This is a genomic window from Micromonospora sp. C28SCA-DRY-2 (assembly GCF_030519475.1).
Lineage (GTDB): Bacteria > Actinomycetota > Actinomycetes > Mycobacteriales > Micromonosporaceae > Micromonospora.
Genome location: NZ_JAUMKD010000008.1, coordinates 115,034 through 228,331, shown reverse-complemented (window position 1 = coordinate 228,331; position 113,298 = coordinate 115,034). Strand labels below are relative to the sequence as shown.

The 113,298-nt window shown below is 76.1% G+C and carries 102 protein-coding genes and 2 riboswitches (2 of these 104 only partly in view); of the genes, 32 read left to right on the top strand and 70 right to left on the bottom strand.

Going from position 1 to position 113,298, the window contains the following annotated elements:
- A protein-coding gene (locus tag Q3W71_RS26965; RefSeq protein WP_302922275.1) for an SMP-30/gluconolactonase/LRE family protein crosses the window boundary here: on the top strand, positions 1–947 show its 3' portion. Its footprint begins 73 nt before the window's first position; the window shows 947 of its 1,020 coding nt (coding positions 74–1,020); its start codon lies beyond the left edge, outside the window; its stop codon occupies positions 945–947.
- A gap of 78 nt (positions 948–1,025) precedes the next feature.
- Here Q3W71_RS26965 and Q3W71_RS26960 read toward each other — a convergent pair whose 3' ends face one another.
- Positions 1,026–2,288 carry an Ig-like domain-containing protein gene (locus Q3W71_RS26960; protein WP_302922274.1) on the bottom strand — a complete coding sequence of 421 codons (1,263 nt, stop codon included), beginning with the start codon at positions 2,286–2,288 and terminating at the stop codon, positions 1,026–1,028.
- Between the two features lie 785 nt (positions 2,289–3,073).
- On the opposite strand from Q3W71_RS26960, the gene Q3W71_RS26955 reads away from it, so the two are divergent.
- Both Q3W71_RS26955 and Q3W71_RS26950 read left to right on the top strand, forming a co-directional pair.
- Positions 3,074–4,024, top strand: coding sequence for a sugar phosphate isomerase/epimerase (locus tag Q3W71_RS26955; RefSeq protein WP_302922273.1), 951 nt, complete (start codon positions 3,074–3,076; stop codon positions 4,022–4,024).
- A gap of 25 nt (positions 4,025–4,049) precedes the next feature.
- Positions 4,050–6,137 carry a PQQ-dependent sugar dehydrogenase gene (locus Q3W71_RS26950; protein WP_302922272.1) on the top strand — a complete coding sequence of 696 codons (2,088 nt, stop codon included), beginning with the start codon at positions 4,050–4,052 and terminating at the stop codon, positions 6,135–6,137.
- A gap of 64 nt (positions 6,138–6,201) precedes the next feature.
- Here Q3W71_RS26950 and Q3W71_RS26945 read toward each other — a convergent pair whose 3' ends face one another.
- The 4 genes from Q3W71_RS26945 to pdhA form a co-directional block, all read right to left on the bottom strand.
- Entirely contained in the window at positions 6,202–7,881 is a 1,680-nt protein-coding gene (locus tag Q3W71_RS26945; RefSeq protein WP_302922271.1) for a right-handed parallel beta-helix repeat-containing protein, read from the bottom strand.
- Between the two features lie 145 nt (positions 7,882–8,026).
- On the bottom strand, positions 8,027–9,406 hold the full coding sequence (locus Q3W71_RS26940; RefSeq protein WP_302922270.1) for a dihydrolipoamide acetyltransferase family protein: 1,380 nt from the start codon (positions 9,404–9,406) through the stop codon (positions 8,027–8,029).
- Complete coding sequence (locus Q3W71_RS26935) at positions 9,403–10,419, bottom strand: alpha-ketoacid dehydrogenase subunit beta (RefSeq protein WP_302922341.1); 1,017 nt, start codon at positions 10,417–10,419, stop codon at positions 9,403–9,405. Before Q3W71_RS26935 ends, Q3W71_RS26940 begins: the two co-directional genes overlap by 4 nt.
- Positions 10,416–11,606 carry a pyruvate dehydrogenase (acetyl-transferring) E1 component subunit alpha gene (gene pdhA, locus Q3W71_RS26930; RefSeq protein ID WP_302922340.1) on the bottom strand — a complete coding sequence of 397 codons (1,191 nt, stop codon included), beginning with the start codon at positions 11,604–11,606 and terminating at the stop codon, positions 10,416–10,418. The genes Q3W71_RS26935 and pdhA overlap by 4 nt, the downstream gene beginning before the upstream one ends.
- Before the next feature lie 72 nt (positions 11,607–11,678).
- Here pdhA and Q3W71_RS26925 point away from each other — a divergent pair, with 72 nt between their 5' ends.
- Positions 11,679–12,185, top strand: a complete 507-nt coding sequence (locus Q3W71_RS26925; protein ID WP_302922269.1) for an Lrp/AsnC family transcriptional regulator — start codon at positions 11,679–11,681, stop codon at positions 12,183–12,185.
- A 7-nt stretch (positions 12,186–12,192) separates the two neighbouring features.
- Here the strand turns inward: Q3W71_RS26925 and Q3W71_RS26920 are convergent, their stop codons facing one another.
- From Q3W71_RS26920 to Q3W71_RS26910, 3 genes are all read right to left on the bottom strand, one after another.
- Positions 12,193–13,164: a DNA polymerase domain-containing protein gene (locus Q3W71_RS26920; RefSeq protein WP_302922268.1), complete on the bottom strand. Its 972-nt coding sequence runs from the start codon at positions 13,162–13,164 to the stop codon at positions 12,193–12,195.
- A gap of 73 nt (positions 13,165–13,237) precedes the next feature.
- Positions 13,238–13,564 (bottom strand): hypothetical protein, encoded by a 327-nt coding sequence (locus tag Q3W71_RS26915; RefSeq protein WP_302922267.1) that lies wholly within the window; start codon positions 13,562–13,564, stop codon positions 13,238–13,240.
- Between the two features lie 266 nt (positions 13,565–13,830).
- Positions 13,831–14,061 carry a hypothetical protein gene (locus Q3W71_RS26910; RefSeq protein WP_109900784.1) on the bottom strand — a complete coding sequence of 77 codons (231 nt, stop codon included), beginning with the start codon at positions 14,059–14,061 and terminating at the stop codon, positions 13,831–13,833.
- 184 nt (positions 14,062–14,245) lie between these two features.
- On the opposite strand from Q3W71_RS26910, the gene Q3W71_RS26905 reads away from it, so the two are divergent.
- The 4 genes from Q3W71_RS26905 (at position 14,246) to Q3W71_RS26890 (ending at position 18,093) form a co-directional block, all read left to right on the top strand.
- Entirely contained in the window at positions 14,246–14,974 is a 729-nt protein-coding gene (locus Q3W71_RS26905) for a histidine phosphatase family protein (protein WP_302922266.1), read from the top strand.
- Complete coding sequence (locus tag Q3W71_RS26900; protein WP_302922265.1) at positions 14,958–15,827, top strand: NAD(P)H-hydrate dehydratase; 870 nt, start codon at positions 14,958–14,960, stop codon at positions 15,825–15,827. The genes Q3W71_RS26905 and Q3W71_RS26900 overlap by 17 nt, the downstream gene beginning before the upstream one ends.
- Positions 15,828–15,975: 148 nt before the next feature.
- Positions 15,976–17,463, top strand: a complete 1,488-nt coding sequence (locus Q3W71_RS26895) for a S8 family serine peptidase (protein ID WP_302922264.1) — start codon at positions 15,976–15,978, stop codon at positions 17,461–17,463.
- 129 nt (positions 17,464–17,592) lie between these two features.
- Positions 17,593–18,093 (top strand): hemerythrin domain-containing protein, encoded by a 501-nt coding sequence (locus Q3W71_RS26890; RefSeq protein WP_302922263.1) that lies wholly within the window; start codon positions 17,593–17,595, stop codon positions 18,091–18,093.
- A gap of 42 nt (positions 18,094–18,135) precedes the next feature.
- Here Q3W71_RS26890 and Q3W71_RS26885 read toward each other — a convergent pair whose 3' ends face one another.
- Entirely contained in the window at positions 18,136–18,990 is an 855-nt protein-coding gene (locus tag Q3W71_RS26885) for a metallophosphoesterase (protein WP_302922262.1), read from the bottom strand.
- 97 nt (positions 18,991–19,087) lie between these two features.
- A complete protein-coding gene (locus Q3W71_RS26880) occupies positions 19,088–19,894 on the bottom strand; it encodes an SDR family oxidoreductase (RefSeq protein WP_302922261.1) in 807 nt (268 codons plus the stop codon).
- Between the two features lie 151 nt (positions 19,895–20,045).
- Positions 20,046–20,135, top strand: a riboswitch (ZMP/ZTP riboswitch).
- 18 nt (positions 20,136–20,153) lie between these two features.
- Between Q3W71_RS26880 and Q3W71_RS26875 the strand changes: the two genes are divergently transcribed.
- Positions 20,154–21,590: a glycine hydroxymethyltransferase gene (locus Q3W71_RS26875; protein ID WP_302922260.1), complete on the top strand. Its 1,437-nt coding sequence runs from the start codon at positions 20,154–20,156 to the stop codon at positions 21,588–21,590.
- A 172-nt stretch (positions 21,591–21,762) separates the two neighbouring features.
- On the opposite strand, the gene araB is transcribed toward Q3W71_RS26875, so the two are convergent.
- The 8 genes from araB to Q3W71_RS26835 form a co-directional block, all read right to left on the bottom strand.
- Positions 21,763–23,421, bottom strand: coding sequence for a ribulokinase (gene araB / locus Q3W71_RS26870; RefSeq protein WP_302922259.1), 1,659 nt, complete (start codon positions 23,419–23,421; stop codon positions 21,763–21,765).
- 302 nt (positions 23,422–23,723) lie between these two features.
- Complete coding sequence (locus Q3W71_RS26865; protein ID WP_109905009.1) at positions 23,724–23,984, bottom strand: hypothetical protein; 261 nt, start codon at positions 23,982–23,984, stop codon at positions 23,724–23,726.
- A gap of 67 nt (positions 23,985–24,051) precedes the next feature.
- Positions 24,052–25,362 carry an aminotransferase class I/II-fold pyridoxal phosphate-dependent enzyme gene (locus Q3W71_RS26860; RefSeq protein ID WP_302922339.1) on the bottom strand — a complete coding sequence of 437 codons (1,311 nt, stop codon included), beginning with the start codon at positions 25,360–25,362 and terminating at the stop codon, positions 24,052–24,054.
- An 80-nt stretch (positions 25,363–25,442) separates the two neighbouring features.
- Entirely contained in the window at positions 25,443–26,570 is a 1,128-nt protein-coding gene (locus Q3W71_RS26855) for an alpha-hydroxy acid oxidase (RefSeq protein WP_302922258.1), read from the bottom strand.
- On the bottom strand, positions 26,563–27,540 hold the full coding sequence (locus Q3W71_RS26850; RefSeq protein ID WP_302922257.1) for an alpha/beta hydrolase: 978 nt from the start codon (positions 27,538–27,540) through the stop codon (positions 26,563–26,565). The genes Q3W71_RS26855 and Q3W71_RS26850 overlap by 8 nt, the downstream gene beginning before the upstream one ends.
- Complete coding sequence (locus tag Q3W71_RS26845) at positions 27,537–27,674, bottom strand: hypothetical protein (protein ID WP_302922256.1); 138 nt, start codon at positions 27,672–27,674, stop codon at positions 27,537–27,539. The genes Q3W71_RS26850 and Q3W71_RS26845 overlap by 4 nt, the downstream gene beginning before the upstream one ends.
- Positions 27,671–28,894, bottom strand: coding sequence for a cytochrome P450 (locus Q3W71_RS26840; protein ID WP_302922255.1), 1,224 nt, complete (start codon positions 28,892–28,894; stop codon positions 27,671–27,673). The genes Q3W71_RS26845 and Q3W71_RS26840 overlap by 4 nt, the downstream gene beginning before the upstream one ends.
- 62 nt (positions 28,895–28,956) lie before the next feature.
- Complete coding sequence (locus tag Q3W71_RS26835) at positions 28,957–30,261, bottom strand: SGNH/GDSL hydrolase family protein (RefSeq protein WP_302922254.1); 1,305 nt, start codon at positions 30,259–30,261, stop codon at positions 28,957–28,959.
- A 279-nt stretch (positions 30,262–30,540) separates the two neighbouring features.
- Between Q3W71_RS26835 and Q3W71_RS26830 the strand changes: the two genes are divergently transcribed.
- The 3 genes from Q3W71_RS26830 to Q3W71_RS26820 all read left to right on the top strand — a co-directional run bounded on the left by Q3W71_RS26830 (position 30,541) and on the right by Q3W71_RS26820 (position 33,864).
- Entirely contained in the window at positions 30,541–32,112 is a 1,572-nt protein-coding gene (locus tag Q3W71_RS26830; RefSeq protein WP_302922253.1) for a class I adenylate-forming enzyme family protein, read from the top strand.
- Positions 32,109–33,320, top strand: coding sequence for an MFS transporter (locus Q3W71_RS26825; protein ID WP_302922252.1), 1,212 nt, complete (start codon positions 32,109–32,111; stop codon positions 33,318–33,320). Before Q3W71_RS26830 ends, Q3W71_RS26825 begins: the two co-directional genes overlap by 4 nt.
- A gap of 139 nt (positions 33,321–33,459) precedes the next feature.
- Entirely contained in the window at positions 33,460–33,864 is a 405-nt protein-coding gene (locus tag Q3W71_RS26820; RefSeq protein ID WP_302922251.1) for an MmcQ/YjbR family DNA-binding protein, read from the top strand.
- Positions 33,865–33,883: 19 nt separating this feature from the next.
- On the opposite strand, the gene Q3W71_RS26815 is transcribed toward Q3W71_RS26820, so the two are convergent.
- Positions 33,884–34,933, bottom strand: coding sequence for an L-dopachrome tautomerase-related protein (locus Q3W71_RS26815; RefSeq protein WP_302922250.1), 1,050 nt, complete (start codon positions 34,931–34,933; stop codon positions 33,884–33,886).
- A 190-nt stretch (positions 34,934–35,123) separates the two neighbouring features.
- Positions 35,124–35,591 (bottom strand): LOG family protein, encoded by a 468-nt coding sequence (locus Q3W71_RS26810; RefSeq protein ID WP_302922249.1) that lies wholly within the window; start codon positions 35,589–35,591, stop codon positions 35,124–35,126.
- Positions 35,592–35,727: 136 nt separating this feature from the next.
- Between Q3W71_RS26810 and Q3W71_RS26805 the strand changes: the two genes are divergently transcribed.
- Complete coding sequence (locus Q3W71_RS26805; protein WP_302922248.1) at positions 35,728–36,420, top strand: SGNH/GDSL hydrolase family protein; 693 nt, start codon at positions 35,728–35,730, stop codon at positions 36,418–36,420.
- A 36-nt stretch (positions 36,421–36,456) separates the two neighbouring features.
- On the opposite strand, the gene Q3W71_RS26800 is transcribed toward Q3W71_RS26805, so the two are convergent.
- The gene (locus Q3W71_RS26800; protein WP_302922247.1) at positions 36,457–38,727 is read right to left on the bottom strand and encodes an excinuclease ABC subunit UvrA; all 2,271 of its coding nucleotides are present in this window, start codon (positions 38,725–38,727) and stop codon (positions 36,457–36,459) included.
- Between the two features lie 62 nt (positions 38,728–38,789).
- Between Q3W71_RS26800 and Q3W71_RS26795 the strand changes: the two genes are divergently transcribed.
- Positions 38,790–39,761 (top strand): YafY family protein, encoded by a 972-nt coding sequence (locus Q3W71_RS26795; protein WP_302922246.1) that lies wholly within the window; start codon positions 38,790–38,792, stop codon positions 39,759–39,761.
- Between the two features lie 82 nt (positions 39,762–39,843).
- On the opposite strand, the gene Q3W71_RS26790 is transcribed toward Q3W71_RS26795, so the two are convergent.
- The 12 genes from Q3W71_RS26790 to Q3W71_RS26735 all read right to left on the bottom strand — a co-directional run bounded on the left by Q3W71_RS26790 (position 39,844) and on the right by Q3W71_RS26735 (position 50,985).
- Positions 39,844–41,202 carry a hypothetical protein gene (locus Q3W71_RS26790; protein WP_302922245.1) on the bottom strand — a complete coding sequence of 453 codons (1,359 nt, stop codon included), beginning with the start codon at positions 41,200–41,202 and terminating at the stop codon, positions 39,844–39,846.
- Positions 41,203–41,204: 2 nt separating this feature from the next.
- On the bottom strand, positions 41,205–42,176 hold the full coding sequence (locus tag Q3W71_RS26785; RefSeq protein ID WP_302922244.1) for an alpha-ketoacid dehydrogenase subunit beta: 972 nt from the start codon (positions 42,174–42,176) through the stop codon (positions 41,205–41,207).
- A complete protein-coding gene (locus tag Q3W71_RS26780) occupies positions 42,177–43,148 on the bottom strand; it encodes a thiamine pyrophosphate-dependent dehydrogenase E1 component subunit alpha (protein WP_302922243.1) in 972 nt (323 codons plus the stop codon).
- Positions 43,145–43,942 carry a DUF3050 domain-containing protein gene (locus Q3W71_RS26775; RefSeq protein WP_302922242.1) on the bottom strand — a complete coding sequence of 266 codons (798 nt, stop codon included), beginning with the start codon at positions 43,940–43,942 and terminating at the stop codon, positions 43,145–43,147. Before Q3W71_RS26775 ends, Q3W71_RS26780 begins: the two co-directional genes overlap by 4 nt.
- A gap of 1 nt (position 43,943) precedes the next feature.
- On the bottom strand, positions 43,944–44,873 hold the full coding sequence (locus tag Q3W71_RS26770; protein WP_302922241.1) for a phytanoyl-CoA dioxygenase family protein: 930 nt from the start codon (positions 44,871–44,873) through the stop codon (positions 43,944–43,946).
- Positions 44,870–45,961: a 4-hydroxyphenylpyruvate dioxygenase gene (gene hppD, locus Q3W71_RS26765; protein WP_302922240.1), complete on the bottom strand. Its 1,092-nt coding sequence runs from the start codon at positions 45,959–45,961 to the stop codon at positions 44,870–44,872. Before hppD ends, Q3W71_RS26770 begins: the two co-directional genes overlap by 4 nt.
- 65 nt (positions 45,962–46,026) lie before the next feature.
- Complete coding sequence (locus Q3W71_RS26760) at positions 46,027–47,265, bottom strand: beta-ketoacyl synthase (RefSeq protein WP_302922239.1); 1,239 nt, start codon at positions 47,263–47,265, stop codon at positions 46,027–46,029.
- Positions 47,262–48,878 carry a class I adenylate-forming enzyme family protein gene (locus Q3W71_RS26755; RefSeq protein ID WP_302922238.1) on the bottom strand — a complete coding sequence of 539 codons (1,617 nt, stop codon included), beginning with the start codon at positions 48,876–48,878 and terminating at the stop codon, positions 47,262–47,264. Before Q3W71_RS26755 ends, Q3W71_RS26760 begins: the two co-directional genes overlap by 4 nt.
- A complete protein-coding gene (locus Q3W71_RS26750) occupies positions 48,875–49,402 on the bottom strand; it encodes a beta-ketoacyl synthase chain length factor (protein ID WP_302922237.1) in 528 nt (175 codons plus the stop codon). Before Q3W71_RS26750 ends, Q3W71_RS26755 begins: the two co-directional genes overlap by 4 nt.
- On the bottom strand, positions 49,399–50,481 hold the full coding sequence (locus Q3W71_RS26745; RefSeq protein WP_302922236.1) for a beta-ketoacyl synthase: 1,083 nt from the start codon (positions 50,479–50,481) through the stop codon (positions 49,399–49,401). The genes Q3W71_RS26750 and Q3W71_RS26745 overlap by 4 nt, the downstream gene beginning before the upstream one ends.
- Positions 50,474–50,719: an acyl carrier protein gene (locus Q3W71_RS26740; protein ID WP_302922235.1), complete on the bottom strand. Its 246-nt coding sequence runs from the start codon at positions 50,717–50,719 to the stop codon at positions 50,474–50,476. Before Q3W71_RS26740 ends, Q3W71_RS26745 begins: the two co-directional genes overlap by 8 nt.
- On the bottom strand, positions 50,719–50,985 hold the full coding sequence (locus Q3W71_RS26735) for an acyl carrier protein (RefSeq protein ID WP_302922234.1): 267 nt from the start codon (positions 50,983–50,985) through the stop codon (positions 50,719–50,721). Before Q3W71_RS26735 ends, Q3W71_RS26740 begins: the two co-directional genes overlap by 1 nt.
- Positions 50,986–51,000: 15 nt before the next feature.
- Between Q3W71_RS26735 and Q3W71_RS26730 the strand changes: the two genes are divergently transcribed.
- Positions 51,001–51,729: a 4'-phosphopantetheinyl transferase superfamily protein gene (locus Q3W71_RS26730; RefSeq protein WP_302922233.1), complete on the top strand. Its 729-nt coding sequence runs from the start codon at positions 51,001–51,003 to the stop codon at positions 51,727–51,729.
- Here the strand turns inward: Q3W71_RS26730 and Q3W71_RS26725 are convergent.
- The 11 genes from Q3W71_RS26725 to Q3W71_RS26675 all read right to left on the bottom strand — a co-directional run bounded on the left by Q3W71_RS26725 (position 51,657) and on the right by Q3W71_RS26675 (position 62,437).
- On the bottom strand, positions 51,657–53,057 hold the full coding sequence (locus Q3W71_RS26725; protein WP_302922338.1) for a class I adenylate-forming enzyme family protein: 1,401 nt from the start codon (positions 53,055–53,057) through the stop codon (positions 51,657–51,659). The genes Q3W71_RS26730 and Q3W71_RS26725 overlap by 73 nt on opposite strands.
- A gap of 472 nt (positions 53,058–53,529) precedes the next feature.
- Positions 53,530–53,832 carry a hypothetical protein gene (locus Q3W71_RS26720; RefSeq protein ID WP_302922232.1) on the bottom strand — a complete coding sequence of 101 codons (303 nt, stop codon included), beginning with the start codon at positions 53,830–53,832 and terminating at the stop codon, positions 53,530–53,532.
- Positions 53,833–53,900: 68 nt separating this feature from the next.
- The gene (locus Q3W71_RS26715) at positions 53,901–54,224 is read right to left on the bottom strand and encodes an antibiotic biosynthesis monooxygenase (RefSeq protein WP_302922231.1); all 324 of its coding nucleotides are present in this window, start codon (positions 54,222–54,224) and stop codon (positions 53,901–53,903) included.
- Positions 54,224–55,468, bottom strand: a complete 1,245-nt coding sequence (locus Q3W71_RS26710) for a beta-ketoacyl synthase N-terminal-like domain-containing protein (RefSeq protein ID WP_302922230.1) — start codon at positions 55,466–55,468, stop codon at positions 54,224–54,226. The genes Q3W71_RS26715 and Q3W71_RS26710 overlap by 1 nt, the downstream gene beginning before the upstream one ends.
- Positions 55,465–56,739 carry a beta-ketoacyl synthase gene (locus Q3W71_RS26705; RefSeq protein WP_302922229.1) on the bottom strand — a complete coding sequence of 425 codons (1,275 nt, stop codon included), beginning with the start codon at positions 56,737–56,739 and terminating at the stop codon, positions 55,465–55,467. The genes Q3W71_RS26710 and Q3W71_RS26705 overlap by 4 nt, the downstream gene beginning before the upstream one ends.
- Positions 56,740–56,912: 173 nt before the next feature.
- On the bottom strand, positions 56,913–57,317 hold the full coding sequence (locus tag Q3W71_RS26700; protein WP_302922228.1) for a cupin domain-containing protein: 405 nt from the start codon (positions 57,315–57,317) through the stop codon (positions 56,913–56,915).
- Positions 57,310–58,062: an SRPBCC family protein gene (locus tag Q3W71_RS26695; RefSeq protein ID WP_302922227.1), complete on the bottom strand. Its 753-nt coding sequence runs from the start codon at positions 58,060–58,062 to the stop codon at positions 57,310–57,312. The genes Q3W71_RS26700 and Q3W71_RS26695 overlap by 8 nt, the downstream gene beginning before the upstream one ends.
- On the bottom strand, positions 58,059–59,642 hold the full coding sequence (locus Q3W71_RS26690; protein ID WP_302922226.1) for an acetyl/propionyl/methylcrotonyl-CoA carboxylase subunit alpha: 1,584 nt from the start codon (positions 59,640–59,642) through the stop codon (positions 58,059–58,061). The genes Q3W71_RS26695 and Q3W71_RS26690 overlap by 4 nt, the downstream gene beginning before the upstream one ends.
- A gap of 10 nt (positions 59,643–59,652) precedes the next feature.
- A complete protein-coding gene (gene accB, locus Q3W71_RS31035; protein ID WP_368051208.1) occupies positions 59,653–60,393 on the bottom strand; it encodes an acetyl-CoA carboxylase biotin carboxyl carrier protein in 741 nt (246 codons plus the stop codon).
- Positions 60,390–62,102, bottom strand: coding sequence for an acetyl-CoA carboxylase carboxyltransferase subunit alpha (locus Q3W71_RS26680; protein WP_302922225.1), 1,713 nt, complete (start codon positions 62,100–62,102; stop codon positions 60,390–60,392). Before Q3W71_RS26680 ends, accB begins: the two co-directional genes overlap by 4 nt.
- Positions 62,099–62,437 carry a TcmI family type II polyketide cyclase gene (locus tag Q3W71_RS26675; protein WP_302922224.1) on the bottom strand — a complete coding sequence of 113 codons (339 nt, stop codon included), beginning with the start codon at positions 62,435–62,437 and terminating at the stop codon, positions 62,099–62,101. Before Q3W71_RS26675 ends, Q3W71_RS26680 begins: the two co-directional genes overlap by 4 nt.
- Before the next feature lie 420 nt (positions 62,438–62,857).
- Between Q3W71_RS26675 and Q3W71_RS26670 the strand changes: the two genes are divergently transcribed.
- From Q3W71_RS26670 to Q3W71_RS26655, 4 genes are all read left to right on the top strand, one after another.
- Positions 62,858–63,664, top strand: a complete 807-nt coding sequence (locus tag Q3W71_RS26670; protein WP_302922223.1) for a BTAD domain-containing putative transcriptional regulator — start codon at positions 62,858–62,860, stop codon at positions 63,662–63,664.
- A 121-nt stretch (positions 63,665–63,785) separates the two neighbouring features.
- A complete protein-coding gene (locus Q3W71_RS26665; RefSeq protein ID WP_302922222.1) occupies positions 63,786–64,133 on the top strand; it encodes a TcmI family type II polyketide cyclase in 348 nt (115 codons plus the stop codon).
- Positions 64,134–64,147: 14 nt separating this feature from the next.
- Positions 64,148–65,497, top strand: coding sequence for an NAD(P)/FAD-dependent oxidoreductase (locus Q3W71_RS26660; protein ID WP_302922336.1), 1,350 nt, complete (start codon positions 64,148–64,150; stop codon positions 65,495–65,497).
- 233 nt (positions 65,498–65,730) lie between these two features.
- Positions 65,731–66,771: a hypothetical protein gene (locus Q3W71_RS26655; protein ID WP_302922221.1), complete on the top strand. Its 1,041-nt coding sequence runs from the start codon at positions 65,731–65,733 to the stop codon at positions 66,769–66,771.
- Positions 66,772–67,047: 276 nt separating this feature from the next.
- Here Q3W71_RS26655 and Q3W71_RS26650 read toward each other — a convergent pair whose 3' ends face one another.
- On the bottom strand, positions 67,048–67,875 hold the full coding sequence (locus Q3W71_RS26650; RefSeq protein WP_302922220.1) for a hypothetical protein: 828 nt from the start codon (positions 67,873–67,875) through the stop codon (positions 67,048–67,050).
- Positions 67,876–68,120: 245 nt separating this feature from the next.
- On the opposite strand from Q3W71_RS26650, the gene Q3W71_RS26645 reads away from it, so the two are divergent.
- From Q3W71_RS26645 to Q3W71_RS26635, 3 genes are all read left to right on the top strand, one after another.
- Complete coding sequence (locus tag Q3W71_RS26645) at positions 68,121–68,327, top strand: hypothetical protein (RefSeq protein WP_302922219.1); 207 nt, start codon at positions 68,121–68,123, stop codon at positions 68,325–68,327.
- A gap of 136 nt (positions 68,328–68,463) precedes the next feature.
- Entirely contained in the window at positions 68,464–69,117 is a 654-nt protein-coding gene (locus Q3W71_RS26640; RefSeq protein ID WP_302922218.1) for a class I SAM-dependent methyltransferase, read from the top strand.
- A gap of 64 nt (positions 69,118–69,181) precedes the next feature.
- The gene (locus Q3W71_RS26635; RefSeq protein WP_302922217.1) at positions 69,182–70,141 is read left to right on the top strand and encodes a TIGR03557 family F420-dependent LLM class oxidoreductase; all 960 of its coding nucleotides are present in this window, start codon (positions 69,182–69,184) and stop codon (positions 70,139–70,141) included.
- Between the two features lie 79 nt (positions 70,142–70,220).
- Here Q3W71_RS26635 and Q3W71_RS26630 read toward each other — a convergent pair whose 3' ends face one another.
- The 5 genes from Q3W71_RS26630 to Q3W71_RS26610 form a co-directional block, all read right to left on the bottom strand.
- The gene (locus Q3W71_RS26630; protein ID WP_302922216.1) at positions 70,221–71,789 is read right to left on the bottom strand and encodes a right-handed parallel beta-helix repeat-containing protein; all 1,569 of its coding nucleotides are present in this window, start codon (positions 71,787–71,789) and stop codon (positions 70,221–70,223) included.
- A 187-nt stretch (positions 71,790–71,976) separates the two neighbouring features.
- Positions 71,977–74,073 carry an amino acid transporter gene (locus Q3W71_RS26625; RefSeq protein WP_302922215.1) on the bottom strand — a complete coding sequence of 699 codons (2,097 nt, stop codon included), beginning with the start codon at positions 74,071–74,073 and terminating at the stop codon, positions 71,977–71,979.
- Between the two features lie 144 nt (positions 74,074–74,217).
- The gene (locus Q3W71_RS26620) at positions 74,218–74,610 is read right to left on the bottom strand and encodes a hypothetical protein (RefSeq protein WP_302922214.1); all 393 of its coding nucleotides are present in this window, start codon (positions 74,608–74,610) and stop codon (positions 74,218–74,220) included.
- A gap of 324 nt (positions 74,611–74,934) precedes the next feature.
- Positions 74,935–75,705 (bottom strand): DUF5995 family protein, encoded by a 771-nt coding sequence (locus Q3W71_RS26615; protein ID WP_302922213.1) that lies wholly within the window; start codon positions 75,703–75,705, stop codon positions 74,935–74,937.
- Between the two features lie 106 nt (positions 75,706–75,811).
- Positions 75,812–78,703, bottom strand: a complete 2,892-nt coding sequence (locus tag Q3W71_RS26610; protein ID WP_302922212.1) for a helix-turn-helix transcriptional regulator — start codon at positions 78,701–78,703, stop codon at positions 75,812–75,814.
- A 260-nt stretch (positions 78,704–78,963) separates the two neighbouring features.
- On the opposite strand from Q3W71_RS26610, the gene Q3W71_RS26605 reads away from it, so the two are divergent.
- Both Q3W71_RS26605 and Q3W71_RS26600 read left to right on the top strand, forming a co-directional pair.
- The gene (locus tag Q3W71_RS26605; protein WP_302922211.1) at positions 78,964–81,207 is read left to right on the top strand and encodes an adenylate/guanylate cyclase domain-containing protein; all 2,244 of its coding nucleotides are present in this window, start codon (positions 78,964–78,966) and stop codon (positions 81,205–81,207) included.
- Positions 81,208–81,322: 115 nt separating this feature from the next.
- Positions 81,323–82,219, top strand: a complete 897-nt coding sequence (locus Q3W71_RS26600) for an aldo/keto reductase (RefSeq protein ID WP_302922210.1) — start codon at positions 81,323–81,325, stop codon at positions 82,217–82,219.
- A 40-nt stretch (positions 82,220–82,259) separates the two neighbouring features.
- Here Q3W71_RS26600 and Q3W71_RS26595 read toward each other — a convergent pair whose 3' ends face one another.
- The 6 genes from Q3W71_RS26595 to Q3W71_RS26570 all read right to left on the bottom strand — a co-directional run bounded on the left by Q3W71_RS26595 (position 82,260) and on the right by Q3W71_RS26570 (position 87,285).
- Entirely contained in the window at positions 82,260–82,934 is a 675-nt protein-coding gene (locus tag Q3W71_RS26595) for a flavin reductase family protein (protein ID WP_302922209.1), read from the bottom strand.
- A 119-nt stretch (positions 82,935–83,053) separates the two neighbouring features.
- Complete coding sequence (locus Q3W71_RS26590) at positions 83,054–83,617, bottom strand: dienelactone hydrolase family protein (RefSeq protein ID WP_302922208.1); 564 nt, start codon at positions 83,615–83,617, stop codon at positions 83,054–83,056.
- Between the two features lie 89 nt (positions 83,618–83,706).
- A complete protein-coding gene (paaI, locus tag Q3W71_RS26585) occupies positions 83,707–84,087 on the bottom strand; it encodes a hydroxyphenylacetyl-CoA thioesterase PaaI (RefSeq protein ID WP_302922335.1) in 381 nt (126 codons plus the stop codon).
- Positions 84,088–84,118: 31 nt separating this feature from the next.
- Complete coding sequence (paaK, locus tag Q3W71_RS26580) at positions 84,119–85,426, bottom strand: phenylacetate--CoA ligase PaaK (RefSeq protein ID WP_302922207.1); 1,308 nt, start codon at positions 85,424–85,426, stop codon at positions 84,119–84,121.
- Between the two features lie 177 nt (positions 85,427–85,603).
- Positions 85,604–86,569, bottom strand: a complete 966-nt coding sequence (locus Q3W71_RS26575) for a zinc-binding dehydrogenase (protein WP_302922206.1) — start codon at positions 86,567–86,569, stop codon at positions 85,604–85,606.
- Positions 86,570–86,835: 266 nt separating this feature from the next.
- Entirely contained in the window at positions 86,836–87,285 is a 450-nt protein-coding gene (locus tag Q3W71_RS26570) for a MarR family winged helix-turn-helix transcriptional regulator (RefSeq protein ID WP_302922205.1), read from the bottom strand.
- A 136-nt stretch (positions 87,286–87,421) separates the two neighbouring features.
- Here Q3W71_RS26570 and Q3W71_RS26565 point away from each other — a divergent pair, with 136 nt between their 5' ends.
- The 4 genes from Q3W71_RS26565 to crcB all read left to right on the top strand — a co-directional run bounded on the left by Q3W71_RS26565 (position 87,422) and on the right by crcB (position 90,685).
- Positions 87,422–88,642, top strand: a complete 1,221-nt coding sequence (locus tag Q3W71_RS26565; protein ID WP_302922204.1) for an MFS transporter — start codon at positions 87,422–87,424, stop codon at positions 88,640–88,642.
- Positions 88,643–88,788: 146 nt separating this feature from the next.
- Positions 88,789–89,547: a trans-aconitate 2-methyltransferase gene (locus tag Q3W71_RS26560; RefSeq protein ID WP_302922203.1), complete on the top strand. Its 759-nt coding sequence runs from the start codon at positions 88,789–88,791 to the stop codon at positions 89,545–89,547.
- Between the two features lie 305 nt (positions 89,548–89,852).
- Positions 89,853–90,326 carry a CrcB family protein gene (locus tag Q3W71_RS26555; RefSeq protein ID WP_302922202.1) on the top strand — a complete coding sequence of 158 codons (474 nt, stop codon included), beginning with the start codon at positions 89,853–89,855 and terminating at the stop codon, positions 90,324–90,326.
- Entirely contained in the window at positions 90,323–90,685 is a 363-nt protein-coding gene (crcB, locus tag Q3W71_RS26550) for a fluoride efflux transporter CrcB (RefSeq protein ID WP_302922201.1), read from the top strand. The genes Q3W71_RS26555 and crcB overlap by 4 nt, the downstream gene beginning before the upstream one ends.
- Before the next feature lie 117 nt (positions 90,686–90,802).
- Here crcB and cobA read toward each other — a convergent pair whose 3' ends face one another.
- The 12 genes from cobA to cobN form a co-directional block, all read right to left on the bottom strand.
- A complete protein-coding gene (gene cobA / locus Q3W71_RS26545; protein ID WP_302922200.1) occupies positions 90,803–92,467 on the bottom strand; it encodes a uroporphyrinogen-III C-methyltransferase in 1,665 nt (554 codons plus the stop codon).
- Positions 92,464–93,054: a precorrin-8X methylmutase gene (locus Q3W71_RS26540; protein WP_302922199.1), complete on the bottom strand. Its 591-nt coding sequence runs from the start codon at positions 93,052–93,054 to the stop codon at positions 92,464–92,466. Before Q3W71_RS26540 ends, cobA begins: the two co-directional genes overlap by 4 nt.
- Positions 93,051–93,287, bottom strand: coding sequence for a 4Fe-4S binding protein (locus Q3W71_RS26535; RefSeq protein WP_302922198.1), 237 nt, complete (start codon positions 93,285–93,287; stop codon positions 93,051–93,053). The genes Q3W71_RS26540 and Q3W71_RS26535 overlap by 4 nt, the downstream gene beginning before the upstream one ends.
- Positions 93,275–95,128, bottom strand: a complete 1,854-nt coding sequence (cobJ, locus tag Q3W71_RS26530) for a precorrin-3B C(17)-methyltransferase (protein ID WP_302922197.1) — start codon at positions 95,126–95,128, stop codon at positions 93,275–93,277. The genes Q3W71_RS26535 and cobJ overlap by 13 nt, the downstream gene beginning before the upstream one ends.
- Positions 95,125–96,363, bottom strand: a complete 1,239-nt coding sequence (cbiE, locus tag Q3W71_RS26525; RefSeq protein ID WP_302922196.1) for a precorrin-6y C5,15-methyltransferase (decarboxylating) subunit CbiE — start codon at positions 96,361–96,363, stop codon at positions 95,125–95,127. The genes cobJ and cbiE overlap by 4 nt, the downstream gene beginning before the upstream one ends.
- On the bottom strand, positions 96,360–97,511 hold the full coding sequence (locus Q3W71_RS26520) for a cobalt-precorrin-5B (C(1))-methyltransferase (protein ID WP_302922195.1): 1,152 nt from the start codon (positions 97,509–97,511) through the stop codon (positions 96,360–96,362). The genes cbiE and Q3W71_RS26520 overlap by 4 nt, the downstream gene beginning before the upstream one ends.
- Positions 97,508–98,368, bottom strand: coding sequence for a precorrin-4 C(11)-methyltransferase (gene cobM / locus Q3W71_RS26515; RefSeq protein ID WP_302922194.1), 861 nt, complete (start codon positions 98,366–98,368; stop codon positions 97,508–97,510). The genes Q3W71_RS26520 and cobM overlap by 4 nt, the downstream gene beginning before the upstream one ends.
- Positions 98,365–99,090: a precorrin-2 C(20)-methyltransferase gene (cobI, locus tag Q3W71_RS26510; RefSeq protein WP_302922334.1), complete on the bottom strand. Its 726-nt coding sequence runs from the start codon at positions 99,088–99,090 to the stop codon at positions 98,365–98,367. Before cobI ends, cobM begins: the two co-directional genes overlap by 4 nt.
- Positions 99,091–99,245: 155 nt before the next feature.
- Positions 99,246–100,622 (bottom strand): cobyrinate a,c-diamide synthase, encoded by a 1,377-nt coding sequence (locus Q3W71_RS26505; protein ID WP_302922193.1) that lies wholly within the window; start codon positions 100,620–100,622, stop codon positions 99,246–99,248.
- On the bottom strand, positions 100,619–101,230 hold the full coding sequence (gene cobO / locus Q3W71_RS26500; RefSeq protein ID WP_302922192.1) for a cob(I)yrinic acid a,c-diamide adenosyltransferase: 612 nt from the start codon (positions 101,228–101,230) through the stop codon (positions 100,619–100,621). The genes Q3W71_RS26505 and cobO overlap by 4 nt, the downstream gene beginning before the upstream one ends.
- Before the next feature lie 76 nt (positions 101,231–101,306).
- A complete protein-coding gene (locus Q3W71_RS26495) occupies positions 101,307–103,502 on the bottom strand; it encodes a VWA domain-containing protein (protein WP_368051232.1) in 2,196 nt (731 codons plus the stop codon).
- An 89-nt stretch (positions 103,503–103,591) separates the two neighbouring features.
- Positions 103,592–107,260, bottom strand: a complete 3,669-nt coding sequence (gene cobN / locus Q3W71_RS26490) for a cobaltochelatase subunit CobN (RefSeq protein ID WP_302922191.1) — start codon at positions 107,258–107,260, stop codon at positions 103,592–103,594.
- 319 nt (positions 107,261–107,579) lie between these two features.
- Positions 107,580–107,709: riboswitch (cobalamin riboswitch) on the bottom strand.
- A gap of 311 nt (positions 107,710–108,020) precedes the next feature.
- Between cobN and Q3W71_RS26485 the strand changes: the two genes are divergently transcribed.
- The gene (locus tag Q3W71_RS26485) at positions 108,021–108,740 is read left to right on the top strand and encodes an MBL fold metallo-hydrolase (protein WP_302922190.1); all 720 of its coding nucleotides are present in this window, start codon (positions 108,021–108,023) and stop codon (positions 108,738–108,740) included.
- A gap of 16 nt (positions 108,741–108,756) precedes the next feature.
- Here the strand turns inward: Q3W71_RS26485 and Q3W71_RS26480 are convergent, their stop codons facing one another.
- Complete coding sequence (locus tag Q3W71_RS26480; protein WP_088994030.1) at positions 108,757–109,092, bottom strand: hypothetical protein; 336 nt, start codon at positions 109,090–109,092, stop codon at positions 108,757–108,759.
- Positions 109,093–109,251: 159 nt separating this feature from the next.
- Positions 109,252–110,463 (bottom strand): MFS transporter, encoded by a 1,212-nt coding sequence (locus tag Q3W71_RS26475; RefSeq protein WP_302922189.1) that lies wholly within the window; start codon positions 110,461–110,463, stop codon positions 109,252–109,254.
- Between the two features lie 154 nt (positions 110,464–110,617).
- Between Q3W71_RS26475 and Q3W71_RS26470 the strand changes: the two genes are divergently transcribed.
- The 3 genes from Q3W71_RS26470 to Q3W71_RS26460 form a co-directional block, all read left to right on the top strand.
- Positions 110,618–111,604, top strand: coding sequence for a LacI family DNA-binding transcriptional regulator (locus Q3W71_RS26470; RefSeq protein ID WP_302922188.1), 987 nt, complete (start codon positions 110,618–110,620; stop codon positions 111,602–111,604).
- Positions 111,605–111,902: 298 nt separating this feature from the next.
- The gene (locus Q3W71_RS26465) at positions 111,903–112,607 is read left to right on the top strand and encodes an alpha/beta hydrolase (protein WP_302922187.1); all 705 of its coding nucleotides are present in this window, start codon (positions 111,903–111,905) and stop codon (positions 112,605–112,607) included.
- A 33-nt stretch (positions 112,608–112,640) separates the two neighbouring features.
- A protein-coding gene (locus Q3W71_RS26460) for an AraC family transcriptional regulator (protein ID WP_302922186.1) crosses the window boundary here: on the top strand, positions 112,641–113,298 show its 5' portion. It continues 284 nt past the right edge of the window; the window shows 658 of its 942 coding nt (coding positions 1–658); its start codon is at positions 112,641–112,643; its stop codon lies off the right edge, out of view.

Genomic DNA, 113,298 nt, shown 5'->3' with positions numbered 1-113,298 from the left:
TGGCCGGGCCGTGGGCCCCGACCGACACCCGGCTCGACGCCGCCGAGCTGCTGCCCCTGCCCGCCGGGGCCACCGGCCCGGAGGACGTGCTGGTCGACCCGGCCGGGCGGGTGGTCAGCGGGGCCGAGGACGGCCGGATCTGGTGGTGGCCGGTCGACGCGCCGCCGGGCAGCGGCCCCCGGCTGCTCGCCGAGACCGGCGGCCGGCCGCTCGGCATCGAGCTGGACCCGCGCGACGGCAGCCTGGTGGTCTGCGACGCGTACCGGGGGCTGCTGCGGGTGACCCCGGACGGGGCGGTGCGGGAGCTGACCGGCGCCGGGGCGCGACCGCACCTGGCCGACAACGCCGCCGTCGCCCGCGACGGCACCGTCTACTTCACCGACTCGTCGTACCGCTTCCCGGTCTCGCACTGGAAGCGGGACCTGCTGGAGCACCGGCCGAACGGGCGGGTGCTGGCCTACCACCCGGGCACCGGGCGCACCGAGGTGGTCCGGGACGGGCTCTACTTCCCCAACGGGATCGCGCTGACCCCGGACGAGTCGGCACTGATGTTGGTGGAGACCGCCACCCACCGGCTGGTCCGGCTCACCCTGCCGGACGCCGGGCTCACCGTGCTGGCCGACCTGCCGGCGTACCCGGACAACCTGACCGGGGTCGGCGACGGCACGTACTGGGTCGCGCTGCCGAGCCCTCGGCTGGCGGCGATGGAGCGGCTGCTGCCGCACCCGCGGCTGCGCCAGTTGGTCGCGGTGCTGCCGGCCGCGGTGCAGCCGAAGCCGCTGCGCTACGGCCTGGTCGCGCTGGTCGACGGCGCGGGGCGGGTGCTGCGGACGCTGCACGGCCCGCGCGGCGGCTACCACATGGTCACCGGCGTCCGGCAGCACGGCGACCGGCTCTGGTTGGGCAGTCTCACCGCGACCGGAGTGGCCCGGGTGCCGCTGGACTGAGCCCCGGCCGCCGGTCGGCGCCACGGGACGGCGCGACCGGCCCGCCGCGGTGGCGGGCCGGTCGGCGTACCCCCTGGATCAGCCGCCGGTGACCGACGGCACCGGCGCCGGCGAGCCACCGGCCACCGCACCCGGGTGCGGCAGGTGACTCGGCGCCGGCCCCAGCCCGGCCGGCACGGGCAGCGCGCTGCCCTTGACGAACTCGTCCCAACCGACGTTCCACGCGGTCCAGCCGTTGCCCTCGGTCAGGGTGACCTCGGTGCCCTTGATGGTGACCAGGTCGCCGACCTGGGTGACGCCCATCAACCAGTCCGCCGCCTCGTTGGAGACGTTGGTGCAGCCGTGCGAGACGTTGGTGTTGCCCTGGTCCCCCACCGACCACGGCGCCGCGTGGATGAACTCACCACCCCAGGTGAGCCGCTGGGCGTCCTCGACGTCCACCACGTACGGGTCGGCCGAGCCCCGGGTGTCGAACGTGGTGAACTCGTGCTTCTCCATGATCACCATCTTGCCGCTGGAGGTCGGCGTGCTCGGCTTGCCCATGCTGACCGGGATCTTGCGGACCAGCTTGCCGTCCCGGTGCACGGACATCTGCTTGGTGGCGTTGTCGATCTCCAGCGACACCTGCCGGCCGATCTTCGAGGTGGCCCGCCGGTCCTCGTCGCCGACGTACTCCTTGCCGATCGGCAGACCCTCCAGCCCCGACCGGACGCTGATCGTGGTGCCCGGCCGCCAGAAATCGGGCGCCCGGTAATAGACCTGGCTACCGTCGGACACCCAGGACCAGGTGCCCGGCTGCGGCGGATTCGTCTTCACGAACAGGCGCCGCTGCACATCCGCTCTGGCCTCTTTCGGAATGGGCGGGTCGAACGCGACGGTTACCGGCATCGCGGTCCCGTACGTCCGATTGCCGGCGAAATACAACGTACTGGTGATCGCCGGTTTCGACGATTTCGGCATGGTGGTGAAGGTGGTCTTCCGGATGGTGGTGGCACCGGAGTCGCCGGTCGCGGTCACCTCGGCGGTGTAGGTCCGCTTCGGTTCCAACGGCGCGCTCGGCACCCAGCCCGAGCCGTCCTCCCGTGGCTCGGCCTTGACCTCCCTGCCCTTGTCGTCGGTGATCCGCACGGCGGTGACCCGGCCGCCCTTGACGGTGGTGCCCACCTCGGCGCTGATCGGGATGTCCCGGGCCCGGTCGGCGGGTGTCAGGCTCACCTCCGGCGGGGCCGAACGGCCCTTGGCCGACTCCGCGCCCTTGCGGTCGGCGGTGCATCCACCCAGGACCAACGGCGTGGCCGCGATGCCCACCGCCAGCAGCGTCAATCGCCGCCTCAACTCCATGATGCGTCCCCCCGTTTACGACTTCCCTTCGCCATATTCTCGCCGCCGGTCCCCGCCGGCCGCGCAATTTCGACGGATTCGGAAAAGCAGTGTGCGACCACTTTTCCCGCGATGTTCTCGATGGCCGGTAATTAGCCGCCGAGCCGATTGGCGCACCGGATCCGCCCGTTCGACCGCCCGCGGCCCGGCCGTCCCCTGCGGCCCTGACCGGGATGCCGCCGCCCGCTTCGCCACCAGCGTCGGATCTGCCCGTTCCGCGCCGGGCGGCCCGACCGCCCCGAGGCAGGCTGGATCCGCGGCATGCCGGCGCTCCCCTCGCGGGAGCAGGCGCGACCTGCCGCACACCGGGTGGCGCTCCCCCGGGCGCGACCCGCGGATCCGCCCCGGCTCGTGCCGCCCACCGCAGGCCGCGGCGGGCGTGGTTCGCGCGGCGGGGGGCCGCATCCGGCACGTCCTCGGCCGTCCGGCCGGGCCGTGCGGAGTGGACGCCCGGCCACGCCCCTCGCCGGCTTTTGTTGGCGCGAGCAGAAGTTTCGTCGGCGCCAGCGAACCTTTGCCTTCGCTCATCGATAAGGGTACGGTGGCGAAGCAGATACAAACTTGTCCATTGGTCGATCCGTTGCCCCGCCCTTGCGGGTGGCCCGCCCGCCTCGACGGGTGGCGTCGCCGCGTCCTGACCACGACCGCTCCGCCGGGCCCGTGCCCGGCCGGTCCGGCGTGCCCGGTGGCCGGCCGGTCGGCCCGAACGGCCGGGCCCGCAACGCCCGGCAGGAAGGACCAGCACCATGGACGAACTCGCCTCCCGACCACCGGCGCCCGGCCCGGCGCCGGTCAGCCGCCGCGGGGTGCTGCGCGCCGCCACCGTCTCGGCCACCGCCGTCGGCGCCGCCGGGCTGCTCGGCGCGCCCGCCGCGGCCCACTCCGGGACGGCGCACGGCCGGCGCCGGGTCCCGACCGACCGGATCAGCATCCAGCTCTACACCCTGCGCGACCAGCTCGCCGCCGACCTGCCCGGCACGCTCGCCGCGCTGCGGCGGATCGGCTACCGCCGGGTCGAGCACGCCGGCTACGTCGGCCGCACGGCCGCCCAGTTCCGGGCCGCCCTGGACGACGCCGGGCTGCGGGCCACCTCCGGGCACGTCGGCATCCCGCAGCCGTTCGACGCGGACGCGTGGGCGCAGGTGCTCGCCGACACCAACACGGTGGGCTGCCGGTACCTGGTCCACCCCTGGTTCGGGCTGGACGCCGAGGGCCAGCCGATCCGGGACCCGGAGCGCTACCGCGCGCTGGCCCGCGACCTGAACCGCGCCGGGCGGATGGCCGAGCGGGCCGGGCTGCGGTTCGGCTACCACAACCACCAGCTGGAGTTCGTACCGCTGACCGACGGGCGGACCGGGTTCGAGATCCTGGCCGCCGAGACCGACCCCCGGCTGGTCCACTTCGAACTCGACCTGTTCTGGACCTGGCGCGGGGCGCGGGACCCGGTGGACGTGATCCGCGCGCACCGGGGCCGGATCCGCCAGGTGCACGTCAAGGACATGGACCACAACGCCAGCTTCGCCGACCTCGGCGACGGCCTGATCGACTTCGGCCGCATCTTCGCCTACGCCCGGGAGGCCGGGATCGAGGAGTACATCGTGGAGCGCGACGACGCGGGCACCCCGCCGCGCGCCCCCGCCGACGCCCTCGACACCGCCCGGGTCGGCTACGCCTACCTCGCCTCGCTCCGCTACTGAGCCACGACCTCGGGGGAACGCCCAGATGAGAAGAGCCGCACTCCTGCCCGCCCTGGTGCTGGTGGCCGCCGGGCTCACCGCGCCGGCCGCACCGGTCACCGCCGCGCCCGCCGCCGCACCACCGGACAGCAGCTTCCAGAAGGTCACGCTCAACGACTACCCGGGCGAGCCGATGAGCCTCGCCGTCCTGCCCGACCTGCGGGTGCTGCACACCTCGCGGACCGGTGAGGTGCGCATCCACGACCCGCGCACCGGGCTGAACACCCTCGCCGCCGACGTGCCGGTGTACGAGCACGACGAGGAGGGCCTGCAGGGCATCGCCATCGACCCGGACTTCGCCCGCAACAAGTGGGTCTACCTGTACTACTCCCCGCCGGGGAACACGCCGGTCGACGACCCGGCGACCCCGGACGTCAACGAGGGGGACGCGCCGCTGGTCGGCACCGAGGCCGACTGGCAACGGTTCCGCGGGGTGCTGCGGCTGTCCCGGTTCAAGCTGGACGGGATGACGCTCGACCTGCGTACCGAGCAGAAGATCATCGACGTGCCCACCGACCGGGGCATCTGCTGCCACGTCGGCGGGCAGATCGACTTCGACGGCAAGGGCAACCTCTACCTGTCCACCGGCGACGACACCAACCCGTTCTTCTCCGACGGCTACACCCCGATCGACGAGCGCGCCGACCGGAACCCGGCCTTCGACGCCCAGCGCACCTCGGCGAACACCAACGACCTGCGCGGCAAGCTGCTGCGCATCCAGGTCAAGCCGGGCGGCGGCTACCGCGTCCCGCCGGGCAACCTGTTCCGGCCGGGCACCCCGAAGACCCGGCCCGAGATCTACGCGATGGGGCTGCGCAACCCGTTCCGGTTCGCCGTCGACCGGCGTACCGACGACGTCTACCTCGCCGACTACTCCCCCGACGCCGGCTCGGCGAACCCGCAGCGGGGACCGGCCGGACACGGCCGCTGGATGCTGGTGGACAAGCCGGCCAACTACGGCTGGCCGTACTGCGTCACGCCGACCATGCCGTACCGCGACTACGACTTCGCCACCGGCACCCCCGGGCGGTACTTCGACTGCCGCCGGCCGGTGAACGACTCGCCGCACAACACCGGACAGCGCCGGCTGCCGCCGGTCGAGGCGCCGCAGGTCTGGTACCCGTCCGCGGCCTCCGGCGAGTTCCCGCAGCTCGGCACCGGCGGGATCGGCCCGATGGCCGGCCCGGCGTACGACTACGACGGGCGCAGCACCTCCCGGGTGAGGTGGCCCGCCTACTACGACGGCATCCCGCTGTTCTACGAGTGGACCCGGGACTACATCAAGGAGTTCCGCCTGGACCGGGCCGGCGAGGTCGCCGACATCCGGCCGGTGGCGCCCTCGCTGGTGGTGGACAACCCGATGGACCTGGAGTTCGGCCCCGACGGCGCGCTCTACGTGCTGGAGTACGGCGACGGGTACTTCGCGGAGAACCCGGACGCCCAGCTGTCCCGGATCGACTTCGTGCGGGGCAACCGGACCCCGATCCCGAAGATCAGCGCGGACCCGACCGCCGGGCAGGCGCCGCTCACGGTCAGCTTCTCCAGCGCCGGTACGGTCGACCCGGACGGTGACCCGCTGCGCTACGCCTGGGACTTCGACGCCGACGGCTCGGTCGACTCCACCGAGCCGAACCCGACCTGGACGTACCAGACCAACGGCTCGTACTCGCCGACGCTGAAGGTCACCGACCGCACCGGCCGGTCCGCGGCGGCCACCCTGCCGCTGCTGATCGGGCCGCGGGCGCCGATCGTCGAGTTCGTCACCCCGGTCGCCGGCCAGCCGTTCGAGTTCGGGCAGACCGTCGCGTTCCAGGTGAAGGTCACCGACGACCGGCCGGTGGACTGCTCCCGGGTACGGGTCACCTACATCCTCGGGCACGACGAGCACGGGCACCCGCTGTCGACCGCCTCGGGCTGCACCGGCAGCATCGCCACCTTCGTCGACGGTGGGCACAGCGGCGCGCCCAACCTGTCAGCGGTCTTCGTGGCCGAGTACACCGACGCGCCGACCGAGCCGGGCGTACCCCCGCAGACCGGGACCGCCACGGTGGTGCTGTACCCGTCGGCACCCTGACGGGCGGGCCGGCGGCGGCCCCGGGTCACCGGGCCGCCGCCGGCCGCCGGTCGGCACCGACGGCTCACCCCTCGTCGTCGTGGCCGTAGTTGCGTTCCCACCGGCCGCCGTCCGGCGGGGTGTCCGCGCGGATGGCCGCGTCGACGTTGCCGGCCAGGTCGTTGTCCACCACCCGGCACTCCACGCAGCTGCCCTGGTCGGTGATCCACAGTCCGTGGGTCTGGGTGGACGGGTCGCGGTTGTCCCAGATCCGGTTGCCCCGCACGGTCGCCGCGGTGAGCTCCGCGTTGACAGTGATCCCGGCCCGCACCGGCGGCGGGGACGGCAGCTCGTACGGTGTCCCCGGTTTCGGGGTGTCGCCGCTCCAGGCGGTGAACGCGCCGGGCCGGATCGGCGCCAGGGTCAGCGTATCGGCGTCGTTCGCCGCCACCACCGCGATCGCCCGGCCGACCCGGACCACCTTGCCCCGGTGCCCGTCGTTCGGCCAGGTGGCGGTCCGGTCGACCACCGACTTCTCGCTGTACCGCACCGAGTCGCCGTGCCCGGTCATCGCCGGCGCCACCTGCCGGCCGTTGTTGCGGATCCGGTTGCCCACCACCATCGCGTCCCGGACCGGCCGGTCGAACCGGATCGCGTCGCCGCTGTTGCCGTAGAAGTCGTTGCTCTCGATGACGATCTCCTCGGCCCTGTCCTGCCCGACCGAGCCGAGGCTGCGCTGGTGGTAGCCGTGCCGGCCGTTGCCGCTGACCCGGTTGCCCCGGATGGTGTACGGCCCGGGGGTGTTGCCGATGCTGATCCCGTCGCGCAGGTTGCCGTCGATCACGCAGTCGGTGAGGATGCCGCCCCGCCCGGCGGTGTGCGTGGTGCCCTTCGCCGAGACGTGGAAGCCGGCCTCCAGGTTGCCGGTCATCGTGCAGGCCGTGACGATCAGGCCGTTGGCGCCCCAGTCGGAGATGCCGAAGCGGTTGCCCTGGGTGTGGCAGCCGAGCACCCGGATGCCCCGGGGACGCAGCCCACCGGACTCCTGGAGTTCCAGGAAGATGCCGTTGGTGGCGTTGGCCACCGCGCTGCAGTTGACGATGGTGAGTCGCTCGATGCTGCCCCACCCGCCGATGCCGACCCCGATCCCGGCGCCGCCCATCTCGGTGCCGTTGTCCTGCCGTCCGCACCCCACCACCAGCACCCGGTCGATCACGCAGTCCTGGAGGAAGTCGCAGCCCAGCCCGGTGGCCGCGGTGTGGTGGATGTAGAGGTTGCGGAAGACGCCGCGGACCACGTACTGCAACCCGAGGCCCTTGGCCAGCGGGCTGTACTCCGCCGACGCCACCTGCGAGCCGTCGATCTCGAAGTCGGCGAAGGTGCAGTCGGCCAGGTGCCGCTCCCGGTCCGCGCCGTGCAGCTGCGCGGTGTGGAAGGCCAGCGGCACCGGCTCGGCCCGGTTGCCGGCGTTGCTGAGCGCGAACCGGGTCGCCCCCGGTCCGGCGCCGACCAGCGACACGCCGCTGCGCCAGACGGTGCCCGCGTCGCGGATCGAGTAGACCCCCGGCGGGCAGTGGATGACCCGGGCCCGCCCGTCCGCCTCGTACGCGTCGCCGAGCAGGTCGACCAGGGCCGCGAGGGCGGGCTGGTCATTGGTCACCCCGTCGCCGGTCAGCCCGTGGTCGCGGGCGTCGCAGAGCAGCGGCGCCCCGGCGACCGGATGCGGCCGGATGCCGGAAGCCACGGTCATGCCCGGGTGCGCCACGTCGTCTCCCCTCGGCGACTGGGCAGCCCGCTTTCCCGGTCCGCCGGCCGGGAAACGCCCGCCGGCCCGAGCACGCCGCCGGCTGGACGGCCCGCCGGCGGCCCCGGCCCGGGCCGGGGCCGCCGGTGCCGGTCAGCCGATGGCGTCAGACGGTGGCGATCAGCAGCGCCGGCCGCTCCACGCAGTCGGCGACGTGCCGCAGGAAGCCGCCGGCCACCCCGCCGTCGCAGACCCGGTGGTCGAAGGTGAGGCTGAGCTGGGTCACCTTCCGGACCGCGAGCTGGCCGTCGACCACCCACGGCTTGTCCACGATCCGTCCCACCCCGAGCAGCGCCGCCTCCGGGTGGTTGATGATCGGGGTGGAACCGTCGACGCCGAACACCCCGTAGTTGTTCAGGGTGAAGGTGCCGCCGGTGAGCCGGGCCGGCGGCAGGGTGCCGGCCCGGGCGGCCGCCGTCGTCGCGGTCAGCTCGGCGGCCAGTTCCGCCGTGGTGAGGCGCTGCGCGTCGCGGACCACCGGCACCACCAGGCCCCGGTCGGTCTGCGCGGCGATGCCCAGGTGCACCCCGGCGGACTGGACGATCCGCTGCCCCTCGGTGTCCACCCGGGCGTTGAGCTGCGGGTAGCGGCGCAGCCCGGACAGGCAGATCCGGGCCAGCAGGGCCAGGATGCTCACCGGCGCGTCCGGGGTCGCCGCGTTGATCGCCGCCCGGGTCTCCAGCAGGGCGGTGGCGTCCACGTCCACCCAGATGGTCACCTCGGGGATCTCCCGCCGGCTGCGGGACAGCTTGTCGGCGATCGCCTTGCGGATGCCGGTCAGCGGGACGACCACGTCGCCGGCCTCGGCCGGGCCGAGCCCGACGTGCGCCGGCGGCGGGTCGGCCGGCTCGGGACGGTCCGGCACCGCGGCCAGCCGGGCGGGCGCCGCCGCGGCCACCGCGGCCTCGACGTCGGCCCGGCGGACCACCCCACCGGGCCCGGTGCCACGCAGGGTGGCCAGGTCCAGGCCGTGCTCGCGGGCCAGCCGGCGCACGATCGGCGAGATGACCAGGGTGGCCGGCGCGCCCGGCGGGGTAGCGGTGGCGGGTGCCGGGGCGGGCGGCGCGGCCACGGGCTGCGGGGCGACCGCGAGCCGGGGCCGGCGCCGCCGCCGGGACCCGCCGTGGCCGGTGCCGTAGCCGATCAGCACGTTGCCGGAGCCGGCCCGCTCCTCCTCCCGGTAGGTGGCGTGGCCGGCGGGTTCGCCGCCGCCGGCCGGCGCCGCGGCGGCGTCCAGCGGGGCGATGGTGATCAGCGGCTGGCCGACCGGGCGGACCTCACCCGCCGCGCCGTGCAGGGCCACCACCCGGCCGGCGTACGGGCAGGGCACGTCGACGACGGCCTTGGCGGTCTCCACCTCGACCACCGTCTGGTCCACGCTGACCGTGTCGCCGACGGCGACCCGCCACTCGACGATCTCCGCCTCGGTCAGCCCCTCGCCCAGGTCGGGCAGGAGGAACACCTGGGCCCCGTCGACGGTGGTCATGCCGCGCTGCCTTCCGCGAGCCAGCGCGGGTCCGGCTGGTCGTCCCACTGCAGGCGGGCCACCGCGTCCAGCACCCGGTCCACGCCGGGCAGGTGGGTGTGCTCCAGCATCGGCGCCGGGTACGGGATGTCCAGCCCGCTGACCCGCAGCACCGGGGCGTGCAGGGCGTGGAAGCAGCGCTCCTGCACCCGGGCGGCGATCTCGGCGCCCACCCCGGCGAAGCCCTGCGCCTCCTGGATCACCACGCAGCGCCCGGTGCGGCGGACCGAGGCGGTGACCGTGGCGTCGTCGAACGGCACGATGCTGCGCACGTCCACCACCTCCAGGTCCCAGCCCTCCTCCCGGGCCGCCTCGGCGGCCTCCAGCGCGACCGGCACCGCCGGCCCGTACGCCACCAGGGTGGCGTCGCGGCCGGGCCGGCGCACGACCGCCCGGCCGAACGGCTCGGTACGCGCCGGCAGCTCCGCCTCGGCGCTGGAGAAGTAGAGCTTCTTCGGCTCCATGAAAACCACCGGGTCGGGGTCGGCGATCGCCTCCCGCAGCAGCGAGTACGCGTCCTCGACGGTGGCCGGGGTGACCACCTTCAGGCCGGGCGTGTGCGCGTAGTACGCCTCGCTGGAGTCGCAGTGGTGCTCGACCCCGCCGATGCCGCCGGCGTACGGCACCCGGATGACGATCGGCACGCTGAGCGCGCCCCGGGTCCGGTTGCGCAGCTTCGCCACGTGCGAGGCGATCTGCTCGAACGCCGGGTAGGCGAACGCGTCGAACTGCATCTCCACCACCGGGCGCAGCCCCGACATGGCCAGGCCGACCGCGAAACCGACGATGCCGGCCTCCGCGAGGGGGGTGTCGAAGCAGCGCTTGTCGCCGAACCGGGCCAGCAGCCCGTCGGTGATCCGGAAGACGCCGCCGAGCTGCCCGACGTCCTCGCCGAAGACGACCACCCGGTCGTCGGAGGCCAGCGCGTCGGCGAGCGCCGCGTTGAGCGCCTTCGCCATCGTGGTGGCCATCAGGCGTCCCCTTCCTGCTCGGCCGCGGCCAGTTCGGCGCGGACCTGCTCCCGCTGCTCGACCAGTTGCGGGGTCGGCTCGGCGTAGACGTGGTCGAACAGGCTCAGCGGGTCGACGGTCGGCTGGGCGTTCATCCGGGCCCGCAGGTCGGCCGCGTACTCCTCGGCCTCGGCGGCGACCGCGGCGACGGCCGCCTCGTCCAGCACGCCGCGCGCGCGCAGGTAGGTCTCCAGCCGGGCGACCGGGTCCCGGTCCCGCCAGGCGTCGACCTCGGCGCCGTCGCGGTAGCGGGTGGCGTCGTCGGCGTTGGTGTGCGGCTCCATCCGGTAGGTGTGCGCCTCGACCAGGAACGGCCCGTTGCCGGCCCGCGCGTGCGCCACCGCGCGGGTGAGCACGGCGAGCACGGCCACCGGGTCGTTGCCGTCGACCTGCTCGCTGGGCACCCCGTAGCCGACGCCCTTGTACGCCAGCGACGGCGCGGCGGTCTGCCGGGACAGCGGGACGCTGATCGCGTACCGGTTGTTCTGTACGAAGTAGACCACCGGCGCCCGGAACACGGCGGCGAAGTTGATCCCCTCGTGGAAGTCGCCCTCGCTGGTGGCGCCGTCGCCGATGAAGGCCAGCGCCACGGTGTCCCGCCCCTGGTACGCCTCGCCGTAGGCGAGCCCGGCGGCGTGCACGCACTGGGTGGCCAGCGGGGTGCACTGCGGCGCGGTGCGCCGGGCGGCCGGGTCGTACCCGCAGTGCCAGTCGCCGCGCAGCAGGGTGAGCACCTCGACCGGGTCGAGGCCCCGGGAGACCAGCGCCATCGACTCCCGGTAGGTCGGGAAGACCCAGTCGGTCTCGCGCAGCGCCAGCACCGCGCCGACCTGGCAGGCCTCCTGGCCGCGGGAGGACGGGTAGACCGCCAGCCGGCCCTGCTTGGTCAGGGCGGTGGCCTGGACGTCGAACCGGCGGCCGATCACCATCCGGCGGTACATCTCGGCCAGCGCCTCGGCCGGCGGTTCGGGGTAGTCGGCGCGGGCGGGCAGCGGCGTGCCGGTCGGGTCGAGCAGGCGTACCGGCTCGGCGGCCGGCAGCAGCCCACGGGCCGGGTCGGGCGGGGCGGTCGACCGGCGGGTGGATGCCCTGCGGACCGCCTGGGGTGTGGTCGTCACGGCGGGGACCTCCTGGACGTGTGGTGGGCCTATGCTCCTGCTGTCGGATGATTGACTCAAGATCCGCGCCAATTGCGGGACGGATGGCAGGCAGGAGGCGTCACGGTGAGCCAGGAATCCGGGCCAGGGGTGGACTCGACGACCGGAACGGGACGATCGGCCCGCCCGCTCGACGAGGTGGACCGGCTGATCCTGGACGAGCTGGTCCGCGACGGGCGCACCTCGGTGCGCACGCTGGCCGAGCGGGTGCACGTCTCGCGCACCAACGCGTACGCGCGGGTCGAGCGGCTGCTGCGCGACGGGGTGATCACCGGCTTCCGGGCCCGGGTGGCGCCGGAGGCCGCCGGGCTGGGCACCTCGGCGTACATCGCCCTGAAGATCGAGCAGAACACCTGGCGGGAGGTCTCCGCGGAGCTGGCCCGGGTGCGCTACATCGAGCACGCGGCGCTGCTCGGCGGCGACCACGACGTGCTGGCGCTGGTCCGCGCGCCGGACAACGCCACTCTGCGGGACGTGGTGCTCAACCGGGTGCAGAGCATCGCCGGGGTGCTCTCCACCCGCACCTGGCTGGTCTTCGAGGAGTTCGACGGCGAGCGCAGCCCGTGGGTGTGAGCCGGCGTCACCGCTCGGGCGGCGCCTCCAGGCCCTCCCGGTCCGCCAGCTCCAGCAGCGGCTCCAGCGAGAACCGCCGCTCGTCCAGGCCGGCGTGCGGGTCGCCGCGCTCGGCGAACCGGGCCGGCATCGACGGCACGGCGAAGTCCTCCGGCCGCGCGTCGTCCAGCTCCGACCAGTCCAGCGGCGCGGAGACCAGCGCCCGCGCGGTGGGCCGGATGGAGTACGCCGAGGCCATGGTGTGGTCCCGGGACATCTGGTTGTAGTCGACGAAGACCGGGCGGTCCCGTTGTTCGCGCCACCAGGTGGTGGTGACCAGCTCCGGCAGCCGGCGCTGCATCTCCCGGCCCAGCGCCAGCACCGCCCGCCGACAGTCGCCGAAGCTCCACCGCGGCTCGATGGAGAGGTAGATGTGCAGGCCGCGCCCGCCGGTGGTCTTCGGGTAGCCGGTCAGGCCCAGCTCGGCGAGGAACGCCCGCACCTCGTGGGCCACCGGCACCACCTGGTCGAAGCCCACCCCCGGCATCGGGTCGAGGTCGATCCGGAGCTGGTCGGGGCGCTCCACGTCGGCGGCGGAGACCGGCCACGGGTGGAACCGCAGCGTGCCGAGGTTGGCCGCCCAGATCACCACCGCCAGCTCGCTCGGCGCCACCTCGTCGGCCGTCCGGCCACTGGGGAAGGTGATGTGCGCGGTGCGGACCCAGTCGGGCGCGCCCGCCGGCAGCCGCTTCTGGTAGAAGGCGTCACCGCGGTTGTCCTGCCGGGTGCCGATCTTCGCGCCCGGGAAGACGCCGCGCGGCCACCGTTCCAGCATGGTCGGCCGGTCGCGCAGCGCGCGCAGGATGCCGTCGCCGACGGCCAGGAAGTAGCGCACCACGTCGAGCTTGGTCAGCCCGAGCTCGGGGAAGTAGGGCTTGTCCGGGCTGGAGACGCGGACGACCCGCTCCCCCACCTCGATCTCCTCGGCCGCCGTCGCCACGCCTCACACCGTAGCGGCGACCGGCCCGCGCCGGGGGCAGCGCGCCGAGCGTGACGGCGCCGGCGCGGCTCGCTCAGGCGACCAGCAGGACGCCGACGACGATCAGCGGCAGTCCGACGAAGAGGAAGATCCCGACGCCGGTGAGCACCCGCCCGCCCCCGCCGGTCTCCTGCTCGGGCGCGAGCCCGAAGGTGGTCCGGGCGTCGAGCATGCCGATCCGACTCAGGGTCAGGTCGCCGGTCACCCCGAGCAGGGCGCCGACGACCACCAGCGCGATGCCGAAGCGGGTGACGAAGTCGCCGCCGGCGACCGCCACCCAGATGCCCGCGGCGGCGGCGACCACCACCAGGGCGACGACGAAGAGCACCAGCGCCTCGCGCAGACCACGGACGACCGTCATCGCCGACCCCACCTCCGTCTCCCGACGGCGGCGCCGCCGTCCGGGACGGACATTGTGCACGGTGCGGACGCCGGGCCGCTGCCCCGGACACGGAGCGTGGTCGGCGAGGCGGCGCGGGCCGGCGGCGGCGCGCCCGGCCGGGTCGGCGCGGCGACCGGGCACGTGGGGCGGGGCCGGCACGACGCGGCGCGGAGACCGGCTCGGCGGCGGCCGGCGCCGGGCACACGGAGGCCGGGCCGGGGTCGCCGGCCCGGCCCCGGTCGAGGTCAGCGACCTTCCTGCTGGAGGCGGTTCATCAACATCTGCTTGCCCTGGTCGCCGGCCTTGCGGTTGTTCTCCTGGATCTTGCGGAACCAGGTGGCGAGTTCCGTGTCGCCCCGGGCGTCGGCGTCGGCGATGTACGTCTCCATCCGGTACACGTGCTCCAGCGACATCTGCAACGTGTGGATGAGGTCGTAGTTCTTGTCCCTCACCGGGCTCATCTGTTCCTTGGTCATGGTCGCCACGGCGCAACCTCCCCTGTCGGTCATCGTGGAGCCAGCGCTTACCCGGCCGGGCCGGGTTCACGCCCGCCGGACGGCCACGGTGCCCGACCCCGCCGGCCGGCGCCGGCCGGCCACCGGGCCGGGGCCGCCGCGCCCGGGCGATTACCCGCCGGGAGGCCCGGGTACGGGTTGCCCCATGGAACTGGCAGCGCTCTGGATCGTCCGGCACGGCGAGAGCACGGCGAACGTGGCGGCGAGCGCGGCCGAACGCTCCGGCGCCGAGCTGATCGACCTCACCCACCGGGACGCCGACGTGCCGCTCTCGGCCACCGGCGAGGAGCAGGCCCGGGCCACCGGCCGGTGGCTGGCCGGGCTGCCCGCGTCGCGCCGGCCGGACCTGGCGGTGGTGTCGCCGTACCTGCGCGCGGTGCGCACCGCCGAGCTGGCGCTGGCCGGCACCGACATCCCGGTGAGCCGGGACGAGCGGCTGCGCGACCGGGAGCTGGGCATCCTCGACGGGCTCACCGGCCACGGGGTGCGCCAACGGTTGCCGGAGGAGGCGGCGCGCCGGGCCCGGCTCGGCAAGTTCTACTACCGGCCGCCGGGCGGAGAGTCCTGGACGGACGTGGCGCTGCGGCTGCGTACCCTCCTCGGCGACCTGCGGCGCGACCACCCGGGCCGGCGGGTGCTGCTCTTCGGCCACGACGCGCTGGTCTTCCTCACCCGCTACCTGGTCGAGCAGCTCACCGAGGCGGAGCTGATGGCGTTGACCCACGGGCAGGTCATCGCGAACTGCTCGATCACCGGCTGGTCCGCCGACGGGCACGGCCGGTTGACCCTCGACGTGTTCAACGACGTCGCGCACCTGCGCCAGCAGGGCGCGCCGCCGACCCGGGAGGACGAGGTCCATGCCGAACCGGTCTGACACCCCGGTCATCACCCCGCGGCTGCTGCGGGACTGGGCGCTGCCCGTGCCGACCGGCGGCAAGGAGGCCCGCGGCACGGTGCTGGTGGTGGGCGGCTCGCGGTTCACCCCGGGCGCCGTGCTGCTCGCCGGGGTGGCCGCGCTGCGGGCCGGCGCCGGCGTGCTGCAACTGGCCGCCGCCGAGTCCACCGCCGCCGCGCTGAGCATCCAGGTGCCGGAGGCGCTGGTGGTGGGGCTGCCGGAGACCGCGGAGGGCGCGGTCGCGGGCCAGCCCGGCGACCGGTTGACCGAGCTGGTGGCCGAGGCGGACGTGGTCGCCGTCGGCCCCGGCCTCAAGGAGATCGACGAGACCCGCTCGCTACTCGGCCTGGTGCTCGACGCGGCCGGCCCGCAGACCGCGCTGGTGCTCGACGCGTACGCCCTGGGCGCGCTCAGCCACTGCCCGGACCTGCTGGTCGGCTCCGGCCGGCCGGTGGTGCTGACCCCGAACCTGACCGAGGCGCGGCACCTGCTCGGCCGGGAGCCCGGCGACGACCTGGACGCCGAGGCGGCGGAGCTGGCGCGGCGGTACGACGCGGTGGTCTCCCTCTACGGCCACATCGCCACGCCCGACGGGCGCGGTTGGCGGGAGGAGAGCGGCGACGCGGGCCTCGGCACGTCGGGCAGCGGCGACGTCCGGGCCGGGCTGCTGGCCGGGCTGCTCTCCCGGGGCGCCGAGCCGGCGCAGGCCGCGTGCTGGGCCGCGTTCGCCCACGCGGTCAGCGGGCAGCGTTTGGTGCCCCGGTTCGGCCGGATCGGTTTCCTCGCCCGCGAGCTGCTCGACGAGATCCCGCACACGCTCGCCACCGTCTGACACCTTTTGTCCGCCCGAGCGGGTGTGTGTAACGCCACACCGGCTCCCGGCGCTTGTTGCACAGAAGCAAGCATCCTGCCTGCTTCTCGCCGGTCCGCGCTCCCCCGAGGGCGCGTCAACCGGCGGGTAACGGCCCCTGGGAGTCTGTGTGAAGAACCTCCGTCGCAAGACACTGGCCGCCGCGTCCGCCATGACGCTCGGCGTCGGTCTGGCCGTCACCGGTGGGCTCGCGCCCGCCGCGGCGGCCGCCGGCCCGGACACCACGTTCCTGGTCCTCGCGCCGCAGGGCGCGAAGACCGACAAGGCGGCGGCCCGGGTGGCTGCCGCCAAGGGCACGGTGGTGGCCAGCTACGACCAGATCGGCGTGCTCGTCGTCCGCTCGACCAACCCCGACTTCGCCGCCGACGTGGCGGGCGCGGGCGTCGAGTCGGTGGCGTCCACCGCCGGCCTGGGCACCGCCCTCGACGAGGGCGAGACCGTCGAGGTGGCCGCGGCCGACGCCGTGGCCGCCAGCGCGGATCCGACCAAGGAGCCGCTCTTCGGTCAGCAGTGGGACATGCCGATGATCGGCGTCCCGCAGGCCCACGCGATCAACGCCGGCAGCGCCGACGTGGTGGTGGGCGTGCTGGACAGCGGCATCTCCAGCAGCCACCCGGATCTGGCCAGCCAGATCGCCAAGGACAAGAGCGCGTCCTGCCTCGGCGGTGTCGTCGACACCACCGAGTCGGCCTGGAACCCGACCACCTCCGACCACGGCACCCACGTGGCCGGCACCATCGCCGCCGCGGTCAACGGCGTCGGGGTGACCGGGGTCGCTCCGGGCGTGAAGGTGGCCGCCGTCAAGGTCGTCAACAACGACGGCTACATCTTCCCGGAGGCCGCGGTCTGCGGGTTCCTCTGGGCGGCCGAGCACGGCATGCGGGTGACCAACAACAGCTACTACATCGACCCGTGGGAGCTGAACTGCCGCAACGACGCCCGCCAGCGTCCGGTGTGGCAGGCCGTGCAGCGGGCCATCCGTTACTCGCAGAGCAAGGGCGTGCTGCACGTGGCGTCCGCGGGTAACTCCAACTACGACCTCGCCCACAAGATCACCGACACCGGCAGCCCGAACAACGGGACGCCGGAGGTCCGCGAGGACCTCACCAGCGCCTGTCTCGTCCTGCCGGGCGAGGCGCCGGGCGTGGTGACCGTCTCGGCGGTCGGCCCGACCGGGGAGAAGAGCTACTACTCCTCGTACGGCCAGGGCGTGGTCGAGGTGACGGCCCCGGGTGGCGACACCCGGTTCCGCACCCAGGGTGCCCGTTCGACGGTCACCGACGGCATCCTGTCGACCACCTTCAACACCGCCACCCGCACCGACGGGTGGGGCTACAAGCAGGGCACCTCGATGTCCAGCCCGCACGCCGCCGGCGTGGCCGCGCTGGCCCTGTCCGCCCACCCGGGCATGACGCCGGGCCAGCTCAGCTCGTTCCTGCAGCGGACGGCCGAGGCGAAGTCCTGCCCCACGGGGGTCTACAACCCGGTGCCGCTCTTCCCGACCGGCCCGAACGTGTACGACTCGACCTGCTCCGGCGGGGCGCGCAACTCGTTCTACGGCGCGGGCATGGTCAGCGCGTACAACGTGGTGCGCTGAGGCGACAGCACGACCAGTGGTGGGGCCCGGCGGCGATCCGCCGGGCCCCACCCGCTTGGGTGACACCAGTTTCCGCAGCTCACCACCGGGGTACCGGACGGACATCCGTCGAATTTAGGAGGTCACCCGGTGTCCACCGATGCCATCGTCCTGCTCAAGGAGGACCACAAGGAGATGCGCCGCCTGTTCAAGGCCTTCCAGGATGCCGAGGAGGGGCCGGCGAGCAAGCGGAAGCAGCTGGTGGGGCAGATCATCGAGGCGCTCACCGTGCACACGTACCTGGAGAACGAGGTGATGTACCCGGAGGTCCGCAAGCTCCTGCCGGACCTGGAGGACGACATCCTCGAGTCGTACGAGGAGCACCACGTCGCCGACCTGCTCTGCGCCGAACTGTTCACCATGGACGCCGAGGACGAGCACTTCAACGCCAAGACGACGGTGCTGATCGAGAACGTGCTGCACCACGTCGAGGAGGAGGAGCAGGAGTGGTTCCCGAAGGTGCGCGAGGCGCTCGGCCGTAAGCAGTTGCAGGAGATCGGCGAGCGGATGATCGAGCTGCGCGACGGCGCCCCCCGCAAGCCCACCGACCCGAAGGCGCTCAAGAAGTCGATGCACGCGGTGACCGCCTGAGCGGCGACGACGCGACGGGCCCCGGCGCGTCGGGGCCCGTCGTCATGCCGGGGGCGCCGGCAGGATCCGCCGCAGCCGCCCCGGCGGTACGCTGCGCTGCCGCCACTCCCGCGGATAGCCCACCGAGACCTCCTCGAACCGTACGCCGTCGTGCCAGGTGGTCCGGGGGATGTGCAGGTGCCCGTAGACCACCGCGGCGGCGTCGAAGCGCCGGTGCCAGTCGGCGGTCGCCTCGGTGCCGCACCACTGGGCGAAGATCGGGTAGCGCAGGATCCGGGTCGGCTCGCGGACCAGCGGGTAGTGGTTGACCAGCACGGTGGGCAGCGCCGGCTCCCGCTCGGCCAGCCGCCGGCGGGTCTGCTCGACCCGGGCCGCGCACCAGTCCGCCCGGCTCGGGTACGGGTCGGGGTGCAGCAGGAACTCGTCGGTGCAGACGATCCCGGTCCGGTACGCCTCGGCCAGCGCCGCCTCGCGGGTGTCGATCCCGTCCGGCAGCCAGCTGTGGTCGTAGAGCAGGAACAGCGGAGCCACCCGCACCGGGCCGCCCTCCCCCCGCCACACCGGGTACGGGTCCTCCGGGGTGAGCACGCCCAGCCGCCGGCAGAGCGCCACCAGGTGCTGGTAGCGCTCCAGCCCGCGCAGCGTCACCGGGTCGTTCGGCGGGCTCCACAGCTCGTGGTTGCCGGGTGCCCAGACCACCCGGGCGAAACGGTGCGCCAGCAGCCCGAGCGCCCACTCGACGTCGGCCACCGTGTCGGCCACGTCCCCGGCGACCAGCAGCCAGTCGTGCGGCGACTCGGGGTGCAGGCCCTCGACGACGGCCCGGTTCTCGCGGTGGTTGACGTGCAGGTCGCTGATGGCGAACAGGCTGCCGCCCGCGCTCCCGTCGGCCACCATCCCTCGATCCTATGGACCGCCCCGCCCCGCCGCGACCCCGGCAGCCGGGCCGGCGGCGCCCCCAGCCCGGACCGGGCGCGTTCCGCGCGACGCCCCCTCAGCCGCCGGAGCCGGGCTCGGCCATCCGGCGGTGTTGCGCGGACTTGAGCTTGTCCGGGACGATCTTGCCCGCGGCGGTCTGCACCTTGTTCAGCAGCGAGCCGGCGGTCACCGTCTGGTCGCCCCGCATCAGCGCCGCGAACCCCTGCTCGGCGACCCGTCGCGGGTCGTCCTTGCGCCCGGAGCCGACCCGGGTGTCCCGCATGTCGGCCCGATCGAAGAACTCGGTGTCCGTGGGGCCGGGCATCAGCGAGGTGACGGTCACCCCGGTGTCCTTCAGCTCGTTGCGCAGCGCCTCGGCGAAGGACTGCACGAACGACTTCGAGGCGTTGTAGACGGCCTGGAAGGGTCCCGGCATGGTCGCCGCGATCGACGAGGTGAACAGCACCCGGCCGGCGCCGCGTTCGACCATGCCCGGCAGCAGCAGCTTGGCCAGGTGCACGGTCGAGCGGACGTTGAGGTCGACGACGGTCAGCTCATCGGCCAGCTCGGTGCCGCCCACGAACTCCCCGCCGGCGCCGCGGCCGGCGTTGAGCGCCAGCGCATCCACCGCCCGGCCGGTCGCGCGCACGGCCGCCACCAGCTCCTCCACCCCCTCGGGGCGGGCCAGGTCGACCCGGACGGGTTGCACCCGGGGCCCGTTGTCGCGGCGCAGCCGCTGCGCCGCCGTGCCGATGCCCTCGTCCTCGGCGGCGACCACCACGTCGAATCCGTGCTCGACGAACTGCACCGCCAGCTCGTACCCGATCCCGCTGGACGCCCCGGTCACCACGGCGAGTGGTCGACCGGTGGTCGGTGTGCTCATGCTGGCTCCTCTCGTACGCCCGGCCGCGCCGCACCGGTTTCGCGGCCCGCCTCCTGGTGTGCCCCGGGACGGGCGGTCCAACCGCCCGGCACGTAGCCGGCCGGGCGGACGGAGGTGGAGCCGGGCAGCGGGTCGCCGACCCGGTAGGATCAGCCCGGGCCGTGACTGGCGCGTGGGGATGGAGCACCATCGGGAAGCGGTCCCGTCACGAGGACGCACGCCGAGCGCCTGGGCCTTCCGCACGTCACCTGGAGGTCTCATGTCGCTGAACGCCGAATCCACCGCCTTCCGCAGCGCCCTCGAGGTGATCCGCGCGGTCGAACCGCGGGTGGCCGACGCCATCGGGGCGGAGCTGGCCGACCAGCGCGAGTCGCTGAAGCTGATCGCCAGCGAGAACTACGCCTCCCCCGCCACGCTGCTGGCGATGGGGAACTGGTTCAGCGACAAGTACGCCGAGGGCACCGTCGGCCGCCGCTTCTACGCCGGCTGCCAGAACGTCGACACCGTCGAGGCGCTCGCCGCCGAGCACGCCCGCGAGCTGTTCGGCGCCGCGCACGCGTACGTGCAGCCGCACTCCGGCATCGACGCCAACCTGGTCGCGTTCTGGGCCATCCTGGCCGACCGGATCGAGTCCCCGGCGCTGCGGAAGGCGCAGGTCCGGCAGGTCAACGAGCTCACCGAGGCGGACTGGTTCGCGCTCCGCCGCGAGCTGGGCAACCAGCGGATGCTGGGCATGTCGCTGGACGCCGGCGGGCACCTCACCCACGGCTTCCGGCCGAACATCTCGGGCAAGATGTTCGACCAGCGCAGCTACGGCACCGACCCGGCCACCGGCCTGATCGACTACGACCAGGTCGCCGCGGCGGCCCGGGAGTTCAAGCCGCTGATCCTGGTCGCCGGCTACTCGGCGTACCCCCGGAAGGTCAACTTCCGGATCATGCGGGAGATCGCCGACTCGGTCGGCGCCACCTTCATGGTCGACATGGCCCACTTCGCCGGCCTGGTCGCCGGCAAGGTGTTCACCGGCGACTTCGACCCGGTGCCGCACGCGCACATCGTCACCACCACTACGCACAAGTCGCTGCGCGGCCCGCGCGGCGGCATGGTGCTCTGCCAGCCGGAGCTGGCCGACCAGGTGGACCGGGGTTGCCCGATGGTGCTCGGCGGCCCGCTGCCGCACGTGATGGCCGCCAAGGCGGTCGCCCTGGCCGAGGCGCGCCGGCCCGACTTCGCCGACTACGCCCAGCGCATCGTGGCCAACGCCCAGGCGCTCGCCGAGGGGCTGCTGCGCCGCGGCGGCAGGCTGGTCACCGGCGGCACCGACAACCACCTGGTGCTGATCGACGTCTCCGGCTACGGGCTGACCGGCCGGCAGGCCGAGCAGGCGCTGCTCGACTCGGGCATCGTCACCAACCGCAACTCGGTCCCGCAGGACCCGAACGGCGCCTGGTACACCTCCGGCATCCGGATCGGCACCCCGGCGCTGACCAGCCGCGGGCTGGGCACCGCGGAGATGGACCAGACCGCCGAGCTGATCCACACCGTGCTCAGCCAGACCACGCCGGGCAGCAACGCCGACGGCACCCCGTCGAAGGCCAAGTACGTGCTCGACCCGGCCGTCGCCGACAAGGTCAGCCGCCAGGCCAGCGAACTGCTCACCGGCTTCCCCCTCTACCCCACCGTCACCCTCGCCTGACGCGCCCCAGCCCCGACACCCCGCCCCGCCCCCGCCGCGCGCCGCGTCCCCCCTCCTCCCTCCCCTGCCCCCGCCCGCCTCACCTCGCCTCACGGTTGATCAAGGCGAGGCTGGCGGCATGGGTCGCACCGCCAACCTCATGATCGACGGGGTGAGGGCGGGGGGCCGGGGGTCAGTGGGGGTGGTTGCGGAGGGCGCGGAGGCGGTGGAGGGTGTCGGTGCCGCCGCGGCCGAAGTGGTCGTGCAGGGTCCGGTACTCGGCGTACAGCTGGTCGTAGCGGGCGGCGCGGGCGGGGTCGGGGTGCCAGGTCTCCCGGCGCGGGGCGCCCATCGCCGCCGACGCGGCCGGCACGTCGGGGTACGCCCCGGCGGCCACCGCCGCGTGGATCGCCGCGCCCAGCGCGGCCGGGTGCGCCGAGTCGACCACGTGCAGCGGCCGGCGCAGCACGTCGGCGTAGATCCGCAGCAGCAGCCGGTTGTCGGTCAGCCCGCCGGCGACGGTCAGCTCGTCCACCCGCACCCCGGCGTCCTCGAACGCGGCCACCACGGTCCGCGCCCCGAACGCCGTCGACTCCAGCAGCGCCCGCCAGATCTCCTCCGGCCGGGTGGCCAGGGTCAGCCCGACCAGCACCCCGCTCAGCTCGTGGTCCATCAGCACCGAGCGGTTGCCGCTGTGCCAGTCCAGCGCGAGCAGGCCGTGCCCGCCGACCCGCTGCTCGGCGGCGAGGGAGTCGAGCAGCTGGTACGGGGTCACCCCGAGCGCGCGGGCCCGCTCCGCGTACGACGCCGGCAGGGCGTTGGCCACGTACCAGGCGAAGATGTCGCCGACCCCGCTCTGCCCGGCCTCGTAGCCCCAGACGCCGGTGGTGACGCCACCGTCGACCACGCCGCACACCCCCGGCACCTCGTGGCAGGCGTCCGCGTTCATGATCAGGCAGGTGGAGGTGCCGAGCACGGCGAGCATCCGCCCCGGCTCGACCGAACGGGCCGCCGCGGCGGTGACGTGCGCGTCGATGGTGCCGACGGCCACCGCGACGCCCACCGGCAGGCCGGTCCAGCCGGCCGCCTCCGGGGTGAGCCCGCCGGCCCGGGCGCCCAGCGGCGCGAGCGGACCGTCGACCCGGGGCAGCAGGCCGTTCAGCCGGGGGTGCAGGGCGCGCAGGAACTCCGCCGACGGGTACCGCCCGTCCTGGCGCAGCCCCTTGTAGCCGGCGGCCGAGGCGTTGCGGGTCTCCCGGCCGCAGAGCTGCCAGACGATCCAGTCGGCCGCCTCGATCCAGCGCTCCGCGCGGTCGAAGACCTCCGGATCCTCCTCCAGCACCTCCAGCGCCTTGGCCAGCTGCCACTCCGCGGAGACCCGGCCGCCGTAGCGGGCCAGCCAGCGCTCGCCCCGCTCGGCGGCCAGCGCGTTGATCCGGTCGGCCTGCCGCTGCGCCGCGTGGTGCTTCCACAGCTTCGGGTACGCGTGCGGCCGGTCGGCCAGCCCCGGCAGCTCGCAGAGCGGGGTGCCGTCGGCGCGGGCGGGCAGCACGGTGCTGGCGGTCGCGTCGACGCCGATGCCGACCACGTCCTCGGGTCGTACCCGGGCGGCGCGCAGCGCGGCGGGCACCGCGACGCGCAGCACCTCGCGGTAGTCGTCGGGGTGCTGCAGCGCCCAGTCCGGCGGCAGCGGCGGGCCGCCGGGGAGCCGCTCGGTGAGCACCCCGTGCCGGTACGGGTGCACGGCCTCGCCGAGTTCGACGCCGTCGGCGACGTCCACCACCAGCGCCCGGCCGGAGAGGGTGCCGAAGTCGACCCCGACCACGTACCGGGGCCGCCCGGGTTGCGCCACTGCTCCTCCTCCCCGCCGCGACCGGGCGGCGCGGGAGCGGCCGGGCGGCGGCGGGAGGCAACGGTAACAACAACGCCGGGTGACCGGCACGCCGCCGGCGGGCCAGCCGGGACCGGGGCCCGCGCCGACCGGCGCTGACGCACGGGCGGCATCCGGCGGGCGGGCCGTGGGTGGCGGATCGTGGGTGGCGAGCCGTGGGTGGCGAGCCGTGGTGGCGAGCCGTGGGTGGCGGGCCGTGGGCGGCGGGCCGTGGGCGGCGGGCCGGCTTCGGCGCGACCGGGTACGGGGGAACGCCGGGCGGGTCAGCCGATCTGCCGCTTGAGGTGGTAGCGGTGCACCTCGGTGCTGCCCTGGACGTTGTTCACGTCCTCGGCGGCGGAGACCAGTTCCCAACCCTCCCGGCCGGCCCGGTTGAGGTGCGCGATCGCCGTGTCGCCGTACGCGGTGATGTCCCGGCGCGACCCGTCCGGGCCGTACCAGATGAAGCTGACGTGGAAATTGCGGCCCTGCCCCTGATAGCGGCGGACCAGCAGGGCGTACTCCCAGGCGACCATGGCGTCCATTATGACCGTCCATGCAGGACGCGGGAACGCGGGCAGTCGCGGATTGCCATGCGGTGAACGCGTTGTGTCAGGCCACCCGGTCGGACGTGCCGCGGCGGGCCAGCTCGTCGGTGACCAGGGCGGCCAGCCGGTCCAGGCCGAGGTCGATCTCGGCCGGGGTCACCGCGCTGACCGACAGCCGCAGCGCGGCCACCGGGGTGCCGGCGTCGTAGAAGTGCGCCATCGGCGTCCAGAGCAGCCCGTACTCGCGGGCCGAACGGTGCAGCAGCGCGTCGTCGACCGGGAACGGCACGGTCACCACCACGAAGAACCCGCCGGCCGGCACGGTCCAGCGCACCGGCGCGGCGTCCGCCGGGAACCGCCGGGCCAGCCCGGCGACCAGGTGCCGCAGGTTCCGGGTGTACGCGGCCCGCTCGCGCGCCGTCGCCGCGACCAGGCTGCACCCGTGCTCCAGCAGCGCCCCGCCGACCACCGCCTGGGCGATCGCCGAGGTGTTCACGGTGACCATGCTCTTGATCTTCGCGAGCTGGTCGGCGAGCGGCCCGACCCTGCCGTCCGCGCCGGCCACCCGCTGGTCGGCGACGACGTAGCCGACCCGCGCGCCGGGCAGCACGGTCTTGGCGAACGACCCCAGATAGACCACCCGCCGCCCGGTGTCCAGCGCCTTGAGCGTGGGCACCCGCTCGGCGTCCCCGGCCGGGAAGAGGCCGTACGGGTTGTCCTCCAGCAGCAGCAGGTCCTCCGCCTCGGCCAGGGCGAGCAGCCGCCGCCGGTCGGCCAGGCCCAGGCTCGTCCCGGACGGGTTGGCGAAGTCCGGCATCAGGTAGCAGGCCCGCGGGCGCAGCCCGTCGGCCCGGGCCCGGCGCACCTGGGCGCGCAGATCGGCCAGGTCCACCCCGGCCGGCCCGCCGGCCACCGGGCGCACCGGCAGGTCGAGCAGCCGAGCCGCGCCGGTCAGCCCGACGTAGGTGGGCGCGACGGCGAGCAGCACGTCGTCGGGGCCGGCGCGCAGCGCCCGCAGCACCAGGAACATCGCCTCCTGGCAGCCGACCGTCACCACGATCGCCTCCGGGTCGACGTCGATCCCCTCGTCCACGGCCAGGTTGCGGGCCACCAGGTGGTGCACGACGCCCTTGGTGCGGCCGTACTGGAACAGGGTGCGGTGCACCTGGGCGGGGGTGAGACCGAGGTCGTCGGCGAGGTGGCGGCGGAACGTGTCCAGGTACCGGTGCAGCGCGGCGACGTCGAAGAACTCCTCGTACGGCCGGCCGGCGGCCAGCGACACCGCGTCCGGGTAGTGCTGGGCCACCTCGTTGAGGAAGTTCATCGAGTTCAGCGCCGGGTCGTCGACCGCCGGATGCAGGTCGGCCGTGCTCAGGTCGGCTGTGCTCCGGTCGGCCGTGCTCCGGTCGGCCGTGCTCCGGTCGGCCCCGCTCAGCTCCGCCGGCGCGGCCACGCTCAGTCCACCGTCCGGGTGCGCAGCTCGCGGGCGGCCGCCGGGTCGGCGCAGCCGGTCAGCGCCAGCGCGTCGCGGAACTCGTCGGCGAGCAGGGTCAGCGCCGCCTCCGCCGCGGCCTGGCCGCCCGCGGCCAGCGCCCAGAGCATCGGCCGGCCGACCAGCACCCCGTTGGCGCCCAGCGCCAGGGCGCGCAGCACGTCGGTCCCGCCGCGCACGCCGCTGTCCATCAGCACCTCGCACCGGTCGGCGACGGCCGCGACCACCTCGGGCAGCACGGCGGCGGTGGCCGGCGCGCCGTCCAGTTGCCGGCCGCCGTGGTTGGAGACCACCACCGCGTCGGCGCCGGCGGAGACCGCGAGGACGGCGTCACGCGGGTCGAGGATGCCCTTGACCACCAGCGGCAGCGCGGTGCGCCCGCGCAGCCAGTCCAGGTCGTCCCAGCTCAGCGCGGGCGCGAAGACCGCGTCGGTGTGCGCGGCGATGGCCGAGACGCCCGGCATGGCGGTGTGCGCCAGGTCGTCCCGCCCGGCCGGCAGGTTGGCCGCCACCACGTGCGGCGGTACGGCGAACGCGTTGCGCACGTCGCGCAGCCGCCGGCCGAGGATCGGCACGTCCACGGTGACCGTGAGCGCCGTGCAGCCGGCCGCGTGCGCCCGGTCCAGCAGGTCGGTGACCAGACCCCGATCGCGCAGCCAGTAGAGCTGGAACCAGACCGACCCACCGGCCTTGGCGACCTGCTCGATCGGCACGCTGCCCAGGGTGCTCGCCACGTACGGCACGCCGGCCGCGCCCGCGGCGGCGGCCAGCGCCACTTCCCCGTCCGGGTGCACCAGTCGCTGGTACGCGATCGGCGCCACCGCCACCGGCAGCGCGGACGGTGCGCCGAGCAGGCGGGTCTCGGTGCGCGGGGTCGGCACCCCGCGCAGCACCCGGGGCAGCACCGCCACCCGGTCCAGCGCGCGCCGGTTGGCGGCGAGGGTGATCTCGGCGCCGCTGCCGCCGTCGATGTAGTCCCACACCTCCGGCGGGAGCACCGCCCGGGCCCGCTCCGCGTAGTCGGCCAGGCAGGCCGGCGCGGGTGGCTCCCCCACCGGCCGGGCCGGCTTCGGCAGCACGTCCTCAGCCATCGTCGGTCCCCCTTCCCGCCGGCACCGTGTCCCGGTCGGTGCCGGTCAACCCGAACCGCCCGCGCAGGAACGCGGCGGCCTCGTCCTGGGCGCGCCGGCCGTCGTCGAAGACGCCGGGCATGGCGAAGAAACCGTGGATCATCCCGGGGTAGCGGGTGAGCGTGGTCGGCACCCCGGCGGCGCGCAGCCGGTGCGCGTACCGCTCGCCCTGCTCGCGCAGCGGATCGTGCTCGGCGGTGACGACCAGGGCGGGCGGCAGGCCGGTGAGGTCCGGCGCGAGCAGCGGTGAGGCCAGCGGGTCGCGGGCGGCGGCCGGGTCGGGCAGGTAGTGCCGGCGGTACCAGGCCACCGAGTGGCGGTTGAACAGCAGCGGGTCGTCGTCGCCGGGGGCCGTCGCGGTCTGGTCGGTGTTCGGGTAGACCAGCAGTTGCGCGGCGAGCCGGGGCCCGCCCCGGTCCCGGGCCAGCAGGGTGACCGCGGCGGCGAGGTTGCCGCCGGCGCTGTCGCCGCCGACCGCGACCCGCGCCGGGTCCAGGTCGAACTGCTCGGGGTGCGCGGCGAGCCACCGGCTGGCCGCGTGGCAGTCGTGCACCGCGGCCGGGAAGGGGTGCTCCGGGGCGAGCCGGTAGCCGACGGTGACCACCTGGCAGGGCACCGCGTTGGCCAGCCGCCGGCAGATGCCGTCGGCGGTGTCGATGCTGCCCAGCGTCCAGCCGCCGCCGAAGAAGTAGACCAGGGTGGGCAGCGGGCCGGACCCTGCCGGCCGGTACACGCGTACCGGCAGGTCGCCGGCCGGGCCGGGGACGTGCGCGTCGCGTACCTCGTGCACCGGCTCGACAGCGCCGCCGCCGGCCCGGATCGCGGCCAGGTCGGCGGCGCGGGCCTCGGCCAGCGTCTGGGTGTACAGCGGTGGCGTGCCGGCCGCGGCGCGGGCCGCCCGGTACGTGGCCACCTGCGGGTGCAGGCTCATGCCGTACCTCCGTCGCGCGCCGGGCCGACCCGGAGCGCCGTCGCGTCGAGCCGGGCGGTTCGCTCGCTCATGCCGGCGCCGCGGCGTGCGCCGTGCCGGCGCGCCGTGCCGGGCCGGGTGATCCGCTCGCTCATGCGGCCTCCCGCCCGCCGGTGTGCAGCAGCAGCTTGTCGATGCCGCGCAGGAAGAGGCTACCGCTGTAGATCGGCCGCTCGGCGACCGCGAGCCGGGGGAAGCGGCGCAGCAGCCGGGGCAGCGCGAGCCGACCCTCCAGCCGGGACACGGCGGCGCCGAGGCAGAAGTGCAGCCCGACGCCGAAGGCGAGCGACGGCGGGCCGGGCCGGCGCGGGTCGAACCGGTCCGGGTCGGCAAACCGGGCCGGGTCGCGGTTGGCGGCGGCGATCACCAGCAGCACGTTCTGGTCCCGCTCGACCGGCACCCCGCCGAGCACGGTGTCCCGGGGCGCGGCCCGGGCCAGGAAGTGCACCGGCGCCTCCAGCCGGAGGATCTCGTCGACGGCGCCGCGGGTCAGCGCGTCGTCGCCGGGCAGCGCGGCGGCCACCTCGGGGTGGGACAGCAGCAGCGGCAGGCCGTTGCTGAGCATGTAGACGGTGGTCACGAACGCGGCGTTGAACAGCACGATCAGGTTGCTGACCAGCTCGTCCTCGGTGAGCGGGACGTCGCCCGCGTCGACCGCCTCGACCAGGGCGCTGATCAGGTCCCCGCCGGGGCGGCGGCGCCGGTGCGCGATCAGCCCGGCGTAGAAGGCGCGCAGTTCGGCGGCGGCGGCGTTGGCGGCGGCCAGCCGCTGCGGGGTCTTGCCCGCGACGTCCAGGAAGTCGTCGATGCGCTCCACCCGCTGCCGGTAGAAGTCCAGCTCCCCGGCGGGGATGCCGATGAACTCGGCCATCACCCGGGCCGGCATCGGGTACGCGAACTCCGCGACGAAGTCGAACCCGGCCGCCCCGGCGTCGGCCATCCGGTCCAGCAACTCGTCGACCACCCGGACCACCACCGGTTCGAGGGCGCCCAGCCGGCGCGGGGTGAAGGTCTTCGCGAAGACCGCGCGCATCCGGGTGTGGTCGGGCGGGTTGACGAACATCATCGAGGTCTGCAGGGTGCGCAGCACCTCCTGCTCCCGCCAGCCGGGCGGGGCCTGCTTGTACCACTCCGGGTCGCGCAGCACCTGGCTGACCAGGTCGTAGCCGACGGCGACGGCGGCCACCGTGCGGTGCTCGGCCCGCGCCGGCACCGGGCTGACCGGCCCCAGCTCGTGCAGCCCGGCGTAGCAGGGGTACGGGTCCTGCCGGCCCTCGTCGCTGTAGAGCCGGGTCAGCAACTGCGTGACGTCCACGTCGGTCTCCCCCCGGAAACGGTGGCGCGGGCGGCGGGGTGGGCCGCCGCCCGCGCCCGATGTCACAGGCCGAGCAGGCGCAGCGGCACGGCGTCGGCCATCGCCTGGTTGCCCGCGTCGTTCGGGTGGATGTGGTCACCGGAGTCGTACGCGGGCAGCAGCCGGCTGGGCTGGGCCGGGTCGCGCAATACCCGGTCGAAGTCGAGCAGCCCGTCGAACTCGTCGCCGGCGCGCAGCCAGGCGTTCACCGCCTGCCGGGTGGCCTCCTTCTCCGGCGTCCACACCCCCGGGTTGCCGTGCCCCTCGTACGGCGTCAGGGTGGCCACCAGGCTGCGCAGGCCGCGTGCCTTGACCTGCTGGTTGATCTGCCGCAGCGCGGCGATGACCTGCTCGGCGGAGTCGCCGGACATCCAGATGTCGTTGATGCCCAGGTGGGTGACCACGGTGCGGGCATCGGTCTGGGCGAAGACGTCCTCGTCGAGCCGGCTGACCGCGTTCGGCCCCAGCTCGTGGTAGCCGGGGAAGCCGCCCGCGCCGGGCTCCGGCCCCTCGTGGTTGAGCCGGTTGCCGGCCAGGCTCAGGTTGAGCACGCCCGGGGTGCGCACATCCGGCCGGGCGTCGATCAGCCGGTCGGCGAGCAGGTCGGGCCAGCGCCTGTTGGCGTTGACGGTGCTGCCGTTGCCGTCGCCGATCGAGTCGCCGAGCACCACCACGGAGCCCGGCGAGTGCCGGCGCTGCACGTCGATGCCGGAGAGGAAGAACCAGCAGCAGTTCGGCCGGATGGTGAAGCCCGCGCCGTCGGCGGCGGAGGTCAGGTCGGTGGCGCCGATGAAGTTGGTCTGCCGGGACTGGCCGTGGAAGGTCACCGGGCCGGTCGGGGTCGGGAAGTGCACGGTCAGCACCAGGTCCTGCTGGTCGCCGACCGGGAAGTCGACCGGGTCGCTGAGCAGTTCCGCGCCGCGGTTCATGGTGGCCGAGGCGGCGCCGTTGAAGCGCAGCTCGCGCAGGCTCGCCGGGTCGATGTCGGAGTGGTCGTCGGCGGTGGCGGTGTTCGGTCGGGCGATGGTGGCCCGGCCGACCCGAACCGCCTGCTCGCCGTAGACGTTGCTCAACCGCACCCGCAGCCGGGGACCGCCGACCGAGGTGTGCACCACCATCCGCACGCTCTGGTTGTTCAGCCCGGTGTTGGTCAGGCCGGTGGCGTTGCCCCGGGTCACCGCGGCGGCCCAGCTGCCCGCCCAGACGGCGCGGTCGCCGCGCGCCCCGGAGGTCGACCCCGGGCCGGCGCTGGCGACCACCGCGGGGGTGCCCGCGACCAGCAGCGCGGCGGCGGAAACTGTCACGTGCCATCTCTTCGGAGTCGCCATTGAACCTCCATCGTGGTGGCAGCCCAGGGCCGTCAGGGACGGTCACCGGCTGGACGATGGACCGGAAACTAGCCGCCGCCGAAGATGGGCGTCAATCAACCTGATCGACGCGATCAAATGTCCGCCAGCCCCGCGCGGAGCGCCGTTCGGCCACTCTCCGCCGACGGCGGGAACACCCTACGCTCACAGGCGGCGGCGAGGTGGTCGCCGACCGCGCGCCACCGCCGCGCCGTGCCCCGGGGGCTGCCCGGGCACCGCCGGACCGGATGGGGACTGCCGATGACTGACGGGCAACGGACCAGCTACGTGCACCGGGCGCTGGCCCTCTTCGCCGGCTGGGGCGAGCGGGCGGCGCTGGTCGGCGGTGGCCGCCGGCTCAGCTACGCCGACGTGCACGCCGAGGTGTGCGGGCTGGCCGGCACGCTGCGCGCGCACGGCGTACGGCCGGGGGCGGCGGTGCTGGTCGCGCTCGGCAACCCGGTCGAGGGGCCGTTGGTGCAGCTCGCCCTGCACCTGCTGGGCTGCCGGACGATGTGGGTCGCGCCGGTCACCTCCCGGCGCGAGGTCGCCGACTTCGCCCGGCTGGCCCGCCCCGACGCCTTCCTCTACGACGCGCGGGACCCGGCCAGCCTCGGGCCGGAACTGGCCGCCGCGCTGCCCGGCGTGCCGGTCTTCTGCCTCGGTCCCGGCGGCGCCGGCCCCGACCTCACCGCCGCCGGTGACCGGCCGGGTCCCGGCGAGGTGCCGGGCGAGGTGCCGGCGCCGGAGTCGTTCCTGCAGACCAGCGGCACCACCGGCAGCCCAAAGCTGGTGCACCACCGGGAGAGCTTCTACGCGCAGATCCTCACCCTGGCGGCGGACTTCCGCGCCGCCGGCTTCCCGCTGCTGCGGCACCTGTCGCACTCCCCGATGTGGCTGGCCAGCGGCCAGATCACCACCCTGTTCAACCTGTTCACCGGTGGCGTGCTGGTCCTGCGCGACGGCTGGGACCCGGCGCGGTTCATCGACACGGTGCAGCGGGAGCGGATCAACTCCACCTTCGTCACCCCGCCGATGCTCTACGAGGTGCTGGACCATCCGGCGCTGGACGGCGCGGACTTCTCCGCGATGTTCATGTTCAACGTGGGCGCCGGGCCCGCCGCGCCGGCCCGGCTGCGGCAGGCGATCGCCCGCTTCGGCCCGGTGCTGCGCATCGTGTACGGGCTGAGCGAGGCGGTGGTGGTCACCGCGCTGCCCGGGCTGACCGACGACCCGGCGCACCCGGAGCGGCTGCGCTCCTGCGGCCGGCCGTACGGGGACGTGCGGGTGGAGATCCGCGCCGAGGACGGCACGGTGCTGCCGCCGGGCGTCGACGGTGAGGTGTGGGTGCACACCGAGCTGCGCTTCGCCGGCTACCACTGTCAACCGGAGCTGACCGCCGACACGCTGGTCGACGGCTGGGTACGCACCCGCGACATCGGGCACCTGGACACCGACGGCTACCTCTACCTGGTCGACCGGTTGCAGGACCGGATCCTCAGCCGGCAGCGCAGCTGGCCGATCTACTCCCGCCCGATCGAGGACGTGCTGGCCGGGCACCCGCAGGTGCGGGCCGCCGCCGTGATCGGCGTTCCCGACGAGGTCGCGGGCGAGCTGCCGTACGCCTTCGTGGTGCCGGCGCCCGGCGCGACGGTGACCGCCGCCGAGCTGATCGACCTGGTGACCACCGCACTGAGCGACACCTGGGCGCCCGGAGCTGTCGAGTTCGTCGACCGGCTGCCGCTCAACCGCTCGGCCAAGGTGGACAAGCGGGCGCTGCGTGCCCGGTACGCCGCGGCCCACCCGCACGCCGCGATCGGCAGCCCGGCGTGACCCCCCGGCGGGAACTGGTCACCCTGGTCACCGCCGATCTGATCTCCAACCTGGGCAGCCGGATCTCGGTGGTGGCCATCCCCTGGCTGGTGCTGGAGACCACCGGCAGCCCGGCGAAGATGGGCCTGGTGGCGTTCGCCGAGACGCTGCCGTACCTGCTCTCCAGCGCGCTGGCCACGCCGTGGGCGGACCGGATCGGGCTGCGCCGCACCTCGATCCTGGCCGACCTGGCCAGCGCGGCGCTGATGGTCGCGGTGGCGCTCACCCCGTGGCTCGGCTTCGGCGCCCTGGTGGCGCTGGTGGCCGTGGTCGGCGGGCTGCGCGGCATCGGTGACCGGGTCAAGCACGTGCTGTTCCGGCCCGCCGCGGAGGCCGCCGGGGTGCGGCTGATCCGGCTGACCTCGGTCTACGACGGGCTGGGCCGGCTGGTCACCCTCTCCGGGGCGGCCGCCGGCGGCCTGCTGGTCTGGTGGTTCGGGGTGACCGGGGCGATCCTGATCGACGCGGCGACGTTCGGCGTCTGCGCGCTGCTGATCGGCGCCCTGGTCCGCCCGCCGGCGGCCAGCGCGACGCCGGCCCAGCCGGAGGGCTACCTGCGGGCGCTCGCCGGCGGGTTCCGCTACCTCGGCCGGGACCGCACGCTGCTGAGCATGCTGCTGGTGATCGCCGCGCTGAACATGGTGGCGAACGCCAGCATCGCCGTCTACATCCCGCTCTGGGTGGCCGACGTGCTGGGCAACCCGGCCGGGCTGGGCCTGGTCCTCGGCGCCTTCTCGGCCGGCGCCCTGCTGGGCAACCTGCTGTTCACCGTGCTCGGGCCCCGGCTGCCCCGGTACCTGACCTTCGTGGCCGGGGCGCTGCTCAGCGGCACCCCCCGGCTGGTGGCGCTGGCGCTCAGCGAGGAACTGCCGGTGGTGCTGGTGGTGACCTTCCTGTCCGGCATCGGCATCGCCGCGGTGAACCCGCTGCTGGGCGTGGCGCTCTACGAGCGGGTGCCGGCGGAGTTGCAGACCCGGGTGATCGGACTGGCCGGGTCGCTGGGCTTCGTGGGGCTGCCGGTCGGCGCGCTGCTCGGCGGCTGGTCGGTGGCCGCGTTCGGCCTCGGCCCGGCCCTGCTGGCGATGGCCGCCGCCTGCCTGCTGGTGACCCTGCTCCCCCTCTCCGGCGCCCTGCGCCCCGAGCCGGCCCCCGCCCCCACCACCCCCTGATCCCCGCTCCGGTCGAGCAGGGGGTGGCGGGGGTTCGCGCCCGTGATCGCCCGGACGCTGCCCGACGGCCCGAGCCGGGCGGCGGGCGGGCTGACCGCACGGCCACCCACCGGCGGCGCACGGCGCGTATCGTCGGGGCGTGGCCACCTGGGACGACGTCCGCCGCATCGCGCTGGGCCTGCCGGAGACCAGCGAACACCCGTCGTACAACGGGGCGCCGGCGTGGCGGGTGCGCAAGAAGTCCTTCGTCTTCGACCGCCCGCTGCGCAAGGCCGACCGCGAGGCGCTCGGTCCGGCCGCGCCGGACGGCCCGGTGCTCGGCGCGTACGTGCCCGACCTGGGGGCCAAGGAGGCGCTGCTCGCCGACGACCCGGCCGTCTACTTCACCACCCCGCACTTCGACGGCTACCCGGTGATCCTGGCGCGGCTCGACCAGCTCGACGTCGAGGAGCTGACCGAACTGGTGGTCGAGGCGTGGTACGCCTGCGCCCCGAAGCGGCTGGCGGCCGCGTACCAGGCCGGGCAGCCGACCACTCCGTCCTGACCGGGGCGACCGGGCCCGCTCAGCGGTGGTCGTTGGGGGCCGGCCGGGCGCCCACGGGCAGCCGGTAGATCCGCAGCGGCCGCTCGACGCGGTCCCGGCCGCCGCCCAGACCGGCGGTGCGGTGCAGCTGGGTAACCGGGATCAGCAGGTCGCCGCCGCCGTCGAGCCAGAGCGCGTCGGCGAAGGCCAGGCGCGGGTCGGCGACCAGCGGCTCCACCCGCCGGTCCGGGGTGATCCGCAGGATCCGGCGCCGGTCCACGTCGCTGAGGTAGATCACGCCGTCGGCGTCGACGGCGGTGCCGCCGGTGCTCGGCGTGTCCAACCAGCGCTCGACGGCGCCGGCGAGGGTGTCGGGCGGGACGTCCGGGTCGTCCAGCCAGCGGGTGGCGACCCGGGCGAGCGGGCCGCAGGCCGGCTGGAAGTACAGGTGCGCACCGTCGGGCGAGACCTCCAACTGGTCGGCGTGCAGCCGCACCTCGCCGCCGTCCGGGTCGCGCAGCGCCGCGCCGTCGGCGCTCATCGGTCGGCCGGCGGTGGTGCTCCAGTGCCCGTCCAGCACCCGCCGGGCCCGGCCGCTGGGCAGGTCGAGCACGACCAGGGCGGGCGCGCCGGCGTCGGTGAGGTAGGCGGTCGGGCCGTGGAACCGGACGTCGTCGAGGAAACTGGTCGGCCGGGTCACGGCGGTCAGGTCGTACGCGCGGGTGATCCGGTCGGTGGCGAGGTCGACGGCGAGCAGGCGGGGGCCGCCCGGCACGGGCGGCGCGCCGAACCCGGGGGCGCCGCTGTCGACGAGCCAGAGCAGCCCGTCCGGCCCGGTCCGCAGGCTGTTCACGGTGACGAAGGCGCCGTCCGGGTCGTGGTCGTCGCGGACGGCGTTCCAGGCCGGGTCCGGGTACGGCACGGCCGTCCCGTCGGCCCGCAGCTCGGCCACCGCGGTCCCCGGCCCGTCGGCGTTCGGGTAGCAGACGAACGTCCGCCCGGCCGCCGTGGTGACCCCGTTCCAGATCCGGTCCGAGGCGTGCACGGGCACCAGCCGGTCGTCCGGCCGGTCCGGCCAGGCACCGCTCATCCCGCCCGCCCCCCTCTCGCCCGCCGGCCAGGAAGAGCGGCCTACCCGCCGAGCCGCCCGCCATGCCCACCGCCGCCCACCGCCGCCCACCGCACCCCGGCGGGAGCCGCCGACCCGCGCCGGGCCGACCGGTGCCGCTGGCCGTGGTCCGCCGCACCGGGGCGGCGTGCGCCGGCCGGCTCGGCCGGCGTCAGGCCGGCAGGGCCGCGGCGACCGCCTCCTCCGGCGTGGCTACGTGCACCGGACCGGGCACCGGCCGGCCGTCGGCGTCGCGGATCCGCCAGCCGCCGAGCACCACCACCGGGATGCGGCCGCGGCGCAGGCCCAGCGCCACCTCGCTGAGCGTGCCCCAGGAACCGCCGACGGCGATCACCGCGTCGGCGCTCCACACCAGGATCGCGTTGCGGGCCTGGCCCATGTTGGTGACCAGTACCGCGGAACAGTCGGCCGGACCCGGCTCGGTGCCGTCGTCCGGGCGTACGCCGATCACCACGCCGGCCCGGGAGCGGGCGCCGGCGGCGACGGCGGCCATCACCCCGCCGCCGGCGCCGCAGAGCACCGTCACGCCCCGCTCGGCGAGCAGCTCCCCCACCCGGCGGGCGTACGCCAGCTCGGTCGCCGTCGCGTCCGCCGGCCCGCAGACCGCCACCTGCACCATCGGCCGCCCCCTTCCGCCGCCCATCATGCCCGCGGCGGTGGTCCTGCCGTGGGCCGGCGCGAGGGTCCACCCGGCGGAGGGCGGCCTGCCCGTCGGGCCGCTGCCCGCGGCCGGCGGGATCGATTAGCGTACCCCCATGCCATCGACGTTGACCGAGGCGACGGACCCGTGGTGCCTGCGCCCCGGAGAGAGCGCGGCGCTGCTGCGCGGGCATCCGTGGCGCCGCTTCGCGGTGCTGGGTGACAGCGTGGCCGAGGGGCTCTGCGAGCCGGTCGACGGCTACCCGGATGTGCAGTGGGCGGACCGGATCGCCGCCGAGCTGCGGGCCGTCCGGCCCGAGCTGGCGTACCTGAACCTGGGGCGGCGCGGGCTGCGGGCGCACGAGGTACGCGCCACCCAGCTCGCCCCGGCGCTCGCCTTCCACCCCGACCTGGCGCTGGTGGTCTGCGGCGGCAACGACGCCTTCGCCCCGGCCTACGACGCCGACGCGGTGGACGCCGAGCTGACCGCGATGGTCGAGGCGCTGCGGGCCGCCGGGGCGGACGTGATCACCGTCGGGATGTTCGACGTGTCGCACAGCCCGGCGGTCCCGCAGCGGCACCGCGCCGGCCTGGCCGAGCGGATGCGCCGGCTCTCCGCCCACACCGGCGCGCTCGCGGAGCGGCTCGGCACCCTGCACGTCCGGCTCACCGACCACCCGCTGACCGCGGACCCGTCGATCTACAGCAGCGACGGCCGGCACGGCAGCGCCCGCAGCGACGCCATCGCCGCCGCCGAGACGGTCCGCCGCCTCGGCGCCCACCTCGCCGGCATCCGGCAGGCCGGTTGACCGTCCCGGCCGGATGCCGCTCGGCATCGCCGGCCGTCAGCGCGCGGCCGCCAGGTGCTCGGCGTCGGCCGCCGAGCCGGTCAGCGCCGCGCAGGTGGGGGTGTCCCGGTCCGTGTAGTCGGCGACGTGCCCCTCGTAGAGCACGGTGCCGCCGTGCCGGCCGGGGCCGGGGCCGAGGTCGATGAGCCAGTCGGCCCGGCGGATGACGTCGAGGTTGTGCTCGATGACCACGACGGTGTGGCCCCGGTCGACGAGGCCGTCGAGGATCGCCAGCAGGGTGTCGACGTCGCTCAGGTGCAGGCCGGTGGTCGGCTCGTCGAGCACGTACGTGGTGGGCCGCTCCGTCTCGCGGAGCTCCCTGGCGATCTTGAGCCGCTGACACTCTCCACCGGAGAGCGTGCTCAACGACTGGCCCAGCCGCAGGTAGCCGAGCCCGACGTCGGCCAGGTGGCGCAGCGCGCGGGCGATCTGCCGGTCGGGCAGCCGCACGACGGCCTGGTCCACGGTGAGCGCGTCGACGTCGGCGATCGACAGCCCGTCGACGGTGTAGCCGAGCACCTCCGGGGTGAACCGCCGGCCCTGGCAGGTCTCGCAGACCACCTCCTGCCCGTCCAGGAAGGCCAGGTCGGTGTGGATGATGCCGAGCCCCCGGCAGTCCGGGCAGGCACCGGTGGAGTTGGCGCTGAACAGCCCGGCCGGCACGCCGTTGTGCGCGGCGAACAGCCGGCGGATCGCCGGCGCGATGCCGGTGTAGGTGATCGGGGTGGAGCGCCGGTTGGTGCTGACCGGGCTCTGGTCGATGACCGTCGCGGCGTGCTGGGCCACCAGCTCGGCGGCCAGGCTGGACTTGCCGGAGCCGGCCACCCCGGTCAGCACGGTCAGCACACCGGTCGGTACGGCCACGGTCACCCGCCGCAGGTTGTTGCGGGTGGCGTCGGCGACGGTGAGGCGGCCGGTGCCGACCCGTGGCTCCCGCCGCACCGGCCGGCGCCCGCGCAGTGCCCGCCCGGTCGGGGTGTCGGCGCGGCGCAGCTCGGCGAAGCTGCCCTGGAACACCAGGCGACCTCCGTCGGCGCCGGCGCCCGGTCCGATCTCGACGACCTGGTCCGCGCGGGCCATCACGGCCGGGTCGTGCTCCACGACCAGGACGCTGTTGCCCCGGTCGCGCAGCTGCTCCAGCAACCGGACAGTGGCCGCCACGTCGGCCGGGTGCAGCCCGACGGTGGGCTCGTCCACCAGGTAGGTCATCTCGACCAGGCTGGAACCCAGGTGCTTGACCATCTTGATCCGTTGCGACTCGCCGCCGGAGAGGGTCGTGGTCGGCCGGGACAGGGTGAGGTAGCCGAGCCCGATGGTGGTGATCGCGTCCAGGCGGGCGGTCAGCGCCGCGACCACCGGCGCCACCTGGGCGGCGGTGACGGCGCGGACCACTGCGGCCAGTTCGGTGACCTCCAGCCGGGACAGCTCGCCGATCGTGTGGCCGAGCACGGTGGCCGTGCGGGCCGCCGCGTTGAGCCGGTCACCGTGGCACTCCGGGCAGACCTCCGAGCGGGTGAACCGGCGGATGACCTCCTGCTTGCGCTCGGAGAGGCTGTCGGAGGTGTGCAGGTAGATCCGCTCGAACCGCTCGACCACCCCCTCGTACGCCTTGGGGGGCTTGCGGCCCAGCTTCGCGGCGGCCTCCCCGCCGTACAGCAGCGCCGCCCGTTCCTGCGGGCTCCACTCGCGCAGCGGGGTGTGCGGGTCGAAGGTGCCGATGTCGGCGTACTGGGCGTACCAGTAGCCGCCGTCGCCGAATCCGGGCAGCCGGATCGCCCCCTGCGCCAGCGACCGGTCCAGGTCGAGGAAGCGGTCGACGGCGCTGGCCACCACCTCGCCGAGGCCGGAGCAGGTCGGGCACATGCCGGCCGGGTCGTTGAAGGAGAACCGGTTCGACTCGCCGACGTGCGGCGTGCCCACCCGGGAGAAGAGCAGCCGCAGGTAGGTCCAGGCGTCGGTGACGGTGCCGACCGTCGAGCGGGCGTTGCCGCCGATCCGGCGCTGGTCGACCACGATCACCGGCGACAGGCCGCCGATGTGCTCGACCTCCGGCCGGGTCCACTTCGGCAGCCGGTTGCGGGCGAACGGCGGGAAGGTCTCGTTGAGCTGGTGGCCCGCCTCGGCGGCGATGGTGTCGAACACCAGCGACGACTTGCCCGACCCGGACACTCCGACGAAGACGACCAGCCGGTTGCGCGGGACGTCGACGTCGAGGGCGGCCAGGTTGTTGGTGCGGGCGCCCCGGATGGTGATGCTGCGGTGGTCCATGCCGGCGACGCTACGAGCAGATGTGGCCGGATCCTGACCTCGATCACCGGAAGAATGGGGTCGTGGCGGATGTGACCGGGCGGATGCTCTCCCTGCTGTCGACCCTGCAGAGCGGCCGGTCGTTCTCCGGCGACGAACTGGCCCGGCGGCTCGGCGTCAGCCCGCGCACCCTGCGTCGGGACGTCGAGCGGCTGCGCGGCTACGGCTACCCGGTCGACACCCAGCCCGGGCCGGGCGGCTACTACCGGCTCGCGGCCGGCCGGACCATGCCGCCGCTCGTCCTCGACGACGACGAGGCGATCGCCACCCTGCTCGGTCTCGCCTCGCTCGCCGCCACCGGGCCGGCCGCGGCGGGCGGACTCGACGCGGCGGCCACCCGCGCGTACGGCAAGCTGGACCAGTTCCTGCCGGCCCGGCTGCGCCCGCGGGTGGCCTCCGTCCGGGCGAGCCTGGAGACGGGCGCGCAGGAGACCCCGCCGGTGGCCGCCGAGCAGGTCGGCCTGCTCGCCGAGGCCATCGACCGGGCCGAGGTGGTGACGTTCGACTACACCGACGCCCGGGGCGGGCGGAGCCGGCGGCGGGTCGAGCCGTACCGGCAGGTCCACCACCTCCTGCGCTGGTACCTGCTGGGCTGGGACCTCGACCGCGCGGACTGGCGGGTGTTCCGGCTCGACCGGGTCGGCGACCCGCTGCGCACCGGCACCGGCTACCGCCGCCGGCCGCTGCCCGCCGGGTCGGCGCTGGAGTACCTGCGCCGCGGCCTGGACCGGATTCGGCAACGGGTCACCCTCGTGGTGGCGGCGCCGGCAGCGCCCGTGCTGGACGCGCTGCGCTACCACGACGCCGAGATCGAGGCGGTCGGCGACCGGCGGACCCGGGTCACCGTCTCGGTCGACTCCTGGCGGTGGCTGCTGCTCCACCTCGCCTTCCTGGACGCCGACTTCACCATCGACGCCCCACCCGACCTCACCGCGGCCTGCCGCACCTTCGCCCACCGCCTCCTCTCCGCCACCACCCCCGGCCCGTCTCGTTGATCATGAGGTTGGGGACGGGACACGCCGGGGCGAGCCGCACCAACTTCATGATCGACCCAGGCGGAGCGGGGGCGGGGGTGGGTCAGGTGGTTACCAGGAGGCCGGAGAGGAGGACGCCGCGGGCGAGGTTGAGCACGCCGTCGCAGCCGGGGAAGCCGGTGCGGATGCAGGCGCCGGCCGGCTGGCGGCCGAACAGGTACGGCGCGATGCTGTAGGGCACCTCGGCGCTGACCGTCTCGCCGGTCTCGATGTGCACGAAGTCCAGCGGGACGGTGTCCGCCGGGACGTACTCCTGGAGGATGAAGCCGCCCCGCTCGGCGAACCGCCGCACCCCGTCACGCCACCGGTCGGCGGCGCACTCCCGCCCGATCAGCACGTCCACCCCGGCCGAGCCGTCGGCCGGCTTCGCCACCAGGTCGGCCTGGTCGGCCACCGCCCGGTCCAGCAGCTCCGGGGTGAGCGCCCAGGTACGCGGCACGTAGCGGTGGATGAGCGCGCGGTCGGCGGCCGGGAGCGCGTCGGCGTCCGCCCAGAGCCAGGCGAAGCCGAGCTTGTTGGCCAGCAGCCAGGCCGCCGCCGACACCCACATCGGCACCGTCCCGGCGGCCAGGGCCGCCTCCAGCGCGTCCACCCCGGCGCTCTGGGTGACCCGGTTGGGCACGAAGAGCCGGAACACCCCGTCGACCGGCGCGCCGTCGACGACCAGCCGGTCGCCGTCGTCCAGCGTCACCCCGGAGACCGGCGCGATCACCAGGTCCAGGCCGAACGCGGCGGCCCGCTCGGCCACCGGGGCGAGCACCCGCAGGAAGCGCTGCGGGTCGTCCAGCCCCGGGTACTCGGCGTCGAAGTCGAGCAGCATGGCCACCCGCGCCCCGTCGGGCAGGCCCAGCCCGGCGCGGATCGCCGCGAACCGGCGGTCCACCGCGGACGGCGCCGCCGCCAGGCGGACCCGGTCGGTGAGGCCCCGGGCCCGGTAGACGTCGACGAACCGGCGGACCACGGTGTCGGCGTCGAACGCGCCGCCGAGGCTGCTGTCGATGTTGTACTCGACCACCCGCGGCACCCCGCCGGAGAGCAGCACGTCCGGCCGGAACGCGGCCAGCAGCTCCTCGCCCAGCGGCTCGTCGTCGTCCAGCAACCGGGTCGCCCCGGCCGGCACGCCGAGCAGCCGGCGCAGCTCCCCCGCTGTGCCGGCGCGTCGCCGGCACGCCTCGAAGATGAGCTGGGCGAGCCGGTCGCAGACCGCGTTGAGCACGTCCAGCGAGGCGCGGTCCATCACCGGCGGCCGGGCCAGCCGCCACCGCCGGTTGTACGTGGCCCGGCCGTCGAAGATCTCCCGCCAGGACTTCGCCCCGGCGGCCACCATCTCGGCCCGTACGTCGGCGGGCAGGTCCAGCCACGCCTGCGCGGCGGACGGCCAGCGGTGGTCAACGTCGATCATGGCTACCCGTCCTTCAGCACGTGGTGGATGGCGGTACGCAACTGGTCCCGGCCGGGTTGCACGGCCCGGTCCAGCGCGGGGGCGAACGGCAGCACCGCGCCGTCCGGGCGGGTGACCCGGCGCGGCGGCGCGACCAGCGGCACCCGCTCGACCATCGTGGCGATCACCTCGCCGGCGATCCCGCAGGACCGGTTCGAGTCGTCGACCACCACCAGCCGCCGGGTGCGGGCCACCGACTCGGCGAGCGAGTCCCAGTCGAACGGATACAGCGTGCGCGGGTCGTAGACCTCCACCGACGCCTCGCCGGCCAGTTCCTCGGCGACCGCGAGCGCGTCGTGCACCAGGTGCCCGACCGCGACCACCGTGACGTCGTCGCCGGGCCGGTGCACCCGGCCCCGGCCGAGCGGCACCGGGGCCAGGGCGGCGAAGTCCACGTCGGCGCGGACGTCCAGCGCGCCGGCCGGGGCGAAGACCACCACCGGGTCGTCGCAGCGCACCGCCGAGACCAGCAGCCCGTACGCGTCCGCCGGGGTGGCCGGCACCACCGTGGTCACCCCGACGTGGGCGAAGAGGCTGTACGGGTGGTCGGAGTGCTGCCCCGCCCAGCCGGTACGGGAGCCGGAGCCGGGCACCAGGTAGGTCACCGGCACCGCGCACTGCCCCCCGGTCATCAGCGGGAACTTGTGCGCGTGGTTGACGATCTGCTCGAAGACCAGGAACAGCAGCGACGGGATCTGGAACTCCACCACCGGGCGCAGCCCGGCCAGGGCGGCGCCGGTGGCGAAGCTGGTGAACGCCTGCTCCGACAGCGGGGTGTCCCGCACCCGCTCCGGGCCGAAGCGCTTGAGCAGCCCGGCGGTGACGTTCGCGGCGCCGACCCGGATGTCCTCGCCGAGCAGGAAGACCGTCTCGTCGCGGGCCAGCTCGTCGGCGAGCGCCCGGGTGAGCGCCCTGCGGTAGGACAGCCGGGGCATCTACCCACCTCCGGTGCGCGCGGTGAGCCCGCTGGCGTACAGGTGCGCCAGCGCGTCGGCCGGGTCCGGCTCGGGGCCGGCCAGGGCGAACTCCACCGCCGCCGCCAGCTCCCGCTCCACCCCGGCGTCCACCGCGGCCCGGTCGGCGGTGGACAGCCGGGCGCCCTGGATCGCCACCGGGTCCCGGGACCGGCCCCGGGCCACCTCGTCGGGCGGGCGGTAGTCGAGGCGTACCTGGTGCTCGAAGGTGTGGTGGGCGTCGAACCGGTAGGTGGCGGCCTCGATCAGCTCGGGGCCGCCGCCGGCGCGCAGCCGGGCGACGGCCGCCGTGGCGGCGGCGCGTACCGCCTCGGGGTCCTGGCCGTCCACGACGGTGGCCGGCATGCCGAAGGCGGCGGCCCGCCCGGTGATGCTGCCGGCCACCGCGCCGGCGACCGGCATGGTGGTGGCGTAGCCGTTGTTCTCGCAGACGAACAGCACCGGCACCCGCCAGAGCGCGGCCAGGTTGAACGCCTCCAGCAGCATCCCCTCGTTGACCGCGCCGTCGCCGAAGAAACTCACCCCGACGGTGTCCGCGCCGCGACGCCGGCGGGCCCAGACCGCCCCGGTGACGATCGCCCCGGACGCGCCGACGATGGCGTTGGCGCCGAGCACGCCGACGCCGAAGTCGGCGGCGTGCATCGAGCCGCCCCGGCCGGCGTTCAGGCCGCTGGCCCGCCCGCACAGCTCGGCGAGCATCCGGGCCGGGTCGGCCCCCTTGGCCAGCACGTGCCCGTGCCCGCGGTGGGTGCCGGCGATCACGTCGTCGGCGCCCAGCGCGGCGCACACGCCGGCGGCGATCCCCTCCTGACCGAGGTACGGGTGGATGCCGCCGACGATGTGCCCGGCGCGGACCAGCTCGATGGCCCGCTCCTCGAACCGGCGGATCAGCCGGACGGTGCGGTAGAGCCGGACCCGGTCGGCGTCGCTCACCGCCCGCGGCCCGCCGTGATCGCGGCGAGGATGTCGTCCCAGAGCCGGGCCCGGGCGGCCAGCGCGGTGTTCACCGTGTCCGCGCACTGCTGCCACTTCGCGTCGTCGTCGCCGCACAGGTCGGCGAGCATCTGCATGGCCATCGGGGTGTGCTGCTCCCCGTCGACCTCGATGTGCCGCTCCAGGTAGTCGACGAAGTGGTGCAGCCGCCGGCTGCGTTCGTTCACGGCGACGACCTGGGCGAACATGTCCGGGATCAGGTCCTCGCGGCCGAACGCGAAGGCCGCCGCCTGGCAGTGCACCGGGGTGTCCTCGATGATCCGCCAGGTGGTGGCGGCGAACGCGGCCGACGGGGCGGGCACCCCGGCCTCGGCCAGCGCCGCGCCCACCGGCTGGCCGGCGCGCAGCAGCTCGACCAGCCGGTCCACCGCGGTGGTGTCCGCGCCGGCCTCCCGCATGCCCCGCACGTACAGCTCGAAGTGGCTGAGGTAGCCGTCGCCGAGCTCGTCGCTCTCCTCCACCATCACGATGTCGTTGATCAACCGGCGGCTGCCGGTCGGCCCGGTCGGGATCCACGGCACGGTGACGCAGGTGAGCTGCCGCTGCAACGACTTCAGCAGCGACATGAAGTCCCAGACCGCGAAGACGTGGTGGGTCATGAAGGTGACCAGCGCCTCGTGGGTGTCCAGGTGGGCGTAGAGCGGGTGCTTGACCACCACGTCACGGCGGTCGGCGACCACCCGCTCCAGGCGCTCGATCCCCGGGTGCGTCTTGCCCCAGTCGTACCGTGACATGTCAGCCTCCCTGCTGGGCGCGGTGGCGCCAGATGACCGGGCAGTATTCGGGGTCCGCGTAGTCCGGCCGCCCGTCGGCGGTGCGGCGGACCAGCACGTCGTGGTTGTACGCGGCGAGCGAGCCGTCGGAGAGCCGGTACGCCCGCCAGGCGTTGTCGCCGTCCTGCAGGTGCAGCGAGATCGCCTGCCGGGGGCGGCCGCTGACGTTGGCGCCGCTGCCGTGGTAGGTGCGGCAGTGGTGGAAGCTCATGTGCCCCTTGGGGATCACCATCGGGACCTTGCGGATCTCGGCGCCGTTGTGCGCCGCGTTCGCGGCGAGCATCTCCTCCAGCTGGTCGCGGTCGCGCTCGGCGAAGTGCCGCACCACCGTGTCGTCCGCGCCGATCTCCCGCCAGCGGTGCGAGCCGTCGACCATGGTGATGGTGCCCATCTCCTCGCCGCAGTCGTGGAAGGGGATGAACGCGGTCAGCATCTTCTCGGACGACGAGGACGCCCAGTAGTGCTTGTCGAAGTGCCAGGGCACGATGTTGCTCGGCTCGCCGGAGATCGGCGGCTTGTAGATCAGCGTGGACTGGAACACGCGGATCTCCTCGGCCCGGGCCAGCCGGGCGGCGACCGCGCCGATCAGCGGCTTGCGCAGGATCGCGGCGAGCCCGTCGTGCTCGTGGTGGACGTAGTCGTTGTGCCGCTGCACCGCGCCCTTGGCCGGCTCCCAGTAGGCGAGCTTGGGCGGGCGGACCGGCAGCCGGCGGTCCCGCTCGCCGGCGTAGTAGCGCTCGGCGGCCGCCGCGAGGGCGTCCACCTCCTCGTCGGTGAGCAGCTTCTTCGACAGGTACCAGCCGTGCTCGGCGTAGAACCGCACGTCCTCCTCCGAGGGCAGCAGCGCCTCCTCCTCGGCGGTCAGCCTCGGGTCGAACTCCGTCGTGGTCACGCACCCACCCCCTGCGGTACGGCCGCGGTCGCGGCCAGCTCCCGTTCCTTGGCCTCGTAGAGCGCCTTGATGTTGCCGCTGCCGAAGGTCAGCGCCCCGCGCCGCTCGATCAGTTCGAGGAAGAAGGTGCGGCGCACGTGCATCGACTCGGTGAAGATCTGCAACAGCTGCCCGGCGTGGTCCCGGTCGACCAGCACGCCCAGCTCGCGCAGCCGGTCCAGCGGCGCGTCGACCCGGCCGACCCGGGCCTCCAGCTCGTCGTAGTAGCTGCCCGGGGTGGCCGCGAATCGCACCCCCCGGGCGGCGAGCGCGCCGACCGCGGTGACTATGTCGTCGGTGCGCAGCCCCAGGTGCTGCACGCCGGCGCCGGCGTGCTGGTCGAGGAAGGCGTCGATCTGCCCCGGCCGGTGGCTGCGGTCCGGCTCCAGCAGCACCAGGGTGACCCGGCCGGACGGGCTCTGCACCACCGTGGAGTTCATCGCCTGCCCGTCGACCTCGATGTGCTCGGTGAAGATCTCCGCGAAGCCGAACACCTCCCGGTACCGCCGGACCGTCTCGGCGAGCTGACCCGGCGGCACGCAGACCGCCAGGTGGTCGATCTCGGCGAGCAGCGGGTCGCCGCCGCCGGCGGGCGGCGGGGTCGGCTCCACCGCGCCGGGCAGGAAGTCGCGCCGGTCGCCGCGCCGCTCCACCAGCCGGTGCCGCACGTCGCCGAAGCCGCCCACCTCGGCGACGACCACCTCGGCGTCCGCGCCGGTGAAGGTCTCCGGCGGGGTCACCCCGGTCGCGCCCCGGGCCACCAGCTCGGCGTACGCCCCGGCGGCGTCGTCCACCTCGACGGCCACCACCGCCACGCCGTCGCCGTGCCGCTGCACGTACCGGGCGGCCGGGTGCTCGGCGGTCAGCCCGGTGGTGAGAACCAGCCGGATGTCCCCCTGGCCCAGCAGCAGCGAGCGCCGGCCGGCCAGCCCGGTCTCCGGGCCGCCCTGGCCGCACGGCTGGAAGCCAACCGCGCGGCCGAAGTAGAAGGCGGCCTGCCGCGCGTCCCCCACGTAGAGTTCGATGTGGTCGATTCCACGGATGTCCATCTCATCAGCCCTTCCCCCCGTGCTCTGCCGTCGGGCGCGCCCCGCCCGCGGGTAGGTGCCGCCGGTCACCTCCCCGGCCGGGCGGCCCGCGCGAGCAGCAGGCTCACGTTCTGGCCGCCGAAGCCGAAGGAGTTGGTCAGCGCGTACTCCGTCTCCGTCGCCCGGGGCTCCTTGCGGATGTGGTCGGCCGGGCAGGCCGGATCCGGGTCGTCCAGGTTGTGCGTCGGCGGCAGCAGCCCGCGGCCGAGCGCCAGCGCGGTGGCCGCCGCCTCCAGTACGCCGGACGCGCCGAGCAGGTGCCCGGTGAGCGCCTTGGTGGAGCTGACCGGCACCCCGTACGCCCCGAAGACCTCCGCCAGCGCGGTGGTCTCGGCGATGTCGCCGAGCTTGGTGCCGGTGCCGTGCGCGTTGACGTAGCCGACCCGGGCGGCCGGCACGCCGCCGCTGGCCAGCGCCCGCCGCATGCACTCGGCGGCGCCCGCGCCGTCCGGTCGTGGCGCGGTCGGGTGGTACGCGTCGGTGGTGGCCCCGTAGCCGGCCACCTCGGCGTAGCCGGTGGCGCCCCGGGCGGCGGCGTGCTCGGCGCGCTCCAGTACCAGCAGCGCCGCCCCCTCGGCGAGCACAAAGCCGTTGCGCCGGGTGTCGAACGGCCGGCTCGCGGCGGCCGGGTCGGCCCAGCCCCGGGCGAGCGCCCGGGCGTTGCCGAAGGTGTCCGCGAAGGTGGGGAAGAGCGGCGCCTCGCTGGCCCCGCAGACCACCACGTCCGCCTCCCCGGCCCGGATCAGCCGGACCGCGTCGGCGACCGCCTGGGCGCCGGAGGCGCAGGCGGTGCCGACCGAGGAGCTGTAGCCGCGGATGCCGTACCGGATAGCGATCCGGGCCGACGGCATGTTCGGCAGGATCCCGGTGAGCAGGTACGGGCTGACCGCCGCCCGCCCCCGGGCGGCCCGGGCCAGCACCTGCTCCTCCAGCGTGGACATGCCGCCCACCCCGCCGACGATCACCGCGATCCGGCCCGGGTCGACGTCCCGGCCCACCTCGATGCCGGCGTCGGCGAGCGCGTCGGCCGCGGCGTGCAGGGCGAGCACCACGATCCGGTCCAGCACCCGGGTCTCCGGGCCGGACGCGACGGAGCGCGGGTCGACCGGCGGGAGCAGGCCGGCCACCTCCAGGCAGTCGGCGGCGGGGTGCCCGGCCGGTGGGCGGGCCAGCCCGGACCGGCCGGCGCAGAGCGCGTCGAAGGTGGCGGCGACGCCGCGCCCGACCGGGGTGAACAGCCCCATCCCGGTGATCACGGCGGTCACGACGGAACCCCGGTGAGATAACGCTCGCGCAGCGCGACCTTGCGTACCTTGCCGGTCACGGTGACCGGGATGTCGGCGGCGCGGACCGGCACCACCCGGCGCAGGGTGGCCCCGACGTCCGGGCCGAGCGCGGCGCGGACCCGCTCGGTGCGGTCCTGCGCCGGGTCGGCGCCGGCGGCGAGTTCCAGCAGCACGTCGGTGACCACGGTGCCGCCGTCGGCGACGATCACCACTGTGCAGTCGGTGACGTCCGGGCAGGCGGCGAGGATCCGTTCCTCGGACATCGCGGTGTAGAACCGCCGCCCGTCGCCGGCGTCGACCGAGTCGACGGCCCGGTCCAGGTGGTAGTACCGGCCGTCGGCGTCGGCGTAGACCAGGTCGCCGGTGAGGTACCAGCCGCGTTGGCGGAACCGGTAGGTGGTGACCGAGTCGTTCCAGTAGCCGCGGAACAGTGACGGCGAGTCGATGCCCAGCCAGCCGGGCTGCCCGGGCGGCACCGGGTCGCCGCGCTCGTCGAGCACCGCCACCCTGGCGAACCGGTACGGCCGGCCGATGCAGCGGCCGTACCGGTCGGTGTCGGTGCGGTGGGTGATGTGGAACATCGAGTGCCCCATCTCGCTGGAGCCGAGGCCGTCGATGAAGACCGAGCCGGGCACCCGGACCACCCCGCCGCGGGTGACGGTGTCCCGGGAACCGACCGCGACCAGCCGGCGGATGTGCGGCTCGTGCGAGCAGTCCCCGGTGTTGAACCACAGCCGCACCGAGTCCAGGTCGTACCCGGACAGGTCGAAGCGGGCCAGTTCGGCCCAGGTCACCGAGAAGCCGAACACCCCGTCCGGGCGCCAGCGCTGGATCGCGTCGAGCACCCGCTCGCCGCCCTGCTCGGAGAGGAGGAACATCTCCGCCCGGTTGCCGAGCGCCTGGTTGACCATGAGCACGGTGGCGGTGTGCGGGGCGGGCAGCGCGTTGAGGATCCGGCTGGTGCCCTGGGCCTGCGGCATGGTGAGCAGGTGCCGGGTGGCGGCGAAGAGGCTGGCGTGCGAGTGCAGCACCGCCTTGGGCACCCCGGTGGTGCCGGAGGTGTGGGTGACCACCACCGGGTCGTCGGGGTGGTGCCGGTAGTGCGCGGGGGCGGCGGCCGGGTCGCCGGCGCCCGCCTCGGCGGGGCTGCCGAGCACCGGTACGCCGAGTTCGTGCCCGGCCAGCAGGGCGGCGTGCGGGTCGTCGGCGAGCACCCCGACGCCGCGCAGCCGGCGGATGTACTCGGCGGCGATCTCCGGGCGCAGCTTGCCGTTCATCAGCGCCGGGATCGCGCCGAGCCGGGTCAGCGCGAGGTAGCTGAGCACCATGTCGGCGGCGGCGGTGGCCCAGACCGCTACCGGATCGCGCGGCCCGATCCCCCGGGCGTGCAGCCAGGCGGCCCGGGCGGCGACCCGCTGGTCGAGCCGGCCGAGGGTGAGCGGGTGTTCGGCCGGGTGGCCGTCGACGGCGGTGTCGAAGGTGAGGCCCGGCCCGTCCGGGTCGGCGCCGTGCGCCAGCACCCGGGCCAGCACGTTGCCGGCGCCGACCCGCTCGTCGGCGGCCAGCCGGCCGCGCAGTCCCCTGCTCCTCATCGGGTGTCTCCTCCCCCCAGCAGCACCGCGACGGCCGAGGCCGCGCCGGCGTCGTCGGGTGCGTCGTCGATCAGGACCAGCAACGCCGCGTCGGCGTCGCCGTCGTGCACCAGCAGCTCGGCCGCGGCGATCCCGTCGGCCCGTGGGTCGCCGGTGGGCGCGAGGCAGAGCACCGGCCCGGCCAGCCCCCAGCGGGCGGCCACGTGCCCGGCCACGCTGTTGGGCACGGACTGGAAGAAGAACAGCGGCCCGGGCCGGCGGCCGGCGGCCACGGTGGCCCGCACGTGCGCCGCGCTGGCCCGGTCGCCGTCCGCGCTGACCAGCACGATCGCGCACCGCGCGCCGCCCGGCGCGGGCACGGCCCGGTGGGCGCGGGTGAGGCAGCGCTCCGCCACCGCCGCGACCAGCGGGTTGAACGCCGAGTGCAGGTAGCCGGGCAGCGGCGGCGGCGGGCCGTCGCCCGGTTCCGGCCAGGCCGCCTCGGCCAGCACGGCGAGCGTGGTCGCCCGGTCCGGCCCGGTCACGCCGCACCGACCAGCAGGGCGGTGTTGGCGCCGCCGAAGGCGGCGTTGAGGGTCAGCGCGTACCGGGTGGCGGCGGGTCGGGGCGCGTCCCGGATCACGTCCAGCGGGCAGTCCGGGTCGGGCCCGAGCCAGCCGGCGTTGACCGGCAACTTCCCGTGCCGCAGCGCCAGCACGGTGACCACCAGTTCGAGCAGTCCGGACGCCTCCAGCGCGTGCCCGTGCAGGGCCTTGGTGGAGCTAACCGGGACGGCGGTCGCCGCCGGGCCCAGCGCCGCGCGCAGGGCCGCGGCCTCGGCGGCGTCGCTGTGGCCGGTGCCGGTGGCGTTGGCGTTGACGTAGCCGACCGCCTCGGCCGGCAGCCCGGCCCGGGTCAGCGCCGCACCGACCGCGCGGGCCATGCCGCGGCCGGCCGGGTGCGGCTGGCACGGGTGGTACGCGTCGCCGGCGCGGGCCCAGCCGAGCAGGTCGGCCAGCGGCCGGCGGGCGCGCCGGGCGGACTCCAGCACCACCGCGGCGACGCCGTCGCCGAGCAGCAGCCCGGTGCGGCCGGCGCTGAACGGGCGTACCGCGCCGTCGGTGGCGAGCGCGCGGCCGGCGTCGAAGAGGGCGTACTGGTCCGGCTCGACCAGGTAACCGGCGGCGACCACCACCCGGTCGGCGTCCCCGCGCCGGATCAGGGCCGCCGCGTCGGCCACCGCGCTGGTCGCCGAGACGCAGGCGGTGGTGTAGACCCGGGTCGGGCCGCCGAGGCCGGTCCAGCCGGCGAGGGTGCCGGCGAGCGCCGGGACACCCGGGCCGCCGTGCACGGCCAGCAGCAACGCGCAGCCCGCCCGCCGGGCGGCGTCCAGCCCGGCCGCCCGGCAGGCCTCGGTCACCGACTCGGCCAGCTCGTCGGGGAGGTCGCCCACCTCGGGCAGGGTGGCCGCCGCGTCCACCCGCCGGGCGCCGGTGTCGAAGCGGCGGACCGGCCGGAAGGCCGGCGCCCCGGCCAGCACGCCGGCCAGTTGCGCCGCCGCGCCCCGACCGAGGGCGCTGGTCGCGTGTACGCCGGTGAGCTGGACGGCCGCCGCCTCAGCCATCGGCGGCGACGGTCAGGGAGGTCCGGAAGACCGCCAGGGCGTCGTCGACGGTACGGATCCGGGCGAGCTGGTCGTCGGTGAGGTCGAGCGGCCGCTCGTAGCGCTGCTCCACCAGGTGCACCAGCCAGGCCAGCTCCATCGAGCCGATCCGCTCGGGCACCTCGGCGGCCGGTTTCGCGGTGAGCTCGGCGAGCATCGCCACCAGGTCGGCTCGCCCCAGGTCGGGCCGCCCGGTCATCAGGACTGGTCGCTGGTCGCGGCGGCGACGCGGTCGGCGACCAGCGCGGTGAACTCGCCGACGGTCATCAGCGCGAGCTGTTCCGACTCGTCGTCGGCGAACTTCAGCCCGTAGCGGTCCTCCACCCGGACGGCCAGGTCGGCGAGGGCCAGCGACTCCAGGTCCACTCCGGACGGGCCGAGGGTGGTGTCGTCGTCGATCCCCTCGACGTCGTAGTTCATGTCGGCGAGCTGCTCGATGACGAAGGCGCGGACCTCGGTTGACATGGTTAACCTCTTTCCGTGAGCCAGCTACCGGTGCCCGATCGGGACACCGTGCACGTGTGGGTCGGCCGGGGCGCCGGCGGTCGGCCGGGGCCGGCCGGGCGGCTGCTGCGGCGGGCGGGGGCCACGCTGCTCGGCCGCGCGGAGGCGGAGATCGTGGTCGGGCGCACCCGCGGCGGGCGGCCGCTGGTCGGCGCGGCCGCGCCGGGCGGCGGGGAGGTCACGCTGCCGGTCAGCGTCAGCCGCGCGGGCGTGGTGGTGCTGGTCGCCGCCCGCCGGGCCGGTCCGGTGGGGATCGACGTCGAGTGCCGCCGGGAGCTGCCCGCGCTGGCGCTGGCCCGCCGCTGGTACGCCCCGGACGAGCTGGCCTGGCTGGCCGCCCGGCCGGCCGGGGGCCGGGCGGTCGACTTCCTGCGGCTGTGGACCGCCAAGGAGGCGGTGGGCAAGGCGCTCGGGGTGGGGCTGCGCGGTGGCGGCCTGCGCCGGCCGGTGCCGCTGCCCGAGGATCCCGGAGCCGACCTGCTGCGGCCGGTGCCCGGCCGGGCCGACCTGCGGGTCGGGCACCCGGCGGTGGACCGGGAGCTGGTGGTGGCGGTGGCGGTCGCCGACCCCGTCTGCGCGGGCGGTGGCGTCGAGGTGGTCGTGAGTGACGTCGGGCTGGTACAGCGGGCCGGTCACGACGTCGCCGCCGAGCGCAGCGCGTCCCGGGAGCGGACCAGCTTGCCGGTGGTGGTGCGGGGCAGCTGATCGAGCAGCCGCAGCACGCGCGGGCGTTTGTAGCCGGCCAGCCGCTCGGCGAGCAGCTTGTCCAGCGTCTCCTCCGACAGCGGCCCGTCCGGTTGCACGTACGCGGTGATGCCGTCGTCCCAGACCACCACCGCGGCGGCCACCCCGGGCAGCTCGGCGACGCTGGTCTCCACCTCGGTGAGGTCGACCTTCATCCCGCCCACCGAGACCTGCGAGTCGAGCCGGCCGCGGATGGTGACCAGGCCGGTGTCCGGGTTTACCGTGCCGGCGTCGCGGGTGCGCAGCCAACCGTCGGACCACCGGGTCGGGTCGCTGAGCCCGACGTACGGCGAGGCGGGGCAGCTGACCCAGAGTTCGCCGTCGACCGCGCGGACCGCCATGCCGGGCGCCGGGGCGATGGCCGGCCGGTGCCGCCCGTACAGGTCGGTGCCGATCACCCCGACCTCGGTCATCCCGTACATGTTGCCCAGCGGCACGCCGAAGCGGTCGGTGAACGCCCGGGCGACCGCCGCCGGGACCAGTTCCCCGCCGGTGGTCATCCGCTTGAACTGGGGCAGCGGCCGACCCGGCCGGGTGGAGGCGAGCAGTCCGATGTGGAACGGCACGCCGAGCACGGTGGCCGGGGTGTCGGCGGCGGCGACGGCGGCGAGCACGGCGTCGCCGCTGAGCCGCTCCGGCGGGACCAGCTCGACGCCGGCGTGCAGGGCGTAGAGCAGGCCACCGACCAGGCCGAGCACGTGCACCATCGAGGGCAGCAGGACGATCCGCTCGCCGGGCAGCGCCACCCCGTCGATCCGGGTGTAGCGGTGCACCTCGGCGACCAGGTCGGCGGCCGTGCGGCCGATCACCTTGGACGGCCCGGTGGAGCCGGAGCTGAGCTGGATCACCGCGTGCCCGCTGCCCGCGGGCCGGTCGGCGTAGCCGGTGACGCCGGCGGTGACGTCGACGAAGACGCGCAGCGCCCCGCCGGAGGTGCGCACCGGCGCCACCACCACCTGCGGGGTGAGCCGGCGCAGCGCCCGGTCGACCTCGTGGTCGGTGAGCCGGTGGTCGAGCAGGATCGCCTGCGCGCCGAGCCGCCAGGTGGCCAGCAGGTGCACCACGTACGCCAGCGAGGGCGGCAGCCGCAGCGCGGCGGCCCCGCCGGGACGCAGCCCGGCGTCGACCAGCCCGGCCTGCGCCTCGGCGACCAGCCGGCGCAGGGCGGCCCGGCCGACCGGTGCCGGCAGCCGCAGGCAGACGGCGTCGGCCGGGCCGGCCAGCAGCACCTCGTCGACCCATTCCGGGTCCGTCACCAACGGGTTTCCTGTCGACCGGTCCATGGTCACCGCCGTCACCGCCCAGCATGGGACAGGGCGGGATCCGCCCAGGAAGAGTGCTTGTCGGGGTGCTGCGGGGGAACCGTACGCCGCCGCTCGGATCCATTGCCACATGCAAATGGCTAGATCAAAACGAGCGGCTGGCCGGATTGCCGACGGCCCGTTCGACGGGGCAGGATCGACCCCGTATGCCCACCGAGCGCTACCGAGTGATGACCCATCGTGCGGATGGCGGGCACTGCCGACCGGACGGCCGATGGCGTTCTTCGACCGGCCCGGCCCGGCGGGGGCGGGTCCGGCAGGGGCGGGTCCGCGGACCCTGCCGGGCCGGCGGCATCGTGCGGACGGCTCGACCTCGGCGAGGCGACCGCGGTGTGGCGTCGGGTCGCACCCCTGCCCGGCAGCCACCCGACGGACCGCCCGCGCGGCCGCCCGACGGACCGCCCGCGCGGCCGCCCGACGGACCGGGCGGGCGGCGGGGTCAGGGCGCCGGTGGCAGGACCACCCGGGCGGTGCGCCGCTCGCCGTCCAGCGCGCGCATCGCGCGGGCCAGCGTGCCGGCGTGCAGTTCGGTCTCCCCGCGCTCGCGCATCAGTTCGGCCACCGCGGCGACCGCCTTCGCCTCGGCCGCCAGGGCCTGCGCGGCGACCACGCAGCCGAGCGGGTCGAAGTGCCCGCTGTCCCGGGCCGGATTCAGCCGGGCCACCAGGTCGACGATGCGCAGGTACCGCTCGACGAGTTCCCGCTCGGCCCGGGTCAACGCGGGCAGGTCACGTTCGCTCATCCCCGCAGCCTGCCACCGGATCCGGCGGCCGGCCGCCCCGGCGACGGGCGGGCCGGCGGCGGCGGGGTTCAGGCCGGCGTCCCGGCCGGCGTCTGGGCGTGGATGTGGAAGCGCAGCGACCGGGCGTCGGTGAAGCACTCCCGCATCGGCCGGACCAGGTCGCGGTGCTCCGGGCTGCGTTCCCACCGCTCGAAGTCGGCCAGCGCCGCCCACTCGCTGGTGATCAGCCACTGCTCCGGGTCGGTGGCCGAGCGGCAGACCTGGTCCACCAGGTGCCCCGGCACCCCACCGGCGACCTGGTGCCGGATCTGCTCGTACGCGGCGAGGAACGCCTCGGTGCGAGCCGCCGGCACCCGCACCAGGAAGACCACCCGGGCCCGTTGGTCGCTCATCACGCCACTCCTTCCGCCGGTGCCGCGCCGCGCAGCACCAGGGCACTGTTGAAACCGTCGAAGCCGCGCGCGCAGACCAGCGCGGTCCGGCTCGCCGGCCGCCGGTGTGTCCGCAGGAAATCCAGCTCGCAGCCGTCGGCCACCTCGTCCGGCCCGGCCGAGGCGGGCAGCGTGTCGTGCCGGAAGGCGAGCAGCGCGGTCGCCACGTCCACCGCGGAACCGCCCTGGTGGGCCCGGCCGGTGAGCGGTTTCTGCGTGGTCACCGGCGGCGGGCGGGTGCCGAAGACGGCACGCAGCGCGGCCGCCTCGGCGCGGTCGTAGCGGGGCACGCCCAGCGCGTCGGGCAGCACCACGTCCACCGCCGCCGGCTCGACCCCGGCCCGGTCCAGGGCCAGCCGGATGGCCCGGGCGTACTGCCGGGGGTCGCCGGCGCCGTCCGGTCCGGTGTGCACGCCGTCGTGGGTGGCGCCCCAGCCGGTCACCTCGCCGTAGATCCGGGCGCCCCGGGCCAGCGCCCGCCCCAGCTCCTCCACCACGAACACCGCGCCGCCCTCGGCCGGCAGGTAGCCGCTGGCGGCGGCGTCGAACGGCCGGTACGCCCGCTCCGGGTCGGCGACGTCGCTGAGCAGCCCGGAGCGCAGCTGGCAGGCCAGCGCGTACGGGCTCAGCGGGCACTCGGTCGCCCCGGCGAGAACCACCGGGGTGCCCCGGCGGATCGTGCGCACCGCGTGCGCCAGGCTGTCCAGGCCGCCGGCGGACTCGGCGGCCAGCACCCCGCACGGCCCCTTGAACTGGTGGTGGATGGAGAGCTGGCCGACGCTGGCCGCGTAGAACCAGGCGATCGACTGGTACGCCCCGACGGTCCGCGCCGGCGACCCCCAGAGCCGTTGCAGTTCCCGCTGGCCGAACAGGTTCCCGCCGGACGAGCTGGCCAGGGTGACCGCCCAGCCGTACGGGTCGGGAGCCCGCTCGGGCAGCCCGGCGTCGGCCAGCGCCAGCCGGGTGGCGGCGAACGCCAGGTGCGTCCACCGGTCGGTCTGCACCAGCCGGCGGTTGTCGGCGTAGCCGGCCGCGTCGAAGCCGGACACCTCGCCGCCGTACCGGGTGGGGTAGCCGGCCGGGTCGAAGAGGGTGATCGGCCCGGTCCGGCGGGTGCCGGCCAGCACGCTCCGCCAGTGCGCGTCCGCGCCGACGCCGCTGGGCGCCACCACGCCGATCCCGGTGACGACGGCCCGGGCGGTCACGCCGGCACCGTCCGCGGCAGCCGGCGGAACACCATGGCGGACTGGAAGCCGCCGAAGCCGCTGCCCACCGAGAGGGCGACGTCCACCGGCAACTCGCGGGCCTCGTTCGGCACGTAGTCCAGGTCGCACTCCGGGTCCCGGGTGGCCCAGTTGGCCGTCGGCGGCACCACGCCGTACTCGATGGCCAGCGCGCACGCCGCCATCTCGATCGAGCCGATCGCGCCGAGCGAGTGCCCCACCATCGACTTGATCGAGCTGATCGGCACCCGGTACGCGGTCTCGCCGAGCGCCCGCTTGAACGCCGCCGTCTCGTGCCGGTCGTTCTGCCGGGTGCCGGAGCCGTGCGCGCTGACGTAGCAGACCTGCTCCGGGGCGATCCGGGCCTGGCCCAGCGCGGCGGTGATGGCCAGCGCCATCTCCACCCCGTCCGGCCGCAGCCCGGTCATGTGGAAGCCGTTGCTGCGGCTGGCGTAGCCGGCCACCTCGCAGTAGACGTGCGCGCCGCGCCGCCGGGCGTGTCCGGCCTCCTCCAGCACCAGCACCGCCGCCCCCTCGGCGAGCACGAAGCCGTGCCGGTCGGCGTCGAACGGCCGGGAGGCGTGCGCCGGGTCGTCGTTGTCCGGGCTGGTCGCCTTGATCGCGTCGAAGGAGGCCACGGTGACCGGGGAGATCGGCGAGTCGGCGGCCCCGGCCAGCACCACGTCCGCCTCGCCGTCGACGATCAGCTGGTGGGCGTAGCCGATGGCGTCGATGCCGGAGGTGCAGCCGGTGGAGACCACCTGGGCCGGGCCGTGCAGGCCGTACCGGCAGGCCACGTCGGCGGCCAGGCTGCTGGGCACCAGCGCCTGGTAGAGGTACGGGCCGCCGCGGGCGTGGTCGACCAGCCACCGGCGGCCGGTGTCGCTCACCGTCACGTACTCCTGCTCCAGCGCCATGGTGCCGCCCACGGCGGTGCCGAGCACCACCCCGGCGTGGTCCCGTTCGGCCTCGGTCAGCGCCAGGCCGGCGTCGGCGACCGCCTCCGCGGCGCAGGCCAGCGCGAACTGCACGTACCGGTCGGCGCGGCGCCGCTCGGCCTCGGTGAGCCCGGCGGCGACCGGGTCGAAGTCGCACTCGGCGGCGATCCGGGACCGGAACGGCGACGGGTCGAAGAAGGTGATCCGGCGGGTCGCGGTACGCCCCTCGGTGATCGCCTTCCAGAACCGGTCCCGGGTCACGCCGCCGGGTGCCACCACCCCGATGCCGGTCACCACCGTCCGGCGCCCACTCACGACGCCACCCCGGTTTGCGACTGCGGGGCTCGCAACCCCGGCTCACTCCTCGCGCTCACGGCGCCTCCTGGGTTCGCGACTGCGGGGCTCGCAACCCCGGCTCACTCCTCGCGCTCACGGCGCCTCCTGGGTTCGCGACTGCGGGGCTCGCAACCCCGGCTCACTCCTCGCGCTCACGACCCGCCCCGCTGCTCGACCAGCTCGGTGTCGACGTGGCCCAGCTCGGGCCGGGGCGCCAGCGGCCCGAGGTGGAACACCACCTCGGCCGGCTCGTCGCCGGTGTTGCGCAGCCGGTGCCGGACGTCGACCGGGACGAGCAGCGCCTCCCCGGCGGCCAGCGGCACCGGCTGGTCGTCGAGGTCCACGGTGATCGCGCCGCGGCACACGTACAGGAACTCCTCGCTGTAGGGGTGGTAGTGCTCGGCGATCCGCTCCCCCGGCGCCAGCGCCGCCACCCCCATGAAGCCGGAGGTGCTGCCGACCGTCCGCGGGCCGAGCAGCACCCGCAGCTCACCGCCGCGGCGGCGGTCCGGTGGTACGTCCCGCGCGGCGACCAGCCGCAGCGTCCGCTCACTCATCGTCGCCTCCGGTCGGGGTGTCGGCGGAGGAGCCGGCCGGGATGACGCCGTCGCGGGCCAGCCGCTCGATCCGCTCCCTGATGACGGCCAGTTGCACCGCGCTGTTGGCGTTGATCCGGTCGGTCATGCCGGCGTTGTCCACCGGCGCGGTGGGCTTCATGGCGAAGTCCTGCACCCAGGTCATCCGGGTGCCGCCGGGCTCCTCGGTGTAGCGCCAGTGGATCCGCATGTACTCGAACGGCCCGGTCTCCACCCGCTGCGCGCGCACCTGGCGGGTCGCCGGGTCTGCGGTGCGCTCGCTGACCCAGCTCCAGGCGATCCCGTTCTCGTCCGGGTGCATGGTCAGCCGGAAGCGTACGGTGTCGCCGTCGCGGTGCAGGATCTCCACCCGGGCGTACTCGGTGAACAGCTCGGTCCAGCGGGCGACGTCGTTGGTGACCTCCCAGACCAGCGGCAGCGGCGCGGCGATGAGCACGCTGTTCTCGGTGTGTCCGGGCGGGTCGGCCCGGCGGGCCACCAGCTCCGCCACGGCGGGGATGCTCAGCTGGGCGGCCTGTTCCGGGATCTGCACCTGCCAGCGGTCGGCGACCACCGCGGAGAGCTCCAGCAGGGCCAGCGAGTCCATGCCCAGCTCCTCCAGGGAGGCGGCCGGTGCGCGGGCCGCCGCGTCCGGGTCGAGTCCACAGTGGGCCACCAGGATCTCGGTGATCTCCCCGGTCAGCGGACGGCCATGGGTGACGGTCATCGGGTCCTCCTGTGCGGTCGGTCGGGCGGGCCGGCGGGCCCGCCGGGGCGGGCGGCGTCGGGTGGCCGGTTGGCCGGCGGGTCGGCGGGTACGCCGGCCGGGCGGGCGGCGGGCGGCTCGCCGGTCGGCGGGCGGGCGGCGGGCGGCCCGCCCGGAGGCCGGGCGTCGGGCGGGCGGGTCGCCGGGGACCCGGCCGGCGGGCCGGTCGGCGCGGGCGGCCGGGCCGGGTCCCGGGCGGCGAGCAGCCGGTCGACCAGGCCGGTCGAGTAGCGCCCCTTGCGGAACCCGGGATCGTCGAGCACCCGGCGGACGAACGGGATGGTGGTGCGCACCCCGGGCCCGGCCACGTCGAACTCGTCGAGGGCCCGTTCCAGCCGGTTCAGGGCCAGGTCCCGGTCGGGTGCCCAGACCGCCACCTTGGCCAGCAGCGAGTCGTAGTACGGGCCGACCAGGTAGCCGGGGTGGCCGTGGGTGTCGACCCGGGTGAACGGGCCGCCGGGCGGGAGGAACCGTTCCAGCCGGCCGGGGGTGGGGGCGAAGTCGCGGTCCGGGTCCTCCACGTTGACCCGGCACTCGACCGCCACCCCGTGCGGGCGGACGTCCTCCTGCCGCAGCCGCAGCGGCACCCCGGCGGCGATGTGCAACTGCTCGTGCACCAGGTCGATCCCGGTGATCATCTCGGTGACCGGGTGCTCCACCTGGATCCGACAGTTGATCTCCAGGAAGTGGAACCGCTCGTCCGCGTCGACCAGGAACTCGACGGTGCCGGCGCCGGTGAAGCCGACGTCGAGGACGCCGCGCAGGGCGGCCGCCGCGATCGCCTCCAGGGTGGCCGCGGAGAGCGCCGGCGCCGGGGCCTCCTCGACCAGCTTCTGGTGCCGGCGCTGCACCGAGCAGTCCCGGGTGCCCAGGTGCACGCCGTTGCCGTGCTGGTCGCAGAGCACCTGCACCTCGACGTGCCGGGCGTCGGTGAGGTACCGCTCGACGTACACCCGGTCGTCGCCGAAGACGGCCTGGGCGGCGGCCCGGGTGCGCGCGTACGCCCGGGGCAGCTCCGCCGGGGTGCGGACCACCGTCATGCCGCGCCCGCCGCCACCGGCGGCCGCCTTGACGATCACCGGGTAGCCGATCTCGGCGGCCACCGCCACCGCCGCGGCGGCCGTCGGCACGGGCCGGACGCTGCCCGGCGGCAGCGGCAGCCCGGCGCGGCGCATGAGCGCCCGCGCGGAGGACTTGTCGGCCAGTTCGGCCATCACCCGTGGCGGCGGCCCGATGAAGGTCAGCCCGTTCTGCGCGCAGATCTCGGCGAAGTCGGCGTCCTCGGAGAGGAACCCGTAGCCGGGGTGCACCGCCTGCGCGCCGACCTGCCGGGCCGCCTCGACGATGGCGGCGGCGTTGAGGTAGCTGCGCCGGCTCTGCGCCGGCCCGATCCGGACCGCCTCATCGGCAAGGCGGACGGGCGTCGAGTCGGCGTCCGCGCTGGAGTAGACCACCGCGGTGCGCACCCCCAGCTCGCGGCAGGCCCGCAGCACCCGCAGGGCGATCTCGCCCCGGTTGGCGATCAGCACCTTCTCGAACATCGCCACCACCTCAGGCCGGTTCCAGGGCGACCAGCGGCTGGTCGTACTCCACCGGCTGGCCGTCCTCGGCCAGCAGCTCGACCACCCGCCCGGCCCGGTCGGCGGTCACCTCGTTCATCAGCTTCATCGCCTCGACGATGCCGACCACCTGGCCCGGCCGGACCAGGTCGCCGACGGCGACGAACGGCGCGGCGCCGGGTTCCGGGGCGCGGTAGAAGGTGCCCACGATCGGCGAGCGCACGGTGCCGCGGGCCCCGTCCGCGCCCGCCGGCGGCGGTGCCGCCGGCGCGGCGGGTTCGGGCGCCGGCCGGGGCGCCGGCGGCGGGCCCGCGGCCGGGCCGGACGGGGCGTGCCACTCCACCTCCAGCACCGTCTGCCCGCTGCGCAGCCGGACCCGCCGCACCGGTCCGGCCAGCTCGGCGACGAGTTGTCGGGCGTGCCGGCGCAGCCCGGCCAGCACCGCGTCCACCCCGCCCGGAGCCGCGTCGGCCGGGGCCGAACCGTCGGTCGCCGGGGTCGGGGCCGACCCGTCGGGAGCGGGCGCCGGGGTCGACGGTCCGGCCGCGCCCGCGCCGGGCGTCGGACGGTCGGTGGACGGTTCGGTGGCCGGCGACCGCGCGGGTCCCGGGACCGGTGGCCCGGCGGCCGGCGCCAGGCCGTTCGGGGTGGACGCCGCGTCGTGCGCCGGCGGGCCGGAGCGGGGCGGCGGGGCGGCCGCGTCCGGGGAGCGGCCGGTACGCGCGGCGGTCACCGGGCACCCGCCCGGACGCCGGCCGCGCCGAAGCGCCGGAACCGCTGCCGTCGCCGGCGCACCAGGGTCGCCGGGGGCACCTCCAGCAGGGGGGTGAGGTTGGCCAGCAGCGCCGCCCGCAGCAGCCGGCCGGCCGCCTCCGGGTCGTCCTGCGCCCCGGTCTCCGGCTCCGGCACCACCTCGTCGGCCACGCCGAGCCGGCACAGGTCGGGCGCGGTGAGCCGCAGGGCGCGCGCCGCCTGCGGGGCCGCACCGCGGTCGGGCCAGAGGATCGCCGCGCAGCCCTCGGGGCTGATCACCGAGTAGACCGCGTGCCGGAGCATCAGCACCCGGTCGGCGACGGCCAGGGCCAGCGCGCCACCGCTGCCACCCTCGCCGGTGATCACCGCGACGACCGGGGTGGGCAGCATGGTCAGCGCCAGGATGTTCTCCGCGATCGCGGCCGCCTGGCCCTGCTGTTCGGCGTCCACGCCGGGATCCGCGCCGGGCGTGTCCACCAGGGTCACCACGGGCAGGCCGAGCCGGGCGGCGAGCCGCATCAGCCGCAGCGCCTTGCGGTGCCCGGCCGGGCTGGCCATCCCGAAGTTGCGGGCGACCAGCTCGGCGGTGGTGTGCCCCTTCTGGTGCCCGACCACCATCACCGGCCGGCCGGCCAGCCGCGCCAGGCCGCCGACCACCGCCGGGCAGTCCCCGCCGAGCCGGTCACCGTGCAGCTCGACGAAGTCGTCGAACGCCGACTCCAGGTAGTCCAGGGTGGTCGGTCGGCCCGGGTGCCGGGCGGCGCGTACGGTCGCCCAGGCGTCGCCGGCCGGGCCCTCGGCCGCCGGCCCGCCGGTGGCGCTTGCCGGCGGGCCGGCGGTGGTCGGTCCCGGTGGGCGGACGTCCGGTGCCGGGTCGGGTCGGCGGGCGGCCCGGGCCGCGGCGAGCAGCGCGGTCAGCCGGCCGCGCAGGGCGCGCCGGGGCACCACCATGTCCACCTGCCCGTGCCGGAGCAGGAAGTCGGCGGTCTGGAAGCCGTCGGGCAGCGCCCGCCCGGTGACCTGGCGGATCACCCGGGGCCCGGCGAAGCCCATCCGGGCGCCGCTCTCGGCGATCACCACGTCGGTGTTGGTCGCGAACGAGGCCGCCACTCCCCCGTACGTCGGGTCGGTGAGCACGCTGACCGTGAGCAGTCCCGCCTCGCGCAACGCGGCGACGGCCTGGCTGACCGTGGCCATCTGCATCAGCGACAGCACGCCCTCCTGCATCCGCGCCCCGCCGGAGGCGGTGACCAGGACCAGCGGGACCCGGTCGGCCAGCGCCCGCTCGGCGGCGCGGGTGATCAGCTCGCCGACCGCGCAGCCGAGGCTGCCGCCGAGGAAGCGGAAGTCCATCACCGCGAGCGCGCAGGGGTGCCCGCCGACGGCGGCGGTGCCGCAGACCACCGCCTCGCCCAGCCCGGTGCCGGCCCGGGCGGCGGTGAGCCGGTGCGGGTACGGCAGCACGTCGACGAAGCCGATCGGGTCCACCTCGGCCGGGCGGTCGGGCAGCGCGGCGAACGAGCCGGGGTCGACCAGTTGGCGCAGCCGGTCGGGCGCGCCGAGCCGGGCGTGGGTGCCGCACTCGGGGCACACGTCGAGGTTGCGGTGCAGCCGCTTGCGGTACAGCAGCGTGGCGCAGCCGGCGCAGCGGGACCAGAGCTGCCCCTCCCGGGGCGCGGTGGCGGTCACGACGGCCGTCCGGCGGGCGCGGCGTCGAAGCGGTAGAAGCAGTGCGCCATGGCGTCCCGCGGCGAGCGCCAGTCCGGCAGGTACGGCGAGATGTACGGCCGCAGCCGCGCGCTGACCCGCTCGAACTCGGGGTGCCCCCGGGCCGCCTCCACGGCCCCGTCGCCCGGCAGCTCGGTCTCCAGCAGGTGCACGTAGAGGTCGTGCAGCCGGTACAGCGACCGGTGCCGGACGCCGACCAGCTGTGGCAGCTCGGTCGCATCGGACTCGGCGAAGATCTCCGCGACCCGCGCCTCGGCGGTCGGTACCACCTTCGCGACGATGAGCGAACGGTCCATGGCTGGGCCTCCCCCCACGGCGTCCGGTGCCGGCGACACCGGGCGGACGCGCCGGACGACTGCCGACACGGTGCGCCCGGCGGCGTCACGCGACCGTCACCGGGCATCGCCGACGGACGACGCGGCGTGGTGACGGTGCGTTGACGCAAGCTGTGTATTCGCTGTCCATCAGCTGACCGGAACACCTCCCGGCGCGCCGGCATAACAGCAGTTCAGAGTGGCTCTCATGGTCACCAGCGAGCGTCGGATCATCGACCGTCGTGTTGACCGAGCGTAATCGTTATTGATAATCTTCGTCGCGGTCACCCCGGCCGGCGCCGCGCGCCGCCGGCGCCGGAGCGAGGTCGACAGTGGCGTCACGGGCGGCCGCGCCGGGGACACAGCAGACAGTCGGGACGAGCGTTCCGCAGGGGGTGCCGCGTGGCCGCTGATCCGTCCGTGCCGACCGCCGGGGGGCGTCCCGGCGCCGGCATCTCGCTGCACCTGCTCGGCGGCTTCCGCCTGCTGCACGCCGACGCGCCGGTGGTGGTGCCGCGCGGCCTGCAGCGGGTCATCGCGCTGATCGGGCTGCGGCCGGGAGCCACCCGCAGCAACCTGGCCGGCCTGCTCTGGCCGGACGCGCCGGAGGAGCGGGCGCTCTCCTCGCTGCGGACGGCGCTGTGGCGGCTGCGCCAGGATCCGTGCTGCCCGCTGGACACCAGCGGTGACACGGTGCGCCTCGACCCGGTGGTGCGGGTCGACGTGGACGAGCTGGTCGGCACGGCCGCCCGGGTACGCGACGGCGACGACCCGGGCAGCGCCGCCGGGGCGCTCTGCGCCGGCCGGCACGACCTGCTCCCCGGCTGGTACGACGACTGGGTGCTGCTGGAGCGGGAACGGCTGCGCCAGCTGCGGCTGCACATGCTGGAGCAGGTGGCGTGCCAGCACCTGGCGGCCGGCCGGCACGGCGAGGCGCTGGAGGCCGCCCTGGAGGCGATGGCCGCCGAGCCGCTGCGGGAGACCCCGCACCGGTTGGTGGTGCGGATCCACCTCGCCGAGGGCAACGCCTTCGAGGCGGTGCACGCCTTCTACGTCTACCGGGACCTGCTGCGCCGGGAGCTGCACCTGGAGCCGTCGGCGGCGATGAGCGCCCTGCTCGCCGACACCCTCGGGCCGATCCGGCAGGCCAGCGGCGACGCCGGGCCCCGCCCCCGCCGCGACCCGGCCACCCGCGGCGCGACCCGCTGAACCGGCCCGTCATCGTCGGTACGGCGCGGGTGACGGCCGGGTGACAGGGCGGCGGGCAGGGTGGGCGGCACAGGTGTCCGTGGCCGCTCCCGGTGGGAGCGTCACCGGGGAGAGGGGTCCCATGAGCCGTCTACTGATCGTCAGCAGGATCATCCCGGGTGCGGAGGGACGGGTGGCGCAGATCTTCGCCGAGTCCGACGCGACCGAACTGCCCACCCTGACCGGCGTCCGGCACCGGTCCCTGTACTGCCTGCACGACCTGTGCGTACACCTGATGGAGACCGCGGAGGTCGACCCGGACGCGCTGGCGGAGGCGCGCAACCACCCGCTCTACCGGCAGGTCAACGAGCGGCTCTCGGCGCACACCTCGCCGTACCTGCCGACCTGGCGTTCGCCGCGGGACGCCATCGCCGGCTGCTTCTACCGGTGGGACGCGGCGCCGGCGCCCGCGCCGCGACCGGCCGGGTGAGCGGGCCGATCACGATGGCCGCCCGCACCCCGCACGTCCTGGTGATCGGCGCCGGCACCGGCGGACTCTGCCTGGCGCACGGGCTGCGCCGGGCCGGGATCAGCGTCGCCGTCTACGAGCGGTACCGCACCCGCGGCGAGGGGCTGCTCGGCTACCGGGTCGGCATCGGACCGACCGGCAGCCGGGCGCTGCGCGAGTGCCTGCCGCCGGAACTGTTCGACACCTACCTCGCCACCTGCGCCACGTCGCCGCGGTACTTCAACGTCATCAGCCAACGGATGCGCCAGACGGCGTCGTTCGAGCTGCGGCCGGACACCGACCCGGTCGACACCGAACGCTCGGTGGCCCGGATGACGCTGCGCCAGGTCCTGCTCACCGGGATGGAGGACGTGGTGCACTTCGACAAGACCTTCACCCGCTACGAGCAGCGCGACGACGGCACCGTCACCGCCCACTTCGCCGACGGCAGCACCGCCACCGGAGACCTGCTGGTCGCCGCGGACGGCACCCACTCGGCGGTGCGCCGCCAGTACCTGCCGCACGCGGTCACCCGGGACGCCGGCACCATCAACATCGCCACCCGGATCCCGCTCACCCCGCACACCCGTGGCCTGCTGCCGGAACGGATCCGGCGGGGCATCTCGCTGATCTTCGGCGCCGGCGGGATGATGGGCGTGCTGCACGTGATGGAGTTCAAGTGGGACCGCGACGGCGCCGTGAAGCCGGAGGTCGGCGCGGCCGACGCGGCGGTGCTGGCCCGCTGGCCGGGCCTGGCGCACGACCCCACCCGCGACAACATCAACCTGGTCATCTGGAGCACCGCCCGCCGGTTCCCCGCCGACGTGATGCGCCGCCGGGGCGAGGAGTTGATCCGGCTCGCCCTGCAACTCACCCGCGGCTGGCACCCCCACCTGCGTGAGCTGCTGGCCTGCGGCGACCCGGACAGCGCCCTGCCGATCAGGGTGAGCACGTCGGAGCCGGTGCCGCCGTGGAAGAGCAGCACCGTGACGCTGCTCGGTGACGCCATCCACACCATGACCCCCGGCCGCGGGGTGGGCGCGAACACCGCCCTGCGCGACGCCGCCCTGCTCTGCCGGCAGCTCAGGCTGGCCGCGGCCGGCGACAAGACGCTGGTGCAGGCGGTCGCCGACTACGAGACGGTGATGGTGCCGTACGGGTTCGCCCGGGTCGCCGACTCGCTGAACCGCAGCGGCACCAACGGCGACGACCGGATGTACCACCCGGTGTTCGGCCGGCTCGCGCTGCTCGGCGCCCGGGGCTACTTCACGGTCACCAGCCGGGTGCCCCGGCTGCGGCGCAAGTTCGTCGACGACTTCTACACCTACCGGGGCGAGGAGGACTGACCGCCGTCCCGGCACGACCCCGGCGCCCGGCGGCGCCGGGGTCGTCCGGCTGCCCGCCCCGGCGGCGCGCCCGGCCGCCCCGACACCGTCCGTCGCCCGGCCGGCACCACCGGTAGGGCCCGTCCCACCGGCGCGGACGGATGCCGAGCCTCCCTGTCGTCCGGATCACGCGTGTGCGAAGCTGCGGCGAGTTTTTCTCGCGAGATTCCGACGGAACGAGAGGGAGGTTTGCCGTGGCGTGGTCTTTCGGGCACTGGCTGATACTGATCGTGGCTCTGCTGGTGGGCCTGGCCGCCGGCTGGGTGCTGCGCGGCCGGCGCGACGCAGCGGCCACCGGCTCGCCCAGTGTGGACGGTGCCGCCCCCGGCGGCATGACGGCCGTGGTGGCCGAGCCGGCGCCCGCCGCCACCACCGATAACGTGCAGCCCGAGGCGACCGTCGACCCGGCCCCGGCCGCGGTCGCCGAGCAACCCGGGCCGGTCGACACCGTACCGGCGCAGCCCGGCCCGGCCGCCCCGGCGGCCAGCACCGTGGACCCGGCGGACATGGCGCTCACCGACGGCCCGGCGTCCACAGTCGACCGCGCCGGCGAGCCGGCCGAGGCCGACGCCGCCCTGGTGACGGAGCGGGCCGCCCGCGACGGCGAGGTCGGTTCCGAGGACGAGGTGCCGGTCAGCGTGCCCGACGTCGACCACTCCGGCACCGACGAGCCGGCCGTGGTCGCGCAGCGGCCGGCGCCGGCCGCCGAGCGGGCCGGCACCGCCGACGCGGCCGAGCCGGGCACGACCGCCGGCACCGACGCCGAGCCGGTCGCGGCCGACCCGGTCGCCGAGCCCGTCGCCGCCGATCCGGCCGGCAAGCCCGTCGCGGTCGACCCGGCCGCCGAGCCCGTCGCGGCCAACGAGCCCGTCCCGGCCGGGTCGGACGAGCCGGTGACCGCCGAGCCGCCGGCGCGGCCGGCCGTCGCCACGCCGCCGGTGCGGCCGGTGCCCGCGCCCGCGCCGGCCGCGGAGGCAGCCGGGGACGCCGAGCCGGCCGACGACTTCCGCCGCATCCAGGGGGTCGGGCCGAAGATGGCGGCCGCGTTGCAGGCCGCCGGCGTGCGGACCTACCGGCAACTGGCCGAACTGGACGAGGCGGGCCTGCGGGACCTCATCCGGGCCGCCGGGCTGCGCGCCGCGCCCGGCCTCGCCACCTGGCCCCAGCAGGCCAAGGTGCTGGCCGGCGCGCCGGAGGCGGCCACCGTCCTGCCCGCCGGCGGCGACGACGCCTGACCGCTCGCGGCCCGGCGGTCGACGAACCGACCGCCGGGCCGCGACCGCGGCGCCCGCCGGCCGCGTCCGTCACGGGGCCCCGGCCCACTCCAGCTAAAGCCGCATACCGGACGCGTGGTCGCCCTCGCCCTCATCCCGCGGCAAGCCGCCGGAGGCGCCGTCACCGCCGCACTGACCCGGTCGCCGCCTGACGGTCGGACCGGGCCGACACCAACCGCCGCGCGCCGGCGCGGCATCGCGGGGACATCCACGGTGGTGTGCGGACCACGAGAGCGGTCACACCAGCGCCTCGGCGTACGGGCGGACCCGCAGGCGCCGTCCGGCGCCGGTGCCGAGGCGTACCTGGAGCCCGAGCGGCGCGGCCGCCCGGCGTACCTCGTCGACGTGCAGCGACCCGTGCCGGTCCACGGTGAGCACCGGCGGTTCCTCCGGGTCGCCCGCGGGGTCGTGGAACGACAGCAGGGTCACCGAGGTCGGCAGGTGCGCCGGATACCCGGCCCGGGCCGCCGCCTCGTCCCGGTGCGCGAGCACGACCAGGTCGTCGAGGTGGGCGAAGTCCGCCACGATGCCCTCGGCCCGCCAGTGCGCGGGCTCCTCGTCGGCGCCGGTGCGGTGCCGGGACCGGTTGGCCGAGGTGATGTAGAGGTGGCCCACCCCGGTCTCGGCGGCGGCCCGGGCGAGAAAGGCGTTTGACGGGCAGACCAGCCCGGGCGCGATCACCTGGGTGGTGCGTACCCCACGGTCGTGCTGGGTCAGGTGGGCGGGCAGCCCGCTGGCGGCCGGCCCGCGGAAGCCGAACGGGCCGGCGCCGTAGAGGGCGTCCATCAGCAGGCGGACCCGCCGCTGCGGCAGCCGGTGCGGCACCAGCGACCAGTCGAACATGCCGGCTATCCGGGCGGGCGTGGCGACGATGCTGCCGACCTGGCCGGCCGGCCGGCCTTTGGCGAGGTTGACCCGGCGCACGGTGGCGGCGTCCGGCCGGGTGACGATGGCGTAGAAGTTCGCGAAGGCGACCGCGACGACCGCGCCGTCGGCGAGGGCGCGGGCCGCCACGGCGACGTCCTCGGCACGGTCGATGAACAGGTGCGGTGTCCAGGCGCCCATGGATCCTCCTCGGCGGGCCGTGGGGCAGTTGTACGTCCCCCGCAGGGCCGGGCACGCGGGTCGGTCCTCGATCCGATAGTCGACCGGCCGGAGCCGGTGCGGGCGGCCGATCCCCCCGCCGTACCACCGGCCGGCCGCGCCGGACGGACGGACGGTCGGGTCCGCCGATCGGCGGCGCCGTTAGCCGGTCGACGCGATTGGGTACAACGCCTGCACCTCGAAACCCACCACCCCTGGAGGCAGTCATGCGCGGCACCTCGATAGTCGGAGTCCTGGTCGTGATCTGGCTGATCATCGGCGCGATCGCCGCCGGTCAGCGCGGCTACTACGGCGACGACGACACGAACTGCGCGGAGGCCGGCACCATCCTGGTGACCATCGTGGCCGGACCGCTGAACTACATCGGCGCCAACCCGAAGGTCGACTGCGAGCTGCCCGAGCCGTCCCGGTAGGACGTCCCGCCCCGGCCCGCGCTCCGGCGCGGGCCGTCGTGCGTCCGGGTCCGGCAGGTCACCTCCGCCGGACCGGCCCGGCCACGGTGACCGGCCGGGACAGCCGGGCCGGGGCGGACGGTCCAGACTGGTCACCATGTCCGAGACGACCGAGACCCGACACAGCTACGACCGGGTGGCCGACCGGTACGCGACGGAGATCGGCGACGAGCTGACCGGCAAGCCGCTGGACCGGGCGCTGCTCGCCGCGCTGGCCGAGTTCGGCGCCGGCGGGCCGGTGCTGGACGTGGGCTGCGGGCCCGGCCAGGCGGCGGCCGAGCTGGCCGGGCGCGGCGCGCGGCCGGTGGGCCTGGACCTGTCGCCGGCGATGTGCGCGCTGGCCACCCGCGCCACCGGGTTGCCCTGCTGCGTAGCGGACATGACCGCGCTGCCGGTCCGGTCCGCCGCGGTGGCGGCGATCGTCTGCCTGTACGCGGTGATCCACCTCGACGCGCCCGGGCGGGCCGCCGCCTACGCCGAGTTCGCCCGGGTGCTGCGCCCCGGCGGCAGCGCCCTGATCGCCTTCCACACCCGCGACGCGGAGACCCCGTCCGGACAGGCCCGCACGCACACCGACTGGTGGGGGCACCCGGTCGCGCTGACCTTCCGGTTCCTCGACCCGGCCGCCGAGGTGGCCGCCCTCGCCCGGGCCGGGCTCACCCTCACCGCGCGGCTGGACCGCCAGCCGGACCCCGACCGGGAGCACGCCAGCGAACGCTGCTACCTGCTGGTACGGCGCCCCGCCGGGTGACGTTTGCCGCCGGCCGGGCGGGGAACGGGCGTTGCTCCGAACGGCGTACGGACGGGGGCACGGGATGCAGATCGGCTACAAGCTCGCCGCGGAGGGCTACGGACCGCAGGAGATGATCCGGCAGGCGGTCCGCGCCGAGCAGGTCGGCTTCGACTTCGTCGAGATGAGCGACCACTTCCACCCGTGGCTCGACGTCCAGGGCCACTCGTCGTTCGCCTGGAGCGTGCTGGGCGCCATCGCCGCCCGGACCACCACCCTGCGGCTGGCCACCGGCGTCACCTGCCCCACTGTCCGCTACCACCCGGCGATCATCGCCCAGGCCGCCGCCACCCTGGCCCTGATCTCCGACGGCCGGTTCACCCTCGGCGTGGGCGCCGGCGAGCGGCTCAACGAGCACGTGGTCGGGCAGGGCTTCCCGAGCGTGCGCGGACGGCACGAGCGGCTCCGCGAGGCGCTGGAGATCATCCGGCTGCTCTGGCAGGGCGGCTACCAGTCGTACGAGGGCAAGCACCTGCAGCTGGAGGACGCCCGGGTCTTCGACCTGCCGGACACCCCGCCGGTGATCGCGGTGGCGGCCAGCGGCCCGGACTCCGCCGCGCTCGCCGCCGAGCTGGGCGACGGGCTGTTCGCCACCGAGCCGAAGGGGTCGATCGTCGAGCACTACCGCTCGGCCGGCGGGCAGGGCCCCCGGTACGCGGAGGTGCCGCTGGCCTGGGCCACCGACGAGGGGCAGGCGGTGCAGGCGGTGCTGCAGACCAGCCGCTGGATGGTCACCGGCTGGAAGGTGATGAGCGAGCTGCCCAACCCGGTCAACTTCGACGCCGCCAGCTCGTACGTGGAGGAGCGGCACGTCCGCGAGTTGTTCGCCGTCGGCCCCGACCCGGAGGCGCACGTCCAGGCGGTGCGGCCGTACCTCGAGGCCGGCTTCGACCACATCGTGCTGCAGAACGCCGGCCCGGACCCGGACGGCTTCCTGGACTTCTTCGCCGCCGAGCTGGCCGGTCGGCTGCGCGCGCTCGGCTGAGCCGGACGGGGGCGGCCCGCCGGGGCGATCGGAGGATCGTCCCCAGCGGGCCGCGGATGGGCGGAGCCGATGGTCGCGGTCAGCGGAAGCAGTGGGTGACCGGCACCCGGGAGCCCGCGCAGTTGGTGGGCCGGTTCTCGATGACGTCGGTCTCGTCGTCGACCGTCACCCGCGCCCGGTCGGCGTGGATGCCGCCCGGCGCGCCGGTCGCGCCGTTGCGGATCACCTCGCTGCGGTAGAGCGTGAGCTGCCCGAGGGCGGCGAAGATGCCGCCGCCGGTGGACCGGGCGCCGACGGCGCCGTTGTGGCTCACCTCGCTCTGCCGCACCAGCAGGTTGGACTTCTCGGCGTAGAGGCCGCCGCCGTTGCCGCGCGCGGTGTTGCCGGCCACGACGCTGTCGTCGAGCGGGACCAGCCCCTGGAAGGTGGAGATCCCGCCGCCGTTGCCGGTGGCGGTGTTGTCCCGCACCGTGAGGCGGCGCAGGAACAGCACCGCGTCCGAGTTGGCCAGGCCGCCACCGACCTGGGCGGTGTTGCCGAGGACCTTGGTGTCCGTGACCCGGGTCCGGGCCGAGAAGCTGGCCACGCCACCGCCGTGGGTGGCGGTGTTGTGCGCGAAGGTGCTGCCCTGCACCTCGGCCGCGCCCCGGTAGTTGGCCAACCCGCCGCCGTACGCGACGGCGCTGTTGTCGCGGAACTCGGAGCGGTGCATGGTGAGGACGCCGCCGTTGAGGAACCCGCCGCCCTTGCCCGCCTTGCCGGCCGCGTTGTTCGCCACGAAGGTGCTCTCGTCGACCACCATGTTGCCGTCGTTGAAGATGGCGCCACCGCCGCCCTCCGCCGAGAGCGAGACGCTGTGCGTGATCGTGGTGCGCTCGACGACGGCCGACGCGCCGTGCACGACGTGGATGGCGCCGCCCTCGGCGGCCGACCGGCCGTTGCGCAGGACGACGTCGCGCAGCGTCAACTCCCCGCCGTCGCGGACGGTGAAGAACCGGAACGCCTCGGCGTCGGTCTTCCGGACGATGGTGGCGCCGGAGCCCTCGATGGTCACCGGGTGGTAGATCACCGGCAGGCCGGCCTTGTCGTCGGCCGGGTTGCGGGGCGGCGCCTCGGCGTCACCGGGGTTCTCCGCCGTGTCGGCGGCCTCCCGGGCGTCGCGGATCCCGCCGTCGTACTGGTCGGGCTGGCGGAACGCGTGGGTGAGCGGGTAGGTGCACTCCGGCGCGAGCCGGATCGTGCCGCCGCCCTCGGCGTTGACCCGTACCAGCGCCGCGATGAGCCGGGCGGAGTCGCACGGCACCGCGACCGGTTCCCGGTGCCACCGGTTGCCACCGCCGTCGCGGTGCCGCTGCCGGTCGTCCCCGGTGCGGCGCGACTCCTGCGGGTCGCCTCCGGCGGCCCGCTCCCAGCCGCTGCGCACGTCGTCCGGTCGCTCGCCGGCGCGGTTCGGGTCGGTGTCGCCGTTGCGCACCAGCGCGGGCCGGCCCTGGTCGCCGGCGGCGGGCCGCTGGTCGGCGGCGCTCGCCACGCCTGCGGTGAGCCCCGCGCCGACCACCAGGCTGCCCGCCACGACACCGCCGGCTAAGAACCACCGGGATCGTCGCCTGGGTCGTGCTGGCCGCCCGCTCCCCTGGTAGGTGGACATGACGCTTCCCTGCCTCTCGTGCGTGGATGACACGGCCGCCCCGCAACGGGCGCGGGGTGGCTGGCTCGCCGCAGCCACCGAAGGTCACGATACGGTCGTTAAACGGACAAGTCCGTCGAACATGAATAAAAGCGCCGTTCGCCTTCATCTACCCCAGGGGGACCGAAAGCCCGCGGCCAGCCGTCGGTCAACCACCCACGTGGATGCCGGGCCGGCGGGTGGGATCGGGCTCCGAGCGGCGCAGGATCTCCCGGACCACCGGCGGGGTGTCGCCGCGACCGAGGATCAGGTAGCGCAGCAGGTGGGCGACCGGGCTCCCCTCCGACCACTCGAAGTGCGCGTGCGGCCGCACCCCGGTGGCGTCGCGCAGGGCGAGCAGGATCGCCGCGATGGCGTTCGGGGCGGCCGGGCTGCTGGCCCGCAGCACCCGGAACCCGCCGACCTCCACGCCGTGCACCCGCAGCACCTGGCTGAACCCGGACGGGTCGACCACGTCGATCTCCAGGAAGAGCACGTCGGCCGCGCCCGGCACCGGGTTCATCCCGCGCTGCGCGCGCTCCTTGACGGTGTACTCCTTGACCGCGCCGCTGTCGCGCTTGTTGGCGATCAGGTGCAGCCGGCCGTCGTGCGCCAGCGACTCGCGGATGTAGCGCCGGGCCGGCTCGTCGAACTCGATCCGCTCGGCGCGCAGCTCGGTGGTGCGGCTGACCCGGGAGACCAGCGAGACGGCGATGATGCCGAGGATGAACAGGGCGGAGATGGTGATCCCGTCCGGTTTCTCGATCACGTTCTCGACCAGCGCGTAGAGCAGCACGAGGACGAGCACGGTGAAGCCGGTGGCCAGGCCCCGGCGGTGCTGGCGGACCGCGGAGATGGCCACCGCCACCGCGGCGGAGACCATCATCGCGAGGATCCCGGTGGCGTACGCGCCGGCCTGGGCGTTCACGTCGGCCCGGAAGATGATCGTGATGGCCACGCAGACCAGGGTGTAGACGATCACCACGGGCCGCACCGCGCGGGCCCACTCGGGCGCCATCCCGTACGAGGGCAGGTAGCGGGGCACGATGTTGATCAGGCCGGCCATCGCCGAGGCGCCGGCGAACCAGAGGATCAGCATGCTGCTGATGTCGTACACCGTGCCGAAGCCCTCGCCGACGTGCTCGTGCGCGACGAACGCCAGCGCCCGCCCGTTGGCCGCGCCGCCCGGCGCGAACTCCTCGGCGGGAATCAACACAGTGGTGACGAAGGTGGTGGCGACCAGGTACACCGACATGATCAGCGCGGCGGTGGTGAGCAGCTTGCGGGTGTTGCGGATCCGGGCGGCCAGCCGCGCCTGCGGGTCCGGGCCGCGGCCGGCCACCAGCGGCATCATGCTCACCCCGGTCTCGAAGCCGGACAGGCCCAGCACCAGCAGCGGGAAGGCGAGCACGGCGGTCAGCGCCACCGAGGCGGGCCCCCCGGTGACGGTCAGCGCGGCGGTCCAGTCCGACAGCCGGGCCGGGTCCGCCACGATCTCGGCCACCCCGACCGCCACGATCACCGCGTTGAGGGCGAGGAAGACCGCGACCAGCGGGATCGCCACCACCACCGCCTCGCGGAACCCGAGCAGGAACACGCCGCCGAGCACCAGCAGCAGGAACACGGTCACCGCCACCGCCACGACCGGGCCGCCGAACCCCGCCGGCAGGTACGGGTTCTCCAGCAGGTGCACGGTGGCGTCGGCCGAGGAGAGGGTGATCGTGATGATCCACGAGGTGGCCACGAAGCCGAGCAGGACGAGGACGAAGATCTTGCCCCGCCAGAACGGCAGCAGCCGCTCCAGCATCGCCACCGAGCCCTGCCCGTGCGGGCTCTCCCGGGCCACCCGCCGGTACATCGGGAGCATGCCGAACAGGGTGAGCGCCACGATCAGCAGGGTCGCCAGCGGGGACAGCGCCCCGGCCGCCACCGCCGCGATACCGGGCAGGTAGGACAGCGTCGAGAAGTAGTCCACGCCGGTCAGACACATCACCTGCCACCAGGCGTGCGACCGGGCCTGCCGCTCGGTGGTCTCCGGGCCGAGCGGCTGCACCTGGTGCTGGAACAGCCACCGGCGCAGCCGGCCCTCCGGCTCCCGCCGGCGCACCAGGTTCTCCACCCGCTCCGGGACGTCGACCCGACGGCCCGCGCGGTCGCCGGGCCGGGTCGGGTCGCGTGCGGCACGAAGCTCCGGCGCCGGGCCCCGGGACGCCGGCTGCGGGCGGCCCCGCGGGCGTCGCGTCTTCCCCCGCTGCTCGTCAGCCATCCCCCGTCCCACCCCCAGCCGTCCTGCCCCGACGGTAGGCGGTGCCCGGCCGCCGCCCGGGCGGAACGGACGAAGCCGGCCGGAGTCCCCGCCGGGGCGGGTCCGGCCGGACGCCGGGACGGCTCAGCGGGTCACCGGGACGGCTCAGCGGGCCACCGGGCCGGACAGCGCCCGGGCCAGCCCGTCCGGGTCGGCGACCGTCACCGTGGCCCCCGGGTGCCGCAACCAGCCGCCGGGCAGCAGGGCCGGAACCGGTTCGGCGAACCGCAGGCAGACGCCGGCCCGGGAGGTGCTGCCGAACGTGACACCGGCGTCGGCGAGCGACACGTGCGGGCCGATCGCCCGCCACCAGCGGTACGGCCCGGCGACCTCCACCCCGGTGACGTTGCCCCGGCCGGTCCGCAGCCGCCACGGGCCGAACCGGACGAGAACCTCCGCGTCGTCGACCCGTACCCAGGCGGTCGCCGGCCGGACGCCGAGCAGCGCGAGAGCCGGCCGGAACACCGCGTCGAACCGGAAGGCGAACCGATGGGTCACCGGACCCCACCCCGGCGACGCCCGTCGCCCGGCCGGGCGGGTCGGGGCGGTGCGTCGGGTCGGGGGCGGGGTCGCGCCGCGGGGCGGCGCCAGGTCTGGACGTCCATGGCCCGCGCGTACCCCGTGCGGGCCGGCCGACACCCCCCGGCCGGCCGGCCCTCCCCCACGGTCGCGGCGGGCACCCCCCGGGCCCGGCCGCGATGCCTCCGCGTCCGCCGCCCCTCGCGGATCGTCCGGCCGGGTCCCCCCGTGCCGGCCGGCGACCCGCCGGCGGACCTGTCCCCGCGCCCCACGTGGGCGGAGCGCGGGGACCCCCCGTCCCGGCTACTGCAGGAACGCCCCCAGGGGCGAGAGCAGCAGCCGACCGAGCAGCGCGGCGTTGTCGTCCAGCCGCGCGCGCTCGCACTCGTGGGCCGCCGGATCGTGCCGGCAGCGCCAGATCTTCTGCGCGTTGCGCCAGGCGACGTCGCGGGTGTACTCGATCAGTTCACCCTGGTACCAGTCGTCGATGTCGCCGTTGAGCATGTCGATGAGCAGTTGCCAGCGGTCCAGGTAGCCGCGCCGCAGCCCCGGGATCTTGTCGGCGAAGATGTTGTTGATCTCGAGGTAGTCGCGGTGCTGGTCGGTGCCGTCGACCGGCTCCGACTCCAGGCTGTCGAACGTGGTGACCAGCGCGAACGGCAGGTCGAAGTTGATGTGCGCGTTCACCCCGGCGGCGGCCGAGGGCAGCGGCCGGGCGTCCGGGCCGCGCATCCGCTCGAACAGGCACGACCAGGCCTTGGGGCAGCCGGGGCTGGAGTCCGTCCAGAGCCGCAACGCGTCGAAGTAGCGGGCCGCGAACTCGACGTCGAGCCGGGACAGGAACACCGGGTCGGCGAACCGGTCGTCGTAGAGACCGTCCAGCACGCTGGTGGTGATGGTCAGGTAGAGCTTGTTGAAGTCGGCCAGCGGGCAGCTCTCCTCCAGCGGAGGCAGCCGCACCAGCAGATCCTGGAGCTTGGTGAGGTGGTCCACCACCGCCGGCACGTCGGCCGGATGGTCGGCGAGCAGGTCGACGATGTCCCGGTGCACGGGCCCCCAAACCGGTTCCGTCATCTTCTCCTCCACCTCGCCGCGCCAGACCCCGTCGGTGACACGGCACAGCCTTCCAGCCGGCGGCGGTCCGCCGGATCAGTAGAACGACGTATCCGTACCGCGCGCGTCAGGCCGACCGGCTACGCAGGTAGATCGCGCTGGCCTGGACCCGGGTGCGGACCTGGAGCTTGTCGAAGATGTGCGACACGTGCACGCCGATGGTCCGCTCGCTGATGAACAGCCGCTGCCCGATCTCCTTGTTGGTCAACCCCTCGGCCACGGCGGCGAGCACCTCGCGCTCCCGGGCGGTCAGCACCGCCAGCTCGTCGCCGTCCGGACCGGCGGCCGCGCCGGCGTCGCCGACCGCGCCGTGCTCCTCCAGGCGCACCCGGGCCCGGCCGGCCAGGGTACGGATCTCCGAGGTCAACGGCACCGCGCCGAGCCCCTGGGCCACCTGGTACGCCTGTTGCAGCAGCTTGCCAGCGGTGGCGCTGCGGCTGCGCCGGGCCAGCAGCGCCTCGGCCTGCCGCAGCCGCGAGTAGGCGGCCGGATAGGGGTGGTTGCGCCGGTCCCACTCGGCCACCGACCGGGCCCACAGCTCCGGATCGTTGCCGTCGAGCCGGCTCACCTCGGCGGCGCAGAGCGCCAGGAAGCCGTCGACCACGTCGCGGACGGGGCGGGCGGCGTGCTCGCTCTTGCGGGCCACCCGCTCGGCGACCTCGCGCAGCCGGCGGACCGCTGTCTGGTCGACCGCCACGGTACGGCTGGCGTGCGCCTCGGCCTCGGCCCGCAGGCCGTGCCAGACCAGCGCGGCGAGGATGCCCACGTCGTCGGAGCGGCTCTCGGTGAGCCCGCGCTGCACCGCCTGCCGGGCCAGGTCGTGCCGGCCCTGCCACATCGACAGCCCGGCGCGCAGGGTGAGCAGCGGGATCACGTGCCGGGCGCCGCCGCCGGCGAGCACCGTCGCCACCGAGTCGAGGTCCCGGTCGGCGGCCTCGATGTCGCCGTAGCCGACGGAGAGGCGGCACCGGGCCAGCAGCAGCTCCACCGCGTCGGCCCCGGACGGGCGGTGGCGCAGCGCCGCCGCGACCACCTTCTCCGCCTCGGCCCACTGGCCGACCCGGAACAGCCCGTTGGTGGCGATGGCCAGCAGCCGCGTCTCGTACGTGCGGCCGAGCCCCAGCTCGGCCACCCGCTCGGCGCCCCGGCGGGCCACCACCACGCCCTCCTCCAGGACGTTCAGCGGCCCGGTGAGCAGCTCCGCCAGGTGCAGGTACGCGCAGGCCACGTCCTCCGGCCGGCCGGCCCGCTCGGCGGTCTCCAGCGCCTCGCGCATCACCGCCAGCCCGGCGTCCGGATCCTCCAGGTACGCCTCGGAGAAGCCGAGCGCCGCGCTGGCCAGCACCACCTCGGAGGTGGAGCCCTCCACCCGCGCGGCCAGCCGCAGCGCCTCCCGGGCGCGCCGGCCGGCGTCGGCGTACCGGCCCAGGTGCAGCAGCAGCTCGGCCAGGTGGGCGGCGGCGGTGGCCCGCTCCCGGGGCGTGCAGTCGGCGGCCTCCAGCACCTTCTGGTACTCGGCCTCGGCCGGGGCGGAACGGCCGGCGGCGGCCAGGTAGCGGGCCCGCCGGATGTGCCGCGCGCAGGCGGATCCGCCGGCGTCGGCGGCCACCAGCTCCTCCAGCAGCGCCAGCGCCCGGGCGTGCTCGCCGCAGTGGTGGGCCGCCTCGGCGGCGTGTTCGAGCAGGGTGGCCCGGTCCACCGCCACCGGCCCGCCAGCCGGGGTGTCGGCCAGCTGCAACGCCACCGACCAGTGCCGGTGCGCCTCGGCGTAGCCGTGCAGCCGTTCGGCCTCCTCGGCGGCGGCCACCGCGGCCGGCAACGCCCGCGCCGGTTCGCCGGCCAGCCGCCAGTGGTGTGCCAGCCGGGCCTGGTGCAGCTCGGCCGGCGCCGCGGTGAGCGCCTCGGCGTAGCGGCGGTGCAACGCGGCCCGCTCGGCCGGCAGCAGCTCGTGCTCCAGCACCTCGGCGACGAGCCGGTGCCGCAGCCGGTAACCGTCGTCCGCGCCGACCAGCAGCCGGTGGGCGACCGCCGCGCGAACCGCCTCGATCAACTCGTCCTCGGGCTGCCGGACCACCCGGGCCAGCAGCCAGTGCTCGACCGGTTCCACGCCGGCGGCGACCGCGTGCACCACGGCGTGCGCGGGCTGGGGCAGCGCGTCCACCCGGGCGAGGAAGATCTCGCGCAGCGTGTCGGAGAGCCCGTCCCGCCCGTCGCGCAGGTCGCGGGCCAGTTCCTCGACGACGAACGGGTTGCCGCCGCTGCGCCGCCAGATCTGCTCCGCCGCCTCGGGGGCCAGCGGGCGGCCGACCACGGCGGCGGCGAGCCGCTCGGTGTCGGGGCGGTCCAGCGGGGCCAGGTCGAGCACCCGCACCGACCGCAGCCGGCGCAGCTCGGTGAGCACCCGGCGCAGCGGGTGCGCGCCCTGCAACGACTCGGCCCGCACCGCGGCCAGCACCGACAGCTGGAGGTCGCCGAGCCCGGCCAGCAGGTAGAGCAGCAGCTGACGGGTGCTCCGGTCGACCCACTGCAGGTCGTCGAGGACGAGCACCAGCGGCCGCCCCTCGGCGATCAGGTGCAGCCCCCGGGAGACCCGCTCCAGCAGCGCGCCAGCGCCGTCGGTCTCGTCGGCGAAGGTCTGCAGCAGCCCGCGTACCGCCAGCGAGGTACGGGCGTGCGCGGCGGTCAGCTCGGCGTCGAAGCGGCGCAGCGCCTGCAGCAGCGGGTGCAGCGGCGAGGCGTCGCCGATGTCCAGACAGGAACCGGTGAGCACCAGGGCGCCGGCGTCGCGCAGCCGGGCGCCCACCTCGCGCAGCAGCCGGGTCTTGCCCACGCCGCTCTCACCGGTGAGGAAGACCGCGGCGGTGTGCCCCGGCGCCACGTCGTCGAGCAACGCCGACCGCACCGCCGTCAGCAGGTCGGCCCGGCCGACGAGCGGTGCGGTGTCCACATCGCTGGCCATGGCACGCAGCCTAGTCACAGGTCCCCGCACCGTTCTACGGCCGGGACGCGGGTGTGGTACTCCTCGCGTCGACATCGCGACCAAAGGCTGTGCACGGCCGACATACGTCGTTCTGCCGATCCCCCGTCGGCCCGGTGGTGACAGTCTCCGAAGGTCATCAGGCAGGAACGGGGGGAGAGAGGCGGTGTCCAGTGCCCACCACCATCGCCGCAGCGACGCCGGCCGGGTCCGCACGCTGGCCGGTGCCCGAGGAGCGCCGGATGGTCACCGTACTGTTCGTCGACATCGTCGGATCCACCGCGCTGGTCGACCGGCTGGACCCGGAGGACGTCCGGGCCCTGCAACGGTCCTACTTCGACACCGTCGGCGAGGTGCTGCGGCGCTGGCACGGGGTGGTCGAGAAGTACATCGGTGACGCCGTCATGGCGCTCTTCGGCGCCCGCGACTCCGACGGCTTCGACGCGTACCGGGCGGTGCGGGCCGGGCTGGAGATGCAGCGGGCCCTGGACCGGCGGGCGCTGGCCGGTGGGCCGCGGCTGCGGGTGCGGATCGGGGTGGCGACCGGCGAGGCGGTGGTGGACCTGGCCGGCGCCCGCGACGGCGGGCACGGCGCGGCCAGCGGCGCGGTGATCACCACCGCGGCCCGGCTCCAGGGGTACGCCCCGCCGGGCGGGGTGGCGCTCTGCGCGGCCACCCACCGGGCCACCGCCGGCCTGGTCGAGCAGTGCCGGATCCCGCCGGTGGCGCTGGCCGGCAAGGCGTCGCCGGTCGACGTCTGGCACGCCACCGCGCTGGTGCGGCCGGCGCCGGTGCGGCACGACGGCCCGTTCCTCGGCCGCCGTCGGGAGGTCGCCGCCGCCCGGGACCAGCTCGTCCGGGCGGTACGCGACCGCCGCCCGCGCTGGGTGTCGCTGGTCGGCCCGGCCGGCAGCGGGCGCAGCCGGCTGCTGTCCGAGCTGAGCCGGTCCGTCGCCTCGGTCGACGAGGTGCCGGTCCGCTGGTGCCTGGCGCACTGCCCGCCGTACCCGGACCACCCGCTGGCGCCGGTCGCGGAACTGGTCCGCGGCCACACCGGCCTGCGCGCCACCGACCCGCCCGCCCGGGTACGCCGGCGGCTCGCCGCCGCCCTCGCCGGCCTGGTGCCGCCCGAGCGCCTGCCGGCGAGCGTGTCCACGCTGGCCCGGCTGCTGGCCCGGCCGGACGCCGGCGACGCGGCCGAGGCGGCGGCGCTCTGGCGGGAGGCGCTGCTGGCGCTGGCCGCCCGGCAGCCGGTGGTGGTGGCGGTGGACGACGTGGACCGGGCCGCGCCCGAGGTGGCCGACTTCCTGCGGGCGCTGCTCGCCGCGGCCACCGAGCGCCGGCTGCCCCTGGCGGTGGTCACCGCCCACCGTCCGCAGTGGGCGGAGCCGCTGCCGCGGCCGGCGGTGTTGGTCGAGCTGCGGCCGCTCGGCGCGGTGGACAGCGGCCGGCTGCTGCGCCACCTGCTCCGCCGGGCCGGCCGGCCGGTCGCGCTGGTGGACCGGCTGCTCCCCCTGGTCGGGGGCAGCCCCGGCCACGCGGCGGCGTACGTCCGGTCGCTGGTCGAGGGGGCGGACAACGCGGCGGAACTGCCGGTGCCCGAACCGGTCCGCCGGGCCGTCGACGCGCGGCTGGACCGGCTCGACGGCGACCAGCGGGCGGCGCTGATGGCCGTGGCCAGCCGGGCGACGGACTGCCCGGCGCCGACGGTGGACCGGCTGCTCGGCTGGACGCCGGGGCGGGCCCGGCCGGTGCTGCGGTCGTTGGTCGCCCTCGGCCTGCTGACCAGCGGGCCGGCCGGCGGCTACGCCGTCGCCGAGGTGGTGGTGCGCCAGGTCGCGTACGCCCGGCTGCCCCGGGCGGTGCGCGCCGAGTTCGCCCGGCGTGCCGCCGGGCCGCGCCACCTGGGGCCGGCGCCGGTCCCCGCCGCCCAGCCGGTCCGCCGACCCGCCGGCACACCCGCACGCCCCGCACCCGGGCCGGGCACCGACCGCCGCCCTCGCAGCGCGCCGGTGCACGCCGTACCGGACCCGGCCACGCCGCGCCGACCGGCCGGCACACCGGCACCCACCGCGCCGAACCTGGCCACGCTGCGCCGGCGAGCTGGCGCAGCGGCACCCGCCGCAACCACGCGCATGAGGACCGCTGTCCCGCCCGCCGGCGCCGCCCGCACCGCGTCCACGCCGGGCCCCGTTCGTCCCGTCGGCAAGCGGGACCGGCACCACGCGTCGCCCCTGATCCGGCCGCCGCGCCGGACGGTGGTGCCACTGCGATCGCCGGCACCACCGGCCCCGCCACCCCGCGCCGGCGGCGACCCCGGCGGCCCCGCGCTGGCAGCGGGCCCCGGCACGGCAGCCGGCGTCGGCGGGCGGTTGCGGCGGGGTGCCGCCGCGTTCGGGGAGGGCGGATCGGGTCGATCCGATCCGGCGGGGGCCGGGCACGGGCGCGCACCGTGGGTGCGGGCGCCGACCCGGGCGGCCGCCTGACGGCGGCCCGGGTGGCCGGTTCTCCCCCACGATCCAAGCTATCAGTCGACACCCCCGGGCGGTATCGGGTGCGCGGCCGAGTGCGCAGGTCAGTGCCGTTGGTTAGGTTGGCCCGATGCCTACCGACGAGATCACCGCGGCCGCCGCGGGCAGCTGGACACTGGGCGACCGCGCCGTGCACCGGATGGGGTTCGGCTCGATGCGACTCACCGCGAACCCGGACCGGGAGCTGGCCATCCGCGTCCTGCGACGCGCGGTCGAGCTGGGCGTCAACCACATCGACACCGCCGCCTTCTACTTCTCTCCGGGCGGGCCGCTGCGGGTGGGCACCGGTCCCGTCCGGTACGCCACCGAACTGATCCGCGCGGCCCTGCACCCCTACCCCGACGACCTGGTCATCGCCACCAAGGTCGGCCCGGACTACCGCACCACGGCGTGGAGCGGTGAACTGACCGGCCCCGCCGACCTGCGCCGGCAGGTCGAGGAGAACCTGCGCCGGCTGGGCCGCGACCACCTCGACGTGGTGAACCTGCGGATCGTGCGCCGGCCCGGCGACGACTCGGTGGCGGAGCGCTTCGCCGCCCTCGCCGAGCTGCGGGACGCCGGGCTGATCCGGCACCTGGGGCTGTCCAACGTCCGGGTCGACCACCTCGACGAGGCGCAGGCGATCGCGCCGGTGGTGTGCGTGCAGAACGCGTACGCCGTCGACACCCACCGGACCTCGGACGAGCTGCTGCGGGTCTGCGGCGAGCGGGGCGTGGCGTTCGTGCCCTTCTTCGCGCTGGCCGGGGCGGGCCGCGAGGCCGGCGCGTCCGCCGAGCACGACGCGGCCGTGCGAGAGATCGCCGACGCGCACGGGGCGACCCCGCACCAGGTGCGGCTGGCCTGGACGCTGCACCAGGGCCCGCACGTGCTGGCCATCCCCGGCACCGGCGACCCGGAGCACCTGGCGCAGAACGTCGCCGCCGGCGCGCTGCGGCTCTCCCCCGACGAGCTGGCCCGCCTCGGCTGACCGCCGCCCCCGGCCCGCGCCGGCGTGGCTGCCCCCCGGTTCACCCGGGCGGCGTCCCGCTTCCCGGGCGCGGGCATGGGGTCTGGGAGCGGAAGCTGTGGCCGAGTTCGTCGCCCAGGCCGAAGTAGTGGCGGAAGTTGTAGATCAGCGGGCTCCACCGGGACGGGTCGACGTGCTGCGTGCCGGGCACCACGACGCGCGGATCCGCGTGGACCTTGAGCACCTCGGCCTCGACGACGAGGAAGTCTCCGGCGGCGTCGGGGCGTACCCGGGTCGCGCGGGCCTCCAGGTGCAGCGGGCATTCGGCGACCCGGGGCGGCGTGACCAGGTCGGACGGGACGGGACGCAGGCCGGCGGCGGCGAACTTGTCCGGCTCGAAGCGGAAGGCGTCCCGCTTGTGCTCGGGCACGTCGCGCCGTCCGGTCAGCGGGGCCAGCCGCTCCACCGCCGGCCACAGGGCGGGACCGGGGAGGTTCACCACCAGGTCGGGCCGGTGCCGCAGGTTGCGGCCCGTCTGCCCGGCCCGGCCCAGGCCCAGGACGACCACCTGGCCGAGCGCCCAGGCCGACGACATCGGCGCCAGGTTGACCGAGCCGTCCTCGTTCTCCGTCGACAGCAGCACGACCGGGGTGCCGAAGTACAGGATGCTCGGGGTGATCGGCACGTGCTCGGTCGTCACGCCGGTGGTCGGGGAACTGTCCGTGGCTGTGTTCATGGGCGGGACGCTAGGGCGCGGACCGTTCGGCGGCCGGCGAAGGATGACCGGGCGGCCGGATGCCGAGTGCGGCCGGCGTGGCGCCGAACCCGGCACCGCCGGCCGGCCGCCGCCGATCCCTAGCCGGCGAGGAAGTCGCGGCTGCGGTCCCAGAGCCGCTCGGCGGCCCGCGGGTCGTGGTCGGGCACGTCCGGGTCGGTGAACAGGTGCCCGGCGCCCGGGTAGCGGTGGACGTCGACGGTGGCGCCGGCCGCGGTCATCGCCCGCTGCCACTCGTCCACCTCGTCCTGCGGTTCGTACTCGTCCGGGTCGGCCAGGTGCAACTGCACCCGCAGGCCGGGGCGGACCGCCTCCGGCGCGCCGCCGGTGCCGTGCAACAGCAGCAACCCGGCCGTGTCGGGACGCTCCGCGAGCATCGCGCCGGCCACCCCGGCGCCCATCGAGAAGCCGGCGAGCACGGCGTCGGCCGGCGCGTCGCGCAGCGCCGTCCGGGCCCGGTCGAGCACGACCTCCCGGCCGATCCTGTCGAAGAGGGCGAAGCCGTCGGCCACCGTGTCGACGGCCGGCACGCCGTACAGGTCGGGGGTGACGACCTCGTGCCCGGCGGCGCGCAGCCGCTCGGCGGCGCGCAGCACGGCCGGCCGCAGCCCGTACACCGAGTGGAAGAGGACGATGTGTCGCATCGGCCCATCGTGCCCGAGACCCCCGACGGGATCGCCCGCGCCACGCGCGGCCGGCCGCCGCTGCCCGGGCCGGCCGATCCGGCCGCGGGTCAGCCCGGCTGGCCGTTGACGGTGCGGCTGCGGCCGCGGAACTCGGCCACCACCTCGCCGTTCTCGCGGGACACCGTGACGTCGTAGATGCCGCTGCGGCCGTACCGGGTCCGCTCGGTGGCCCGGGCGACCAGCAGGTCCCCCTCCCGGGCCGGCCGGACGAAGGTGATCTCACCGCCGGCGGCGACGGTGACCGGCCCGTGGCTGTTGCAGGCCAGCGCGAAGGCGGTGTCGGCGAGCAGGAAGACGTAGCCGCCGTGGGCGATGGCGTGCCCGTTGACCATCGCGCCGGTCACCCGCATCCGGGCCTCGGCCGTCCCGTCGGCGGCGCGGACCAGCTCGATGCCGAGACTCCGGGAGGCCGCGTCGGCGTCGAACATGTCGTACGCGGCGTTGCGTGCCTCGCCCACGTCAGCCCGCCCGCCGCTGGTCGACGATCCGGCGCATCTTGCCCATCGACCGCTCCACGCCGTCCGGCGCGATCACGTCGACCGCCACGCTCACCCCGATGGTGTTCTTGACCAGGTCGACCAGTTCCGCGCCGGCCCGCTCGGCGGCGTCGACGGTCACCCCGGCGCGCCGCTCGACCCGTACGGTCAGCGTGTCCATCCGCCCCTGCCGGTCCAGGACGCACTGGAAGTGCGGCGACAGCTGCGGGGTACGCAGGATCAGCTCCTCGATCTGGGTCGGGAAGACGTTCACCCCGCGCACGATCATCATGTCGTCGGTCCGTCCGGTGATCTTCTCGATCCGGCGCATCGGCCGGGCGGTGCCCGGCAGCAGCCGGGTGAGGTCCCGGGTGCGGTAGCGGACCACCGGCATGGCCTCCTTGGTCAGCGAGGTGAGCACCAGCTCGCCCCGCTCCCCGTCGGGCAGCACCTCGCCGGTCACCGGGTCGATGATCTCCGGGTAGAAGTGGTCCTCCCAGAGGTGCAGGCCGTCCTTGGTCTCCACGCACTCGTTGGCCACCCCGGGACCCATCACCTCGGAGAGGCCGTAGATGTCGACCGCGTGCATGTCGAGCCGCTGCTCCATCTCGCGGCGCATGTCCTCGGTCCACGGTTCGGCGCCGAAGATGCCCACCCGCAGCGAGGTGCCGCGCGGGTCGACGCCCTGCCGCTCCATCTCGTCGACGATGGCCAGCATGTAGCTGGGGGTGACCATGATGACCTCGGGCGCGAAGTCGCGGATCAGCATCACCTGCCGTTCGGTCATCCCGCCGGAGACCGGGATGACCGTGCAGCCCAGTTCCTCGGCGCCGTAGTGCGCGCCGAGCCCGCCGGTGAACAGCCCGTAGCCGTACGCGACGTGCACCCGGTCGCCGGGGCGGCCGCCGGAGGCGCGGATCGAGCGGGCCATCAACCGGGCCCAGGTCTTCAGGTCGGCCGCGGTGTAGCCGACCACGGTGGGCCGACCGGTGGTGCCCGAGGAGGCGTGCAGCCGGGCGATCCGCTCGCGGGGCACGGCGAACATGCCGAACGGGTAGTTCTCCCGCAGCTCGGCCTTGCCGGTGAGCGGGAAGCGGGCCAGGTCGGCCAGCTCCCGACAGTCGTCGGGGTGCACCCCGGCGGCCTCGAACGCGCGCCGGTAGTGCGGCACGTGCTCGTACGCGTGTCGCAGCGACCAGCGCAGCCGCGTAAGTTGCAGGGCCCGCAGCTCGTCGACGCCGGCCCGCTCGATCGGTTCCAGCTCCTCCGGGCGCGGGGTCCGGTCCTGCATCGCTACCTCCTGGGTGGCTCCTGGCGCGGCCGGCGGGCCGGGTGGCCTCCCCGGGTCGGCCACGCCCGCGCGGTCACCGCGCCCCGGCGCCGGGAGGTCACGCGCCCGCCGATCCGGGTACCGTACGCCCGCCGCCGGGCGGGCACCACCGCCGGGTGGCGCCCGCCCGGCCGGTGCTCAGACGGTCAGCAGCGCCTTGCCGACCACCGCCCGACCCTCGACGGCCCGGTGCGCGTCGGCGGCCCGCTCCAGCGGGAAGGTCCGCCCGATCAGCGGCGCGATCCGCCCGGCCGCCGCCGCGTCGAGCGCGGCCCGCAGGTGCCGACGGGCCTGCTCCGGCGTGAACTGCACGTCGGCGATGCCGGTGACGGCGATCCGCCGGGCCCGGGCGACCTCGGGGTCGGGGACCGCGAACGCCCCGGCCGGGGTGCCGTGCGCGGAGAACCGCCCGCCGGCGCGCACCAGGTCGAAGGCGGCCCGACCGTAGTCGCCACCGGCGCCGTCGAAGACCACGTCCACCTCCCCGGCGGCGGCGCGCACCCGGTCGGTCCAGCCCGGCTCGTCGTAGTCGACCACCACGTCCGCGCCGAGCCGGCGCAGCGCGTCCAGCTTCGCCGGGCCGCGGGCCGCCGCGACGACGATCCCGCCGGTGGCCCGTACCTCCTGCACCAGGATCGCGCCGAGGCCGCCGGCGGCGGCGGTGACCAGCACCCGGTCGCCGGCTCCGACCGGCACCAGGTCGAGCAGCCCGAACGCGGTCACCCCGTCGTGCAGCAGGGCGGCCGCGTCGGTGAGCGGGACGGCGTCCGGCACCGGCAGCACGCCGTCGACCGGCACCACGGCCCGTTCCAGGTAGCCGCCGCGCTCGTCGGTGCGGGTGACCACCCGGCGGCCGGACCAGCCCGGGTCGACCCCCGCGCCGACCGCGCCGACCGTGCCGGCCACCCCCACCCCCGGCCGGTACGGCGGCCGCACCGGGAAGTACGCCCCGCCCTCGCCGCGCCGGATCATCGTCTCCACCCAGAGCACGTCGGCGGCGGCCACCTCCACGACCACCTCGCCGGGACCGGGCACCGGCTCCGGCGCCTCGGCCAGCGTCAACACCTCCGGCCCCCCGAACGCGGTCACCTCGACCACCCGCATGTCACCCTCCCCGTCGCTCGTCCACTGCGACCAGCTTCGAAGGTGAAGCGGGGTTGAGGTCAACGGGCCACGGGGGTGAGGTGGCCCACCGGTCACGGGTTCTCCGGGTCCCGCTCACGTTCCCGCAGCAGGGAGGACGAACCGGCCGACCCGGGGAAACGGGAACAGCGCCCCGGTCGCCCAGCGCGAACGCGTACGCCTTCGGCGACCTCGGGTCGCGGAACGGCGGCCCCGCGGCCCGGGTGGTACGGCCGCGCGACCGCGGGTCACCGGGGTGCCGGCAACCGGTGCAGGGCGTCGACCAGCGGGGCCAGTTCCGGGGTGGCCTCCGCGTCGGCCAGCGCCTGCGCGAGCACCCGGTCGTGGGTGGGCCGGGCCTGGTCGAGCAGTTCGGAGCCGGCCGGGGTGAGTTCGGTGTAGATGCCACGCCGGTCGTCCGCGCAGAGCACCCGGGTCAGCAGACCGCGCTCCTCCAGCCGGGTGACCAGCCGGGTGGTCGCGCTGTCGGAGAGCGCCGCGGCGCGGGCCAGCTGGCGCATCCGCATGTGCCAGCCGTCCTGCCGGGAGAGCGCGTCGAGCACCGTGTACTCCACCACCGAGAGGTCGTGCCCGGCCTGCAGGGCGCGCTCGAGGGACGCCTCGATGAGGCCGTGCAGCGCGGCGAGGGTGCGCCAACCCTGCGCGCGGATCTCGACCGCGTCGTCGCCGATGCCCATCCGTGCCCCCTCGGACTCCTGGTCGACGTCGAGCTTAGCACGCTTGCGCTGATAGCAGGCGCGTGCAACTATTTCGTTGCTGCCGCGTGTAGTTGCATGCGCTCCCTACCTGTCCCCTTCCCGGAAACGGATGACCATGTCCCCACGCACCCGGTCCCTGCCCGCCGGCCTGCTCGCGCTGGCCGTCGGCGCCTTCGGCATCGGCCTCACCGAATTCGTGATCATGGGTCTGCTCCCCCAGGTCGCCGCCGACTTCGCGGTCACCGAGCCGGTCGCCGGCTGGCTGATCTCCGGTTACGCGCTGAGCGTCGCGGTCGGTGGGGTGGCGCTGACCGCGGCGGTCACCCGGCTGCCCCGCAAGCAGGTGCTGCTCGGCCTGATGGTGCTCTTCATCGTGGGCAACCTGCTCTCCGCGGTGGCCGACGGCTACGGCGTGATGCTGGCCGGCCGGATCGTCGCCGCGCTCTGCCACGGCGCGTTCTTCGGCATCGGCGCCGTGGTCGCCGCCGGGCTGGTCGCGCCGGCCCGCCGAGCGGGCGCCATCGCACTGATGTTCGCCGGACTGACCACCGCCAACGTGCTCGGCGTACCGTTCGGCACCTTCCTCGGCCAGCACTTCGGCTGGCGGTCCACGTTCTGGGCGATCACCGGCATCGGCGTGCTGGCGCTGATCGGCCTGGCCCTGCTCATCCCGGGCCGGACGGCCGGCGACACCGCTCCGGCCGGCGGGCTCCGCGGCGAACTGCACTCCTTCACCCACCCGCAGGTGTGGCTGTCGCTGGTGGTCACGATCCTGGGCTTCGGCGGCATGTTCGGCGCCTTCACCTACATCGCGTACACCCTCACCGAGGTCAGCGGCTTCGCCACCGGCACCGTGCCGTGGCTGCTCGTGCTCTTCGGGGTCGGCCTCTTCGCCGGCAACCTGCTCGGCGGGCGGGCGGCCGACCGGTCGCTGGACCACACCCTGGTCACCGTCCTGGCGGCGCTGAGCGTGGTGCTCACCGGCTTCGCCCTGACCGCCGGCAGCCGGCCGCTCACCATCGCGTCCCTGCTGCTGATGGGGGGCTTCGGCTTCGCCACCGTGCCTCCGCTGCAGATGCGGATCATGCGGTACGCCCACCGGGCCCCGACGTTGGCGTCCGGAGCGAACATCGCGGCCTTCAACGTCGGCAACGCCCTGGGCGCCTGGGTCGGCGGGCTGACCATCTCGGCGGGGCTCGGCTACACCGCCCCGATCTGGGCGGGGGCCGCGGTCACCCTGGCCGGCCTCGGCGTGCTGCTGGCGGCGCTGCGCCTGGCCCGCCGGCGCCCCGACCAGCCGGCCACCGAGCCGGATCTGGTGGCCGCCACCGGATGAGCGCCGGCGCTCGGACACCGCGCCGCCGAGGGGCGGGGTCGGGCCGGAACGCCGATCCCGACCCCTCCCTGCCACTCCTTCGCTATTGCAAAGATATTGCAACAAGGGCTGGACACCCACTCCCGCTGGTAACTAGCCTCCTCGCTATGAGTCCTTACATCACGAACGCGGCGGCCTGGCAGGAGAGCTGGGACCGCCAGCAGGAGGCGTACCTGCCGGACCGGGAGCACCGGTTCGGCGCCATGCTCGACGCGGTCGACGCGGTCCTCGACGGCGAGCGGCCCCGCCTGCTCGACCTGGCCGGCGGCACCGGCACCATCTCCCAGCGCGCGCTGCGCCGCTTCCCCGACGCCGAGGTGACCCTGCTCGACCTGGACCCGGCGCTGCTCGCCATCGCCCGCGCCACCCACGGCGACCGGGTCACCGTGGTGACCGCCGACCTCAACCGACCCGACTGGTCCGCCGCGCTGCCGCACCGGGAGTACGACGCGGTGCTCACCGCCACCGCCCTGCACTGGCTGCCGGGCGACCGGCTGGCCAAGCTCTACGCCGAGGTCCGCGACCTGCTGCGCCCGGGCGGCATCCTGCTCAACGCCGACCACATGCCCGACGACGGCCTGCCGCAGCTCAGCAAGCGCCTGCTGGACCGCGCCCGGGACCGCCGCGACGCCCGGTACGCCGCCGGCGCCGTACTGTCCTGGTCGGACTGGTGGGACCGGGCGGCGGCCGACCCGACGCTCGCCCCGCTGGTCGCCCGGCGCCGGGAGATCTACCCGTCCGGGCACAGCCCGGAGTGGAACCCGCCGGTCTCCTGGCACCTGGCCGCGCTGACCGACGCCGGCTTCACCGAGGTCGGCACGCTCTGGCGCGGCGGCACCGACGCCGCCGTGGCGGCCGTGCGCTGACCTCCGGCACGCCCGCCGCCCCGCCCGGGGACGGCACGGGGCGCTATGGCGGAACCCCGAGATCGCGACACGGCGGGCGGGGGCTGGTGGCGGCCCGCCGCGTCGCGACACGGCGGGCCGGCCGGGGGCCGCCGGGGCCGGCGCGGGAGGCCGAGCGGGGGCGGCACGGCGCGTGGAGCCGGTTCGCCCCGGGCGGTGACCCGGCGGGACCGGCCGGAGACCGGCCCGGGGCCGGCACGCCGGGCGTTATGCTGGCGCCCGCCGCCGGACGGCCGCTCGGCGGCACCCGCGGCTGGGGAGGAGACGTGACCGGTCCGGCCGAGCCGCCGCGGATCGATCCCGACGTCGACCTGCGGGTACCCGGTGACCGGGGCGAACTGGCCGCGCACCCGGCGGCGGTCCTCGGCGCCGTCTCCGCCGGGGGCGTGCTCGGCGCGCTGGCCCGCGCCGGCCTCCAGGCGGCGTTCCCGCACCACCCGGACGGCTTCCCCTGGGCGACCTTCGGGGTCAACCTCAGCGGCTGCCTGCTGATCGGCGTGCTGATGGCCGTGCTCGGCCGGTCCGGCGGCGGACGGCCGCTGGCCCGGCCGTTCCTCGGGGTGGGAGTGCTCGGCGGCTACACCACCTTCTCCACCTACGCGGTGGACGTGCACCGGGCGCTGCTGGCCGGCGCCCCGGCCACCGCCCTGGCGTACCTGGCCGCCACGCTGGTCGGGGCGCTGCTCGCGGTCTGGGCCGGGGACGCCGCGACCGACCGGTGGCTGCGGGGCCGCCGGTGACCGCCCTGCTCGTCGCGCTCGGCGCGGCCGTCGGCGCCCCGCTGCGCTACCTCACCGACCGGGCCGTGCAGGCCCGCCTCGGCTCGGCCTTCCCGTGGGGCACGCTCACGGTCAACGTGGCCGGGTCGTTGCTGCTCGGGGTGGTCACCGCACTGCCGACCGACCCGGCGGTGGGCGCGCTGGTGGGCACCGGCTTCTGCGGCGCCCTGACCACCTGGTCCACGCTGAGCTACGAGACGCTGCGGCTGGCGCGCGGTGGCCGCCGGCTGGCCGCGCTGCTCAACGTCACGGCCAGCCTCGCCGCCGGGTTCGCCGCCGCCACCGCCGGCTACGCGCTCGCCCGCGCCCTCACCGGCTGACCGGCCCGGGGCGCCACCGGTCGACGGAGCGCCCAACCCGGGCCGACCCGGCCCGGGTTGGGCCGAGTCGTTCCCGACGTCAGCTCCACAGCCTGCGCTCGCCCCCACCCGCCGCCGTCAGCCGCCGGCGGCGCCGAGGGCGGCCACCGGGCCGACCACGAACACCGCCGGCGGCCGGACGCCCTCCCGGGCGACCAGCGCCCCGATCCCGTCGAGCCGGGCCGCCACGGCACGCTGGCCGGGGTGCCCGGCGTCCTGCACGGCCAGCACCGGGGTGTCCGGGTCCCGCCCGTGTTCCACCAGCACCGCGGCGATCTTGTCGACGGTGTCCACCGCCATCAGCAGCACCAGGGTGCCCCGGGACCGGCCCAGCGCGGCCCAGTCCACCAGGGACTCCGGGTGCCCGGGCGGCAGGTGGCCGGAGACCACCGTGAACTCGTGCGCCACGCCCCGGTGGGTGACCGGCACGCCGGCCAGCGCGGGCGCGGCGACCGCGCTGGTCACCCCCGGCACCACGGTGACCGGCACGCCGGCCGCCGCGCAGGCCAGCACCTCCTCGTGGCCCCGCCCGAAGACGTACGGGTCGCCGCCCTTGAGCCGGACCACCCGCCGGCCCGCGCGGGCGTGCTCGACCAGGGCGGTGTTGATGGCCTCCTGGGCCATCGCCGGGCCCCGGGGCACCTTGGCCGCGTCGATGACCCGAACCCCGGGACGCAGGCCGGTGAGCAGGCCGCGCGGAGCCAGCCGGTCGACCACCACCACGTCAGCGGCGTCGAGCAGCGCCCGCCCCCGTACGGTGATCAGGTCGTCCGGCCCGGGGCCGCCGCCGACCACCGCCACCCGGCCCCGCCCGGGGTCGTGGTCGTGGCCGTGCTCCGGATCGCCGTCGCCGTGCTGGTGGTGATGGTGGTGGTGGTGGTGCCCGCCGACCGGGTCGTCGGGGTGGTCGTGCGGGGTCTGCGGCCGGCCCACCTTGTCGGCGAACCCCGGCAGCGCCACCCGGTACGCGCAGGTGTCGCAGTTCATCCGGATGTCCCCGCGCAACGCCTCGGCGTGCCGCTCGAGCACCAGGTCGGCCAGCTCGTCGCAGTCGCCGATCAGGTCGGCCAGCCGCACGTCGAGCTCCGGGTGCGCGGCGGCGTACGCGGCGGACCCGGCGACGATCCGGTCCGGCAGCACCCCGGCGAAGAGGAAGTACGGCGCCACCACGATCCGCCGCGCGCCGAGCCGGCGCAGCCGGTCCAGCACCCGGGGCACCGACGGTTCGGCGAGGGAGACGAAGCCGAACTCCACGCCGGCATAGCCGCGCCCCTCCCAGAGCAGCCGGGCCACCTTGGCCACCTCGGCGTTGGCGTCCGGGTCGGTGGACCCCCGCCCGATCAGCGCCACCCAGGTGTCGGCCCGCCCGTCGCCGGCCAGCGCCGCGTCGATCCGCTCGGCCAGGACGGTGTGCAGCAGCGGGTGCGGGCCGAGGGGGCGGCCGTAGCGGTAGCGCAGGCCCGGGTGGCGGTGCCGTTCCCGGGCCAGCGCGGCCGGGATGTCGCCCTTGCCGTGCCCGGCCGCGGTGAGCACCAGCGGCAGCGCGACCAGCGACCGGTGGCCCCGGCCGGCCAGCGCGCCGACCGCGTCGGCCAGCGGCGGGCGGGACAGCTCGATGAAGCCGCCCTCGACGTCGCCGACCGCCCCGGCGGCCCGCCGGCGGATCCGCTCGACCAGTGCGGTGAACTGCGCGACCCCGGCCGCGCTGCGCGTGCCGTGCCCGACGACGACCAGTGCGGTCATGGCTTCTCCTCGACGTAGAGCAGGGCGTTGAGGGCGGCGGCGGCGACCGCCGAGCCACCCTTCTCACTGCGGTTGGACACCCCGGGCAGGCCGCTGGCCCGCAGCGCCGCCTTCGCCTCGACGGCGCCGACGAAGCCGACCGGCAACCCGACCACCAGCGCCGGCCGGGCGTCCAGGGTGACCAGTTCGGCCAGGGCGGTGGGCGCGCAGCCGACCACCCAGACCGCGCCGGGGCCGACCCGGTCCAGCGCGATCCGGACCGCCGCCGCCGACCGGGTGAGGCCGGCCGCGCGGGCCAGCGCGGCGGTGGCCGCTTCGGCGACCGGGCAGAGCGCCTCCCGGCCGGTGATCCCGGCGGCCACCATGGCCACGTCGGTGACCACCGGCGCGCCGGCGCGCAGCGCGGCCAGCCCGCCGGCCAGTGCCGCCTCGACGCAGACCAGGTCGGTGACGTAGTCGAGGTCGGCGCTGGCGTGCACCACCCGTTCGATCACCGCGCGGGTCAGCGGCGGCAGGTGGGACAGGTCCACCCGGGACCGCAGGATCTCGTACGACCGCCGCTCGATCGGGTGGACGGCCCGGCTCACCGGGCGGCCGGGCATACGGCGCTGACCACTGTCGAACTCATCGGTTCCCCTCCACTGTCGGTGCCGGCGGCGCGGATCGCGTCCACCGGGCAGATCTCCAGGCACTCCAGGCAGCCGGTGCACCGGTCGGCGCGCACCTCCAGCCCGCCGGCCACCGGCCGCAGCGCGTGCGTCGGGCAGGTGAGCAGGCAGGCGCCGCAGCCCTGGCAGCCGTGCACGGTCACGGCCGCCACCGGTACCCCCGCGGGGTGACCATCCGGCCGGCCACGAACCGGGTGCGGCTGCTGCCCACCACCACGACGCTGTACATGTCGACCAGCGCGGCGTCGACGGTGGCCAGGGTGGCCAGGTGCACCCGCTCGCCGGCGCGGCTGGCGTTGCGCACCACCCCCACCGGGGTGTCCGCCGGGCGGTGCGCGGCGAGCAGCCGCAACGCCGCGTCGAGCTGCCAGTCCCGGGTGCGGCTGCGCGGGTTGTAGAGGACCGCCACCAGGTCGCCCTCGGCGACCGCGGCCAGCCGGCGCGCGATGACCTCCCACGGGGTGTGCAGGTCGGAGAGGCTCAGGTAGGCGTGGTCGTGGCCGAGCGGCGCGCCGAGCAGGGCCCCGGCGGCGAGGGCGGCGGTCACCCCGGGCACGCCGACCACGTCGATCCGCTCGTCGGCGTACTCCAGCGCGGGGCTGGCCATCGCGTACACCCCGGCGTCGCCGGAGCCGACCAGGGCCACCGCCTGCCCGGCGGCCGCCTCGGCGACGGCGGCGCGGGCCCGGGCCTCCTCGGCGCCCAGCCCGCTGGCGAGCACCCGGGTGCCCGGGCGCAGCAGGTCGCGCACCTGGTCGACGTACTGGTCGAGGCCGACCACCACGGCGGCCCGGCGCAGCTCGGCGACCGCGCGCGGGGTGCGCAGGTCGGCCGCGCCGGGGCCGAGGCCGACGATCGCGAGCCGGCCGCGCGGGGCGTGCCGGGCCACCGCCACGGTGGCCATCGCGGTCGCGGTCTTCGGCACCAGCAGCTCGGCCTCGCCGCCGAGCAGCGCGGCCGCCTCGGCGACGCTCGGCGTGCCGACCGCGGCGCGGACCACCTCGCTGGGGTGCGGCACGTCGACCGCCGCCAGCGCCGCGGCGGGATAGGTCACCAGGGGTACGCCGAGCGCGTCCGCGGTGGCCCGGATGCCCGCCTCGTCGGCCTTGACGTCGGCGCTGGCCAGGTGGCGCAGGCTGGCCGGGCTCAGCCCGGCGGCGGCGAGCACCCGGTCGAGCAGCTCGCGCACCTGCGCGGCGGGCACCCCGCGGCTGGCGCCGACCCCGGCGACCAGCGACGGGGGTCGCAGCACGGCGGTCCGCCCGTCGAGCGGCACCAGCCGGTCGGTGACCAGCAGCCGGTATCCGCCGCCGGCCGCCGGCCCGGCGTCCACCACCGGCCCGGCGTCCCGCGACGGTGCGGCGTCCACCGTGGGCCCGGCCTGCGCGGTCGCATCCGCACCCGCGCCAGCAGCGGCGGTCGCGGCCGGACCGGGCAGGTCCGGACCGGGGCGGACGTTGGGCGGCAGCGCGGGCAGCGGCCAGGCGGCGTCGGCGACCAGCGCGACCGGTTCGCCGTCGAGGATGGCGCGGCCGACCGCGGCGACCGCGCCCTCGACCGGCCAGCCGAGCGTGTCCAGCCCCGGCAGGCCGGCCGCGTCGGAGGCGGTGGTCACCACCGGCCGCGCGTCGAGCAGCGCGCCGACCCGTCCGGCGAGGTCGTTGGCGCCGCCGGCGTGCCCGCCGAGCAGCGCGACGGCGTGCCGGGCCGCCTCGTCGACCACCACCACTGCCGGGTCCGTGCGCTTGTCGCCGAGCAGCGGCGCGAGGACGCGCACCACCGCCCCGGTGGCCAGGAACGCCACCACCGCGTCGCACTCCGCCCAGGCGGTGCGCAGCGCGTCGGCGACGGTCGGGCCGGTCACCGGCCGGGCGTGCGGCCAGGCGTCGGCGAGCACGCGGGCGTGCCGGCGGCCGGCGGCGGTGGCCGCGACGAGTCCGATCCGGCTGGCGCGGGGCGCTCCGGCCGGCGCGGCGGTGGTCGGGTGGTTCACGGGCGCTCCCCGGTGAGGACGACCACCGGGTTGGTGGCCGCGAGTCGGATGGATCCGCCGGGCAGGTCGGCGAGGCGGGCGGCGCCGAGTTGGACGCCCTCGACGGCGTAGCCGGCGGCGCGCAGCAGCCCGACCGCCGGGGCGACCCGGTCCACCGCGGCGAGGGTGACCACCACCCGGTCGGGGGCGCGGCGGGCCACGGCGGCGAGCGCGTCGGTGCCACCGCCGCCGACGAAGACGGCGTCCGCTTCGGGCAGCCCGCGCAGCGCCTCCGGGGCGGCGCCGGTCACCACCCGGACGTCGACGCCGTGCCGGTCGGCGTTGACCCGGACCAGCCCGGCGGCGGCCGGGTCCCGGTCCACCGCGACGACCGCCGCGCCGAGCAGCGCGCACTCGACGCCGACCGAGCCGCTGCCCGCGCCCACGTCCCAGACCAGCCGGCCGAGCCGGGGGCGCAGCCGGGCCACCGCCAGGGCGCGGACCTCGGACTTGGTGATCATGGAGTGCCGGTGCGCGTAGGCGTCCTCGGGCAGCGCCCAGCCGCCGGCCGGCGCGGCGGCCGGCTGGTTGTCGGTCCGCATCCCGGCGGCGCGGCCGGTTCCGGGGTGGGCCAGGCAGAGCAGCACGTGCGGGTCGGCCCAGCTCCGCGCGGCGGCCTCGGCCGGGCTGGTCTCGACGACCCGTTCGGCGTCGCCGCCCAGGTGCTCGGCCACCACCAGCCGGCGGGTCCAGCCGGCCAGCCCGGCACCGATCTCGGCCGCCCCGGCGCCGGGCGCGGTGAGCACCGCCACCGCCGGCAGGGCCCGGCAGGCGTTCAGCGCCGGCCGCGGGTCCCGCCCGTGCGCGCTCACCACGACGGCGTCGTCCCACGGCCGGCCGGCCCGGGCGAACGCGGCGGCCACGCTCGACACCGCCGGCAGCACCCGCGGGCGCAGCCCGGCGGCGCGCAGCCGGCGGACGATGCCGAAGAAGCCGGGATCGCCGCTGGCCAGCACGACGGCGGGAGTGCCGGCGGCGACGGCGGCGGCGAGCCGGTCCAGCGCGGGGGCGAGCGGCCCCAGCGCGACGGTGGCGCAGCCGGGTGGCACCGGCAGCGCGGCGAGGTGCCGGGCCGCGCCGACCACCAGGCCGGCGCCGGCCAGCGTCGCGGCGAGCCCGGGGTGTGCCGGGCGACCCGCGGCGTCGACCCCCACGACGGTCAACCCGGGCGCCCGGTCGCCCTCGCCCGCCGTCATGCCGCCCACCGGCCGGAGGAGGCGACCACCCGGGAGCCGGCGAAGTCCACCATCGCCACGTCGACGGCCACCGGGTGGCCGGCGAAGCGCAGCAGCACCTGGCGGACCCGCCGGCAGAGCAGGTCACCGGCCGCCCCGAGAAGGCCGGCCGCCGCCCACAGCTCGTACGCGTGCCGGCCGGTGTTGGCGGCGACGACCGCGGCGACCAGGTCGGCGTCGCCGCCGGCCTCGGCGGTGACCGCGCCGAGCAGCGACAGGTCGACCCTGGACCGGGTGTAGTGGGTCATCAGCACGCCGGCGGCGAGCTTGGCCAGCTTGCCGGCCATGCCGACGAAGACCACCCCGGTCAGGCCGTCGGCGACCGCGGCGGTGACCGCCGCGCCGGTGAAGTCGCCCACCTCGACGAAGCAGACCTCCGGCAGCTCCGGCAGCAGCTCCCGGGCGGCCCGCTCGGTGCGCCCGCCGGTGCAGAGCACCACGGTCCGCTGGCCCTGCGCGGCCATCACGTGCACCGCCTGCACCACACTGGCCCGCCAGGAGGCGGTGGAGAACGGGCGGACGATCCCGGTGGTGCCGAGGATCGAGATGCCGCCGACGATGCCGAGCCGCCGGTTGGTGGTCTTGCGCGCCATGACCTCGCCGCGCGGCACGCTGATCACCACGTGCACGCCGGCGCGGGTCAGGTCGACCACCTCCGCCACCGCTTCGGTGATCATGCGTCGCGGGGTGTCGTTGATGGCCGGCCCGCCGACCGGCAGCCCGAGGCCCGGCCGGGTGACCGTGCCGACGCCGTCGCCGCCGGCCAGCCGCAGTCCGGGCGGCGCCGACCAGCGCACCGTGGCGGTCAGCTCCGCGCCGTGGGTGACGTCCGGGTCGTCCCCGGCGTCCTTGACCACCACCGCCTCCGCCCACGGCGCCGGACCGGCGGCCAGCTCGCACCGGCTGACCGCGAAGCGCACCCGCCGCCCGGCCGGCAGCCCGATCTCCACCTCCCGCTGCGGCACGCCGGTGACCAGCGCGGTCACCGCCGCCTTCGCCGCCGCCGTGGCGCAGGCGCCGGTGGTCCAGCCGGTGCGCAGCGCGGTGGGCCGGACCTTCGCGGTACGCGGCAGGTCCGGCTCGCGCAGCGGCGGCTCCGCGTACGTCATGCCCGGGGCCCGTCCCCCGGCCCGGCGTCCCGGGCCCGGCGCAGCTCGGCCCGGGCGGCCGGCTCCGCACGGCGGAAGGTGTGGAAGTGCCCGGGGTGGTAGAGGTGCGAGCGGGTGCCGGCGGCGGCCAGCGCCGGACCGACCAGGAACAGGGTGTGCTTCCAGAGCCGGTGCTCCTTCACGGTGGCCGCCAGGGTGCCGACCGTGCAGCGCACCACCAGCTCGTCCGGCCAGGTCGCCTGGTACGCCACCACGGCCGGGGTGTCCGCCGGGTAGCCGCCGGCCAGCAGCTCGGCCTGCACCTGCCCGGAGCGGGCGGCGGAGAGGAAGAGCGCCATGGTGGTGCCGTGCCGGGCGAAGTCGCGTACCCGCTCCCCCGGCGGCATCGGCGTCTTGCCGCCCTCCAGCCGGGTGAGGATCACCGACTGGGCCACCTCGGGGACTGTCAGTTCGCGGCCGACGATCGCGGCGACCGCGGTGAACGAGGAGACCCCGGGCACCACCTCGACCGCCAGCCCGAGCGCCCGGCACAGGTCGAGCTGCTCCTGCACCGCACCCCAGAGCGCCGGGTCGCCGGAGTGGATCCGGGCCACGGCCAGCCCCTCGGCGGCGGCCCGCCGGTAGAGCGGGAGCACCCCCTCGATGGGCAGCTGCGAGGAGTCGACGATCTCGGCGCCGGGACGGGCGTACCCGAGTACGTCGGCGTGCACCAGGCTGGCCGCCCAGATCACCACGTCGGCGGCGCCGATCGCCCGGACGGCCCGCAGGGTGAGCAGGTCCGCCGCGCCGGGGCCGGCGCCGACGAAGCACACCCGGCCGGCCGGCGTCGCCCGCTCGGCGGTTTCCGCGCTGGTCACAGCTTTCCTCCCCGACGGTCGCGGCGGGCCGGGACCAGCAGCGTGGACAGGTACGGCAGGTCGTCGCCGGCCAGCTCGACCGGGCCGACCCGCTCGCCGGGCAGCCCGAGCCCCCGGCCCAGCACGGCCTCGCCGAGCCGGTCCTGCCGGCGCAGCTCGGCGACCAGGTCGGCGTGCCGCCGCCAGCCCTTGTAGGCGACCACGGTGCCCGGTCCGGCGAGCGCGTCGGCGAAGAGCGCCAGCCCGGCGGTGGCCGGCAGCAGGGTCAGCGGCTCCCGGCCCTCGCAGAGCGGGACGCCGCTGCGCGCGGAGAGTTCCTGCATGGCGGTGATCCCGGGCACCGTGCGCACCTCGACCGACGGGCGCAGCGCCCGGACGGTCTGCGCCAGGTAGCCGAAGGTGGAGTAGACGTTCGGGTCGCCGATGGTGGCGAAGGCCAGCGCCCGCGCACCGCCGTCGACCGCGCCGACCACCGCCCGGGCGGCGGCGTCCCAGGCGCGTTCCCGGCGACGGGTCACCCCGCCCCGGTCGTCCAGGGCGAACGGCAGCCGGTGCAGCCGGTCCGCGGCGACGTGCCCGGCGACGGTGGTCTCGGCCCGCCCGGGGCTCGCGGCGAGGCGGTCCAGCACGGGTACGAAGACCACGTCGGCCTCGGCCAGCACCCGGACCGCCCGGAGGGTGAGCAGCTCCGGATCGCCCGGACCGACCCCGACCCCGGTCAGCGTGGCGGCGTCGGCCGGCCCGGACCGGCCGGCGCCCGGCCCGGGCGGGCCGGTGTCAGCGCGCGCGGTCACCGGCTGGCCGCCGGCCAGGCGGCGGGCGGAGGGCGGCTCGGCCGGGGCGCCGCGATCGTCCGCCGGGATGCCGTTCCGCGCGGTCACCGGCTGGCCGCCTCGACCAGGCGGCGGGCGGCCCGCGGGTGGCCGGCCCAGTGCGTGTGCAGGTAGGACGCGTGCACTGCGCCCGCGACGAAGCCGTGCTGGGCGCCGTCCCAGCGCCACGCCGGCCGGTCGCCGTGGCCCGGGTCGGTGGCGGTGCGGTGGAACTCGTGCCCGCGTACCGGGTCGCCGGCGCGGGCCAGCGGGGAGTCGGTGGCGGCCACCGCGTCGCGGTAGCCGAGGGTGAGCCGGTCGGTCATCCGGGCGGTGAGGTCGAGCCGGCCGCACATCGGCGCGCCGTCCAGGCAGCGGCCGAGGTAGAGCAGCCCGGCGCACTCGGCGAGCACCGGGCCGTCGAAGCCGGCCAGCTCGGCGCGGAGCGCCGTGTTGTCGGCGAGCTGCCCCGCGTACGCCTCGGGGAAGCCGCCGCCGACGACCACCGCGCGGGTGCCGGCGGGCAGCGCCGGGTCGCGCAGCGGGTCGAAGCCGGCCACCTCGGCGCCGGCCGCGACCAGCAGTTCGGCGTGCTCGGCGTAGCAGAAGGTGAAGGCCGGTCCGCCGGCGACCGCGACGACCGGGCGGCCGGCGCCGGCCGGGCCGCCGACGGCGGCGGCCGGGTCCCAGGCCGGCGCGGTCAGCGGCGGGGCGGTGCGGGCCAGCGCCAGCACCGCGTCCAGGTCCACCGTGGACTCGACCAGGTCGGCGAGGGCGGCCACCGTGGCGACGGACTCCGGCGCCCGCTCGGCGACCGGCACCAGCCCGAGGTGGCGCGACGGCGCGGCCACCGCGGCGGCCCGCGCGACTGCCCCGAGCACCGGTACGCCCACCTCGGCGAGCGCGTCGCGCAGCAGCGTCTCGTGCCGGGCCGAGCCGACCCGGTTGAGCAGCACGCCGCCGATCCGCACGGCCGGGTCGAACGCGGCCATGCCGAGCGCCAGCGCGGCGGCGGAGCGGCCCTGCGCGGTGGTGTCCAGCACCAGCAGCACCGGGGCGTCGACCAACCGCGCGACGTGTGCGGTGGAGGCGAAGCCGCGCCGGCCGACCGCGCCGTCGTGCAGCCCCATCACCCCCTCGATCACCGCCACGTCGGCCGGCACCGGCACGGACGCGCCGTGCCGCAGCAGCGGCGCGATCCGTTCCTCGCCGACCAGCCAGGGGTCGAGGTTGCGGCCGGGCCGGCCGGCGGCGAGGGCGTGGTAGCCGGGGTCGATGTAGTCGGGGCCGACCTTGTGCGGGCTGACCGCCAGGCCGCGGCGGCGCAGCGCGGCGAGCAGCCCGGTGGCGACGGTGGTCTTGCCGTGCCCGCTGGCCGGCGCGGCCACCACCACCCGGGGCAGCGCCCACGGCGCGGCGGGTTCGGCGGCGGGGCGGGTCACCACTCGATGCCCTTCTGGCCCTTCTGGCCGGCGTCCATCGGGTGCTTGACCTTCACCAGGTCGGCGACCAGGTCGGCGGCGGCGACCAGCCGCGGGTCGGCGTCCCGGCCGGTGATGACCACGTGCTGGAACCCGGGGCGGTTCGCCAGGGTGTCGACCACCTCGTCGACGTCCACCCAGCCCCACGTCATCGGGTAGGTGAACTCGTCGAGCACGTAGAGGCCGTAGCGCTGGGCGGCCAGGTCGCGCTGGATCTGCCGCCAGCCCTCCAGGGCGTCGGCGGCGTGGTCGGCGGCGCCGCCGCGCTGGATCCACGACCAGCCCTCGCCCATCTTGTGCCAGGCCACCGGGGCGCCCTGGCCGGTGTGCCGGTGCACCTCGCCGAGCGCGCGGAAGGCGTTCTCCTCGCCGACCCGCCACTTGGCGCTCTTGACGAACTGGAACACCCCGACCGGCAGGCCGGCCGTCCAGGCCCGCAGCGCCAGCCCGAACGCCGCGGTGGACTTCCCCTTCATCTGCCCGGTGTGGACGATCAGCAGTGGGCGGTTGCGCCGCTGCCGGGTGGTCAGCCCGTCGGCGGGTACGTGGCTCGGCTTCCCCTGCGGCATCAGGCGGCGCTCCTTCTCGATCGGTCTTCCCCGGCGATCTTGCAGTTTGGGTCCCTGATTTCTGCGCTTTCGTCCGTCATGCCCGGGCCCGAAGTGCAAGATCGCGGGACTGGGTGGGGTGGGCGGCGAGATGGGTCAGGGGGGCGGTGGCGATCTCGGCCAGGGGGTGGTGGTCGGCGGCGAGGTGGGTGGCGAGGCGGCGGGCCAGGTGGAGGCGGACCGGGCCGGACTCGCAGTCGACGACGACGCAGGGGGCGCCGGTGGCGGCGAGCACGCCCGCCGCGCGGGCGGCCCGGTCCAGCGGCCGGTCGCCGGCGGTGGCCCGGCCGTCGGTGAGCACCAGCACCAGCGGGCGCCGCCGGGGGTCGCGCAGCCGCTCCACCCGTAGCAGCTCGGCGGCGGCCAGCAGCCCTTCGGCCAGCGGGGTGCGCCCGCCGGTGGGCAGGTCGGCGAGCCGGGCCGACGCGGCCAACACCGACGAGGTCGCCGGCAGCAGGGTCTGCGCGCCGGCGCCCCGGAAGGCGACCACGGCGACCTTGTCCCGGCGCTGGTAGGCGTCGGTGAGCAGGGCGAGCACGGCGCCCTTGACGGCGGCCATCCGCTGCCGGGCGCCCATCGACCCGCTGGCGTCCACCACGAAGAGCACCAGGTTGCCCTCGCGCCCCTCGCGGACCGCCTCGCGCAGGTCGACCGGGCGCAGCCGCAGCGGCCCGACGGTGCGGCCCCGGGCGGCCTGGTGCGGCGCGGCGGCCCTCAGCGTCGCCGGCAGGTGCAGCGCGCCGGGGCGGCCGGCCGGCACCCGGGCGCCGGTGGTCCGGCCCCGTCCGGTGCGGGCCCGGGACCGGCGCCCCGGCACGCCGTCACCGACGCCGGGCGCGGTGAGCAGCCGGGCCTTCAGGCCCTGCCGAGGGACGGCCACCGGCTGCCCGCCCGCGCCGGGCCGGCCGTCCGGACGGGCCGGGTCGGACCCGCCGCCCGCGCCCGCGTCCCCGCCACCGGGGTCGCGCGGGCCGGCCACCAGGTCGTCGGAGCGCTCGGAAACCTCGTCGGCACCGGGCCGGTCGGGCCCGGTGCCGTCGGCCCGGTCCCCGGCGGCGTCAGCGCTCCCGGAGTCCGGTCCGAAAGCGCCGGCCGGCCGGGCTTCGGATCCGCCGTCCTCCCGGGACCCGTCGGATCGGCCGTCGTCGCGGGTGCCGCCGGGACCGCCGTGCGGGCCGGGACCGGGGGTGTCGGGGCCGCCGCGCGGGCCGCCACCGGAACCGCCCGGGCCGCCGGGGTCGTCGTCGGGGCCGTCGTCACCGGCCCGGTCCAGGGCCTCGTCGAGGCGCTTCTCGTCCAGGCCGGGGGTGTCGAACGGGTCCCGGCGGCGGCGGTGCGGCAGCGCCAGCCGGGCGGCCACCCGGACGTCCTCGACGGTGACCGCGTCCCGGCCGTGCCAGGCGGCGTGCGCGAGCGCGGTGCGCGCGGTGACGATGTCGGCGCGCATGCCGTCCACGTCGAAGGCGGCGCAGACCTCGGCGATCTGGCGCAACGCGGCGTCGGGCAGCCGCACGCCGTCCAGCCGCCGCCGGGCGGTGGCCACCCGGTGGGCGATCTCGGCGTCCGCGGCGGCCCAGCGGGCGGCGAAGCCGACCGGGTCGGCGTCGGCGGCGAGCCGGCGGCGGACCACCTCGACCCGGACGGCGGGATCGCGGCTGGCGCCCACCTCGACGGTGAGCCCGAACCGGTCGAGCAGCTGCGGGCGCAGCTCCCCCTCCTCCGGGTTCATCGTGCCGACCAGCAGGAACCGGGCGGCGTGGCTGACCGAGACGCCTTCGCGCTCGACGTGGCAGCGGCCCATCGCGGCCGCGTCGAGCAGCAGGTCGACCAGGTGGTCGTGGAGCAGGTTGACCTCGTCGACGTAGAGCACCCCGCGGTGCGCGGCGGCGAGCAGGCCGGGCTCGAACGCGCGGACCCCGTCGGCGAGGGCCCGTTCCAGGTCGAGCGAGCCGACCACCCGGTCCTCGGCGGCGCCGACCGGCAGCTCCACCAGCCGGGCGGGGCGGCGCTCGGCCGGCGGCGCGGCCGGGTGCGGGCCGTCCGGGCAGGCCGGGTCGGGGGCGGCGGGGTCGCAGGCGAACCGGCAGCCGGCCACCCGGTCGACCGGCGGCAGCAGCGCGGCGAGCGCGCGGACGGCGGTGGACTTGGCGGTGCCCTTCTCGCCGCGCACCAGCACCCCGCCGATGGCCGGGCTGACCGCGTTGAGCAGCAGCGCGAGCCGCATGTCGGCCATGCCGAGCACGGCGCTGAACGGGTACCCGGTCACTGCGCTGCCTTCCGTTCGCGACTGCGGGGCTCGCAGAGCCGGCTCACTCCTCGCGCTCACTGCCGCTCCTCCAGGTCGCCCTCGGTGGTCAGGTACGTCTCCCGGAGCCGGTCCAGGGTGGCCGGGGCGGGAGCGGCCCACAGGCCCCGGTCGGCGGCCTCCAGCAGCCGCTCGGTGATGCCGCGCAGCGCCCACGGGTTGGACCGCTCCAGGAACTCCCGGGTGGTCTCGTCGAAGACGTACGCGGCCGCCAGGTGCTCGTACATCCAGTCGTCGACCACGCCGGCGGTGGCGTCGTAGCCGAACAGGTAGTCCACGGTGGCGGCCAGCTCGAAGGCACCCTTGTAGCCGTGCCGGCGCATGGCCGCGATCCACTTCGGGTTGACCACCCGGGCCCGGAACACCCGCCGGGTCTCCTCGCCCAGCGTCCGGGTCCGCACGTCGTGCGGCATCGCCGAGTCGCCGACGTACGCGGCCGGGGCGGCGCCGGTGAGGTGGCGGACCATCGCCACCATCCCGCCGTGGTACTGGAAGTAGTCGTCGGAGTCGACGATGTCGTGCTCGCGGGTGTCCTGGTTCTTCACCGCCACCGCGATCCGGGCGAAGGAGCGTTCCATGTCCGCCCGCGCCTCCCGCCCGTCCAGCCCCCGGCCGTAGGCGTAGCCGCCCCAGACCGCGTACACCTCGGCCAGGTCGGCGTCGCTGCGCCAGTTGCGGGCGTCGATCAGCGGCAGCAGCCCGGCGCCGTACGCGCCCGGTTTGGAGCCGAAGATGCGGGCGGTGGCCCGGCGTTCGTCGCCGTGCTCGGCCACGTCGGCGGCGACGTGCGCGCGGACGTGGTTGTCGGCGGCCGGCTCGTCGAGGGCGGCGACCAGCCGCACGGCGTCGTCGAGCAGCGCGACGACGTGCGGGAAGGCGTCCCGGAAGAAGCCGGAGATGCGCACCGTGACGTCGATCCGGGGCCGGCCCAGCTCCGCCAGCGGCACCACCTCGACGCCGGTGACCCGGCGGGACCGGTCGTCCCAGGTGGGCCGGCAGCCGAGCAGCGCGAGCACCTCGGCGATGTCGTCGCCCTGGGTCCGCATGGCGCTGGTGCCCCAGACGGTGAGCCCGACCGAGCGCGGGTACCCGCCGGTGTCGGCGAGGTGCCGGGCGAGCAGCGAGTCGGCGAGCGCCACGCCGACGTCCCAGGCGTTGCGGCTGGGGATCGCCTTCGGGTCGACGGAGTAGAAGTTCCGCCCGGTGGGCAGCACGTTGACCAGGCCGCGGGTGGGCGAGCCGGACGGGCCGGGCGGCACGAACCGGCCGTCGAGCGCGGCCAGCGTGTGCGCCAGTTCGTCGGTGGTCCGCTCCAGCCGGGGCACCAGCTCGGTGGCGGCGAAGCGGAGCACCGCGGCGGCGTCCGGGACGGCCCGGCCGGTGACCTCCTCGACCACCGCGTCGACCTTGTCGGGCGCCCAGCCGAGGGTCTCCATGCCGACCACCAGCCGCCGGGCGAGCGCCTCGATCAGGTCCACCGCGTCGGCGGCGGTGCCGGCCGGCCCGTCGACGGTGTCGCTCAGCGCCTCCGGCGCGGTCAGCCGCTCCCCGGGCGCGGCGAGCAGCGCCTGCTCGTCCAGCCCGTACGCGGCGGCGAGCGCCTGCCGCAGGCCGGGCAGCGCGTACCGGCCACCCCAGACCTGCGGGGCGCGCAGCACGGCGAGGACGAGGTTCACCCGCGGCTCGCCGGTGGGCGCGGCGGCGAGGACGTGCAGCCCGTCGCGGATCTGCACGTCCTTGACCTCGCACAGGTAGCCGTCGAGGTGCAGCACGAAGTCGTCGAAGTCGTCCTCGCCGGGCATCTGCTCGGTGTGCAGGTCGTGGTGCAGCTCGGCGGCGCGCACCAGCGCCCAGATCTGGGCCCGCACGGTGGGCACCTTGGCCGGGTCGAGGGCCTGCACGGTGGCGTACTCGTCGAGCAGCTGCTCCAGCCGGGCCAGGTCGCCGTACGTCTCGGCGCGGGCCATCGGCGGCACCAGGTGGTCCACGACCACGGCGTGCGCGCGACGCTTGGCCTGGGTGCCCTCGCCGGGGTCGTTGACGATGAACGGGTAGACCAGCGGCAGGTCGCCGAGGACGGCGTCCGGGGCGCAGCCGGCGGCCAGCCCGACTCCCTTGCCGGGCAGCCATTCCAGGGTGCCGTGCTTGCCCAGGTGCACCACCGCGTCGGCGCCGAAGCCGCCGTCGGCGACCGGCGCGGCCAGCCACCGGTACGCGGCCAGGTAGTGGTGGCTGGGCGGCAGGTCCGGGTCGTGGTAGATGGCGATCGGGTTCTCCCCGAAGCCGCGCGGCGGCTGGATGAGCAGCACCACGTTGCCGAACCGCAGCCCGGCCAGCACGATGTCCCCGCCGTCGGTGTAGAGCTCGCCGGGGGGCTCGCCCCAGTGCTCACGCATCCGTTCGCGCAGCTCGGCGGGCAGCTGGTCGAACCAGCGGCGGTAGCGGTCGCCGGGCACCCGGGCGGGGGCGGCGGCGAGCTGCTCGGGGGTGAGCCACTCGACGTCGTGCCCGCCGGCGGCGATGAGGGCGTGGATGAGCGCGTCCCCGTCGTCGGGCACACGGGCGTCGCCGAGGTGGTAGCCGGCCTCGGCGAGCGCGCCGAGCAGCCGGACCGCCGAGGCGGGGGTGTCCAGCCCGACCGCGTTGCCGACCCGGGAGTGCTTCGTCGGGTATGAGCTGAGCACCACCGCGACCCGCTTCCGCGCGTTCGGCAGCCGCCGCAGCCGGGCCTGCCGCACCGCGACGCCGGCGACCCGGGCGGCGCGTTCCGGGTCGGCGGCGTAGCCGGAGAGCCCGTCGGCGTCGATCCGCTTGAACGAGAACGGCACGCTGATGATGCGGCCGTCGAACTCGGGGACGGCCACCTGCATGGCGGCGTCCAGCGGGGACAGTCCGGCGTCGCTGCCGGCCCACTGCTCCCGGGTGCTGGTCAGGCAGAGCGCCTGGATCACCGGCACGTCGAGGGCGGCGAGCGCGCCCACGTCCCGGGCGTCCTCGTCGCCGCCGCCGGAGGCGTCCGCGGCGACCGTGCCGCCGGCGGCGAGCACGGTGACCAGCAGGGCGTCGCAGCCGGCGAAGAGGCCCAGCGGCCCGGCGCCCGAGGTGAGCCCGCGCAGCGAGCCGCAGAAGATCGGCAGCGGGTTGCCACCGGCGGCGTCGACCGCGGCGGCCAGGGTGTCCACGAAGGCGGTGTTCCCGGCGAGGGCGTGCGCCCGGTAGAAGACGATGCCGACGGTCGGCCGGTCCGGGTGGGCGGGGTGCTCGCCGTGCACGCCGTAGGCCGGGGTGGGCGCGGGCGGGGCGAAGCCCTCGCCGGTGAGCAGCACCGTGTCGGAGAGGAACCGGGCCAGCTGGGCGAGGTTGGCCGGCCCGCCCTCGACCAGGTAGGCCAGCGCCTCGGTGGCCACTCCGGACGGCACGGTGGAGGCGGCCATCAGCTCGGCGTCCGGCACCGCCTCGCCGCCGAGCACCACCGTGGGCACGCCGGAGGCGAGCACCGTGGCCAGCCCGTCCAGCCACGCCTGCCGGCCGCCGAGCAGGCGTACGACCGCGAGGTGGACGCCGTCGAGCAGCGCGGGCACGGCGTCGGCGGCGACCCGGGCCGGGTTGGCCAGCCGGTAGTCGGCGCCGCTGGCCCGGGCGGCGAGCAGGTCGGTGTCGGCGGTGGAGAGCAGCAGGATGCGCACGAATGGCTCCGGAGAGTGACGCCTGCCCGGTCGACGGAGGCGGCCGGGCGCGGCGGGACGGGTGCTGGTTCAGCGGACGGGCGGCGCCGGCGGCCGGCTCACCGGCGGCGGGCCGGTGCCGGGACGCGGCAGGGTGCGGAACTCAGCGGTGAACGACGGTGCGGCGGCCCGCGGCGGGCGCGGCGGCGCGGCGGCTCAAGGCGGCGGGTGCGCTGGCGCGGCCGGGCCGGGTACGGCGGCCGCCGCCGACGATGGAGACGCGGTGCGTCATCGGGTCCTCCTCGGGTGTCCACGCCCTGGGGTCAACTCCCGACGGCCGAAGTATCCTGGCTCCCGGATCGACGCTCACCCCCGGCCTTCCAACCGCGCACGCACGGCCGTGACTCACGAGGGGGGATCGCTCCCCGGTGACAGTGGCGGGACCGCGCCGGAATCGCACCGGCTTCCTTCACTGCCGTCAGGCCGGGAATGCTGCCACACCCGCCGGGTACCGGTCAACGCGCCCTCGCCGCCCCGCGTCGCCCTGCGCCGCCGTCGAACCGCTCCGATCCGCGCGGAGCCGCATCGCTCCACCACCCGGGCTCTGCGTCAACCCACGCAACGGTTCCCGCCCGCTGAGGCCGCGTGGGTTGACGCCGGGCAGAGGGCACGCGGAGGGGGATGCCGGCGGCGCGGCCGACGTGCCGGGAGCCCGATCTCCGGCGGGGTTTAGGATCTTGGCGGACAGCCGTTTTCCGCACCCGTCCGAGGAGGTGTCGCGATGATCGACATGAGGTTCGAGCACCTCGCCGGGCGAGTCTGGCTCTGCCCCGGCGACCCCGATCCGGCGGCCGTACAGGCCGGCGTCGCGCTGGTCGCCGACGACCGGGGCAGCGTGCTGATCGACGCCGGGCAGAGCCCCGCGCACGCCCGGGAGATCCAGGCCGCGCTGCGCGCCGCCGGGCTGCCGGCGCCGCGCTGGCTGGTCTACACCCACCACCACTGGGACCACGTCTGGGGCGCCTGCGCCTGGCCGGACGTGGAGATCGTGGGACACGTCGCCGGCGAGCGGCTGCTGCGCGAGGAGGCGGCCCGGCCGTGGAGCCACCGGTACCTGCGCGAGCAGGTGCGGGCCAATCCGCGGCTCGGCCCCAGCTTCCGGGCCCGGGCGTTGGCCGTCGACTCGTGGGAGGGCTTCGCGGTGCTGCCGCCCACCCGGACCTTCACCGACGAGCTGGAGCTGCCGGTGGGCGTACGGGTGCGGCACGTCGGGGGCGGACACGCACCTGACTCCACCGTGGTGACCGTGCCGGACTCGGGGGTGCTGCTGCTCGGCGACGCCTACTACCCGCCGCCGGCACACCTGCGCACCCCGGCGGACCGGCCCGACCTGGGCCTGGTACGCCGGCTGCTGAGCGACGACGTCCAGTGGTACGTGGCGAGCCACCAGCCGCCGATGACGCTGGACGAGGCGCGCGCGGCGGTCGCCGCCGAGGCGTGAACCCGTCCTCGTCCGGTCAGCGGGCGCGCCGCTCCGGGTGGGCCCGGTTCCAGGCGCGCATCCGCTCCGGGTAGCCGGTGCGGGCCGCCTCGTACAGCGGCACCGCGTGCTTGCGGGCGATCGCGCCGGCGGCCCGCGGGGTGCCGGTCCGGCGGCGGATCCACTCGCCGTCGTGGGCGATCGCCACCACCGTGGTGTCCGTCGCCGTGGTCTCCGGTTCCAGGTAGAACTCCACGCCCCGGCGGCTGGTCACGAACGCCTCCAGCGCCGCCAGGTCCTCGCGGGTCGCCTCCCGGTCGAGTTTCGTCACCGCTCCCTCGGCGGCCCGCGGCCGCCGGCTGAACCAGCCCATGCCCCGCTCCTCTCCTCGCCCTCCCAGTGCACCACCCCTGCCTGGCAACCCCCTGGACACTCCCTGAGAGCCCCCTGCGCGGCGAACCGGGGATCGTCCGCCGGGAAGGTGGGCGTCGACGACCACCTGCTGAGCGATCGTGGTGACCGCCGTCGCGGGTCAGCGGGACGGGGGGCGGAGGGCGGGGACCAGGGCGAGGGTGGGCACCAGGAGCAGCGGCACCACCAGAAGGGCCTGCAGCGTGCCGACCCGGTCGCCGAGCATCCCGAGCAGCGGCGGCCCGCCGAGGAACGCGGTGTAGCCGATCACCGCGACCACGCTGACCCGGGCCGGGGCCCGCTCCTCGTCGTCGGCGGCCGCGCTCATCCCGACCGGGAAGCCGAGCGAGGCGCCGACGCCCCAGAGCGCGACGCCGGCGATCGCCACCGGCCCCGATCCGGCCAACACCGCCGTGGCGGCGCCGACGGTGGCGAGCAGGATGGTGGCGACCAGCACCCGCACCCGACCCCACCGGTCCAGCGCCAGGGTGCCGACCGTCCGGCCCAGTGTCATGCCGACCACGAAGACGCCGAAGACCGCCGCGCCGGCCGCCTCGCTGAGGCCGTGGCCGTCGACGAAGGCGACCGCCAGCCAGTCGTTGGCGCTGCCCTCGGCGAACGCCATCACCAGCACCAGCAGGCCGACCAGCAGGGTGCGCGGCTCCCGCCAGGCGGCCAGCAGGTCCCGCCGGCGGCGGGCCGGAGCCGGGGCCGTCGTGCTCTCCGCCACCGGCAGGAACGACCGGGCGGCCAGCACGGTGCCGACCAGCACCACCACGGCGATCGCGGTCAGGTGGGCGGCGATCGGCAGGCCGAGGCGGGCGGCTCCGGCGCCGAGCGCCGCGCCGGCCACCGAGCCGAGACTCCAGGCCGCGTGGAAGCGGGGCATGACGGTACGCCCGAGCCGTCGTTCCACGGCCGCGCCCTCGACGTTCATCGCCACGTCACAGGTGCCGGAGCCGTAGCCGAGCGCGAAGAGACCGACCGCCACCCCGATCAGCGAGCCGGCGAGGCCGGCGAACCCGGCCAGGGTGAGGCCGGCCGCGACGAGCAGGGTGGAGGCGGCCACCGTCCGGGACGTACCGAGACGCTGGGCCACCAGGCCGGCGGTGGGCATGGCGAGCAGCGCGCCGGCGGAGATCGCGAGCAGCAGCAGCCCGAGCCGGCCGGCGCTGAGCCCGAGCGCCTCGCGGACCGCCGGCACCCGGCCGAACCAGGTGGCCACGGCCAGGCCGTTGAGGGCGAACACCACGGCCACGCCGGTACGGGCGGCGAGCACCGATCGGGGCACGGCCGGGGCCGGTGCGGCGGGTGGGGCGGTGGCGGGACTCACGACGGGTTTCCTTCCGGTGGACGCACTTCCCCTCGATCGCACACCTGAGAGCGTTCTCACCACAACCCGGTTCCACCCCTTACCCACCGGCCCCGTGGCGCGGGATGATGCGGTGGGGACCGCCGGCGGGCGGCCGACCACGGGGAGGACAGCGATGACGACGGCACGCCGACCACCGACCCTCCAGGACGTCGCCGCGGCGGCCGGGGTCTCCCGGGCCACCGCCTCGCGGGTGCTCGCCGGCACCGGCTACGCCGCGCCGGTCACCCGCGACCGGGTCAACGCGGCCGCCGACCGGCTCGGGTACGCGCCGAACCTCGCCGCCCGGGCGCTGGTCCGGGGCAGCGGCGTGCGGCTGGTGGTCGTGGTGGCGGGCGCCGACGCCAGCGTCCTCGACGACCCGTACGTCGACCGGGTGGTCGGCGCGGCGGCGCGGGTCTGCGCGCCGTACGGGTTGGGGGTGGTGCTGCACTGGTTGCCGACCCGGGAGCCGGCCGGGCTGCGCCGGCTGGCCGAGGACCGCAGCGTGGGCGGGCTGGTCCTGGTCAACACCACCGAGGCGATGCTCGCCGCGATCCCCCGGGCGCTGCGCGGCCGGGTGGCCTCGATCGGCATCGGCTCCGCCCTGGTGCCCTCGTTCGACGTGGACAACGGCGGTGGCACGGCGGCCACGGTCCGCCACCTGTACGCCACCGGGCGCCGCCGCATCGCCATGGTGACCGGCCCGCGCTGGCTCTCCTGCGCCGGCCGCTCGGTCGGGGCGTACCAGCAGGTGATGCGGGACGCGGGGCTGCCGGTGCGGCTGGTGCCCGGCGACTTCACCGCGAGCCGGGGCCGGACGGCGGCCCGTGAGGTGCTGGCGCGCTGGCCGGACACCGACGCGATCGTCGGGATCAGCGACGCCACCGCGCTCGGGGTGATCGACCGGCTGCGCGGCGACGGCGTCGGCGTGCCCGGCGACGTCGCCGTGACCGGCTTCGACGACATCCCGCTCGCCGCGATGACCACGCCCGCGTTGACCACCGCGACCCACCCGGTGGCGCAGATCGCCACGGCCGCGGCGACCGCCGCGCTGGCCGGCCGGCCCGCGCCGCCGGTGACCGTGTTCCCGTCCCGGCTGGTCCGCCGGGTCAGCGGCTAGGACCGGACCGGCCGCGGCTAGGACCGGACCGGCCGCGGCTGGGCTGGGGCCGGACGGCCGCGGCGGCCCGGCCGGGCGGCCGTAGCGGATTCCCGTTCCGGCATCCGCGCCACGGCGACCGGCCGCAGGGCGAGCGCCGCCACGGCGGCCCGCGGCGCCGGGCGGACCGGCCGGCGCGACGGCACCGGATTCGCCGGCGAGCCGGCGAGCGGCCGGCGCGACGACCCCGGGGTTAGCCGCCGGTCAGCGGGGTATCCGCGGGCGCACGCCCGCCCAGGAACTGGAGAGCGCTGATCCCGTGGCCGAACCCGCGCCGCCGCACCGGCAGCCGGAGGAGAACCCGCGGCACGGCCGGCTGACCACGCGGCCGGCCGCGCCGACCGCGCTGGCCGCCGCCGGGCTGGCCGCGCTGACCGACCCGCACGGCGGGCAGTTGGCCATGGTGTACGCCCCGGAACCGGTCGACGGGCCACCGTACCGGCTGGTGCTGCTCCTGCACGGGGCCGGCGGCTCGGCCCGGCAGGGGTTGGACCTGCTGCTCCCGGTCGCCGACGAGCACCGCCTGCTGCTGGTCGCCCCGCAGGCCGAGTCGAGCACCTGGGACCTGATCGTCGAGGGGTTCGGGCCGGACGTGCGGCGGGTGGACGGGTTGCTGGCCACCGCCTTCGCCGGCTACCCGGTCGACCGGGTGGCGGTCGGCGGGTTCTCCGACGGCGCCTCGTACGCCCTCTCCCTGGGCCTGACCAACGGCGACCTGGTCGACGCGGTGGTGGCCTTCTCCCCCGGTTTCGCCGCGCCGCAGGTCACCCACGGCCGGCCCCGGGTGTTCGTCTCGCACGGCACCGCCGACCCGGTGCTGCCGGTCGACGTGTGCAGCCGGCGCCTGGTCCCCCGGCTGCGCGGCCTCGGCTACGACGTCACCTACCAGGAGTTCGCCGGCGGCCACGAGGTGCCCGCCGGCACCCGGCAGCAGGCCGTCGCCTGGCTCGGCGGGCGAGGCTGAGGGCACCGCCGCCCGGCTGGCTATGATCCGGGCGTGGACGGGCTGACCGGGTTGCTGGACGGGGCCCGGGCCCGGGGCGCGTTCCTGCTCCGGTCGGTGCTGGACCCGCCGTTCGCGCTGCGCATCGAGGACCGGGCGCCGCTGACCGTGGTGGCGCTGGTGCGCGGTGCCGCCTGGGTGGTGCCGGACGACGGCGAGCCGGCCCGGCTGGGCCCCGGCGACGTGGCGGTGCTGCGCGGGCCGGACGCCTACACCGTCGCCGACGACCCCGCGACCCCGCCGCAGGTGGTGATCCACCCCGGCCAGCGGTGCACGACGCTGCGCGGCGAGCCGCTGACCGCACTGTCCGGGCTGGGCGTGCGCACCTGGGGCACCGGCCCGGACGCCTCGACGGTGATGTTGACCGGCACCTACCAGCTACCCGGCGAGCTGAGCCGGCGGCTGCTCACCGCCCTGCCGCCGCTGCTGGTGGTCACCGGCGACGACTGGCGCAGCCCGCTGGTGCCGCTGCTGGCCGAGGAGGTGACCCGGGACGCGCCGGGGCAGGAGGCGGTCCTCGACCGGCTGCTCGACCTGCTGCTGATCGCCGCGCTGCGCACCTGGTTCGCCCGGCCCGGCACCGCCCCGGCCTGGTACGCCGCCGCCGGTGACCCGGTGGTCGGCCCGGCGTTGCGGCTGCTGCAGCAGGACC

Coding starts and splice junctions, on each gene's coding strand:
- Q3W71_RS26665 (WP_302922222.1), top strand. CDS start 63,786: ATGAGCCGTCTACTGATCGTCAGCAGGATCATCCCGGGTGCGGAGGGA.
- Q3W71_RS26745 (WP_302922236.1), bottom strand. CDS start 50,481: ATGGCTGAGGCGGCGGCCGTCCAGCTCACCGGCGTACACGCGACCAGC.
- Q3W71_RS26625 (WP_302922215.1), bottom strand. CDS start 74,073: ATGGCTGACGAGCAGCGGGGGAAGACGCGACGCCCGCGGGGCCGCCCG.
- Q3W71_RS26595 (WP_302922209.1), bottom strand. CDS start 82,934: ATGAACACAGCCACGGACAGTTCCCCGACCACCGGCGTGACGACCGAG.
- paaK (WP_302922207.1), bottom strand. CDS start 85,426: ATGCAGGACCGGACCCCGCGCCCGGAGGAGCTGGAACCGATCGAGCGG.
- Q3W71_RS26950 (WP_302922272.1), top strand. CDS start 4,050: ATGAGAAGAGCCGCACTCCTGCCCGCCCTGGTGCTGGTGGCCGCCGGG.
- Q3W71_RS26600 (WP_302922210.1), top strand. CDS start 81,323: ATGCCTACCGACGAGATCACCGCGGCCGCCGCGGGCAGCTGGACACTG.
- Q3W71_RS26605 (WP_302922211.1), top strand. CDS start 78,964: ATGGTCACCGTACTGTTCGTCGACATCGTCGGATCCACCGCGCTGGTC.
- Q3W71_RS26495 (WP_368051232.1), bottom strand. CDS start 103,502: ATGGCCGACATGCGGCTCGCGCTGCTGCTCAACGCGGTCAGCCCGGCC.
- Q3W71_RS26810 (WP_302922249.1), bottom strand. CDS start 35,591: ATGGTGCAGGTGGCGGTCTGCGGGCCGGCGGACGCGACGGCGACCGAG.
- Q3W71_RS26955 (WP_302922273.1), top strand. CDS start 3,074: ATGGACGAACTCGCCTCCCGACCACCGGCGCCCGGCCCGGCGCCGGTC.
- paaI (WP_302922335.1), bottom strand. CDS start 84,087: ATGTTCGACGCCGACGCGGCCTCCCGGAGTCTCGGCATCGAGCTGGTC.
- Q3W71_RS26915 (WP_302922267.1), bottom strand. CDS start 13,564: ATGACGGTCGTCCGTGGTCTGCGCGAGGCGCTGGTGCTCTTCGTCGTC.
- Q3W71_RS26630 (WP_302922216.1), bottom strand. CDS start 71,789: ATGTCCACCTACCAGGGGAGCGGGCGGCCAGCACGACCCAGGCGACGA.
- Q3W71_RS26695 (WP_302922227.1), bottom strand. CDS start 58,062: ATGACCGTCACCCATGGCCGTCCGCTGACCGGGGAGATCACCGAGATC.
- Q3W71_RS26675 (WP_302922224.1), bottom strand. CDS start 62,437: ATGGACCGTTCGCTCATCGTCGCGAAGGTGGTACCGACCGCCGAGGCG.
- Q3W71_RS26885 (WP_302922262.1), bottom strand. CDS start 18,990: ATGGTGGCCGACGGGAGCGCGGGCGGCAGCCTGTTCGCCATCAGCGAC.
- Q3W71_RS26865 (WP_109905009.1), bottom strand. CDS start 23,984: ATGGACGCCATGGTCGCCTGGGAGTACGCCCTGCTGGTCCGCCGCTAT.
- Q3W71_RS26645 (WP_302922219.1), top strand. CDS start 68,121: ATGCGCGGCACCTCGATAGTCGGAGTCCTGGTCGTGATCTGGCTGATC.
- Q3W71_RS26755 (WP_302922238.1), bottom strand. CDS start 48,878: ATGAGGAGCAGGGGACTGCGCGGCCGGCTGGCCGCCGACGAGCGGGTC.
- Q3W71_RS26805 (WP_302922248.1), top strand. CDS start 35,728: ATGCCATCGACGTTGACCGAGGCGACGGACCCGTGGTGCCTGCGCCCC.
- Q3W71_RS26520 (WP_302922195.1), bottom strand. CDS start 97,511: ATGACGTACGCGGAGCCGCCGCTGCGCGAGCCGGACCTGCCGCGTACC.
- Q3W71_RS26560 (WP_302922203.1), top strand. CDS start 88,789: ATGAGTCCTTACATCACGAACGCGGCGGCCTGGCAGGAGAGCTGGGAC.
- Q3W71_RS26650 (WP_302922220.1), bottom strand. CDS start 67,875: ATGGGCGCCTGGACACCGCACCTGTTCATCGACCGTGCCGAGGACGTC.
- cobA (WP_302922200.1), bottom strand. CDS start 92,467: ATGACCGCACTGGTCGTCGTCGGGCACGGCACGCGCAGCGCGGCCGGG.
- Q3W71_RS26880 (WP_302922261.1), bottom strand. CDS start 19,894: ATGAGCACACCGACCACCGGTCGACCACTCGCCGTGGTGACCGGGGCG.
- Q3W71_RS26815 (WP_302922250.1), bottom strand. CDS start 34,933: ATGAGCGGTGCCTGGCCGGACCGGCCGGACGACCGGCTGGTGCCCGTG.
- Q3W71_RS26700 (WP_302922228.1), bottom strand. CDS start 57,317: ATGAGTGAGCGGACGCTGCGGCTGGTCGCCGCGCGGGACGTACCACCG.
- Q3W71_RS26800 (WP_302922247.1), bottom strand. CDS start 38,727: ATGGACCACCGCAGCATCACCATCCGGGGCGCCCGCACCAACAACCTG.
- Q3W71_RS26610 (WP_302922212.1), bottom strand. CDS start 78,703: ATGGCCAGCGATGTGGACACCGCACCGCTCGTCGGCCGGGCCGACCTG.
- Q3W71_RS26615 (WP_302922213.1), bottom strand. CDS start 75,705: ATGACGGAACCGGTTTGGGGGCCCGTGCACCGGGACATCGTCGACCTG.
- Q3W71_RS26635 (WP_302922217.1), top strand. CDS start 69,182: ATGCAGATCGGCTACAAGCTCGCCGCGGAGGGCTACGGACCGCAGGAG.
- Q3W71_RS26720 (WP_302922232.1), bottom strand. CDS start 53,832: ATGAGCGAACGTGACCTGCCCGCGTTGACCCGGGCCGAGCGGGAACTC.
- Q3W71_RS26715 (WP_302922231.1), bottom strand. CDS start 54,224: ATGAGCGACCAACGGGCCCGGGTGGTCTTCCTGGTGCGGGTGCCGGCG.
- Q3W71_RS26845 (WP_302922256.1), bottom strand. CDS start 27,674: ATGAGCGAGCGGATCACCCGGCCCGGCACGGCGCGCCGGCACGGCGCA.
- Q3W71_RS26835 (WP_302922254.1), bottom strand. CDS start 30,261: ATGGCGACTCCGAAGAGATGGCACGTGACAGTTTCCGCCGCCGCGCTG.
- Q3W71_RS26900 (WP_302922265.1), top strand. CDS start 14,958: ATGCCGAACCGGTCTGACACCCCGGTCATCACCCCGCGGCTGCTGCGG.
- Q3W71_RS26855 (WP_302922258.1), bottom strand. CDS start 26,570: ATGGCTGAGGACGTGCTGCCGAAGCCGGCCCGGCCGGTGGGGGAGCCA.
- Q3W71_RS26875 (WP_302922260.1), top strand. CDS start 20,154: ATGTCGCTGAACGCCGAATCCACCGCCTTCCGCAGCGCCCTCGAGGTG.
- Q3W71_RS26905 (WP_302922266.1), top strand. CDS start 14,246: ATGGAACTGGCAGCGCTCTGGATCGTCCGGCACGGCGAGAGCACGGCG.
- Q3W71_RS26590 (WP_302922208.1), bottom strand. CDS start 83,617: ATGCGACACATCGTCCTCTTCCACTCGGTGTACGGGCTGCGGCCGGCC.
- Q3W71_RS26830 (WP_302922253.1), top strand. CDS start 30,541: ATGACTGACGGGCAACGGACCAGCTACGTGCACCGGGCGCTGGCCCTC.
- Q3W71_RS26660 (WP_302922336.1), top strand. CDS start 64,148: ATGGCCGCCCGCACCCCGCACGTCCTGGTGATCGGCGCCGGCACCGGC.
- Q3W71_RS26575 (WP_302922206.1), bottom strand. CDS start 86,569: ATGCGGGTGGTCGAGGTGACCGCGTTCGGGGGGCCGGAGGTGTTGACG.
- Q3W71_RS26570 (WP_302922205.1), bottom strand. CDS start 87,285: ATGGGCATCGGCGACGACGCGGTCGAGATCCGCGCGCAGGGTTGGCGC.
- Q3W71_RS26960 (WP_302922274.1), bottom strand. CDS start 2,288: ATGGAGTTGAGGCGGCGATTGACGCTGCTGGCGGTGGGCATCGCGGCC.
- Q3W71_RS26790 (WP_302922245.1), bottom strand. CDS start 41,202: ATGATCGACGTTGACCACCGCTGGCCGTCCGCCGCGCAGGCGTGGCTG.
- Q3W71_RS26480 (WP_088994030.1), bottom strand. CDS start 109,092: ATGGGCTGGTTCAGCCGGCGGCCGCGGGCCGCCGAGGGAGCGGTGACG.
- Q3W71_RS26910 (WP_109900784.1), bottom strand. CDS start 14,061: ATGACCAAGGAACAGATGAGCCCGGTGAGGGACAAGAACTACGACCTC.
- Q3W71_RS26485 (WP_302922190.1), top strand. CDS start 108,021: ATGATCGACATGAGGTTCGAGCACCTCGCCGGGCGAGTCTGGCTCTGC.
- Q3W71_RS26850 (WP_302922257.1), bottom strand. CDS start 27,540: ATGAGCCTGCACCCGCAGGTGGCCACGTACCGGGCGGCCCGCGCCGCG.
- cobO (WP_302922192.1), bottom strand. CDS start 101,230: ATGCCGCAGGGGAAGCCGAGCCACGTACCCGCCGACGGGCTGACCACC.
- Q3W71_RS26740 (WP_302922235.1), bottom strand. CDS start 50,719: ATGACCGGGCGGCCCGACCTGGGGCGAGCCGACCTGGTGGCGATGCTC.
- Q3W71_RS26940 (WP_302922270.1), bottom strand. CDS start 9,406: ATGACCACCGTCGACGGGGCCCAGGTGTTCCTCCTGCCCGACCTGGGC.
- cbiE (WP_302922196.1), bottom strand. CDS start 96,363: ATGACGGCGGGCGAGGGCGACCGGGCGCCCGGGTTGACCGTCGTGGGG.
- Q3W71_RS26565 (WP_302922204.1), top strand. CDS start 87,422: ATGTCCCCACGCACCCGGTCCCTGCCCGCCGGCCTGCTCGCGCTGGCC.
- Q3W71_RS26775 (WP_302922242.1), bottom strand. CDS start 43,942: ATGTCACGGTACGACTGGGGCAAGACGCACCCGGGGATCGAGCGCCTG.
- hppD (WP_302922240.1), bottom strand. CDS start 45,961: ATGGACATCCGTGGAATCGACCACATCGAACTCTACGTGGGGGACGCG.
- Q3W71_RS26785 (WP_302922244.1), bottom strand. CDS start 42,176: ATGCCCCGGCTGTCCTACCGCAGGGCGCTCACCCGGGCGCTCGCCGAC.
- Q3W71_RS26640 (WP_302922218.1), top strand. CDS start 68,464: ATGTCCGAGACGACCGAGACCCGACACAGCTACGACCGGGTGGCCGAC.
- Q3W71_RS26470 (WP_302922188.1), top strand. CDS start 110,618: ATGACGACGGCACGCCGACCACCGACCCTCCAGGACGTCGCCGCGGCG.
- Q3W71_RS26735 (WP_302922234.1), bottom strand. CDS start 50,985: ATGTCAACCGAGGTCCGCGCCTTCGTCATCGAGCAGCTCGCCGACATG.
- Q3W71_RS26690 (WP_302922226.1), bottom strand. CDS start 59,642: ATGTTCGAGAAGGTGCTGATCGCCAACCGGGGCGAGATCGCCCTGCGG.